Origin of the sequence: Nonomuraea sp. CA-218870, assembly GCF_050936535.1 — a bacterium.
In the GTDB taxonomy this organism is placed as follows: Bacteria; Actinomycetota; Actinomycetes; order Streptosporangiales; family Streptosporangiaceae; genus Nonomuraea; species Nonomuraea corallina.
Window position 1 is genome coordinate 4,521,230 of record NZ_JBNJMN010000001.1, and the last position, 114,388, is coordinate 4,635,617.

At 73.7% G+C, this 114,388-nt stretch carries 95 protein-coding genes and 1 riboswitch (2 of these 96 cut by a window edge); of the genes, 41 read left to right on the forward strand and 54 right to left on the reverse strand.

Going from position 1 to position 114,388, the window contains the following annotated elements; all coding sequences use genetic code 11:
* Both ACQEUU_RS21980 and ACQEUU_RS21985 read left to right on the forward strand, forming a co-directional pair.
* Window positions 1-364, forward strand: partial view of a GNAT family N-acetyltransferase gene (locus ACQEUU_RS21980; protein ID WP_433068651.1) — the 3' portion only. The gene continues 191 nt to the left of window position 1, outside the view; only the last 364 of its 555 coding nucleotides appear in the window; its start codon lies off the left edge, out of view; its stop codon occupies window positions 362-364.
* Window positions 352-654 (forward strand): DUF952 domain-containing protein, encoded by a 303-nt coding sequence (locus tag ACQEUU_RS21985; RefSeq protein ID WP_433068653.1) that lies wholly within the window; start codon window positions 352-354, stop codon window positions 652-654. Before ACQEUU_RS21980 ends, ACQEUU_RS21985 begins: the two co-directional genes overlap by 13 nt.
* 137 nt (window positions 655-791) lie before the next feature.
* Here ACQEUU_RS21985 and ACQEUU_RS21990 read toward each other — a convergent pair whose 3' ends face one another.
* A complete protein-coding gene (locus ACQEUU_RS21990; protein WP_433068655.1) occupies window positions 792-1,058 on the reverse strand; it encodes a hypothetical protein in 267 nt (88 codons plus the stop codon).
* 355 nt (window positions 1,059-1,413) lie between these two features.
* Window positions 1,414-2,460, reverse strand: coding sequence for a class I SAM-dependent methyltransferase (locus ACQEUU_RS21995; RefSeq protein WP_433068657.1), 1,047 nt, complete (start codon window positions 2,458-2,460; stop codon window positions 1,414-1,416).
* A 248-nt stretch (window positions 2,461-2,708) separates the two neighbouring features.
* Between ACQEUU_RS21995 and ACQEUU_RS22000 the strand changes: the two genes are divergently transcribed.
* Window positions 2,709-2,963: a hypothetical protein gene (locus ACQEUU_RS22000; RefSeq protein WP_433068659.1), complete on the forward strand. Its 255-nt coding sequence runs from the start codon at window positions 2,709-2,711 to the stop codon at window positions 2,961-2,963.
* Between the two features lie 601 nt (window positions 2,964-3,564).
* On the opposite strand, the gene ACQEUU_RS22005 is transcribed toward ACQEUU_RS22000, so the two are convergent.
* Window positions 3,565-4,290: an endonuclease/exonuclease/phosphatase family protein gene (locus ACQEUU_RS22005; RefSeq protein WP_433068660.1), complete on the reverse strand. Its 726-nt coding sequence runs from the start codon at window positions 4,288-4,290 to the stop codon at window positions 3,565-3,567.
* A 230-nt stretch (window positions 4,291-4,520) separates the two neighbouring features.
* Between ACQEUU_RS22005 and ACQEUU_RS22010 the strand changes: the two genes are divergently transcribed.
* From ACQEUU_RS22010 to ACQEUU_RS22020, 3 genes are read left to right on the forward strand one after another with little or no spacing between them, the layout of a single operon-like run.
* Window positions 4,521-6,218, forward strand: a complete 1,698-nt coding sequence (locus ACQEUU_RS22010; protein ID WP_433068661.1) for an enoyl-CoA hydratase-related protein — start codon at window positions 4,521-4,523, stop codon at window positions 6,216-6,218.
* Window positions 6,219-6,234: 16 nt separating this feature from the next.
* Window positions 6,235-7,764 (forward strand): helix-turn-helix domain-containing protein, encoded by a 1,530-nt coding sequence (locus ACQEUU_RS22015; protein WP_433068663.1) that lies wholly within the window; start codon window positions 6,235-6,237, stop codon window positions 7,762-7,764.
* A 60-nt stretch (window positions 7,765-7,824) separates the two neighbouring features.
* Window positions 7,825-8,862, forward strand: a complete 1,038-nt coding sequence (locus ACQEUU_RS22020) for a tyrosine-type recombinase/integrase (protein WP_433068664.1) — start codon at window positions 7,825-7,827, stop codon at window positions 8,860-8,862.
* A 40-nt stretch (window positions 8,863-8,902) separates the two neighbouring features.
* On the opposite strand, the gene ACQEUU_RS22025 is transcribed toward ACQEUU_RS22020, so the two are convergent.
* Window positions 8,903-9,157 carry a helix-turn-helix domain-containing protein gene (locus ACQEUU_RS22025; protein ID WP_433068666.1) on the reverse strand — a complete coding sequence of 85 codons (255 nt, stop codon included), beginning with the start codon at window positions 9,155-9,157 and terminating at the stop codon, window positions 8,903-8,905.
* Window positions 9,158-9,200: 43 nt separating this feature from the next.
* On the opposite strand from ACQEUU_RS22025, the gene map reads away from it, so the two are divergent.
* Entirely contained in the window at window positions 9,201-9,971 is a 771-nt protein-coding gene (map, locus tag ACQEUU_RS22030) for a type I methionyl aminopeptidase (RefSeq protein WP_433068668.1), read from the forward strand.
* Here map and ACQEUU_RS22035 read toward each other — a convergent pair.
* Window positions 9,958-10,779, reverse strand: coding sequence for a MerR family transcriptional regulator (locus tag ACQEUU_RS22035; protein WP_433068670.1), 822 nt, complete (start codon window positions 10,777-10,779; stop codon window positions 9,958-9,960). The two genes, map and ACQEUU_RS22035, sit on opposite strands and share 14 nt — an antisense overlap.
* Window positions 10,780-10,935: 156 nt before the next feature.
* Here ACQEUU_RS22035 and ACQEUU_RS22040 point away from each other — a divergent pair, with 156 nt between their 5' ends.
* Both ACQEUU_RS22040 and ACQEUU_RS22045 read left to right on the forward strand, forming a co-directional pair.
* Window positions 10,936-11,271 (forward strand): ArsR/SmtB family transcription factor, encoded by a 336-nt coding sequence (locus tag ACQEUU_RS22040; protein ID WP_433068671.1) that lies wholly within the window; start codon window positions 10,936-10,938, stop codon window positions 11,269-11,271.
* Entirely contained in the window at window positions 11,268-12,053 is a 786-nt protein-coding gene (locus tag ACQEUU_RS22045) for an SRPBCC family protein (protein ID WP_433068673.1), read from the forward strand. Before ACQEUU_RS22040 ends, ACQEUU_RS22045 begins: the two co-directional genes overlap by 4 nt.
* On the opposite strand, the gene ACQEUU_RS22050 is transcribed toward ACQEUU_RS22045, so the two are convergent.
* A complete protein-coding gene (locus ACQEUU_RS22050) occupies window positions 12,047-12,223 on the reverse strand; it encodes a hypothetical protein (RefSeq protein ID WP_270157274.1) in 177 nt (58 codons plus the stop codon). The genes ACQEUU_RS22045 and ACQEUU_RS22050 overlap by 7 nt on opposite strands.
* A 98-nt stretch (window positions 12,224-12,321) precedes the next feature.
* On the opposite strand from ACQEUU_RS22050, the gene ACQEUU_RS22055 reads away from it, so the two are divergent.
* Window positions 12,322-12,774: a MarR family winged helix-turn-helix transcriptional regulator gene (locus ACQEUU_RS22055; RefSeq protein ID WP_433071932.1), complete on the forward strand. Its 453-nt coding sequence runs from the start codon at window positions 12,322-12,324 to the stop codon at window positions 12,772-12,774.
* 40 nt (window positions 12,775-12,814) lie between these two features.
* Here ACQEUU_RS22055 and ACQEUU_RS22060 read toward each other — a convergent pair whose 3' ends face one another.
* Window positions 12,815-13,831, reverse strand: coding sequence for a DUF4037 domain-containing protein (locus ACQEUU_RS22060; RefSeq protein ID WP_433068675.1), 1,017 nt, complete (start codon window positions 13,829-13,831; stop codon window positions 12,815-12,817).
* Between the two features lie 205 nt (window positions 13,832-14,036).
* Here ACQEUU_RS22060 and ACQEUU_RS22065 point away from each other — a divergent pair, with 205 nt between their 5' ends.
* Together ACQEUU_RS22065 and ACQEUU_RS22070 are read left to right on the forward strand one after the other, a co-directional pair.
* Window positions 14,037-14,516: a cation:proton antiporter regulatory subunit gene (locus ACQEUU_RS22065; protein ID WP_433068677.1), complete on the forward strand. Its 480-nt coding sequence runs from the start codon at window positions 14,037-14,039 to the stop codon at window positions 14,514-14,516.
* Window positions 14,517-14,520: 4 nt separating this feature from the next.
* A complete protein-coding gene (locus ACQEUU_RS22070; RefSeq protein ID WP_433068679.1) occupies window positions 14,521-15,684 on the forward strand; it encodes a cation:proton antiporter in 1,164 nt (387 codons plus the stop codon).
* A 32-nt stretch (window positions 15,685-15,716) separates the two neighbouring features.
* Here the strand turns inward: ACQEUU_RS22070 and ACQEUU_RS22075 are convergent, their stop codons facing one another.
* The 3 genes from ACQEUU_RS22075 to ACQEUU_RS22085 all read right to left on the reverse strand — a co-directional run bounded on the left by ACQEUU_RS22075 (window position 15,717) and on the right by ACQEUU_RS22085 (window position 21,486).
* Window positions 15,717-16,571 (reverse strand): GNAT family N-acetyltransferase, encoded by an 855-nt coding sequence (locus tag ACQEUU_RS22075; protein ID WP_433068681.1) that lies wholly within the window; start codon window positions 16,569-16,571, stop codon window positions 15,717-15,719.
* A 64-nt stretch (window positions 16,572-16,635) separates the two neighbouring features.
* Window positions 16,636-18,066, reverse strand: coding sequence for an adenylosuccinate lyase (gene purB / locus ACQEUU_RS22080; RefSeq protein WP_433068682.1), 1,431 nt, complete (start codon window positions 18,064-18,066; stop codon window positions 16,636-16,638).
* A gap of 162 nt (window positions 18,067-18,228) precedes the next feature.
* Entirely contained in the window at window positions 18,229-21,486 is a 3,258-nt protein-coding gene (locus tag ACQEUU_RS22085) for an efflux RND transporter permease subunit (RefSeq protein WP_433068684.1), read from the reverse strand.
* Window positions 21,487-21,594: 108 nt separating this feature from the next.
* On the opposite strand from ACQEUU_RS22085, the gene ACQEUU_RS22090 reads away from it, so the two are divergent.
* A complete protein-coding gene (locus ACQEUU_RS22090; protein WP_433068686.1) occupies window positions 21,595-22,044 on the forward strand; it encodes a MarR family winged helix-turn-helix transcriptional regulator in 450 nt (149 codons plus the stop codon).
* A 50-nt stretch (window positions 22,045-22,094) separates the two neighbouring features.
* Here the strand turns inward: ACQEUU_RS22090 and ACQEUU_RS22095 are convergent, their stop codons facing one another.
* Window positions 22,095-24,383 (reverse strand): HelD family protein, encoded by a 2,289-nt coding sequence (locus tag ACQEUU_RS22095; protein ID WP_433068687.1) that lies wholly within the window; start codon window positions 24,381-24,383, stop codon window positions 22,095-22,097.
* 148 nt (window positions 24,384-24,531) lie between these two features.
* Here ACQEUU_RS22095 and ACQEUU_RS22100 point away from each other — a divergent pair, with 148 nt between their 5' ends.
* Together ACQEUU_RS22100 and ACQEUU_RS22105 are read left to right on the forward strand one after the other, a co-directional pair.
* Window positions 24,532-25,293, forward strand: coding sequence for an SDR family NAD(P)-dependent oxidoreductase (locus tag ACQEUU_RS22100; RefSeq protein ID WP_433068689.1), 762 nt, complete (start codon window positions 24,532-24,534; stop codon window positions 25,291-25,293).
* 136 nt (window positions 25,294-25,429) lie between these two features.
* A complete protein-coding gene (locus ACQEUU_RS22105; RefSeq protein WP_433068691.1) occupies window positions 25,430-26,467 on the forward strand; it encodes an LLM class flavin-dependent oxidoreductase in 1,038 nt (345 codons plus the stop codon).
* Between the two features lie 42 nt (window positions 26,468-26,509).
* Here ACQEUU_RS22105 and ACQEUU_RS22110 read toward each other — a convergent pair whose 3' ends face one another.
* The 8 genes from ACQEUU_RS22110 to ACQEUU_RS22145 are packed head-to-tail and all read right to left on the reverse strand — an operon-like array spanning window position 26,510 to window position 53,372.
* Window positions 26,510-27,778 (reverse strand): MFS transporter, encoded by a 1,269-nt coding sequence (locus tag ACQEUU_RS22110; RefSeq protein ID WP_433068692.1) that lies wholly within the window; start codon window positions 27,776-27,778, stop codon window positions 26,510-26,512.
* Entirely contained in the window at window positions 27,759-31,700 is a 3,942-nt protein-coding gene (locus tag ACQEUU_RS22115) for an amino acid adenylation domain-containing protein (protein ID WP_433068694.1), read from the reverse strand. Before ACQEUU_RS22115 ends, ACQEUU_RS22110 begins: the two co-directional genes overlap by 20 nt.
* Window positions 31,697-38,101 carry an amino acid adenylation domain-containing protein gene (locus ACQEUU_RS22120; RefSeq protein ID WP_433068696.1) on the reverse strand — a complete coding sequence of 2,135 codons (6,405 nt, stop codon included), beginning with the start codon at window positions 38,099-38,101 and terminating at the stop codon, window positions 31,697-31,699. Before ACQEUU_RS22120 ends, ACQEUU_RS22115 begins: the two co-directional genes overlap by 4 nt.
* On the reverse strand, window positions 38,098-41,184 hold the full coding sequence (locus ACQEUU_RS22125; protein WP_433068698.1) for a non-ribosomal peptide synthetase: 3,087 nt from the start codon (window positions 41,182-41,184) through the stop codon (window positions 38,098-38,100). The genes ACQEUU_RS22120 and ACQEUU_RS22125 overlap by 4 nt, the downstream gene beginning before the upstream one ends.
* A gap of 12 nt (window positions 41,185-41,196) precedes the next feature.
* Window positions 41,197-41,391: an MbtH family protein gene (locus tag ACQEUU_RS22130; protein ID WP_433068700.1), complete on the reverse strand. Its 195-nt coding sequence runs from the start codon at window positions 41,389-41,391 to the stop codon at window positions 41,197-41,199.
* A gap of 1 nt (window position 41,392) precedes the next feature.
* Entirely contained in the window at window positions 41,393-46,888 is a 5,496-nt protein-coding gene (locus ACQEUU_RS22135; protein WP_433068702.1) for an SDR family NAD(P)-dependent oxidoreductase, read from the reverse strand.
* A complete protein-coding gene (locus ACQEUU_RS22140; protein WP_433068704.1) occupies window positions 46,885-52,047 on the reverse strand; it encodes an amino acid adenylation domain-containing protein in 5,163 nt (1,720 codons plus the stop codon). The genes ACQEUU_RS22135 and ACQEUU_RS22140 overlap by 4 nt, the downstream gene beginning before the upstream one ends.
* 11 nt (window positions 52,048-52,058) lie before the next feature.
* Window positions 52,059-53,372 carry a thioesterase II family protein gene (locus ACQEUU_RS22145; protein WP_433071934.1) on the reverse strand — a complete coding sequence of 438 codons (1,314 nt, stop codon included), beginning with the start codon at window positions 53,370-53,372 and terminating at the stop codon, window positions 52,059-52,061.
* Between the two features lie 908 nt (window positions 53,373-54,280).
* On the opposite strand from ACQEUU_RS22145, the gene ACQEUU_RS22150 reads away from it, so the two are divergent.
* Window positions 54,281-55,030 carry an alpha/beta fold hydrolase gene (locus ACQEUU_RS22150; protein ID WP_433068705.1) on the forward strand — a complete coding sequence of 250 codons (750 nt, stop codon included), beginning with the start codon at window positions 54,281-54,283 and terminating at the stop codon, window positions 55,028-55,030.
* Here the strand turns inward: ACQEUU_RS22150 and ACQEUU_RS22155 are convergent.
* From ACQEUU_RS22155 to ACQEUU_RS22170, 4 genes are all read right to left on the reverse strand, one after another.
* On the reverse strand, window positions 55,027-55,887 hold the full coding sequence (locus tag ACQEUU_RS22155; protein WP_433068707.1) for an FRG domain-containing protein: 861 nt from the start codon (window positions 55,885-55,887) through the stop codon (window positions 55,027-55,029). The two genes, ACQEUU_RS22150 and ACQEUU_RS22155, sit on opposite strands and share 4 nt — an antisense overlap.
* Before the next feature lie 190 nt (window positions 55,888-56,077).
* Window positions 56,078-57,310, reverse strand: coding sequence for a PP2C family protein-serine/threonine phosphatase (locus tag ACQEUU_RS22160; RefSeq protein ID WP_433068709.1), 1,233 nt, complete (start codon window positions 57,308-57,310; stop codon window positions 56,078-56,080).
* A 180-nt stretch (window positions 57,311-57,490) separates the two neighbouring features.
* The gene (gene secD, locus ACQEUU_RS22165; protein ID WP_433068710.1) at window positions 57,491-59,743 is read right to left on the reverse strand and encodes a protein translocase subunit SecD; all 2,253 of its coding nucleotides are present in this window, start codon (window positions 59,741-59,743) and stop codon (window positions 57,491-57,493) included.
* Window positions 59,744-59,785: 42 nt separating this feature from the next.
* On the reverse strand, window positions 59,786-60,133 hold the full coding sequence (locus ACQEUU_RS22170) for a hypothetical protein (RefSeq protein ID WP_433068712.1): 348 nt from the start codon (window positions 60,131-60,133) through the stop codon (window positions 59,786-59,788).
* 285 nt (window positions 60,134-60,418) lie between these two features.
* Here ACQEUU_RS22170 and ACQEUU_RS22175 point away from each other — a divergent pair, with 285 nt between their 5' ends.
* The 6 genes from ACQEUU_RS22175 to ACQEUU_RS22200 all read left to right on the forward strand — a co-directional run bounded on the left by ACQEUU_RS22175 (window position 60,419) and on the right by ACQEUU_RS22200 (window position 66,276).
* Window positions 60,419-60,778 (forward strand): hypothetical protein, encoded by a 360-nt coding sequence (locus tag ACQEUU_RS22175; protein ID WP_433068714.1) that lies wholly within the window; start codon window positions 60,419-60,421, stop codon window positions 60,776-60,778.
* Between the two features lie 80 nt (window positions 60,779-60,858).
* The gene (locus tag ACQEUU_RS22180) at window positions 60,859-61,272 is read left to right on the forward strand and encodes a TraR/DksA family transcriptional regulator (RefSeq protein WP_433068716.1); all 414 of its coding nucleotides are present in this window, start codon (window positions 60,859-60,861) and stop codon (window positions 61,270-61,272) included.
* The gene (locus tag ACQEUU_RS22185) at window positions 61,269-62,207 is read left to right on the forward strand and encodes a rod shape-determining protein (protein WP_433068718.1); all 939 of its coding nucleotides are present in this window, start codon (window positions 61,269-61,271) and stop codon (window positions 62,205-62,207) included. The genes ACQEUU_RS22180 and ACQEUU_RS22185 overlap by 4 nt, the downstream gene beginning before the upstream one ends.
* 56 nt (window positions 62,208-62,263) lie before the next feature.
* Window positions 62,264-62,608 (forward strand): TraR/DksA family transcriptional regulator, encoded by a 345-nt coding sequence (locus ACQEUU_RS22190; RefSeq protein WP_433068720.1) that lies wholly within the window; start codon window positions 62,264-62,266, stop codon window positions 62,606-62,608.
* Between the two features lie 218 nt (window positions 62,609-62,826).
* A complete protein-coding gene (locus tag ACQEUU_RS22195) occupies window positions 62,827-63,864 on the forward strand; it encodes a PP2C family protein-serine/threonine phosphatase (protein ID WP_433068721.1) in 1,038 nt (345 codons plus the stop codon).
* Window positions 63,865-64,122: 258 nt separating this feature from the next.
* Window positions 64,123-66,276, forward strand: a complete 2,154-nt coding sequence (locus tag ACQEUU_RS22200) for an alpha-galactosidase (protein ID WP_433068723.1) — start codon at window positions 64,123-64,125, stop codon at window positions 66,274-66,276.
* A gap of 22 nt (window positions 66,277-66,298) precedes the next feature.
* Here the strand turns inward: ACQEUU_RS22200 and ACQEUU_RS22205 are convergent, their stop codons facing one another.
* The 6 genes from ACQEUU_RS22205 to ACQEUU_RS22230 form a co-directional block, all read right to left on the reverse strand.
* Entirely contained in the window at window positions 66,299-66,622 is a 324-nt protein-coding gene (locus tag ACQEUU_RS22205; RefSeq protein WP_433068724.1) for a MerR family transcriptional regulator, read from the reverse strand.
* Window positions 66,623-66,681: 59 nt separating this feature from the next.
* Entirely contained in the window at window positions 66,682-67,113 is a 432-nt protein-coding gene (locus ACQEUU_RS22210) for an Hsp20/alpha crystallin family protein (protein ID WP_433068726.1), read from the reverse strand.
* Window positions 67,114-67,193: 80 nt separating this feature from the next.
* The gene (gene manA, locus ACQEUU_RS22215; protein ID WP_433068728.1) at window positions 67,194-68,360 is read right to left on the reverse strand and encodes a mannose-6-phosphate isomerase, class I; all 1,167 of its coding nucleotides are present in this window, start codon (window positions 68,358-68,360) and stop codon (window positions 67,194-67,196) included.
* Between the two features lie 55 nt (window positions 68,361-68,415).
* A complete protein-coding gene (locus ACQEUU_RS22220; RefSeq protein ID WP_433068730.1) occupies window positions 68,416-68,937 on the reverse strand; it encodes a snapalysin family zinc-dependent metalloprotease in 522 nt (173 codons plus the stop codon).
* 144 nt (window positions 68,938-69,081) lie between these two features.
* Window positions 69,082-70,092, reverse strand: a complete 1,011-nt coding sequence (locus tag ACQEUU_RS22225; RefSeq protein WP_433068732.1) for a LacI family DNA-binding transcriptional regulator — start codon at window positions 70,090-70,092, stop codon at window positions 69,082-69,084.
* A gap of 2 nt (window positions 70,093-70,094) precedes the next feature.
* A complete protein-coding gene (locus ACQEUU_RS22230) occupies window positions 70,095-72,524 on the reverse strand; it encodes a glycoside hydrolase family 3 N-terminal domain-containing protein (RefSeq protein ID WP_433068734.1) in 2,430 nt (809 codons plus the stop codon).
* Window positions 72,525-72,809: 285 nt separating this feature from the next.
* Between ACQEUU_RS22230 and ACQEUU_RS22235 the strand changes: the two genes are divergently transcribed.
* From ACQEUU_RS22235 to ACQEUU_RS22250, 4 genes are read left to right on the forward strand one after another with little or no spacing between them, the layout of a single operon-like run.
* Complete coding sequence (locus tag ACQEUU_RS22235) at window positions 72,810-74,159, forward strand: extracellular solute-binding protein (protein WP_433068736.1); 1,350 nt, start codon at window positions 72,810-72,812, stop codon at window positions 74,157-74,159.
* Window positions 74,160-74,209: 50 nt separating this feature from the next.
* Complete coding sequence (locus tag ACQEUU_RS22240) at window positions 74,210-75,085, forward strand: carbohydrate ABC transporter permease (RefSeq protein WP_433068738.1); 876 nt, start codon at window positions 74,210-74,212, stop codon at window positions 75,083-75,085.
* Between the two features lies 1 nt (window position 75,086).
* Window positions 75,087-75,980, forward strand: a complete 894-nt coding sequence (locus tag ACQEUU_RS22245) for a carbohydrate ABC transporter permease (RefSeq protein ID WP_433068740.1) — start codon at window positions 75,087-75,089, stop codon at window positions 75,978-75,980.
* A gap of 41 nt (window positions 75,981-76,021) precedes the next feature.
* Window positions 76,022-77,161, forward strand: a complete 1,140-nt coding sequence (locus ACQEUU_RS22250) for an NAD(P)/FAD-dependent oxidoreductase (RefSeq protein WP_433068742.1) — start codon at window positions 76,022-76,024, stop codon at window positions 77,159-77,161.
* Window positions 77,162-77,208: 47 nt separating this feature from the next.
* On the opposite strand, the gene ACQEUU_RS22255 is transcribed toward ACQEUU_RS22250, so the two are convergent.
* Entirely contained in the window at window positions 77,209-78,108 is a 900-nt protein-coding gene (locus ACQEUU_RS22255; protein WP_433068744.1) for a UbiA family prenyltransferase, read from the reverse strand.
* A gap of 189 nt (window positions 78,109-78,297) precedes the next feature.
* Between ACQEUU_RS22255 and ACQEUU_RS22260 the strand changes: the two genes are divergently transcribed.
* From ACQEUU_RS22260 to ACQEUU_RS22275, 4 genes are read left to right on the forward strand one after another with little or no spacing between them, the layout of a single operon-like run.
* Window positions 78,298-79,350 (forward strand): type III polyketide synthase, encoded by a 1,053-nt coding sequence (locus ACQEUU_RS22260; RefSeq protein ID WP_433068746.1) that lies wholly within the window; start codon window positions 78,298-78,300, stop codon window positions 79,348-79,350.
* Window positions 79,351-79,354: 4 nt separating this feature from the next.
* On the forward strand, window positions 79,355-79,882 hold the full coding sequence (locus ACQEUU_RS22265; protein ID WP_433068748.1) for an isoprenylcysteine carboxyl methyltransferase family protein: 528 nt from the start codon (window positions 79,355-79,357) through the stop codon (window positions 79,880-79,882).
* Window positions 79,879-80,892 carry an NAD(P)/FAD-dependent oxidoreductase gene (locus ACQEUU_RS22270; RefSeq protein WP_433068750.1) on the forward strand — a complete coding sequence of 338 codons (1,014 nt, stop codon included), beginning with the start codon at window positions 79,879-79,881 and terminating at the stop codon, window positions 80,890-80,892. Before ACQEUU_RS22265 ends, ACQEUU_RS22270 begins: the two co-directional genes overlap by 4 nt.
* Before the next feature lie 56 nt (window positions 80,893-80,948).
* The gene (locus ACQEUU_RS22275) at window positions 80,949-81,743 is read left to right on the forward strand and encodes a carboxypeptidase-like regulatory domain-containing protein (RefSeq protein WP_433068751.1); all 795 of its coding nucleotides are present in this window, start codon (window positions 80,949-80,951) and stop codon (window positions 81,741-81,743) included.
* 47 nt (window positions 81,744-81,790) lie between these two features.
* Here the strand turns inward: ACQEUU_RS22275 and ACQEUU_RS22280 are convergent, their stop codons facing one another.
* The 16 genes from ACQEUU_RS22280 to ACQEUU_RS22355 form a co-directional block, all read right to left on the reverse strand.
* On the reverse strand, window positions 81,791-84,112 hold the full coding sequence (locus tag ACQEUU_RS22280) for a rhamnogalacturonan lyase (RefSeq protein ID WP_433068753.1): 2,322 nt from the start codon (window positions 84,110-84,112) through the stop codon (window positions 81,791-81,793).
* A gap of 113 nt (window positions 84,113-84,225) precedes the next feature.
* Window positions 84,226-84,753, reverse strand: a complete 528-nt coding sequence (locus tag ACQEUU_RS22285; protein ID WP_433068755.1) for an OsmC family protein — start codon at window positions 84,751-84,753, stop codon at window positions 84,226-84,228.
* 51 nt (window positions 84,754-84,804) lie between these two features.
* Window positions 84,805-85,419, reverse strand: coding sequence for a VOC family protein (locus ACQEUU_RS22290; protein ID WP_433068757.1), 615 nt, complete (start codon window positions 85,417-85,419; stop codon window positions 84,805-84,807).
* Entirely contained in the window at window positions 85,416-86,060 is a 645-nt protein-coding gene (locus ACQEUU_RS22295) for an alkylhydroperoxidase domain protein (RefSeq protein WP_433068759.1), read from the reverse strand. Before ACQEUU_RS22295 ends, ACQEUU_RS22290 begins: the two co-directional genes overlap by 4 nt.
* On the reverse strand, window positions 86,057-86,677 hold the full coding sequence (locus ACQEUU_RS22300; protein WP_433068761.1) for a CMD domain protein: 621 nt from the start codon (window positions 86,675-86,677) through the stop codon (window positions 86,057-86,059). Before ACQEUU_RS22300 ends, ACQEUU_RS22295 begins: the two co-directional genes overlap by 4 nt.
* Window positions 86,674-87,666 (reverse strand): putative FMN-dependent luciferase-like monooxygenase, encoded by a 993-nt coding sequence (locus tag ACQEUU_RS22305; RefSeq protein ID WP_433068762.1) that lies wholly within the window; start codon window positions 87,664-87,666, stop codon window positions 86,674-86,676. The genes ACQEUU_RS22300 and ACQEUU_RS22305 overlap by 4 nt, the downstream gene beginning before the upstream one ends.
* Window positions 87,663-89,216 (reverse strand): dipeptide ABC transporter ATP-binding protein, encoded by a 1,554-nt coding sequence (locus ACQEUU_RS22310; RefSeq protein ID WP_433068763.1) that lies wholly within the window; start codon window positions 89,214-89,216, stop codon window positions 87,663-87,665. The genes ACQEUU_RS22305 and ACQEUU_RS22310 overlap by 4 nt, the downstream gene beginning before the upstream one ends.
* Complete coding sequence (locus ACQEUU_RS22315) at window positions 89,213-90,010, reverse strand: ABC transporter permease (RefSeq protein WP_433068765.1); 798 nt, start codon at window positions 90,008-90,010, stop codon at window positions 89,213-89,215. The genes ACQEUU_RS22310 and ACQEUU_RS22315 overlap by 4 nt, the downstream gene beginning before the upstream one ends.
* The gene (locus tag ACQEUU_RS22320; protein ID WP_433068767.1) at window positions 90,007-90,939 is read right to left on the reverse strand and encodes an ABC transporter permease; all 933 of its coding nucleotides are present in this window, start codon (window positions 90,937-90,939) and stop codon (window positions 90,007-90,009) included. Before ACQEUU_RS22320 ends, ACQEUU_RS22315 begins: the two co-directional genes overlap by 4 nt.
* Before the next feature lie 2 nt (window positions 90,940-90,941).
* Window positions 90,942-92,576: a TIGR04028 family ABC transporter substrate-binding protein gene (locus ACQEUU_RS22325; RefSeq protein ID WP_433068769.1), complete on the reverse strand. Its 1,635-nt coding sequence runs from the start codon at window positions 92,574-92,576 to the stop codon at window positions 90,942-90,944.
* Window positions 92,577-92,680: 104 nt separating this feature from the next.
* Entirely contained in the window at window positions 92,681-93,067 is a 387-nt protein-coding gene (locus ACQEUU_RS22330; protein WP_433068770.1) for an RrF2 family transcriptional regulator, read from the reverse strand.
* A 92-nt stretch (window positions 93,068-93,159) separates the two neighbouring features.
* Window positions 93,160-94,089, reverse strand: a complete 930-nt coding sequence (locus ACQEUU_RS22335; RefSeq protein ID WP_433068772.1) for a sulfite exporter TauE/SafE family protein — start codon at window positions 94,087-94,089, stop codon at window positions 93,160-93,162.
* Window positions 94,090-94,139: 50 nt separating this feature from the next.
* Complete coding sequence (locus ACQEUU_RS22340) at window positions 94,140-94,682, reverse strand: NADPH-dependent FMN reductase (protein WP_433068774.1); 543 nt, start codon at window positions 94,680-94,682, stop codon at window positions 94,140-94,142.
* Between the two features lie 16 nt (window positions 94,683-94,698).
* Window positions 94,699-94,830, reverse strand: a complete 132-nt coding sequence (locus ACQEUU_RS22345; protein WP_433068775.1) for a hypothetical protein — start codon at window positions 94,828-94,830, stop codon at window positions 94,699-94,701.
* Between the two features lie 100 nt (window positions 94,831-94,930).
* Window positions 94,931-96,250, reverse strand: coding sequence for a lanthionine synthetase LanC family protein (locus tag ACQEUU_RS22350; protein WP_433068777.1), 1,320 nt, complete (start codon window positions 96,248-96,250; stop codon window positions 94,931-94,933).
* Window positions 96,251-96,298: 48 nt separating this feature from the next.
* Window positions 96,299-96,952: a nitroreductase family protein gene (locus tag ACQEUU_RS22355; RefSeq protein WP_433068779.1), complete on the reverse strand. Its 654-nt coding sequence runs from the start codon at window positions 96,950-96,952 to the stop codon at window positions 96,299-96,301.
* Window positions 96,953-97,123: 171 nt separating this feature from the next.
* On the opposite strand from ACQEUU_RS22355, the gene ACQEUU_RS22360 reads away from it, so the two are divergent.
* The 3 genes from ACQEUU_RS22360 to ACQEUU_RS22370 all read left to right on the forward strand — a co-directional run bounded on the left by ACQEUU_RS22360 (window position 97,124) and on the right by ACQEUU_RS22370 (window position 101,068).
* Window positions 97,124-97,705: a hypothetical protein gene (locus ACQEUU_RS22360; RefSeq protein ID WP_433068781.1), complete on the forward strand. Its 582-nt coding sequence runs from the start codon at window positions 97,124-97,126 to the stop codon at window positions 97,703-97,705.
* Between the two features lie 125 nt (window positions 97,706-97,830).
* The gene (locus tag ACQEUU_RS22365) at window positions 97,831-99,885 is read left to right on the forward strand and encodes a bifunctional polysaccharide deacetylase/glycosyltransferase family 2 protein (protein WP_433068783.1); all 2,055 of its coding nucleotides are present in this window, start codon (window positions 97,831-97,833) and stop codon (window positions 99,883-99,885) included.
* Window positions 99,886-100,147: 262 nt separating this feature from the next.
* Window positions 100,148-100,282, forward strand: a riboswitch (cyclic di-AMP (ydaO/yuaA leader).
* Window positions 100,283-100,294: 12 nt separating this feature from the next.
* On the forward strand, window positions 100,295-101,068 hold the full coding sequence (locus tag ACQEUU_RS22370; RefSeq protein ID WP_433068785.1) for a glycoside hydrolase family 25 protein: 774 nt from the start codon (window positions 100,295-100,297) through the stop codon (window positions 101,066-101,068).
* A gap of 6 nt (window positions 101,069-101,074) precedes the next feature.
* Here ACQEUU_RS22370 and ACQEUU_RS22375 read toward each other — a convergent pair whose 3' ends face one another.
* On the reverse strand, window positions 101,075-101,470 hold the full coding sequence (locus ACQEUU_RS22375; protein WP_433068787.1) for a hypothetical protein: 396 nt from the start codon (window positions 101,468-101,470) through the stop codon (window positions 101,075-101,077).
* A gap of 70 nt (window positions 101,471-101,540) precedes the next feature.
* Here ACQEUU_RS22375 and ACQEUU_RS22380 point away from each other — a divergent pair, with 70 nt between their 5' ends.
* The 8 genes from ACQEUU_RS22380 to ACQEUU_RS22415 all read left to right on the forward strand — a co-directional run bounded on the left by ACQEUU_RS22380 (window position 101,541) and on the right by ACQEUU_RS22415 (window position 109,537).
* Window positions 101,541-101,918, forward strand: coding sequence for a MerR family transcriptional regulator (locus tag ACQEUU_RS22380; RefSeq protein WP_433068789.1), 378 nt, complete (start codon window positions 101,541-101,543; stop codon window positions 101,916-101,918).
* A 189-nt stretch (window positions 101,919-102,107) separates the two neighbouring features.
* Entirely contained in the window at window positions 102,108-103,595 is a 1,488-nt protein-coding gene (locus ACQEUU_RS22385) for a sulfatase-like hydrolase/transferase (RefSeq protein WP_433068791.1), read from the forward strand.
* Window positions 103,596-103,651: 56 nt separating this feature from the next.
* Complete coding sequence (locus tag ACQEUU_RS22390; RefSeq protein WP_433068793.1) at window positions 103,652-104,668, forward strand: aliphatic sulfonate ABC transporter substrate-binding protein; 1,017 nt, start codon at window positions 103,652-103,654, stop codon at window positions 104,666-104,668.
* Window positions 104,669-104,716: 48 nt separating this feature from the next.
* The gene (locus tag ACQEUU_RS22395; protein WP_433068794.1) at window positions 104,717-105,982 is read left to right on the forward strand and encodes an ROK family protein; all 1,266 of its coding nucleotides are present in this window, start codon (window positions 104,717-104,719) and stop codon (window positions 105,980-105,982) included.
* Between the two features lie 78 nt (window positions 105,983-106,060).
* The gene (locus ACQEUU_RS22400) at window positions 106,061-106,861 is read left to right on the forward strand and encodes an ABC transporter permease (protein ID WP_433068796.1); all 801 of its coding nucleotides are present in this window, start codon (window positions 106,061-106,063) and stop codon (window positions 106,859-106,861) included.
* Window positions 106,858-107,628 carry an ABC transporter ATP-binding protein gene (locus ACQEUU_RS22405; RefSeq protein ID WP_433068798.1) on the forward strand — a complete coding sequence of 257 codons (771 nt, stop codon included), beginning with the start codon at window positions 106,858-106,860 and terminating at the stop codon, window positions 107,626-107,628. The genes ACQEUU_RS22400 and ACQEUU_RS22405 overlap by 4 nt, the downstream gene beginning before the upstream one ends.
* Window positions 107,629-107,786: 158 nt before the next feature.
* Complete coding sequence (locus ACQEUU_RS22410) at window positions 107,787-108,569, forward strand: sigma 54 modulation/S30EA ribosomal C-terminal domain-containing protein (RefSeq protein WP_433068800.1); 783 nt, start codon at window positions 107,787-107,789, stop codon at window positions 108,567-108,569.
* A 176-nt stretch (window positions 108,570-108,745) separates the two neighbouring features.
* On the forward strand, window positions 108,746-109,537 hold the full coding sequence (locus ACQEUU_RS22415) for an SAM-dependent methyltransferase (RefSeq protein WP_433068802.1): 792 nt from the start codon (window positions 108,746-108,748) through the stop codon (window positions 109,535-109,537).
* A gap of 33 nt (window positions 109,538-109,570) precedes the next feature.
* Here the strand turns inward: ACQEUU_RS22415 and ACQEUU_RS22420 are convergent, their stop codons facing one another.
* The 7 genes from ACQEUU_RS22420 to ACQEUU_RS22450 all read right to left on the reverse strand — a co-directional run.
* Window positions 109,571-109,783: a hypothetical protein gene (locus ACQEUU_RS22420; protein ID WP_433068804.1), complete on the reverse strand. Its 213-nt coding sequence runs from the start codon at window positions 109,781-109,783 to the stop codon at window positions 109,571-109,573.
* 3 nt (window positions 109,784-109,786) lie between these two features.
* Window positions 109,787-110,515, reverse strand: coding sequence for an alpha/beta fold hydrolase (locus tag ACQEUU_RS22425; protein WP_433068806.1), 729 nt, complete (start codon window positions 110,513-110,515; stop codon window positions 109,787-109,789).
* Complete coding sequence (locus ACQEUU_RS22430; RefSeq protein WP_433068808.1) at window positions 110,512-111,135, reverse strand: LysE family translocator; 624 nt, start codon at window positions 111,133-111,135, stop codon at window positions 110,512-110,514. The genes ACQEUU_RS22425 and ACQEUU_RS22430 overlap by 4 nt, the downstream gene beginning before the upstream one ends.
* 30 nt (window positions 111,136-111,165) lie before the next feature.
* Window positions 111,166-112,137, reverse strand: coding sequence for a helix-turn-helix transcriptional regulator (locus ACQEUU_RS22435; protein ID WP_433068810.1), 972 nt, complete (start codon window positions 112,135-112,137; stop codon window positions 111,166-111,168).
* A 78-nt stretch (window positions 112,138-112,215) separates the two neighbouring features.
* Complete coding sequence (locus ACQEUU_RS22440; protein ID WP_433068812.1) at window positions 112,216-113,289, reverse strand: hypothetical protein; 1,074 nt, start codon at window positions 113,287-113,289, stop codon at window positions 112,216-112,218.
* Entirely contained in the window at window positions 113,286-113,783 is a 498-nt protein-coding gene (locus ACQEUU_RS22445) for a SigE family RNA polymerase sigma factor (protein ID WP_433068814.1), read from the reverse strand. The genes ACQEUU_RS22440 and ACQEUU_RS22445 overlap by 4 nt, the downstream gene beginning before the upstream one ends.
* Before the next feature lie 69 nt (window positions 113,784-113,852).
* On the reverse strand, window positions 113,853-114,388 hold the 3' portion of the coding sequence (locus ACQEUU_RS22450) for a TSUP family transporter (RefSeq protein ID WP_433068816.1). It continues 226 nt past the right edge of the window; only the last 536 of its 762 coding nucleotides appear in the window; its start codon lies off the right edge, out of view; it ends in the stop codon at window positions 113,853-113,855.

Consider the following 114,388-nt stretch of genomic DNA (forward strand, 5'->3'; position numbering starts at 1 on the left):
CGAAGGCGACGCCATCGACCTCGCCATCATCCGCCGCGACACCGGCACCCTCATCGGCAACTGCCTGCTCATCTGGACCAGCGCCACCCACCGCCAAGGCGAGATCGGCTACGTCCTGCACCCCGACCACCACGGCCACGGCTACGCCACCGAAGCCGCCCGCGAAATGCTCCGCCTCGGCTTCGACGGCCTCCACCTCCACCGCCTCACCGGCCGCCTCGACGCCCGCAACACCGCCAGCGCCCGCGTCCTGGAAAAACTCGGCATGCGCCGCGAAGCCCACCTCATCGACAACGAACACGTCAAAGGCGAATGGACCTCAGAGCTCATCTACGCGATGCTCGACCACGAATGGACCCCATGATCCACCACCTCGCCCTCGCCACCGACTGGACCGACGCCCAGCACACGGGGGAGTACCGCATCTCCACCCTCGGCCGCACCCTCGACCAGGAAGGCTTCATCCACTGCAGCCACGACCTGGACCAGCTCCACACCGTCCACGCCACCTACTACAGCCACCTCACCCAGCCGCTCCTCATCCTCGACATCGACCCCACCGGACTCGACATCCGCCACGAGAACGGCTACCCCCACCTGTACGGGCCGCTCCCCACCACCGCCGTCACCCGCACCCGCCCCTACCCGCCCTGACCCCCGAAACGAAGACCCCGCCAACGACGAAACGGCGAGCCCACCGTCCGCGCGGGCAACAGCCCGGCGCGGACCCATGGACCCGCCGTCACACACCACCGCCGGCACGGGAACCGGCGGCACTCCTCACCACACGATCAGCGCGGAACCCCCGGCCCCACCGGAGCCACCTGCAGGCGCCGCGCCATCGGATCACCCGGCATCGGCTGACCCGCCTGCTGCGGCACACCCTGCGGCATCCGCTGCCGCATCTGCTCCACATGCGCGGCACGCCGCTCGGCACAGCCGCCCGCGCAATAGCCGTTCGTCAGGATCAACCGCCCACGCAGCGGCGTATACGCCTCGCGCCCGTCAGCGGGAAGAACCCCCTGGCACACCGGACATAACACGGACTCGTTCCCCACGTGCTGCTCCTCTCGCGGCGCGATAGCAGAAGTCCACCCTAAAGGCCACACCCGCCGAAGGACGAGGAATCAACGACAAGTCAACGGCCCTGTCAACCACGCCCCGCATCCGGCGGCGCCACCCGCGCCCGGCGGGGGAGAGGAGCCCCACCCGCCCGGCGGCCCCGCCGACCAGCGGCGACACCGGCAACCACACGATCACATCACAAGCCGGTAAAAACGCAAAGCCATCATGACATCACCGACGGTGACGTAACACATCTCACATAAGTAATATCTGACCCCACCAAAACCGGCAAATCTGACCGGGGGAGAAGCCCCCCACCCACAGATACGCACCCACACCCCAACCGGCTCACCGCCGCACCTCGAACACCACATTGAACGCCGTCTCCGCCGCCCGCCGGAACCGCGTGAACCCCGCATCCGCCAACACCCCCCGAATCGCCGCCTCACCCGCCTGAGCCCCCAACGCACACCCACCCGGCTGCGACAACCCACTCGGCACACACAAGAACGTCGAAGCGCTGTAATACAACCGCCCCACCGGAGTGAAATTCTCCTCCACCCGATCAGAGGCCAACGGCTCCACCAGCAACCACGTACCGTCCGGAGCCAACGCCTCCCACACCCGCCGAGCCGCCCCCACCGGATCACCCATGTCATGCAGGCAATCGAACATCGTCACCAGATCAAAACCCTCACCCGCGAAAGACTGCGCCGACGCCACCTCGAACACCACCCGGCCACCCAGCCCCCGCTCAGCGGCCCGCTCCCGAGCCAACGCGATCGACTGCTCGTGATAGTCGAAACCCACCACCGACGAACGCGGAAACGCCTCCGCCAGCAACATCGACGACGACCCCAGACCACACCCCACATCAGCCACCCGAGCCCCCGCCACCAGCTTCGCCTCCACCCCCTCCAACGCCGGAATCCACTCCGGAACCAGCGAAGCGGCATACCCCGGCCGGAAAAAAGCGTCACACCCGACGAACACATCCTCCTCATGCTCATGCCAGCCCACACCCGCACCCGTACGGAACGCCTCCGTGATCCGCGGCTCCGCCCGCAACATCCCCAAAGCCACCAGAAAAGCCGCCGGCACATTCGGCCCCTCCGGATCCGCAAGACAGAACGCCTGCTCCTCACTCAGGAAGAACCGCCCACTCGACGCATCGAAACCGACATAACCACCGGCCGCCTGACCCCGCAGCCACTCGGTCAGATAACGCACATGACACCCCGTACGCCCGGCGAACTCCGCCGGCGTCACCGGACCCCGCGCGAGCGCGCGATACAGACCCAGCCGATGACCCACCACGACCGAACCCGCCGCATCGGTCGCCGCCAGATCGGCCACCGACCGTTCCAAGAACGCGTTCACCTTGCCCTGATCCATCACAGCCCCCCGAAAACGCCCCCGTCACCCTCGTCATACCCCGATAACGAGCCCCGCCCGGCGACGGGGGACGAGCGGTTCTCGCTCTACTTGACATAATGTTCATTATCGAGCAACTAGACAGAGCCGCCCCGACCAGCACACCAGCCCTCTCACCGCCCCCAAACCCCGCAACGGCGAGAAACACGCCACACAGTTCACCGCGCGCCTGACTCCCGCCAGACGATCCCTTTACGTACGATCAATACATGCCGAGCCTGGCCATCTCCACCGGAGGTCTGATCGCGCTGACCTTCGTCGTCACCGTCGCGATCATCTACCTGATCATCCTGGCCGTCCGCCTCACCAAGGCGCCCCGCAACCGGCCCTCGCCTCGGCAGGACGTCATCGATCAGGCCCGCGAGCTCAAGGCGCTGGGCCAGATCCAGGAGGCGGTCTTCTTCGTCCGCGGCGAGACCGGCATGAGCAACCGGGCCGCCACTCGCCTCGTCAACCGCCTCTAACCCGGACAAACAGTCTGATACCAGACAGAAGCTGGATTCTGTCTGGTATCAGAGCATCCGCGTACCGAAGCATTCCGCCGCACCAGGCTGGGGCACGCCCAGGACCTTCGGACCGCCATCACGCATCCGCACCCCCACCCTCAGGGACCCTCTGCCGGCGCCGCGCGTTGTTCCTCGCATCTGTCCGCCCTGCCGGACAGGCGCCTCCCCCTCCCCTGACCGGTGCGCGAGGCTCATCTTCCCGTTCACCTGGATGGGAGTCATGGTGCCTCCCGCGCTCTGGGCCGCGGACCGATGGCCCCCCGCACAGGGGCACGACGGGCGATCGTCACCCGCCGCGACCATACGTGTTCGAACGGTCATGGTCCGTAGGAGTGCGCACCCCTGTCGAGGGGACCGTACGGTCTTCGGCTCCGGCAGGTGATCGGTGGCGGCGCCGGGTCACCACCGATCACAGGCCCCCACGGCGGTGGGCGTCCGGGTGCGGGTTTCAGGAGGGCTGGTCCGCCTGGGTGGCCAGGTCGGCGAGGACGGCGGCGTGGTCGGACGGCCATACGCCGTTGACGGGGCGGTCGCCGGCGCGGCGTACGGAGCGGACGTGTCAGAGGCCGCCGGGGCCGGGTGGGGTGAGGTGGATGTAGTCGATGCGTGCGGGTGGTTCGTGGGTCCGGGCGGCGTAGGGGTTGGCGGGGTCCCAGGTGGCGGCGGGGGTGTCGGGGTGGGCGTATTCCCAGGCGTCGAGGAGGGTCTGGCCGGGGACGGCGGGGGCGGTTCTGTAGCCGCCGAGGAGTCGCATCTCGTCGGAGTCGGGCAGGGCGTTGTAGTCGCCGGTGAGGATGGCGGGGAAGGCGGTGTGGTGGCGGTGGTCGGCGACGAACTGGGCGAGGGCTGCGACCTGGGCGTAGCGGACGGCGGATTCGTGCGGGGCGGAGTTGAGGTGGGTGGTGAAGAAGGCGATGGGGTGTGCGGGGGCGTCGACGAGGGCGTGGAGGGCTTGGTGGCCGTCGTCGCGGCCGCCTGTGGCGGGGAGTCGCAGGGTGGCGTGGTCGAGGATCGGCCAGGTGCTGAGGATGGCGTTGCCGACGTCGGCTGTGGTGCCGGGGAGGCGGCGGTGCCAGCGGTGGGGGCGGTCGGAGGGGGTCCAGGTCCAGTGCATGCCGAGGTGGTCGGCGAGTTGGGCGGCGAGGTTGTGGTGGTGGTCGGCCCAGACTTCCTGGAGGCCGATGAGGTGGCAGTCGAGGGTGGCGAGGGTGGTGGCGATGGCGTCGGCGCGGGCTTGCCAGGGGCCGAATCGCCACCATACGTTCCAGGTCAGGACGCGGATCATGGGTGCCTGCTTGGTGGGTGTCGGGTGTGTGTGCTTGTGCCTACCATGGGGCGGGAGTGGGTGCCGGGAGAATCCGGACTGTTCCGTACGGATGGCAGCGGATGTTGCCGGTTTTGCCGCGTTGTGTCACCGACGTTTGCCGGATCGTGTCAGCATGCTTGCCTGTACGGGCCGGACGGGGCCGTCGTGACCCTCCGGCAGGCGCGAGCCCCGGTGAGGAAGATCTGCCTGTGCGCATCCTGCTTGTCTGCTCCTCCTTCGACGCCGTGGCCCAGCGGACCTGGCTGGCGTTGCGGCGGGCGGGGCACGAGGTCAGCGTGGAGCTGGCGCTGTCGGAGCGGCTGTTGCTCGAGGCCGTCGAGCTGGCCAAGCCGGACCTGGTGATCTGCCCGTGCCTGTCGGAGCGGGCGCCGGTGCCGCCGTGGCGGGGTGTGCGCGCGGTCGTCATCCATCCGGGGCCGCCCGGTGACCGCGGCCCGGCGCCGCTGGATCGGGCGATCGCCGGCGGGGAGCGCGAGTGGGGGGTGAGCGCGGTGCAGGGCGGGCGGGAGGTGGATGGCGCGCCGGTGTGGGCGTACCGGATGTTCCCGATGCCGCAGGAGCCGCCGCGCAAGTCGGCGCTGTACAACGGGCCGGTGGCGGAGGCGGCCGCGGAGCTGGCGCTGGAGGTGGCGGCCAGGGCGGCGGACCCGGCGTTCGTGCCGCCCGCTCCCCCGCGGCCGGCGGTGGCGGCGGGGCCCCGCGTGGGGGTGGGCGAGCTGTCGTGGCGGGAGCCGGCGGAGTCGGTGGTGCGGCGGGTGCGCGCGGCCGACGGGGAGCCGGGCGGCGGGGCGGAGCTGTGCGGGCTGCGGGTGCGGGTGTTCGACGCCCATCGGGGGCCGGCGCTGCCGGGGACGCCGGGTGAGGTGGCGGGCCGGCGGGAGGGCGCGGTGCTGGTGCACACCGGTGACGGCACGGTGTGGGTGGGGCAGTTGCGGGCCGAGGAGCCGGGGGCGGTGAAGCTGCCGGCGGCGATGGTGCTCGGTGAGCGGCTGGAGGGGGTGCCGGAGCGGCCGGGCTACGGCGAGGTCACCTATGACCGGGGTGAGGGGGTCGGGGTGGTGGGTTTCGACTTCTATGACGGGGTGATGTCGACGGGTCAGTGCCGGCGGCTGGCTTCGGTGCTGCGGTACGCGGTGGAGCAGGATACGCGGGTGCTGGTGGTGCGGGGCGGGGAGGTGTTCTCGCGCGGGATCCATCTGAACGTGATCGAGGCGGCGCGGCATCCGGAGCTGGAGGCGTGGCGGAATCTGGACGCGTTCGGGCGGGTCTGCCGTGAGGTGCTGGCCTGTACGGGGCAGCTGGTGGTGACGTCGGTGGGCGGTGACGCGGGGGCGGGCGGGGTGATGCTGGCGCTGGGAGGTGATCGGGTGATGGTCCGGTCGGGGGTGGTGCTGAATCCGCACTATCGCGCGCTGGGGTTGTCCGGCGGGGGGTTGTGGTCGTATGCGCTGCCGCGCCGGGTGGGGGCCGAGCAGGCGCGGCGGCTGCTGCGCAGGGGGTTGCCGGTGGGTGCGGAGGAGGCGGTGGAGCTGGGGCTGGCGGATCGGGTGGTGCCGGGGTCGCGGCAGGAGTTCGAGCGGGTGGTGCTGGAGTACGCCGGGAAGCTGGCGGCCAGTGCGGGGTATGCGCGGTTGCTGGCGGTCAAGCGGGAGGCGTGGGAGGCGGATGAGCGGCGTAAGCCGTTGGAGGCGTACCGGGTGGAGGAGCTGGCGGAGTTGAGCTGTGACGTGTTCGGTGACCGGCGGGGGTTCGGGGCGGCCCGGCGGGCGCTGGTGCACGGGCGTCGGCCTGCTCGTACGCCCTCAAGGCTGGCGGTGCACCGGGAGGGGCACCGGGAGTTGTCCGGCGCGTCGCCCCGACCCGATGCGAATGCATCTCATATGTGAGATAGGTTGGGTTGTTGTGGCAGATGACTATCTTGTGCGGATCGGCCGGCTGATCCGGGATGCGCGGCAGCACCGCGGATGGACGCAGCTCCAGCTCGCGGACGCGCTGGCGACCAGCCAGAGCGCGATCAACCGGATCGAGCGCGGCAACCAGAACATCAGCCTTGAGATGATCGCCCGCATCGGCGAGGCGCTCGACAGCGAGATCGTCTCCCTGGGCTACGCGGGCCCCATGCACCTGCGGGTCGTGGGCGGGCGCCGCCTGTCGGGCAGCATCGAGGTCAAGACGTCGAAGAACGCGTGCGTGGCGCTGCTGTGCGCGACGCTGCTGAACTCGGGGCGGACGATCCTGCGCAAGGTGGCGCGGATCGAGGAGGTCTACCGGATCCTGGAGGTGCTCGCCTCGATCGGGGTGCGCGCCCGGTGGATCAACGAGGGCAACGACCTGGAGATCGTGCCGCCGGCCCGGCTGGAGCTGGAGTCGATGGACACCGACGCGGCGCGCCGCACCCGCAGCGTGATCATGTTCCTGGGTCCGCTGATGCACCGCACCGACGTGTTCCGCATCCCGTACGCGGGAGGGTGCGACCTCGGCACGCGCACGGTCCAGCCGCACATGTCGGCGCTGCAGCACTTCGGCCTGCACATCACCGCGACCGGCGGCTTCTACCACGCCGAGGTCGACCGGGAGGTGTCGCCGAAGCGGGCGATCGTGCTGACCGAGCGGGGCGACACGGTGACGGAGAACGCGCTGCTGGCCGCGGCGCGTCACGACGGCGTGACGGTGATCCGCAACGCCTCCTCCAACTACATGGTGCAGGACCTGTGCTTCTTCCTGGAGGAGCTCGGCGTCCGCGTCGAGGGCGTCGGCACGACCACCCTGACGGTGCACGGCGTGCCGCACATCGACCGCGACGTCGACTATTCGCCGTCGGAGGACCCGGTGGAGGCGATGAGCCTGCTGGCCGCGGCGGTCGTCACCTCCTCGGAGCTGACGATCTGCCGGGTGCCGGTGGAGTTCCTGGAGATCGAGCTGGCGGTCCTGGAGGAGATGGGACTCGACCACGACCGGGGCGAGGAGTACGCGGCGGCCAACGGCCGCACCCGCCTGGTCGACCTGACGGTGCGGCCGTCGAAGCTCATCTCCCCCATCGACAAGATCCACCCGATGCCGTTCCCCGGCCTGAACATCGACAACGTGCCGTTCTTCGCGGCGATCGCCGCCTCGGCGGAGGGGTCGACGCTCATCCACGACTGGGTGTACGACAACCGGGCGATCTACCTGACGGAGCTGACCCGGCTGGGCGCCTCGGTCAAGCTGCTCGACCCGCACCGGGTGCTGGTGGGAGGGCCGACGCGGTGGCGGTCGGCGGAGATGATGTGCCCGCCCGCGCTGCGCCCGGCGGTGGTGGTGCTGCTGGCGATGATGGCGGCGGAGGGCACGTCGGTGCTGCGCAACGTGTACGTGATCAACCGGGGGTACGAGGACCTGGCGGAGCGGCTGAACGCGCTGGGGGCGCGGATCGAGACGTTCCGCGACATCTGAAAGTGTCGGTGCGGGCCGCTACCGTTTCCTCCTGCTGGATCTTGGCGGGAGGGGTGAGGGGTGCGGCCTGCGGAGCTCGACCGGGTGTCGGTGGCGGAGGCGGCGGACCGCTACGTGGAGCTGGTGCGGGCCCGGGTGTCGACGGGCGCGCTGTCGGCGGCCACCGCGGAGGTCTACGCGCGCGACGTCGCCACCCTGGTCGAGCTGGCGGGGCCCGGCCGGGTGCTCGACGACCTGACGGGTGAGGACGTCGACGCGGTGCTGCTGGCCTTCGCCCGCAAGCCCGACGGCCGCCGGCCGGCGGCCGGGCGTGAGGGGGGCGGCCGTGAGGGGGGCGGGCAGTCGGCGTCGTCGCAGGCGCGGTTCCGCCGGTCGATCTCGGCGTTGTTCAAGCATGCGACGCTCGCCGGCTGGGTGCAGGTCAACCCGATGACGGTGGCGACGATCACCGCCCGCGAGCGGGGCGGGCTGCGGCCGGAGCGGCGGGCGCTGACCCGCGAGCAGGCGCAGGGGCTGGTGGGTGCGGCGCGCCGGCTCGGCGAGCAGCGGCCCCCCGCGCGGGGCCGCCGCGACCAGCGCACGGAGCTGCGTGACGGGCTGATCGTGCTGCTGCTGGCGACGCTGGGGCCGCGCGTGTCGGAGCTGGTACGGGCCAACGTCGAGGATTTCTTCACCAACGACGGCGTCCGCTACTGGCGGATCTTCGGCAAGGGCGGGCGGACGCGGGACGTGCCGTTGCCTGCGGACGTGGCGCGGGTGCTGCAGGCCTATCTGGAGCGGGGGCGGCCGGAGTCGGCGGACAAGGCGCTGCTGCTGTCGTGGCGTGGCCGGCGGCTGGCGCGCGGTGACGTGCAGGCGGTGATCGACCGGGTGCAGCGGCAGGTGGACCCGGAGCGGCGCCGCACGGTCACCCCTCACGGGCTGCGCCACACGACGGCGACGCATCTGCTGGCCGACGCGGTCGACATGGACGCGGTGCGGCGGGTGCTCGGCCACAGTGACCTGTCGACGCTGGGCCGCTACCGCGACGAGCTGCCGGGTGAGCTGGAGGTGGCGATGCGCGCCCATCCGCTGCTCAAGCGGCCCTCTTCCGGCTGAGACGCGCGCGGCCCTGTCCGAAAAGGTCTGCCGTGGGAGGTCAGGTGGGGACGGCCGGGGTGGTGCGGACGGCGAGGCGGTCCAGGGAGACGCCGAGCACGTCGGCCAGGGCGGCGATGGTGAAGAAGGCGGGGGTTGCGATCCGGCCGGTTTCGATCTTGCGGAGGGTTTCGGCGGACATGCCGGCGGCGGCGGCGACCTCGGCGATGCTGCGGCCGGCTCTGGCCTCGCGCAGGAGCAGGCCGAGGTGCTCGCCGCGCAGGCGTTCTTCCGGGGTCAGCGGGGGTCGGACCATGCCGCCAGTCTAACCCAATAGAAATACCGGTATAGTTATCGCCATGGTAGAGATCAAGACCACCGGCGAACTCCAAGCCATGCGCGAAGCAGGCCGCGTCGTCGCCCGCACCCTCCAAGCCGTCGCCGCCCACGCCACCCCCGGCACCCCCATCGCCGAACTCGACGACCTCGCCGCCACCACCATCGCCGAAGCCCACGCCACCTCCGCCTTCACCGGCTACCAGCCCGGCTTCGCCCCCACCCCCTACCCCGCCGTCATCTGCGTCTCCGTCAACGACGCCATCGTCCACGGCATCCCCGGCCGCAGCCGCCTGCGCGACGGCGACCTCGTCAGCATCGACTGCGGCGTCTACCTCGACGGCTGGGCCGGCGACTCCGCCATCAGCTTCACCGTCGGCACCACCCACCCCGCCGACCGCCACCTCATCGACACCACCCGCCAGGCCCTCGCCGCCGGCATCGCCGCCGCCCTGCCCGGAAACCGCATCGGGGACATCGGCCACGCCATCCAGACCGTCGCCGCCCGCGACCACTGCACCGACGCCGTCGCCTCCGACTTCGGCGGCCACGGCATCGGCCGCCACATGCACGAAGACCCCCACGTCCCCAACCGCGGCCGCCCCGGACGCGGCATGATCCTCCGCCCCGGCATGACCCTCGCCATCGAACCCATGCTCAGCCGAAGCCCCGCCGGCTACCGCGTCGCCTCCGACGGCTGGACCCTGCGCACCACCGACGGCAGCCGCGCCGCCCACGCCGAGCACACCATCGCCATCACCGACGACGGCCCCCTCATCCTCACCGCCCCCTGACCGGCTCGTCGAACCGCACCAGCACATCGGTCACCAGCCGATCCGGCGACGTCACCGCGGGATCCGACACGTACACCTCACGCACCTGCGACGCCGCCAGCCGCCGCTCACCGCACCACGCCAGCACCCCGCTCACCGTCAGCGGGATCTGATCGTAGGGACCCACATGCCGGGCGGCCGCGAACACCCCGCCCGCCAGCACCTCCACCCCAACCCCCGCCGGCAAGCCCGCCCGTAAGCCCGCCTCGTCGCACCACTCCTCCGGCACCCGCCGCGCCACCGACACCGCCATCCCCTCATCCAGGTCGACCGGAAAAACCCCCGCCAGCCACACCGCCCCCGGCCCGGCGTCCGGCACCGTCATCAGCCGCGCCACCGCCGCCGACGTCGCCCGCCCGATCCCCTCAGGCCCGTCCGCCACCTCCCGCGTCACCACCACCCGCCGTGCCGGCTCCGCCACCACCGACACCTCCGGCGCCGGCAACCCCCGCTCCAGCACCCGCTCCAGCGACGCCAGCGTCCGACGCCGCCGCGCCAGCTCCGCCTCCAGCCCGTCCCGCACCCCGGCCAGCACCTCCCGCTCCCCCGCCAGCACCCGCCCCACCACCGGCAACGGCACATCCAGCGACCGCAGCAACCCGATCGCCAGCGCCACCCGCGCCTGCGACGCCCGGTAATAGCGGTAACCCGTCACCGGATCCACCCACGCCGGCCGCAAAAGTCCCAGCTCGTCATAACGCCGCAGCTGCTTCACACTCAACCGGCCCAGCCGCGCGAACCGCCCGATCGGCAGCAGATCATCATCCACACCCTCAGCATGCCCCCGGCGCTCGGTCGTCGCTGTTGAGGGTTGCCGTTTTGGGAGTGGACGGGGTGTCCAAACCCACGAGCTTTACAATGTAGATTTATTGACTGACTTTTTGATGCCGTTGCGGGCATATAACCAGTCGGCTATGTTGAGGGCATGCGTTTCGACGTACTCGCCGAGCCGGCCCGGCGGCGGATCCTCGACCTGCTCCTGGAACGGCCGCGGCTGGTCGGAGAGCTCACCGCCGAGCTCGGCCTGTCCCAGCCCGGCACCTCCAAGCACCTGAAGGTGCTGCGCGAGGCGGGGCTCGTCACCGTGCGCAAGGACGCCCAGCGCCGCTGGTACGAGCTGAGCCCTCAGCCGCTCGCCGAGATCGACGCCTGGCTCGCTCCCTACCGCGCCCTGTGGACCGCCGGGCTCGACCGGCTGGAGCGGCACCTGGACGCCATGCCCGACGACCGGGCGCCGGCCCACCCCCTGGAGGACGAGTGAACGACCACCTGCTGATCCGCCCCGACGGCCGCGCCCAGCTGGTGCTGCGCCGCCGCCTGCCGCACCCGGCCGAGAAGGTGTGGCGGGCCGTCACCGAGCCGGAACACCTCAGGCAGTGGTTCCCGGACGAGCTGACCATCGACGGCGACCGCGTCCACTACGGCTCCGGCCCCGCCGGGCGGGTGCTGGAGCTGGACCCGCCCCGGCTGTTCGCCCACACCTGGGGCGACGACGAGCTGCGCTGGGAGATCCGGCCCGACGGCGACGGCAGCCTGCTGACCCTCACCCACGTCTTCGGCGACCGGTTCGGCGCGGCCAGCTTCGCCGCCGGCTGGCACACCTGCACGGCAGCCCTCGCGGCCCTCCTCGACGAGCGCCCGCTGCCCGCACCCGGCGACATGGCGCGGCTGCACGAGGACTACATGGCCATCCTCGGGATGGTCCCCGGTGAGCTGGCCGGAGCCACGGTCCGGCTCGAACGCCAGCTCACCCGTACCGCCGCCGACGTCTGGCGGGTCCTCGGCGGCGACCGCGCGCGGGCCGGGTCGCCGCCCCCGGCGCCGTTCGGCATCGCCGGGACACCCGCCGGGCCGGTCACCCGCGCCGAACCGGGCAAGCTCCTCGAGTACGAGACCGGCGGCGGCGCCGTCCGCTGGGAACTGGGCGAAGGCACCGGTCACGGCACCCGGCTCGTCCTCACCTGCCCCGGCGACGCCGCCACCCTGGCGGCCTGCCGCGCCCGGGCCGAACGGCTGGCCGCCGACCTGCTCGCCGATCAGTAGAAGCGCATGACGATCGCCAGGCCGACGAAGTGCATGAGCACCACCACGACGATGAGGGCGACGAACACGAACTTGGCCGGCCCGTGCTCGAAGTGCTTGCCCTCCTTCAGCGGACGGAGCTTGGCCTGGCGCTCGGCGATGCGCTCCTCCAGCGACTTGCGGTAAAACACGTGGCATCCCCACTTTGCGCGGCAGCTGCTTGTACACTAATAGTTAGTGCACAAACCAATCTACCAGGGGCAGCCGGAGGTGGGCACACGTGAAGCCTGTGACGGAGGCGACAGACCTCCTCGCCCTCGACCGGCAGGTGTGCTTCGCGCTCAGCATCGCCTCCCGCGGCGTGATCGGCCTCTACCGGCCGCTGCTGCAGCCCCTGGGCCTGACCCATCCGCAGTATCTCGCCATGCTCGCCCTGTGGCAGCACGAGCCCCTGTCGGTCAAGGAGCTCGGCGAGCTGCTCCAGCTCGACGCCGGCACCCTGTCCCCCCTGCTCAAACGGCTGCAGGGCCTCGGCTACATCCACCGCGAGCGCAGCAGCGCCGACGAGCGCGCCCTGCGCGTCACCCTCACCGCCGAAGGCCGCCGGCTGCGCGGCGAAGCCGAGAAGATCCCCCCGGCCATCGTCGCCCGCCTCGGCATGAGCCTCGACGAACTGCAGGACCTGCACCAGTCCCTCACCCGCGTCATCGAGGCCGCCCGCCGCGCCCACCAGCCCGGCTGACGCACCCACGCGTCACCCGGTACGCGTCACCCGGTACGGGTCAGGCCACCAGGCCGTCACAGGACGAGCCCGCCAGGCCCAGCGCGGCGACCGTCGCCGCGCGCGCCCGGGGCGGCGACATCAGCAGATCGGTCGAATCCGACAACTGATCCACACACCCCGCCACCGGCAGCCCCCGCACCAGCGGATCCGACACCTCCCGCAGCAGCGCCCGCGCGAACCGCTCTCCGCCGATCACCTCGAACGGCCGGTCATGGAACCCCCGAACCCCCTCGTCCAGCCGCACCGCCAGCCCCACCCGGTTCTGCAACGCGGCCAGCCTCCGATACGCCGCCGACAGCCCTTCCTGCCTCTCCCGCCACGAGCGGGCGGCCAGCGCCGCCCCCAGCGCCTCCCCCAGCTCCGCCGAACCCGGCAGCCGCGTCAGCGCGCTGCCCAGCCATTTGGCGTACGGCGGGTAACGCCGCCGCAGCAGCAACGCCAGCCGCATCACCTCCCGCACCAGCCGCGCCCCCTCCACCGCCGACCCCAGCTCGTCCCCCACCTCGCCGCACCGGCCCACGAACGCCTCCTCCTCGGCGATCCGCCACCACTGACAGGCCAGGACGTACCGCCACACGTCCTGCGGATACCAGCGCAGCGCCCGCCGCGCCGCCTCCAGCCCGCCCACCGGGGACGGCAGCCCGTCGTGGAACACCTCCCCCCGGGTCACCTCCGCCAGCCGCTGCCACGGCGCCGACAACCAGTCCACCAGCGTCACCCCGCGCCGCGGATCGAACCCGAGCCGGCCCGTCAGCCACACCTCCAGCTCCGTCACCACCACCCCCGGCCGCCGCTCCCCCCGATAGTCGAAGACCGTCGGATGGCCCCGGAACCGCTCCGGCAGCCCGGCCGCCACTCGCGCCTCCGCCTCCGCCACCAGCCCCGCCGGGACGAACACCAGCACCCGCGGCCCCCAGTCGTGGTCGGCCGAACGGCTCGTGTCGAACGCCAGCACCTCCGACCCAGGACCGATCAGCGCGGCACTGTGCGGGACACCGGCGACCAACGGCGCCACGACCTCACCGTAGAAGGCGCGGGACAACTCGATACCAGGCATGAAATCGGACATCACGCCGTCCACTGTGCCTGACGTTCCCGGCAACCTCATCCGAATTAACCCCCGCCGCCCCCCGTCACGGACGGCCGGCGCCCATGGAGAGGCGCCAGGGCGCCGCGGCGACATCCCACAGAGGGCGCCTGCCTGCGGCGATGATGGCCGCATGGACGTGAACGAGGTGCTGCTGCCGGGGGTGGGACTGCGGTATGAGTTCACCACGCGGGCGGGCGACCGGATCGGCGTGGTGGCCCGCCGTACGGGCGAGTTCGAGGTGGTCGGCTACGGCGGCGACGACCCGGACGAGGGCAGGCCCCTGTTCCGGCTGAACGAGGACGAGGCCGAGGCGCTGGCCCAGATCTTCGGCGCGCCGCGGATCGCCGAGCGGTTCGCCGACCTGACCCGGGAACTGCCCGGACTGAGCTCCGCGCCGGTGAGGGTCACCCCGGCCTCGCCGTACGCCGGCGGCCCGCTCGGGCACACACGCGTGCGCACCCGCACCGGCGCCTCGATCGTGGCGATCGTCCGCGGCCCGGACGTGATCGCCTCCCCCGGCCCCGGCGAGGTGCTGCAGGCCGCGGACGTGCTGATCGTGGTCGGTACCCCGGAAGGCATCGACGGCGCCAAACGGATCATCAGGGGCTGAGCGGGTGCACGTCTCGCTCGCGCTCCTGCTGGAGCTGGGCCTCGTCCTGATCGCCCTCAGCGTTCTGGGCACCCTGGCGCGCCGCGCCACCCTCCCGCCGATCCCGCTCTACCTGCTGGCCGGGCTGGCGTTCGGCGCGGCGGGCGTGCCGCACGTCGCCACCGCCGGGCAGTTCCTCCAGGCCGGGGCCTCCATCGGGATCGTGCTGCTGCTGCTGGCCCTGGGCCTGGAGTTCTCCACCGCGGAGTTCGGCACGAGCATGCGCCACCACCTGCCCTCCGCCGGCGTGGACCTGCTCAACGCCGTCCCCGGCGCCGTGGCGGGCTGGTGGCTCGGCCTCGACGGCGTCGGCGTCCTGGCGCTGGCCGGCGCCACCTTCATCTCCTCCTCCGGGATCATCGCCCGGCTGCTGGGCGACCTGCGGCGGCTGGGCAACCGGGAGACCCCGTCGGTGCTGTCGGTGCTCGTGCTGGAGGACTTCGCGATGGCCGCCTACCTGCCGGTGCTGGCCGTGCTGGCCTCCGGCGGCAGCTGGTGGCAGGCCACGACGGGGGCGCTGGTCGCGGTCGGCGCGGTACTGGCCGCCTTCACCGTCTCCTCCCGGTGGGGACACCACATCGGCCGGCTCGTGGAGCACCCGGACAACGAGCAGCTCATGCTGCGCATGCTCGGGCTCACCATGGTCGTGGCGGCGCTCGCCGAGTACGTGCACGCCTCGGCGGCGGTGGGCGCCTTCCTGGTCGGCCTGACCCTCACCGGGCAGATCGCCGAACGGGCCCGCGCCGTCATCGAACCGCTGCGTGACCTGTTCGCCGCGGTGTTCTTCCTGGTCATCGGCCTTTCCGTGGCGCCGGCGGGCATGCTGCCCGTGCTGCCGGCCGCGCTGGCGCTGGCCCTCGTCACCGGGCCGGCCAAGATGCTCACCGGCCGGTACGCCGCCTCCCGCGACGGGGTGGGCCCGCGCGGCCGGCTGCGCGCGGGCGCCGCGCTGATCGCCCGGGGAGAGTTCTCCATCGTCATCGTCGGGCTGGCCGGACCCCAGCATCCCGTCCTGGCGCCTCTGGTGGCCACCTACGTGCTGCTGCTGGCAGTGGCGGGGCCGCTCATCACCCGCTTCGCCGGAGCCCGTCCCGGTCGGCGGTCTTTTCGGGGGCTTCAACGGATTTGAGTATCCAGACCCTTCGCCTTTACAATGTAGATTTATTGGCTCACGGACGAGACCAGCACCGGCCGCAGCCGATACCCGATGCGCCGGTAAACAGCGATGGCCGCGGCGTTGTCGTCGTCCACCATCAGCGCCGCCCGCCCGTACGACGCCACCAGCTCCGCCGACACCCACCGGCACACCCGCTCGGCCAGCCCCCTCCCCCGGAACGCGGCCCTGGTCGCCACCCCCGCCAGCAGCCCCGCCGACGGGGAAGGCCACGCGTCGGCCGCCACCGACGCCAGCACCCCGTCCACCCACAGCCCCGCCCACCGGCGCACCCCCGGGTCGGCGGGCCGCGCGTAGGAGTCGGGCGCGTCCGCCGCCAGCAGCGCGGCCACCTCCCCCGCGGCCGCCGCGCCCAGCCAGCCCACCTCCCCGGCCTCCACCCCACCGGCACGGGCCGGACCGGCAAGGGCGGCACCGGCACTCACCTCACCGGCACGGGCCGGACCGGGAAGCGCGGCGAGCGGGTCCGCCCCGGCGGGCAGGGTCATCCAGGAGAAGGCGCCCGCCACCTCCAGCCCGTCCACCTTCGCCGTCACCTGCGCCATCAGCTCCCGCTCGCCCCACGGCCGGTAGGACGGCCCCAGCTCGGCCAGCGCGTGCCGGACCAGGTCGGCCGCGTCGGCCGCCTCCCCCCACACCGCCAGCCGGTCGCGCCGCGACACCATGGGCGCCGCGGCCACGACAGCGCCGCCCGCCGCCCACGCCCGAGCCGGGCCCGGCCGGGGCGGGAAACCCGGCGGAAGCCGGGGCATACCGAGGTCCTGGGCGTTCCAGACCACCAGGTCGTCGTCACCGCACGCGGCCCGCAGCCCGTCGAGCGAGACCAGTTCGTGGATCCTCACCGGTCACCGACCTCGCCGATCACGAACCCGCCGATCACGAACCCGCGGGTCACGAACCCGCGGGTCACAGAATCGCGGCCGGGCGGTACGCGGCCGCGCCGGGATGCTCGGCCACCACGCGGCCCACCTGCTCGACGACCGACCGCACCTGGTCGGCGGCGGCACCGGTGAACGACACCCGGTCGGCCAGCAGCGCCTCCAGCTCCGCCCGGCCCAGCGGGAACCGCTCGTCCCCGGCAAGCCGGTCGAGCAGCTCGTTGGCCGCGCCGCTCTGGCGCATCGCCAGGGCCGCCGCCACCGCATGCTCCTTGATCAGCTCGTGCGCCCGCTCGCGGCCCATCCCGGCGCGGACCGCCGCCATGAGCATCTTGGTCGTGGCCAGGAACGGCAGGTAGCGGCCCAGCTCGGCGGAGATCACCGCGGGGAAGGCGCCGAACTCGTCCAGCACCGTCAGCATGGTCTCCACCAGCCCGTCGAAGGCGAAGAACGCATCAGGCAGCGCCACCCGGCGCACCACCGAGCAGGACACGTCACCCTCGTTCCACTGGTCGCCGGCCAGCTCCCCCACCATGGAGGCGTAGCCGCGCAGCACCACGGCCAGGCCGTTGACCCGCTCGCAGGAACGGGTGTTCATCTTGTGGGGCATCGCCGACGAGCCGACCTGGCCCTCCTTGAAGCCCTCGGTGACCAGTTCGTGGCCGGCCATCAGCCGGATCGTCCTGGCCAGCGAGGACGGGGCGGCGGCGAGCTGGACGAGCGCGGTGACGACCTCGAAGTCGAGCGAGCGCGGGTAGACCTGGCCGACGCTGGTCAGCCGGCGCTCGAAGCCGAGGTGGGCCGAGACGCGCTCCTCCAGCGCGTCCAGCTTGGCGTGGTCGCCGCCGAGCAGGTCGAGCATGTCCTGGGCGGTGCCCACCGGTCCCTTGACGCCGCGCAGCGGGTAGCGGGCGATCAGCTCGTCCAGCCGCCGGTAGGCGACCAGCAGCTCGTCGGCGGCGCCGGCGAAACGCTTGCCGAGGGTGGTGGCCTGGGCGGCGACGTTGTGCGAGCGGCCGGCCAGCACGGTCGAGTCGTAGCGGGCGGCGAGCCCGGCCAGGCGCGCGAGCAGCGCCACCACCCGGTCGCGGACCAGCAGCAGGCTGTCGCGGATCTGCAGCTGTTCGACGTTCTCGGTCAGGTCGCGCGAGGTCATGCCCTTGTGGACCTGCTCGTGCCCGGCCAGCGCGTTGAACTCCTCGATACGGGCCTTGACGTCGTGGCGGCTCACCCGCTCGCGCGCCGCGATCGAGTCCAGGTCGACCTGGTCGAGGACCTTCTCGTAGTCGCCGATCGCGGCGTCGGGCACCGCCACGCCCAGCTCCGCCTGCGCGCGCAGCACCGCCAGCCACAGCCGCCGCTCGGCGATCACCTTGTGCTCGGGGGACCACAGGCGGGCCAGCTCGGCGGAGGCGTATCGGGCGGCCAGGACGTCGGGGATGCGCGGCTTGGAAGTCACGTTGGACAAGTGTATGTCCAGGTGGCCGGGCGGCACGGCAGGGGTGACGACACGCGTGCGGGAACCCCGGGCGGCCGCCGGAGCCGGCCTGACCGCCGGGCTCCGCACTGTCGCCCGTGGCCGCTCCCAGGAGGGGCCACGGGCGACCGTGCGGAAGGCCGCTCAGGGGGCGGCCGTCTCCAGCACCTTCGTCTCGGGGCGCGGCGCGGCCGGGGTGCGCCGCATGCGCTCCTTGGCCCGCTCGACCATGGTGTACAGCGTCGGCACCAGCACCAGCGTCAGCAGCGTCGAGCTGATCAGCCCGCCGATCACCACGATCGCCAGCGGCTGCGAGATGAACCCGCCGTGACCCGTCACGCCCAGCGCCATCGGCATCAGCGCGCAGATCGTCGCCACCGCCGTCATGAGGATCGGGCGCAGCCGCCTGCGTCCGCCCTCGATGACCGCCTCCACGACGCCCATGCCCTGCTCGCGGTACTGGTTGATCAGGTCGATCAGCACGATCGCGTTCGTCACCACGATGCCGATGAGCATCAGCATGCCGATCAGCGCCGGCACGCCCATCGCGGTGTCCGTGGCCACGAGCAGCCCCACCGCGCCGGTCGCCGCGAACGGGATCGACACCAGCAGGATCAGCGGCTGGACGAAGCTCCGGAACGTCGCCACCATGATCATGAAAACGATGGCGATCGCCGCCAGCATCGCCAGCCCCAGGTCGGCGAAGGCCTCCTCCTGGTCGGCCGACGCGCCGCCGATCTCGTAGGCGGCGCCCGCGGACAGGCTCAGCGCGTCCAGCTCGCGGGTCAGCTCCTGGGTGACGCTGCCCAGGTCGGCGGCCGTGGCCTTGGCCGAGACCGTGGCCGAGCGCTCGCCGTCGATCCGGGTGATCTGGGTCGGGCCGTCGACCCGTTCGACCTCGGCCACCGACGACAGCTTCACCAGCCCTGACGCCGTCGGCAGCCGCAGGTCGCGCACCGCCTTGACGTCGTCGGGCGCCTCGCCGGCGCGCAGCACCAGGTCGCTCGGGCGGCCGTCGAGCGTGAGCTCGCCCAGCGGCGCGCCGCGGAACGCCTGCGCCACCGTCTGCCCGATCTGCGCCTCGCTCAGGCCGCGCGCCGCGGCCTTCTCCCGGTCGACCCGCACCTCGATGCGCGGCGCGCTCGTCTCCAGGTTGGAGGCCACGTCCCGCAGGCCCGCCACCTGGCCCATCGCGCCGGCCACCGCGTCGGCGGCCGAGCGCAGCGCGTCCGGGTCGGGGGCGCGCACGATCACCTCGACGCTGTCGGTGGAGAACCCGGCGGCTGAGGCGCCGCCCACCGTCACCTCGCCGATGCCCGAGACCTTGGCCATCCGGTCGCGCAGCTCCTGCTCCACCGCCGGGGTGTCGCTGCCGTCCTTGATGGTGATCGAGTAGGAGGCGCGGTCGGTGCCGCCGCCGGTGCCGCCCATCATGGCGTTCCCGCCGCCCACGTTCACCTGGTACGACTCGACCGCGTCGACCTGGTCCAGCACGTCCTCGACCTTGGCGGCGGCCTCGTCGGTGGTCTTCAGGTCGGTGCCCGCCGGCATCCGCTGGCTCATCGCGATCGTGTCCTGGCCGGTGGAGTCCAGGAAGTTGGTCTGCAGGCTGCCCGCCATGCCCATCGTGGCCGCGAACACCGCCACCCCGATCAGCAGCGTCACCACCTTGAAGCGGGTGGCGAAGCGCAGCACCGGCAGGTAGGCCCGCTGCAGCGGCGAGCGCAGCTCCGCCGCCTCGGCCTTGCGCCGCTGCTCCTCGGCCTCCGCCGGCGTCAGCCTCGGCGCCTTGAGGAACCAGTAGGCCAGCACCGGCACCACGGTCAGCGACACCACCAGCGAGGCCAGCAGCGCCACCGTCACCGTGATCGCGAACGGTGCGAACAGCTCGCCCACCATGCCGCCCACGATCGCGATCGGCGCGAACACCGCCACCGTGGTCAGCGTCGACGCCGTGACCGCGCCGGCCACCTCGCGCACGCCCGTCAGGATCGCCGCCCGTTTGGCCTCGCCGTAGCCGAGATGGCGCTTGATGTTCTCCAGCACCACGATCGAGTCGTCCACCACGCGGCCGATCGCGATCGTCAGCGCGCCGAGCGTGAGCATGTTGAGCGAGTAGTCGCCGAGCCACAGCGCCAGCAGCGCGATGACCACCGACAGCGGGATCGACACCGCGGTCACCAGCGTGGAGCGCACCGACAGCAGGAACACCAGGATGACCAGCACCGCGAAGATCAGGCCGAGGATGCCCTCGGTGGTGAGGCTCGCGATCGACTCCTCCACGTACGGGGCCTGGTCGAAGACGACGCTGATCGCGGTGTCGGAGCCGTCGCCGAGCGCGCGGTTCAGGTCGCCCAGCTTGTCCTGCACGGCGTGGGAGATCGCGACCGCGTTGCCGTCGGGCACCATGGTGACCGACACGCCCAGGCTGGTGTTGCCGTCGGTGCGGGTGATCGTGGTGGCGTCGGCCAGGCCGCGCTCCACGGTGGCCACGTCACCGAGCCTGACCGGCTTCGGCGCGCTCTGCTGGACGGTCTGCTGCGGGTTCTGCGGCTGACCGGTCTGGGGCTGACCGGTCTGAGCCTGACCGGTCTGGGCCTGACCGGTCTGGGGCCGGCCCGTCTGCGGCTGGCCCGTCTGCGGCTGGCCCGCGGAGGGCTGGGCGGGGGCGAGGTAGAGGTTCTCGATGTCCTTGAGCGAGTCGACCCGCGTGCCGACCTGGACGGTCAGCGACGTGCCGTCCTCCACGACCGAGCCGGCCGGGATCGGCGTGCCGTTGGCGCGCAGCGCCTCGGGGATCTGCGCCGCCGACACCCCGGCCAGCGCCATCTTCCCGAGATCCGGCGTGATCGTCACCACCTCGTCGCGGGTGCCGGTCAGCTGCGCCTCGCGCACCCCGTCGATCGCCCGCAGCTCCGGCAGCACGATGCCGGTCAGCTTGTCGGCCATCTCCCTCGGGTCGCCGCCGTCGCCCACGGCCAGCACCAGCACCGGGATGTCGTCGGTGCTGCCCGCCACCACCTGCGGATCGACCGTCCCCGGCAGCTGGGGGCGGACCCGGTTGACCGCCTGCTGCATCCGGCTGACCGCCGCTTCCACGTCGGTGCCGTACGTGAAGGCGACCTGGATCTGGGCCAGGCCCTCCTTCGACGTCGAGGTCATCGACTCCATGTCCGCCAGCCCCTGGAAGGAGTCCTCCAGCGGCTCGGTGACCTGCTCCTCGACGATGTCGGGCGACGCGCCCGGATAGGCCGCCACCACGAAGGCGCCGGGAAAGCTCAGCGACGGCAGCAACTGCTGCTTCAGCTGCGGGATCGTGAACAGGCCGAAGGCGCTGAGCACGACCGCCATCAAGATCACAAGACTGCGGTTGGCCAGGCTCAACCGGGCGAATGCGGTCATGGAGTCGTTCCCTTCAAGATGTCGGCCCCAGACTAACACTTCGCCTTGAACGAATATTTAACCTCATGCGACGTTCCTGATAACCTTCTCAGGAAGCGAGAGGTGCACGTGAACGACGAACGCGACGACCTGATCCACCAGATCATCGAGATCCAGCGCGACATCGGCCGGGCCCTCGCCCGACACCAGTCGCCGCTGTTCGCGTCCAATCTCACCATGCGCCAGCTCAAGGTCATCATGCTCGTCGCCGCCAACGGCTCGGCCACCGGCCAGGACCTCGCCCACAACCTCGGCGTCACCCTCGGCACCGTCACCGGCCTGGTCGACCGCCTGGTCGCCCACGGCCTGGTCAGCCGGCACGAGGACCCCCAGGACCGGCGGGTGCGCCGGGTCGAGCTCACCCCCGCCGGGCACACCCTCCTCGAGGAGATCAACGACGCCGGCCTGCGGCAGTACCGGCGGATCATGAGTCACCTCGACACCGAGACGCTCCGCTGCCTGCACCACGTCACCGTCCGCCTGCACGAGGCCGCCGCCCAGCCGCATGAGGCGTCGTAGCGGGGTTTCCGCCCGTACGGGCGAGCGTCGTGGTCACCGGCCCGCCGCCTTTACAAAGTAGATTCCATCGTCAGGCGGGACAGCGGGGGCGGCGGCGGGCCCTCGCAGGCGACCGTCAACCGCCGCGTCGCCCGCGTGATCGCCACGTACAGGTCCTGCGCCCCCCGGGGCGACTGGGCCAGGATCGCCGCGGGATCGAGCACGATCACCGCGTCGAACTCCAGCCCCTTGGCCTGCGTCACGGTCAGCACCGCCACCGGCGCGTCCAGGTCCTGGCCCGGGAAGAGCGCCGCCGCCGGGGCGTGCGCCGCGTCCGGGACCAGCACGCCCACCCGGCCCTCGCCGACCGCCGCCAGCTCGGCCCGGACCAGCTCCGGCAGCTCCGCCAGGCCCGCGCGCACCGCCCTCGGCGGCGCCCCGCCCTCCCGCACCGAGCGCGGCGGCGTCAGCGACGGGTCGATCGCCGCCAGCACGTCCGCCGCCACCTCCATGATCTCGGCCGGGGTCCGGTAGTTCACCTCCAGCCGCTCCTCGCGCCAGCGGCCCTCCAGGTACGGATCGAGCACCTCGCCCCACGAGCGGGCCCCGGCCGCCGAGCCGGTCTGCGCGATGTCGCCGACCACCGTGAGCGACTTGGCCGGCACCCGGCGCATCACCAGCCGCCACGCCATCGCCGACAGCTCCTGCGCCTCGTCCACGATCACGTGCCCGTACGCCCATGTGCGGTCCGCCGCCGCCCGGTCGGCCGTGGTCAGCTCGGCCCCGGTGTCGGCGTGCCGCTCGGCCAGCTCGTCGTCCCGCTGGAAGACGCCCTCCTCCAGCACCCCGGTGGTCTGCAGCACCTCCCGCGCGAACAGCCGGCCGGACTCCCGGTCGGTCTCGGCGCGGCGGCCGGCCGCCCGCACCGCCGAGTCGTCCTCGCCCAGCAGCTCCGCCGCCTCGTCGAGCAGCGGCACGTCACCGACCGTCCACCCGGCGCCGGCCGGCCGCACCAGCGCCCGCCAGTCCAGGCCGGGCGGGGACAGCGACTCCAGCGTCTCGGGGGAGGCCAGCAGCTCGCCGACCAGCCGTTGCGGCGTCAGGTCCGGCCACAGCCCGTCGATCGCCTCGCGCACCTCCGGCTGCGCCCACAGCCGCTCCGCCGCCACCGCCAGGTCGAGCTCGTCCAGGTCGTCCTCCAGGTTCAGCGGCCCGGCCAGCTCCCGCTCACCGGGGTCCAGGTCCATCTCCGCCAGGCGCAGCCCCTCCTCGAGGGCGCGGGCCTCGGCCCTGGCCAGCTCCTTGAGCATCTCCGTCACGTACAGCTTGCGCGCCATGTTGTGCGGCAGCCGCACCGCGCGCGCCCGCGCCCGGAGCCCGGCGCACGTCTCGTGCGGCACCCGCAGCCGCAGGCCGTCCAGCTCCACCACCAACTCGCCGTCCGGGACCCGCTGGCGGTCGCGCACCGCGGCGGCCACCAGGCCGGCCATCCGCGGGTCGCCCTTGACGACCGCGACCGCCGGCGGGTCGGCGGCCACGGCGCGCACCCCGGGGAACAGCTCGCCGAGCGTCGCCATCACCACCTGCGTCTCCCCCAGCGACGGCAGCACCTGGCCGATGTAGCGCAGGAACATCGCGTTCGGGCCCACCACCAGCACGCCGCGCCGTTCCAGCGTGTCGCGGTGGGTGTAGAGCAGGTAGGCGGCACGGTGCAGCGCCGCCACCGTCTTGCCGGTGCCCGGCCCGCCCTGGACCACCAGCGCGCCCTGCAGCGAGGCGCGGATCACCCGGTCCTGCTCGGTCTGGATGGTGGCCACCACGTCGCCCATCCGGCCCGTCCGCCCCCGGCGCAGCGCGGCCAGCAGCGCCGCCTCCCCCACCAGCGCGCGGCGCTCGCCGTCGCTCATCCCCTCCAGGTCGAACACCTCGTCGTCCAGCCCGGTCACCGTACGGCCCCGCAGGTGCAGATGGCGGCGGCGCACCAGGGTGCCCGGGTCGGTGGCGGTGGCCACGTAGAAGGGGCGCGCGGCCGGGGCCCGCCAGTCGACGAGCACGGACGTGCCCTCCTCGTCGCGCAGGCCGACCCTGCCGACGTAGACGGTCTCACCGCCGCGGTCGTCGACGCGGCCGAAGCACAGCCCGCGCTCCACGGCGTTCAGCCGCGCCAGGCGGCGGGCGTGCTCGCCGGCCAGCGCCTCGCGCTCGACCATGGCCTGGCGGGTGGCGCCGCCGCGGCCGTGCACCGCCCGCAGGGCCGACGCAGCCCGTTCGCGGGCCGCGTCGAGCCGGTCGTAGAGTCCCGACACGACCCGCTGTTCGGTGTCAAGGGCTTCGGCGAGAGCATCTTGACGATTAGCCATAGCGTGGTATAATCCTATCGGTTGAGTTGTGAGAAACGCTTGTTGTGGAGCGATCAAGCGTACGCCGCGCCCGCGTGCGCGGCAATCTCTCCCGGCGACCCATCTCCCGGCGATCGGCCTTCCGCGCCCGCGTGCTAGCTTGCCGATCATGCCTGACTACCTGCACAGCCTGTTCTCCCTCGCCGGGCGGCGCGCGCTGGTCACCGGCGGCAGCTCCGGCATCGGCTACGCCATCGCCGAGGCGCTCGGCCGCGCCGGGGCCGAGGTCGTCATCGTCGCCCGCGGCCGGGCCGGGCTCGACCGGGCCGCCGACCGGCTGCGCGGGCACGGCGTCACCGCGGGCACGATCGCCGCCGACCTCGGCGACCGCGAGGCCGTGCGCCGCGTGTGCGAGCAGGCCGGCCACATCGACATCCTGGTCAACGACGCCGCCAACAACATCCGCAAGCCCATGGCCGAGCTGACCGAGGACGACTACGCGCAGACCATCGCGGTCAACCTGACCGCCCCCTACCTTCTCGGGCAGCACTTCGGGCCGCTCATGGCCGGCCGGGGCTGGGGGCGCGTCATCAACATCGGCTCCCAGCAGAGCGTGCGCGCCTTCGGCGACAGCGGCGTCTACGGCGCCGCCAAGGCCGCGCTCGCCGGGCTCACCCGCTCCCAGGCGGAGGCGTGGTCCGGCCGGGGCGTGTCGGTCAACACGATCATCCCCGGATTCGTCCTCACCCCGCTCACCGAGCCCGCCCAGGCCATCCCCGGCCGCGTCGAGCAGATGGCCGCCCGCCACATGGCCGGCCGCAACGGCGTGCCCGCGGACTTCGCCGGCGCCGCGGTGTTCCTGGCGAGCGACGCGGCCGCGTTCGTCACCGGCCACATGCTCTTCGTCGACGGCGGTTTCTCCGTGCACTGACGGCCCGGCGCCTTTACAAAGTAGATCAGTAGTTCCGGCCCTGTCCCGTACACCCGGCGCATTCTCCCGAAAATGTGGCGCCGACCGGCGATTTGGGAGAAGGTGGGGACAAGATCGACAGGATGTGGAGGCGGCTGTGCGACTCGGATTCAGCATCGGCACCCTCGGGCCGGTGGCGGCCACCCACGAGGCCCAGCTCCAGCTGGTGCGGGAGGCCGAGCGGCTCGGCTACGACTCGGTGTGGGCGTCGGAGGGGTACGGGGTGGATCCGGTCACCACGCTGGCCTGGCTGGCGGCGGGAACGGAGCGGATCCGCCTGGGCACCGGGGTGATCCAGGTGACCGGGCGGACGGCCATCGCCGCCGCCATGGCCGCGGCCACCGTCGACCGCCTGTCCGGCGGCCGGTTCCTGCTCGGGCTCGGCGCCTCCGGGCCGCAGGTGGCCGAGGGCTGGCACGGCCACCGCTACGAGCGGCCCCTGGCCCACCTGCGCGACTACGTGGCCGTGGTGCGCACCGCGCTCGACGGCCGTCCCGTACGGCACGACGGCCCGGAGATCACGCTGCCGCTGCCCGACAGCCGCGGCAAGGAGCTGACCCTGCAGGCGGCGCCGGTGCAGCGCCCGCTGCCGATCCACCTGGCCGCCATGGGGCCCAAGGCCGCCGGGCTGGCCGGGGAGATCGCCGACGGCTGGCTGCCCATCCACTTCCCGCCCGAGCACCTGGCCGAGACCCTGGAGCACGTGCGGGCAGGGGCGGCCCGCGCCGGGCGCGACGCCTCCCGCGTCGAGGTCTCGCCCATGGTGATGGCCATGGTCGACGACGACGCCGACTACGCCCGCGACATGGTGCGGCCCATGCTCGCGCTGTACCTGGGCGGGATGGGCACGCGCGGGGTCAACTTCTACAACCGGCTGGCGCACCGGCTGGGGTTCGGCGACTCGGCGAGCCGGGTGCAGGACGCCTACTTCGACGGCGACCTCGGCGCGGCCGTGGAGGAACTGCCCGACGACCTGGTGGACGCGCTGACGCTGTGCGGCACCCCTGAGCGGGTGCGCGAGCGCCTGGCCGCCTACCGCAAGGCGGGCGCGACCAGGCTGATCGTCGGCCTGAACGCGCCCACCGTGGACGACCGGCTGGAACAGCTCGCCTGGCTGGCCGAGCTGAACGCCTGAAAGGGGTTCAGCGGCGGCCGGGGGCCCCGGCCGCCGGTGGGGTCAGCTCGTGACCGGCGCGGTGGGCAGCTCGCGCATCTTCGGGATCGGCGACCTCCACAGCACCACCATCGGCACCAGCGCCCCGATCAGCGCCGCGGCCAGCACCACCGGCCGCATCCCGAACGCCTCCCCGAGCAGCCCGGCCACCAGCGCGCCCAGCGGGGCCGGCACCAGCCCCATCGCCCAGATCGTCGCGATCACCCGGCCGACCAGCTCACGCGGCGCGGCCGACTGCAGCACGGTGATGTTGTTGACCACGAAGATCTGCGTGCACAGGCCCATCAGCAGCTGCGCCAGCCCCAGCATGGCCAGCGCCAGCCACATCGGCCCGCCGGCCAGCGGCACCAGGATGAGCGCGCTGTTGCCGATCACCGTGGACCAGAACATGGTCGGCCCCGGCCCGAACCTCTTCATCATCCGCACCGACAGCCACGCCCCGGCGATCGCGCCGATCCCGCCGACCGCCAGCACGCCGCCGACCACCGCGGCCGGCACGTCCACCACGTCGATCACGTACGGGATGTAGAGGGTCTGCAGGATGCCGATGTCGAAGAAGGAGTAGACGGCGCTGGCGATGGCCAGCGGCCGGATGAGCGGCTGGCTCATGACGAACCCGAACCCGGCCCGGATCGCCGCGATCATGGTGCCGCCGCTGTCCGGCGGGGGCGGGTCCTCCTTCTTGCGGATGAAGATCAGGCACAGCGCCGAGGCGACGTAGCTGATGGCGTCGACCAGGATGATCAGCGGCGCCGAGCGGGCCGCCAGCAGCAGCCCGGCCAGGCTGGGCCCGACCGCCTTGGACACCGAGTCGCTGAGCTGCAGCTTGCTGTTGCCGTCACCGAGGTGCTCGGGGGCCACCAGCACCGGCAGGTACGACCGGTAGGCGATCTCGAACAGCACCCCGGCCACGCCCATGACGAGCACGACCACGTACAGCCACCAGAGCGTCAGCATGTCCATGACGAACAGCAGCGGCACCGTCGCGAGCATGCCGGCCCGCACCACGTCGCTCCAGATGAGCACGGGACGGCGCCGCATCCGGTCCACCCAGACGCCGACGACGAAGAACAGCACCATGGGCAGGCGGGCCAGCGCGCCGAGCACGCCCATCTCGGCGACGGAGGCGTTCAGCAGCAGGTAGGCGACGATGGGCATGGCCAGCACCGTCACCTGCGAGCCGATCAGGGAGAGGCTCTCCCCCGCCCACAGTTTCAGGAAGTCGGGATTGCGCCACAAACTGTCGGCGCGGTCAGTCGTCGGTGAGGCCATTGTCGATGCTGCTCCTTACCTCGGCGGCCGCACGGGCGACCCGGGGTTCGTACATGACGGTGAAGCGCTCCCCGTGGATGGGCGAGATGCGCAGCCGCCCGGTCACCACGTCGCGCCAGCCCATGTCGTCGGGCGGCACGCCTTCCCGGGCGGGGGAGTACAGCAGCACGTCGCCGTCGTAGGGGGCGTGCCGGTAGTAGCCGACGGCGTGCGCGTTGGCGCGGAAGACGGTGACGAAGCGGCGGGCCTGGCGCAGGTCGGCCGCGTCGGGCTGGAGCGTGTCGGCGCGGGCGGCGGCGTCGACGACCGCCAGCAGCCGCTCGTCGGCGTCCATCCGGTGCAGCTCGCTCAGGTCGACCTGGACCTTGCCGCCGGCCAGGGCGTGGGTGAGCAGGACGGCGTCGTCCTCCAGCGAGGCGCGCAGCACCGGCTCGTCGGCGTCGGAGTAGAACAGCACCACCAGCGGCACCCGCTCGCCGCGCTCGCGCAGCCGCCGGGCGACCTCCAGGGCGATGTTGCCGCCGATACAGTAGCCGCCGAGCACGTACGGGCCGGTCGGGCGGACCCGCAGCAGGTGCTCGGTGTAGTCGTCGACCATCTCCTCGAGCGTCTTGTGCGGTTCCTCGCCCGGCGCGAGCCCGGCCGCCTGCACGGCGTACACGGGCTGGTCGGCGCCGAGGTGGCGGGTGAGCGGCAGGTAGCGGAACACCTGGCCGCCCAGCGCGTGGAACAGGAAGATCGGGATGCGGTCGCCGGAGGGCCGCAGCGGCACGATCCGTTCGGGCAGGCCGTCGTTGTCCTGCGGACGGCGCAGCTCGGCGGCCAGCAGCGCCACGGTCGGGGCGGTGAGCACCGCCGACAGCGGCACCTCGCGGCCCAGCTCCTTGCGCAGCCGCATGGTCAGCCGCAGCGCCAGCAGTGAGTGGCCGCCGAGGGCGAAGAAGTCGTCGTGCACGCCGATGGCGTCCACGCCGAGCGTCTCCTCCCAGGCGGTGGCGATCCGGGCCTCGAACGGGTCGCGCGGCGGCAGGTACGGGGGCCGGGCGGCCTCTCCCGGCTCGGGCAGCGCGGCCCGGTCGAGCTTGCCGCTGGTGGTGACGGGCAGTTCGGCCAGCCGCACCCACGCCGACGGGATCATGTGGTCGGGCAGGTTGCGGCGCAGCGCGGCGGCCAGGTCGTCGTCCGAGACGGGGCCGGCCGGGCCGGGCTCGTGCGGGACGACGTAGCCGACGAGCCGCTCGCCGCGCAGCGCCACCACGGCGGCGCGGACCGCCGGGTGGGCGGACAGCAGCGACTCGATCTCGCCGAGCTCGACCCGCTGGCCGCGGATCTTCACCTGGAAGTCGGTGCGGCCCAGGTACTGCACCTCGCCGGAGGGCAGCCAGCGGGCCACGTCGCCGGTGCGGTACAGGCGGGCGCCGGGCGGTCCGTACGGGTCGGGCACGAACCGCTCGGCGGTCAGCGCGGGCCGGCCGGCGTAGCCGCGGGCGAGCTGGACGCCGCCCAGGCACAGCTCGCCCGGCGTGCCCACCGGCACCCGGCGGCCGGCGGGGTCGAGCACCTCCAGGTAGGTGTTGGCCACGGGCCGGCCGATGGGGATCACGCTCTCGCCGGGGGCGCAGGCGTGCCAGGTGACGTCCACGGCCGCCTCCGTCGGCCCGTACAGGTTGTGCAGCTCCGTCTCCGGCAGCCGCTCGTGGAAGCGCGCGGCCAGCTCGGGCGGCAGCGCCTCGCCGGAGCAGACGACCCGCCGCAGCGGCGGCAGGACGGGCTCGTCCAGGAACACCTCCAGCATCGACGGCACGAAGTGCGCCACGCCGACGCGGTGCTCGGCGGCCAGGGCGGCCAGCCGGGCGCTGTCACGGTGGGCGCCCGGCTCGGCGACGACCATGCCGGCGCCGGTGATCAGCGGCCAGAACAGCTCCCACACCGACACGTCGAACGACAGCGGCGTCTTGTGCAGCACCCGGTCCTCGCCGCCGATCGGGAAGGCGTCCTGCATCCACAGCAGCCTGTTGACGACGGCCCGGTGGGAGACGCCCACGCCCTTGGGCCGGCCCGTCGAGCCCGACGTGAAGATCACGTACGCGAGCGCGTCCGGATGGACCTCGACCGGCGGCGCGTCCTCCTCGGCGGCGCCGTCCAGGGACAGCACGACCTCGGCGGGCAGGCCGGCGGCGTCGCCGTCGGACAGGACGACCCGCGCCCGCGCGTCCTCGATCATGTGGGCCAGCCGTTCCTCCGGCAGGCCGGGCTCCAGCGGCAGGTAGGCGGCGCCCGCGCCGAGGACGCCGAGCAGCGCCGGCAGCAGGCCGGGGCCGCGATCGAGGTGCACGCCGACCACGTCGCCCGGCCGGGTGCCGGCGGCGGCCAGCCGGGCGGTGACGGCGCGGGCGCGGGCGGCCAGCTCGCGGTAGGTGATCCAGGTCCCGTCGTAGCAGACGGCGGGCGCGGTGGGGGTGCGGGCGGCCTGCGCGGCGAACAGCTCCGGCAGCGTCGTGTCCGGGTACGGCCGCGCGGTGGCGTTCCACCGGCCGATCTCCTCGGAGTCCGCCGCCAGGAACGCCTCCACCGGGCGCGGATCGGCGTCCCCGGAGGCGTCCCCGGCGTTTCCGGTGGCCTGGCGCAGGGCCGTCAGGTAGTGCTCGCCGATCCGGGCGATCTGGCCGGCGCCGAACTGGGCGCGGTCGTAGGTGATGACCAGGTCGAACCCGCCGTGCTCGCGCGAGCGGGTGAACGCCGCGGTGAAGGGCAGGTCCGTCTGCTCGAAGAACTCCTGGCCGACGATCTCGGTGCCGGGCAGGCCGCGGTAGACGTGGAAGTCGCGGTAGTCGAACAGGACGTCCAGCATCGGCGAGCGGCCCGACAGCCGCTGGATCTCGAACAGCGGGAACTGCCGGTGCGGCAGCAGCGCCACCTCCGCGTCGAACACCCGCCGCACCAGCTCGCCCCAGGTGGCGGCGGCGGTGTCGAGGCGCAGCGGCACCGTGTTGAGGAACAGGCCGAGCACCTCCTCGCCCGCCTCGCTCTCCGGCCGGCTGTGCGTGACCAGGCCGGTCATCACCTCGTCCTCGCCGGTCAGCAGCGCCATCACCCGCAGGTGGGCGGCCAGCATGACGGTGCGCGCCGGGACGGCCAGCTCGCGGGCCAGCTCGGTGACCCGGTCCAGCAGGGCGGCCTCCAGCGGCAGCCGCAGCACCTCGACGCCCTCGACGCCCTCGACGCCCTCGCCGCCCCCGACGCCCTCGACGCCGCCGTGGCCGGGCAGGCGGGGCAGCCGGGTGTCCGGGGCGCCGTCCACCTGCGCCTGCCAGAAGTCGCGGGTCTGCGCGCAGCCGACGGCGGCGCGTTCGCGGGCCACGAGGTCGCGGAAGGCCGCGGCGGGCGCGGTCACCGGCAGCGGCTCGCCCTTCAGGCGGGCGTGGTAGCGGCGGAACAGCTCGGTGACCAGCGTGGCGACGCTCCACCCGTCGAGGATGGCGTGGTGGAAGCTCAGGCTGAACGCGAACAGCCCGCCGGGCATGAGGTGGACGTGCGCGCGGGCCAGCGGCGGCCGCGTCCAGTCGAACGGGTGCCGCTTCTCCTCCTCGGCCCAGCTCGCCACCCGCGCCTCGGCGTCCGGGGCGCCGGACAGGTCGGTGACGGCGAACGGCAGCGCGGCCGATCGGTGCACGAACTGCAGCGGCTCGCTGAACCCCGTCATGTCGACCGAGGTGCGCAGCACCGGGTGCCGGGCGGTCACCTCGGCCAGCGCGGCCTCGAACGCCTCGCGGTCGAACCGGCCGCGCAGCGTGATCGTCGTCAGGTCGTGGTAGGTGGCGGCGCCCGGCTCGTAGGCGCTGTGGTAGAGCATCCCGGCCTGCAGAGCGGCCAGGGGGTAGGCGTCCTCCAGGCCCCGGGCGGCCCCCGTCGTGACAGTCATCGCGCCTCGCCTTCCAGCATCCGTGCCAGGTCCTCGGGATCGAGCAGGCCGAACGGCGCCGCGGCCTGCGGCGGTTCGGCGGTGGCCTCGGCGGGCTCCAGCCGGGCGGCCAGTTCCCTGACCGTCTGGTGCAGGAACAGCTGCTCCAGCCGGACCGTGTAACCGGCCTCGCGCAGCCGGGCGACCACCTTGAGACTGCGGATGGAGTCGCCGCCGACGGCGAAGAAGTTGTCGTGCGCCGACACCCGCGCCAGGCCGAGCACTCCCCGCCAGGCGGCGGCGACGGCCAGCTCGGCCTCGCCCTCCGGTTCGGCGTGCACGGCCGGCTCGGGGGCCGACGGGTCGGGCAGGGCGTTGCGGTCGAGCTTGCCGCTGCGGTTGAGCGGCAGCGCGTCCAGGAGGGTCAGGCTGGCCGGCACCAGATGGCCCGGCAGCCGTTCGCGCAGCAGGGCGTCCCAGCGCCGCGGATCGGGCTCGCCCGGCTCCGGCACCACGTATCCGGCCAGGCGCAGCCCGGCCCCGTCGGCGACGGTCCGCGCTGCGGCGGCGCGGACGCCGGGCAGCGCCGACAGCGCCGCCTCGATCTCGCCCAGCTCCACCCGCATGCCGCGGATCTTCACCTGGTGGTCGGCGCGGCCCAGGTACTCGATCTCGCCGTCGGGCCGCCACCGGGCCAGGTCGCCGGTGTCGTACAGCCTGCCGCCGGGCGGGCCGTGCGGGTCGGGCACGAACCGTTCGGCGGTCAGCGCCGGCCGGCCGGCGTAGCCGCGGGCGAGCTGGACGCCGCCGATCCACAGCGTGCCGGGGACTCCGGCGGGCACCCGGTTCATCCGGTCGTCGAGGATCTCCAGGCGGGTGTTGGGGACGGGCCGGCCGATGGGGATCACGCCCTCGCCCGGCCGGCAGGCGTGCCAGGTGACGTCCACGGCCGCCTCCGTCGGCCCGTACAGGTTGTGCAGCTCGGTCCCCGGCAGCCGTTCGTGGAAGCGCGCGGCCAGCTCGGGCGGCAGCGCCTCGCCGGAGCAGACGACCCGCCGCAGCGGCGGCAGGACGGGCTCGTCGAGGTAGGCGTCGAGCATGGACGGGACGAAGTGGACGGTGCTGACGTCCCCGTCGCGGAACAGGTCCGCCAGGTAGCCGGGGTCGGCGTGCCGGCCCGGTTCGGCGACGACCAGGCCGGCTCCGGTGATCAGCGGCCAGAACAGCTCCCACACCGACACGTCGAACGAGAACGGCGTCTTGAACGCCACCCGGTCCTCGCCGGTCAGCGGGAAGGCGTCCTGCATCCAGCGCAGCCGGTTCACGATGGCCCGGTGCGAGACGCCCACGCCCTTGGGCCGGCCCGTCGAGCCCGACGTGAAGATCACGTACGCGAGCGCGTCCGGATGGATGTGGACCGGCGGCGCGTCCACCTCACCGGCCCCGCCTCCCGCGTTCGGCCCGAGCGGGCCGGAGGCGGGCGCGTTCGAGTCCGGAGCGTCGGAGTCGGGGGGTTCCAGGGTGTCGGGGGCCAGGAGGACGGGAGTGACGTCGTCGGGTAAGAGGTCCGTGTGGGAGGGGCGGGTGATGACCAGCCGGGCGCCGGCGTCGGCCGTCATGCCGGCGAGCCGCGCCGCCGGGTGGTCGGGCTCCAGCGGCAGGTACGCGGCCCCGGCGGCGATCACCGCGTGCACGGCCACCACCAGGCCGGGCCCGCGCTCCAGGCACACGCCGACCACGCGGTCCGGCCCGGCGCCGAGCCGGCGCAGCGTCCCGGCCAGCCGGTTCACCCGCGCGGTGAAGCGCTCGTAGGTGATCCACTCGCCCTTCCAGCGCAGCGCGGGCGCGTCCGGGGTGCGCGCCGCCTGCTCCGCCAGCAGCCCGGCGAGCGTCGCGCCGGGGTACGGGGTGGCGGTGTCGTTGGCCCGCAGGACCGTCTCCAGCTCGCCGGGGGTGAGCAGCGGCACGTCCGCCACCGGCCGGTCGGGGGCGGTGACGGCACGGGCGAGGAAGGCGCGGAAGTGGTCGGCGAAGCGCTCCATCCGGTCGTGGTCGAACACGTCGGTGGCGTAGTGGAGCACGCCGGTCAGCCCGTCGCCGGACTCCTCGATCACCAGGTGCAGGTCCGCCTGGGTGACGCCGGGGTCGACGTCGAGGGTGCGCAGCCGCACCCCGGCAGCCTCCGGCGGGGCGGGCGGCACGTTCTGGTAGGCGAGCATCACCTGGAACAGCGGGTTGCGGGTCAGGTCGCGCTCCTCGGCCAGCTCGCCCACGAGCACCTCGAACGGCAGCCCGGCGTGATCGTGGGCGTCCAGCACCCGTTCCCTGGTGCGCCGCACCAGCTCCGCGAACCCGGGGTCGCCGGACAGGTCGCCGCGCAGCACCAGCGTGTTGAGGAACAGCCCGGCCAGCTCCTCGACGTCCGGATGGGCGCGCCCGGACACCGGCGTGCCGATCGGGATGTCGTCGCGGCCGGTGTAGCGGGCCAGCACCGCCTGCAGGGCGGCCAGCAGCACCATGAACGGCGTGGCCCGGTGCTCCGCCGCGAACGCGCGCACCGCGGCGACGGTCTGCGCGTCGACGCCGAACGTCAGCCGCCGCCCGGCCATGCCGGGCAGGCCGTGCCGCTGCCGGTCGGCGGGCAGGTCCAGGGTGGCGGGCAGGCCGTCGAGCGTGTCCTTCCAGTACGCGAGATCGTCCGTGGGCTCCTCGGCCCGGCCGCGGTGCCAGGCGGCGAAGTCGCGGAAGCGGGCGGGGAGGGCGGGCAGGTCCGGCGGGCCGCCGGAGACGCGGGCGCGGTAGAGCTCCATGAGGTCGCGGATCAGGATCGACAGGCTCCACCGGTCGGCGACCACGTGGTGCAGGGTCAGGAACAGGTCGTGCCGGTCGGGGCCGTGCCGGACGAGCACGGCGCGGGCCAGCGGCCCCTGCGCGAGATCGAACCGGTGGCGAGCCTCCGCGCGCCCGATCACGGCGGCGTCGTCCGGCGCGTCCGGTGACAGGGATCGGACGGCCAGGCGCGGCCTGCGGGCGCCCTCCTGGAGCCGGGGCTCGCCGTCGAGTTCGGCGATGACCAGGCGCAGGGCGTCGTGCCGGTCCACCAGGTCGTCGAAGGCGGCGGCCAGCGCCTCCACCTCGAGCGGCCCGGTCAGGCGTTCGCCCCAGGCGACGTTGTAGGCGGGGTTGCCGGGGTCGAGCCGGTCCAGGAACCAGAGCCGGGCCTGGGCGTGCGACGGCCGCACCGGCTCTTCGGCGGCCGGGATGGGCGCGGCCGTCGCCGAGGTCAGCAGCGGGGCGAGCCCGGCGATCGTCGGCGTCTCGAAGCAGCGCCGCAGCGTCACCCGCGCCCCGAGCTCCTCGCGCATCCGCACCACGAGCCGCATCGCCAGCAGGGAGTGGCCGCCGAGGGCGAAGAAGTCGTCGTCCACGCCGATCCCGTCGCGGCCGAGCAGGTCGGTCCAGACGGCGTGCAGGGCGTGCTCCTGCGGCGTGCGCGGGGGGACGGAGTCCGGGACGGCGTCGGGCCGGGGCGGCGGCAGCGCCTTACGGTCCAGCTTCCCGCTCGGCAACACCGGGAACCCCTCCACCGGCACGAACGCCACCGGCACCATCGCCTCCGGCAACCGCCCCCGCAGAAACGACCGCACACCCCCCACATCCAGCTCACCCCCAGACTGGACATACGCCACCAACCCCCGCCCACCCGGCGCGTCATCACGCACCACCACCACCGCACGAGACACCACCGGATGCTCCCCCAGCACCACCGCCACCTCATCCGGCTCGACCCGCACCCCCCGCACCTTCACCTGATCATCAAGCCGCCCCAGATACTCCAGCTCCCCCGAACCACGCCACCGCACCAGATCACCCGTCCGGTACAACCGCCCCCCACCACCGAACGGATCCGGCACGAAACGCTCAGCCGTCAACCCCGCACGCCCGTGATAACCCCGCGTCACCCCCACCCCACCCAGAACCAGCTCACCCGGCACCCCCACCGGCACCGGACACAACCCCTCATCCACCACATACGCCGACGTGTTCGCCACCGGCCGGCCGATGGAGCCGCGCATGTCTCCCGTGACCAGGTGGCCGGTGGACCACACGGTGGTCTCCGTCGGCCCGTACAGGTCCCACAGCTCGTCCGTCACCTCGCGCAGCCGGACGGCGAGCCCGGCGGGCAGTGCCTCTCCGGTGGAGACCACCCGGGGGACGCGGGCGGCGAGCGCGGGCAGCAGGCTCTCCAGCATCGACGGGGTGGCCTGGACGGTGTGCAGGTCGCCGTCCTTGACGAGCCGGTGCACGTGTTCGATCTCGCCGGTGGCGGCCACCACGACGGTGCCTCCGGTGACCAGCGGCCCGAAGATCTCGATCATGGCGATGTCGAAGGACACCGACGTGAGGAACAGGTAGCGCTCGCCCGCGGCCGGGCCGGGCCGTTCGCGGACGTGCTCCAGCAGGCCGGCCAGGCCGCGGTGGGGCACCACGACGCCCTTGGCCCGGCCCGTCGAGCCGGAGGTGTAGATCAGGTAGGCGGCCTGGTCCGGATGCGCGCCCGTGGCGAAGAGCTCACCGTCGGCGGGCAGGTCCTCCAGGAGGAGGCGGCCGGGGTGGCCGGGCAGGCGGGCCTGGAGCGCGCCGGTCGTGACGGCGAACGCGGCCCCCGAGTCGTCGAGGATCTGGGCGATCCGGTCCGGCGGGTAGCCGGGGTCGAGCGGGACGTAGCAGCCGCCGGCCTTGAGCACGCCCAGCAGGGCGGCGACCAGGTCGGGGGTGCGGGGCAGGCAGACGCCCACGCGGGTCTCGGGGCCGACGCCGAGCCGGCGCAGCCGCGCGGCCAGGCGGGCCGCCTTCGCCTCCAGCTCGGCGTAGGTGAGGCCGCCGCCGTGGACGTCCGCCACGGCCGTCGCGTCCGGGGTGCGGGCGGCCTGCTCGGCGACGAGCTCGTGCACGCCGCGTCCGGGGTACGGCAGCGCCGGCCCCTGCCCGGCGGCCAGGGTGCGCTCCCGCTCGTCGGCGGCCATGAGCGGCAGCTCCGACAGCCGCAGTCCGGGGTCGGCGACGGCGGCGGCGAGCAGAGTGCGCAGGTGGCCCGCCAGCCGGGTCATCCGGTCGTCGTCGAACAGGTCCGTCGGGTAGTCCAGGACGCACAGCAGCCGGCCGTCGGGGCGTTCCTCGACGATGAGGTCCAGGTCGAACATGGCCGTGCCGGGGCGCACGTCGAGGCGTTCCAGGCGCAGGCCGCGCGCGCCGCCGGGCAGGGCCGGGGTGTTCTGGTAGGCGAGCATGACCTGGAACAGCGGGTTCCTGGACAGGTCGCGGCCCGCCGACAGGTCCTCCACCAGGGTCTCGAACGGCAGGGCCGCGTGCTCGAACGCGCCCAGCGCCCGCTCTCGGGTGCGCTCCACCAGGTCGGCGAAGGCGGGGTCGCCGGACAGGTCGCCGCGCAGCACCACGGTGTTGAGGAACAGTCCGACGGTGTGGTCCAGCGACGGGTCGGGGCGGGCGGAGACGGGCGTGCCGATCGGGATGTCGGTCTGCCCGGTGTAGCGGGCCAGCAGCGCCTGGAGGGCGGCGGCCAGCACCATGAACGGGGTCGCCCGGCGGCCGGCGGCCAGCGCGCGCACCCCGTCGGCGGTATCCCGGTCCAGGTCGAACAGCAGCCTGCGGCCGGCGTTGTCGCGTACGGGCGGCCGGGGGCGGTCGGCGGGCAGGTCGAGCACGTCGGGCAGCCCGGCGAGCGTCTCGCGCCAGTGGGCCAGGTCGGCCTCCCTGGCGGCGGGCCGGGCCCGCTGCCAGGTGGCGTAGGCGGCGTAGGAGGCCGGCGCGGCGGGCAGCGGGTCGCCGGCGTGCAGCGCCAGCAGGTCGCGCAGCAGGATCGCCACCGACCAGCGGTCGGCCAGCAGGTGGTGGAGGGTCAGGACGAGCCGGTGCTCCCGCTCGCCGACCCGCAGCAGGCGCGCCCTGGTGAGCGGGCCGGCGGCGAGGTCGAAACGGAACCGGGCCTCGGCGAGCGCCGCCCGGTCCGCCTCGGCCGGGGTCAGGTCCTCGACGGTGAGCGCGGGCCTGACCGGTCCCGGCGTCTGCCAGGGCTCGCCGTCGCGCAGCGTGACCACGTACCCGAGGACGGGGTGGCGGTCCACGAGCGCGTCGAACGCGGCCGCGAGCGCGGCGGCGTCCAGCTCGCCCTCGATGCGGTACGCCCACGACAGGGTGTAGGCGGGGTTGCCGGGGTCGAGCTGGTCGACGACCCAGAACCGCCGCTGCGCCTCGGTCAGCGGCGCGCCCAGCGAGGGGTCGGTGTGCGGGATCGCCGGGCCGGGCGCCGTTTTCGCGCGGCGGCCGAGGAGACGGGCTTCGAGCGCGGCCCGCTGGTCGGGGCTGAGTGCGGCCAGGCGGTCGCGGATGCCTTCGCTCACCGCTCCTCCTCAAGCAGGTCGGCCTCGTGTTCGAGGGCGTGTTCGAGTACGGCCAGGGCCTGTTGCTCGACGGTGGTGGCGTCGAAGCAGCGGCGCAGCGGCAGTTCCACGCCCAGGTCCGCGGAGATCCGGGCGATGAGGCGGACCACCAGCAGGGAGTGGCCGCCGAGGGCGAAGAAGTCGTCGGCGACCCCGACGCGGTCCCGGCCGAGCAGGTCGGCCCAGATGGCGGCCAGCGCCTCCTCGATGGGGGTGCGCGGGGCGACGTAGTCGGGGACGGCGTCGGGCCGGGGCGGCGGCAGCGCCTTACGGTCCAGCTTCCCGCTCGGCAACACCGGGAACCCCTCCACCGGCACGAACGCCACCGGCACCATCGCCTCCGGCAACCGCCCCCGCAGAAACGACCGCACACCCCCCACATCCAGCTCACCCCCAGACTGGACATACGCCACCAACCCCCGCCCACCCGGCGCGTCATCACGCACCACCACCACCGCACGAGACACCACCGGATGCTCCCCCAGCACCACCGCCACCTCATCCGGCTCGACCCGCACCCCCCGCACCTTCACCTGATCATCAAGCCGCCCCAGATACTCCAGCTCCCCCGAACCACGCCACCGCACCAGATCACCCGTCCGGTACAACCGCCCCCCACCACCGAACGGATCCGGCACGAAACGCTCAGCCGTCAACCCCGCACGCCCGTGATAACCCCGCGTCACCCCCACCCCACCCAGAACCAGCTCACCCGGCACCCCCACCGGCACCGGACACAACCCCTCATCCACCACATACGCCGACGTGTTCGCCACCGGCCGGCCGATGAGCATGGTGGCGACGTCGGCCGGCACGCGGTAGGCGGTCGACCAGATGGTGGTCTCGGTGGGCCCGTAGAAGTTCCACAGCTCCCCGGTCACCTTGAGCAGCCGCGCCGCCAGGTCGACGGGCAGCGGCTCGCCGCCGAGGATGGCGCGCGGCAGGCCGGGCGGCAGGTGGTCGGCGATCAGGCCGGCCACCGACGGGGTGAGCTGGACCAGGTCCACCCCCTCGGCCGCGCGCCCGGCCTCCCGGGGCACGCGGGAGGCGTCGTCGGGGGCGACGACGAGGGTGCCGCCGGACAGCAGCGGCGTGAAGATCTCCAGCGCGGCGATGTCGAAGGACAGCGACGTCATGAGCAGCGCGCTGCCGCCGCCGAGCCGGCGCACCACGTCGGTGACCAGGTTGACGACCCCGCGGTGGGGCACCTCGACGCCCTTAGGGCGGCCGGTCGAGCCGGAGGTGTAGATGAGGTAGGCCAGGTCGTCGGGGCTGACCCGTACCGGCGGCGGGGGCGGCGCGTCCTCGGCCGGCCGGTCGAGCAGGAGCGTGCGCGGCAGGCCGCCGGGGAGGTCCGCGGCCAGCCGCGAGTCCGTGATGAGCAGGCCCGCGCCGGAGTCGGACAGGAGGTAGGTCAGCCGCTCGGCGGGGTAGGCCGGGTCCAGCGGCAGGTAGTGCCCGCCGGCCCGCAGCACCGCCAGCAGCGCCACGATCAGGCCGGGGTCGCGCGGCAGGCACAGCGCCACACACGTGCCGGCGCCCACCCCGGCCGCCGCCAGCCGCCCGGCCAGCGCGCCGGCGCGTTCGTCCAGCTCGGCGTAGGTGAGGCCGCCGCCGCCCAGGTCGCGGACGGCGACCGCGTCGGGGGTGCGGGCGGCCTGCTCGGCGACCAGCTCGTGCAGCGCCCGCTCCGGGTACGGCGCCGCGGTGGCGTTCCAGGCGGTCAGCACCTCCCGTTCCCGCTCGGGGGTCATCAGCGGCAGCCGCGACAGGCGGACGGCCGGGTCGGCGACGGCGGCCTCCAGGACCAGCCGGTACGCCTCGGCCAGCCGCTCGACCGTGCCGGCGTCGTACAGCTCGGTGCTGTACTCGAAGTAGAGGCTCGCGCCGGAGGCGGTCCTGACCACGTCGAGGCCGAGGTCCTGCTGGGCGGTGCCGTTGGGGAACTGGCCGCGCGACTCCATCGGCAGCAGGTTGAAGCCGACCTGGTACAGGGGGGTGCGGCTGGGGTCGCGGGCCGGCCGCAGCGCCTCCACCAGCCGGTCGAACGGCACGTCGGCGTGGTCCAGCGCCTCCAGCACGGTGCCGCGCACCCGGTCCAGCAGCTCGTCGAAGGACGGGTCGCCGGACAGGTCGGTGCGCAGCACCAGCGTGTTCACGAACATGCCGATGACCGGCTCGAACTCGGGCAGGTCCCGGCCGGCCACCGGCGTGCCGGCCACGATGTCGTCCCCGCCGCCCCACCGGGCGAGCAGCGCCTTGAACCCGGCCAGCAGCACCATGAACAGGGTGGCGCCGCGCCGGCGCGCCAGCTCCTCCAGCGCGCCGGCGAGGTCCGCGGGCAGGGCGCAGGCGTACTCGGCGCCGGCGTGGCCGCGGGTGGCCGGGCGCGGCCGGTCGGTGGGCAGCCCGGTGTCGCCGGGCAGCCCGGCCAGCCGTTCGCGCCAGTAGCCGAGCTGGGCCTCCAGGACGCCGCCGGCCAGGTGCTCGCGCTGCCAGGCGGCGTAGTCGGCGTACTGGATGGGCAGCTCGGGCAGGACCGGCTCGCGGCCCTCGCCGAGCGCGTCGTGCACCTCCTCCAGCTCGCGGACGAGGATGACGGCCGAGCGGGCGTCGAACACCGCGTGGTGCACGATCAGCACGATGCGGTGCAGGTCGTCGCGCATGCGGACCAGCCGCGCCCGCCACAGCGGCGGCCGGTCCAGCGCGAACGGCCTGCGGGCCTCGGCCGCCGCGAGCGCGCGGAACTCGTCCTCGGCGCGCTCGGGCGGCAGGCCGCGCAGGTCCGTGCAGGGCAGCGTGACCGGCAGGTCCACCTGGACGACCTGGACCAGGTCGCCGTCCTCGACCGTCAGCGAGGTGCGCAGCGTCTCGTGCCTGGCGACCACCCGGCGCAGCGCCGCCAGGCACCGCTCCGGGTCGCTCGGCCCGGACAGCTCGATCACCGCGTTGACGTGGTGGGCGGGCACGTCCGGGTCGAGCCTGGCCAGGAACCACAGGCGTTCCTGCGCGTACGAGGCGGGGAAGACGTAGGTGCCGGTCAAGCCGGTTCCCTCCTAACTCTCGCGCAGGGCCTCGCGCAGGCTGCGCGGGCGCATGTCGGTCCAGACCTGCTCGATGTGGTCGAGGCAGCTCTGCTTGGCACCCTCGAACCCGCTCTCCCGCCAGCCCTCGGGCACGGGGCGGTCGGCGAACCAGATCGAGTACTGCTCCTCGTCGTTGATCACGACCTTGTACTGGCCGTCCCGCATGTCAGTGCCTTTCCGTCCGGGGGAGCCTGCTGATGGTGGTGGCGGCGGTGGTGCCGGTGGTGCCGGGGGCCTGCTGCTTGCCGCGCAGCTCCTCCACGAGCGCGGCCATCCCGGCCACGGTCGGCACCTGGAAGAGGCTGCGCATGGGCAGCCGGACCCCGAGCTTCTTCCTGATGAGCGCGATCAGCTGGACCGCGACCAGGGAGTTGCCGCCCAGTTCGAAGAAGTCCTGCTCGACGCTGACCTGGCGGGCGCCGAGCACCTCGCCCCACAGGCCGGCGAGCGTGCTCTCCAGCTCGTTGCGCGGGGCGACGTGGTCGTCCGGGAGCGCCTCGGCGCCGCCCGCCGCGGCGGCCGCGTCCAGCTCTCCCGCGACCGTGTCCTGGGTCAGCTCGCGCACGCCGGCCACGTACTCGGGCAGGTCGGTGGCGTTGACCACGACCTGCGGGCCGAGACGGGCGGCGAGCACGCGGCGGAACGCCTCGGCGCCTTCGGCCGGGCTGATGCCGCGCTTGGTGCCGTCCACGTCGAGCGCCTGGCCGGCGGCCGCCGACTCCTCGTCGACGGTGACCTCCTCGGCCTGCCGCCGGGCGCCCTCGCCGACGGTGCGGGTGACGGCCTCCCTGTCGATGCGCCGCAGCACGAAGTCGGTGATGGTGACCACCGCCTCGCCCGCGTCGTCGTACAGGGTGAGGTCGGCGGCGATGACCTCGCCGCCGCCGGTGTCGCGCAGCCGGGCATGGCTCCACACACGGGCCGGGAGCGGCGCGTGCACGGTGACGCGGCCGTAGCCGAGCGGCAGGTAGCTGTGGGTGCCGGAGACCGAGATGAACGCGGTCGCCTCGTCCAGCAGCGCCGGGTGCAGCGGCAGCTCGGCCAGGTCGGCGGCCACGTCGGAGCCGGCCTCCAGGCGGGCGAGCTGTTCGTCGCCGCCCTGCCGGACCGAGCGCAGGCTGTTCCAGCGGGGGCCGAAGGTGACCAGGCCGGAGGCGGAGGCGAACGGGCTCGGCCCGTCGTCGCCGCCGTAGGCGCACCTCTGCCGGGCCCCCGGCAGGTCGGACTGCGGAGGTTCGGCGGCGACCCAGGCGGCCGAGCCTCGGGCGTGCTGGGTGCTCTCGCCGCCCGTCACGGTGACGATCTCGAACTCCACGCCGTCGCCCGCCGGGGTGATCAGCACCCGCAGTTCCGCGGTGGCGCCGTCGGCGACGGACAGCGGCGTGACGAACGCGACGTCGCGCAGCTCGATCGCGTGCCCAGGCCCGGGGGCGGGGACCGCGGCCTCGAACGCGGCGCGGGCCGTCTCCAGGTAGCCGGTGCCGGGCATGACCGGCACGCCCGCGACCCGGTGCTCGTCGAGCAGCCAGTGCGTGGCCGGGGAGAGCGTGGCCGCGTACCAGGGCCTGCGGCCGGCGCTCTCGTGCCGGTGGGCGATGACCGGGTGGTCGACCCTGGTGACGCGGTCGCCGCGCTGCAGCGCACGGAACGCGGCCGGCGCGGCCACCTCCGCGGCCATGCCGACCTCCAGCCAGGCGCCCCAGTTGACCGAGACGACCCGGCCGGGCCAGGCGTGCGCGCAGGCGTCCATGAAGGCGTTGGCGCCGCAGTAGTCGACCTGGCCGAACCCGCCGGCCACGGCGGTGACGGAGGAGCACAGCAGGATGAAGTCGAGCGGCAGGTCGCCGAAGACCTCGCGCACCGCCAGCGTGCCGGCGATCTTCGGGGCCATGACGGCCTCGGCCGCCTCCCGCTCCTTGACCTCGGCCATGCCGCCGCCGGGGACGCCGGCGGCGTGCACGACGCCGTCGACGCGGCCGAACCGGTCCAACGCCTCGGTCCTGGCGCGGCGCAGCGCCTCGGGGTCGGCGGCGTCGGCGGCCAGCACGACCACCTCGGCCCCGGCCCGCTCCATGCGGCGCACGGCGGCGACGGCGCGGCGGACCCGGTCGGGCGCGTCGTCGAGGGTGTCCCATTCCTCGCGGGGCGGCAGCCCGGACCGGCCGAGCAGCACGAGCCGGGCCTGGGCGCGCTCGGCCAGGTCCTCGGCGAGGGTGAGTCCGATGCCGCCGAGCCCGCCGGTGATGACGTACACGCCGTTCCGGCGCAGCGGGTCGGCCTGCTCCGGGACCGGGACCTGGGTGTAGCCGCGCAGCCAGCGGCGGCCGGCGCGCAGCGCGACCGGCGACGGCGGCTCGCCCTCGGGCGGCTCGACCGGCTCGGCGGCCAGTTCGGCGAGCACGGCGGCCGGGTCGTAGGCGCCCTCCTCCAGATCGAGGTGGCGGGCCGTCAGCCAGCGCGCCTCGAGCGGCACGACGCCGGTGAAACCGGTGACGGTGGCGTGCTCGGGCCTGGTGACGTCGCCGCCGACGACGCCCTGGGTGCCGGCGGTGACGATGTCGAGGTGGACGCCGCCGTCGCGGTCGGCCTGGGCGAGCGCCTGCACGAGGCACAGGAGGCTGAAGAAGCCGAGGTCCTGGGCGGAGTTCGCGGCTTCGGCCGAGGCGGCAGGGTCGCCGTCGAGGGGCCAGGCGTGCACGATCCTGGCCGGGACGCCGGTGTGCGCCAGCAGCGCCTCGTAGTCCTCGCGCGCGGCGGGCCTGAGGGTGACGGTTCCGTCGGCGGCCACCCCGTACGCGTCGCCGGGCGTCACCCGGACGGTGTCGGCGCCGGCGGCGCGCAGGGCGGCGAGGAGCGGCTCGGCGGCGGGGCCGGCGAACACCAGGCAGCGGACGCCGGCGAGCGAGTCCGCCGCGGCGGCGGCGACGGGGGCCTGCCGCCAGGCGGGCACGGAGAACCGTTCCTCCTGCGGCAGCGCGCCGGTCCGCTTCGGCCGGGGGTAGATCAGCTCGGGGTCGATCGCGGTCGGAACCCAGTGGTGGGTGCGCTCGTACGGGTAGGCCGGCAGCGGGACGCGGCGGGCGGGCTCGGTGATCGCGCCGGCGTCGAGCGGCGCGCCGGCGGTCCACAGCGCGCCCGCGGCCGCGTACAGGACCTCCAGGTCGGCCTTGGTCTCGGCGGGGCCGGGCAGGCTGTGCAGCGGGGCCGGCGCGGTGCGGGGCAGCTGCGTCCTGGCCAGGCCGGCCAGCTGGCGGCCCGGCCCGCACTCCAGCAGCCGCCACTCGCCGTCGGCGACGAGCGTGGCCACGCAGTCGCCGAAGCGGACGGCCTCGCGCAGGTGCCGGGTCCAGTAGGCGGGGTCGGTGGCCTGCTCGGGGGTGATCCAGTCGCCGGTGACGTTCGACAGGAACGGCACGGCGGGCGCGTTGCGGGCCACGGCGGCGACGGCGTCGTGGAAGTCGCCGAGGATCGGGTCCATCATCGCCGAGTGGAAGGCGTGCGAGGTGCGCAGCGCCGTGTGCTGGACCTCGGCCTCGTCGAGGGTGGCGGCGTACCGTTCGACCAGTTCGGCGGGGCCGGCGACGACGCAGGTGCCGGGGCCGTTGATGGTGGCGATGGAGAGCCCGTCCGGCAGGGTGCGGCGGACCTCCTCGTGGTCCTGGCGCACGGCCAGCATCGAGCCGGGCGGCATGGACTGCATGAGCCGGCCCCGGGTGGCGACCAGCCGCAGCGCGTCCGGCAGGGTGAAGACGCCGGCGACGGCGGCGGCCGCGTACTCGCCGATGCTGTGGCCGATCATGGCGGCCGGTTCGATCCCCCACGAGCGCCACAGGCTCGCCAGCGCCCATTCGACGGTGAACAGCGCGGGCTGGGCCAGCGCCGTCTGGCGCAGCCGCTCGTCGGCGGCCTCCCGCTCGTCGTCGGCGGGGAACAGCAGCGTGCGCAGGTCCAAGCCGAGCTCCTCGCGCAGCAGTTCGGCGCACTCGTCCACGGCGGCGGCGAAGGCCGGCTCGGTGCGGTAGAGGCCCGCGCCCATGCCCGCGTACTGGGCGCCCTGGCCGGAGAACAGCCAGGCCACGCGCGGGGTGCCCGCCTTGGCCCGCATCACGCGGCGCGACTCGCGCAGGGCCGCGACCGCGTCGGCCGGGTCGGCGGCGACGACCGCCGCCCGGTGCGCGTGCTGCCTGCGCCCGGTGCGCAGCGTGTGGGCGACGTCGGCGAGCGAGATCTCCCGGTCCTCCAGGTGGTCGGCCAGCCGCCGCACGGCGGCGTCCAGCGCGGCCGGGGTACGCGCCGACAGCTGCAGCAGGTGGGCGGGGCGCGGCCGGGCGGTCGGCAGCGGGGAGGGCGGCGCCTGCTCGACGACGACGTGCGCGTTGGTGCCGCCGATGCCGAAGGAGCTGACGCCGGCGCGGCGGGGGTGGCCGTTCGTCTCCCACTTGGTCAGGCTGGCGTTGACCCGGAACGGGCCGCGGTCGAAGTCGATGCGCGGGTTGGGCCGCTCGTAGTTCAGGGAGGGCGGGATCAGGCCGTTCTCCAGCGAGAGCACCGTCTTGATGAACCCGGCGATGCCCGCGGCCGGGCCGAGGTGACCGATGTTGGTCTTGACCGAGCCGATGCCGCACCAGCCGGTCTCCTCCGACGCGGCGCCGAGGACGCCCGCCAGGGCGGAGACCTCGATCGGGTCGCCGAGCGCGGTGCCGGTGCCGTGCGCCTCGACGTAGCTGACGGTCCGCGGGTCGATCTGGGCGAGGCCGAGCGCCTGCGAGATCGCCGCGGCCTGGCCCTCGGCGCTGGGCGCCGAGAAGCCGACCTTGGTGGCGCCGTCGTTGTTGATCGCGTTGCCGATGACGACGGCGCGGATGTGGTCGCCGTCGGCGATCGCGTCGGACAGCCGCTTGAGCACGGCCATGCCGCCTCCGCCGCCCCAGATGGTGCCCTGCGCGGAGGCGTCGAAGGCCCGGCAGTGCCCGTCGGGCGCGTAGATGCCGTCCTGGTGGTACAGGTAGCCCCACTCGGCGGGCAGCTCCAGCGACGCGCCGCCGGTCAGCGCCATGTCGCACTCGCCGGCGCGCAGCGCCTCGCACGCCACGTGCAGCGCCACCAGGGAGGAGGAGCAGGCGGTGTGCAGGGTGAGCGAGGGGCCGCGCAGGTCGAGCTTGTACGACACGAGCGTGGCCAGGTAGTCGGGGTGGTTGCCGGTGTAGACGGCCAGGTTGCCGACGGAGGCGAACACCTCGGTGTTGGGCCGCACGTACAGCCACTGGTACTCGTCGGAGCCGATGGCCCCGTACACGCCGATCTCGCCCGGGTAGCGGGCCGGGTCGTAGCCGGCGTCCTCCAGCGCGGTGTGGGCCAGCTCCAGGAACATGCGCTGCTGCGGGTCGCGCAGCTCCGCCTCGCGCGGCGACATGCCGAAGAAGGCGGCGTCGAGCGCGCCGTAGTCGTCGGCGACGGAGGCGGCGGGGACGAACATGGGATCGTCGAGCAGGTAGTCGGGCACGCCCAGCGCCTCCTGCTCGGCGCGGGTGTGGAACTTCACCGATTCCACGCCCTCCACGAGGTTGCGCCAGAACGACGGCACGTCCTCGGCGCCCGGCAGCCGGCAGGCCAGCCCGACGACCGCGATGGGTTCGACCCCGTTTCCTTCTTCGTGGCTCATTCGGTGCTCTCCTGTCTGATCTGCTGCGACCGGTGAAGTGAGGGTCGGGCCCGCCGCGCGGCGACCCGCCGGGCGGCGCGGTCCCAGCCGGCCGGGCCGCGCTCGCCGTCGAGATGCGCGGCCAGAGCCCGGACGGTGGGGAAGCGGAAGAGGTCGACGATCGGCACCTCGCGGCCGAGCGCGGCGGCGAGCCGGGCCTGGACCTGCGCGGTGGCGAGCGAGTGCCCGCCGATCTCGAAGAAGTTGGCGGACGCGGAGACGGCCGGCAGGCCGAGCACCTCGCGCCAGACGCCGGCGACCAGCCGTTCGGTGCTGGTGGCGGGCTCGTCGCCGCCTGCCGGCGCGGGGCGGGGCGGCGGGGCGGGCAGCCGGGCGCGGTCCACCTTGCCGTTCGGGGTGAGCGGCAGCGCGGGCAGCAGGACGAGTTCGGCGGGCTGCGCGTAACCGGGCAGGCTCGCGGCCAGGTGGCGGCGCAGCTCCCCCGTCCCCGCGGCCGGGCCGTCCGGGACGGCGTAGGCGTGCAGCACCCGCCCGCCGGGCCGTTCGGCGACCGTGGCGGCGGCGGCGCGCACGCCCGGGTGGGCGAGCAGCGCGGCCTCGACCTCGCCGAGCTCCACCCGGTAGCCGCGGATCTTCACCTGGCCGTCGGCGCGGCCGGCGATCACGACGCGGCCGTCCGGGTCGTAGCGGCCGAGGTCGCCGGTGCGGTAGCGGGCCGTCTCGCCGTCCGGCTCGCGGGCGAACCGCTCCCGCGTGAGCGTCTCGTCCAGGTACGCCTGCGCCAGGCGGCGGCTCCTGACCACGACCTCGCCCAGTTCGCCGACGGCGGCGGGCGCGCCGGCCGCGTCGAGCACGAGCAGTTCGGCGCCGTCCACGCCGTGACCGACGGGGACCGGGTCGCCGTGGTCCGCCGGGCCGGCGATCTCGTACAGGGCCTGCGCCTGCGGGGTCTCGGTGGTGCCGTAGGTGTTGACCAGTCGGGCGTTCGGGGCGGTGCGGCGCAGGCGGGCGGCGTCGGCGTGGGTGAGCCGGTCGCCGCCGAACAGCACCAGCCGCAGGTCGGCGAGTTCCACCCCGGCGGCGGCGATGAGCGCGGCGAGCTGGGGGGTGAGGTGCGCGACGGTGATCCGGCGCTCGCGCAGCCACCCGGCCAGCCGGGCCGGGTCGCGCACCCGGTCCGGCGCGGGCACGTGCAGGGTCGCGCCGAGCACCAGCGGGGTGAACGCGTCCCGCAGCAGCGGGTCGTGCGCCAGCCCGGCCAGCAGCGCGAACCGGTCGTCGCCGGTGAGCCCGTAGGCGCGGGGATACCAGTCGAGGAAGCGGGCCAGGGGCCGCTCCGGCGCGCGGACGGGTTTGGGCTGTCCGGTGCTGCCCGAGGTGAACGCCAGGTAGCCGCGCTCGTCCGGGTCCCTGATCCAGGCGGATCCGGGCGAGGTGTGGGCGAGCCGGGCGCCGGACGCGCCCTCCACCGGGCCGTCCTCCACCGGGCCGTCCTCCACCGGGCCGTCCTCCACCGGATGGAGCTGCACCGGGTCGAGCTGCACGGGGTCGAGCCAGGCCAGGTCGGCGGGCACCTCGACGCCGGGGCAGGTCAGCAGGCGGGTGGCGCCGGCGGCGCGCGCCTGCGCGGCGAGCCGGGCCGGCGGCAGCGCCGTGTCCAGCACCGCCCAGCGCGCCCCCGCCCCGAGCACGCCCAGCATCAGGGCGGGCAGCTCGCGGGTGCGCTCGGCGAGGATCGCCACCGTCTCCCCCGCCGTCACGGCCCCGCCCGCCGCCCCGGCCAGCCGGGCCAGCTCCGCGTACGTCAGATCGCCGTCCTCGCCCCTGACCGCGACCCGGCCGGGCTCGTCGGCCGCCCGCGCCAGCACCCGCTCCACCACCCCGGGCCCCGCCCAGCCGGGCAGCGCCGCCTGCCCGTCCGGCAGCCGGGCCGCGCCGTCCGCCTCACGCCCGTCCGCCTCACGCCCGTCGGGGCCCACGGGGCGCGGCGTGGTCGCGGGCAGGGGGCGCAGGCCGGGCTCGCGTACCGGGCGGTCCGGGCGGGCCGTCAGGTCGGCGAGCAGCCGCAGGTAGCCGTTCAGCAGGGCGTCGATCCGCTCGTGGCGGAAGAGCCGCGGGTTGTAGACGGCCTGCAGCACGTACCGCCCGTCCCGTTCCCCCACGTACAGGGTCAGGTCGAACAGCGCGCCGGGCAGCCCCGGAGGCAGCGGCTCCGCCGTCACGCCGGGCAGGTCCAGCCTCGGCTCGGTGAAGTCGTACATGTTGAACAGCACCTGCACGAGCGGGTTGCGCGACAGGTCGCGGCCCGGCCCGAGCCGGTCCACCAGCCGCTCCAGCCGCACGTCCAGGTGCGCCAGCGCGCCCGACAGCGACTCCTGGCAGCGGGTCACGTGCGCGGCGAACGGCGCGTCGTCCTCCACCCGCAGCCGCACCGGCAGCACCTGCACCAGGCACCCTGCCAGCGGATCGAGCACCGGGTCGCGCCGGTCGGCCACCGGGGTGCCGACGATCAGGTCAGGCTGGCCGGACAGCCGCCGCAGCACCAGCCCGTAGGCGGCCAGCAGCACCGCGTACGGGGTGCAGCCGAGCCGCGCGGCCAGCTCCCGCACGGCGGCGGCGACCCCGGCCTCCGTCTCGCCGGTGACGGACTCACCGTCGAACGTCTGCACGGGCGGGCGCGGATGGTCGCGCGGCAGGTCGAGCACCGTGGGCGCGCCGTCGAGGTGCTCACTCCACCACGCCAGGTCCGCCTCGCCGTCGCGGGCCGCCAGCCAGCCGACGTACCCGCCGTAGGTGGCGCGCAGCGGCGGCGGCGCCTCCTGCCGGTACGCCCGCGAGACGTCGTCGTACAGCACCTGCTGCGACCAGCCGTCGAACACCAGGTGGTGTGCGGTGATGGCGAGCACGTGCTCGCCGGCGGCGAGCCGGAGCAGGCGGGCCCGCCACAGCGGGCCTTCGGCCAGGTCGAACGGCAGCCTGGCCTCTGCCTGGAGCCGTTCGCGCAAAGCGTCGGCGGTCACGTCCTCGACGGGCAGCGGCACCGGACCGGGCGGCGTGACCGCCACGGACGGGACGCCGCCCGTCTGCGGCACCCGCCAGCGCAGCACCTCGTGCCGCTCGGCCACCGAGGCCAGGGCGCGGCCCAGCGCCGCGACGTCCAGCGGCCCGGTCAGCCGCTGGGCCATGGCGATGTTGTGCGCGGGGGTGCCGGGGGCCAGCCGTTCGACGAACCACATCCGGCGCTGCACCGGCGACAGCCGCGCCGGTCCCTCGCCCGGCGGCTCCTCGCGCAGCGCGGGCGCCGTGGCGGCGCGGCGCGCGATCCCGGCCACGGTCCGGCCGGCGAGCACGTCCTCGACGGCCAGTTCCCGGCCCAGCCCGGTGCGCAGCAGCGCGGTCAGCCGCATGGCCAGCAGCGAGTGGCCGCCGCAGGCGAAGAAGTCGGCGTCCGCCGGGGGCGGCGCGCTCCCGAACGCGTCGGCCCAGAACGCGGCCACGGCCCGCACCAGCTCACCGTCGCCGGCCGCCTGCGGGTCCCGGCCGGAGACTCCGTCCTGCGCGGCCTGGCCGGGGACGGGAGGTCCGGCGGCGGTCGCGTGGGCGTCCTCGCCGGGGGCCGCGCTCCCGCCCGGCGCGGCATCGGCCGCCGGTTCGCCCCGGCCGGTGAGGGAGGGCTCGGCGGAGCGCCGGCCGCGCAGGGCCCGCAGGGCCGCCAGGTCGACCTTGCCCGCCGGGGTCAGCGGCAGCGCCGGCAGGCGCAGCACCCGGGTCGGGACCATGTAGGCGGGCATGCTCTCCAGGCAGTGCGCCCGCACCTGGTCCAGGACCGGGGCTTCCTCCGGGGTCAGGTAGGCGACCAGCTCCGTCAGGCCGGCCGCCCCGGTGCCCGCGTCCACGACGGCCTGCCGGATCTCGGGGTGGGCGCGCAGCACGGTCTCGATCTCGCCGATCTCGACCCGCTGGCCCTGGACCTTCACCTGCCGGTCCAGCCGGCCGATGAACCCGATCCGGCCCCGCTCGTCGAGCACCACCTGGTCGCCGGTCCGGTACAGCCGCGCGCCCGGCCTCCCGTACGGGTCGGGCGCGAACCTGTCGGCCGTCAGGCCCGGCCGGTGCAGGTAGCCGCGGGCCAGCTGCGGCCCGCCGATGCACAGCTCCCCCGGCGTGCCGGGCGGGACCGGCCGCAGCTGGTCATCGAGGATGTACGCGTCGCAGCCCGGCAGCGCGTGCCCGATGGGCAGCGGCCGGTCCCAGGCGCCGTCCAGCTCGGTGCCGACCACGCACACGGTCGTCTCGGTCGGCCCGTACCAGTTGTGGAACCGTCTGCGACCCGGCCGCGACCACCGCGCCACCTGCTCGGGCCCGGCGGGCTCGCCGGCGGTGAGCAGGTCGCGCAGCGACGGCAGCCGGTCAGGGTCGAGCAGCGGCAGCAGCGCGGGCGGGATCGTGCCCCAGGTGACCTGGTGCCGTTCCAGGAACCGCTGCAGCCGTACCGGGTCCACCCGGTCGTCGTCGGGGATGAACATGACGCATCCGCCGCGGGCGAGCGGCGCGAAGATGTCGAGCACGGACACGTCGAACCCGAGCGCCGCGAACCCGATGGAGCGGCACGAGGCGTCCAGCCCGAAGTACTCCCCCGCCATGGTCGCGAACGCCACCGCCGAGGCGTGGCTGACCACGACCCCCTTGGGCCGTCCGGTGGACCCGGAGGTGTAGAGGACGTACGCCGCCGCGCCGGGGACGGTCGCCGCGGGTTCGGGGGGCGGGAGCTCGCCCTGGGCGGGGGCGACGAGGCGGACGGGCAGGTCGCCGAGGACGCGGCGGCCCGCCTGGTCGGCGACGACCACGGTGATCCCGGCGTCGTCGATGACCGTCTCCAGCCGCCTGCGCGGGTGTGAGGGGTCCAGCGGGACGTACGCGGCGCCGGACATCAGCACGCCCAGCACCGACACCAGCAGGTCGGGCGTGCGCCGGCCGCAGACGCCGACCCGCGTCTCAGGCCCGGCGCCCAGCTCCTTCAGCCGGTGCGCCAGCGCCCCGGCCGCCGCGGTGAGGCCGCGGTAGGTGAGGCTCGTGTCCCACTGCCGCACCGCCGGCGCGTCGGGCGTGCGGGCGGCCTGGGCCGTGACGAGTTCATGCAGAAGCGCCCCGATAGTCACCTGTCGCTCCGTCATCCGGCCCTGTCGGGCAGCGTGTCGAATCTCAGCCGCACCTGGTCGTGCGGCACGGCCACGGCGGCCGGCGCCTCACCTCGGGCGGTGGGCACGGCCAGGTGGACGATCAGCCAGCTGGACAGCTCGCCGGCGGCCCGCCACGGGGCGGGGTCGGCGAGGTCGGGGAACTCGACGGACTCCGGGGCGGCCCCGGTCGCGGCGACCAGCGCCCGTTTGGCCGTGACGGCCCGCAGTTCGAGCCACCGGCGGTCTTCCTCCGCGGCGTCCTCGACCTGCTCGCGTTCCCAGGGGCTCAGCCACTTCGCCGGGTCGTCGTGCTCGGCGAAGTCCGGGGACGCGCCGCCGGGACGGCCGTTCCCCCCGTCGCGCCGCCGGGGCCGGGCGAGCGCCGCGCCCGCGGCCAGGCCCCGGGTCACGGCGGTGAGGGCGAGGTCGCCGGCCCGGCAGCTCACCGCGGTGAGCCCGCCGTCCGGGTCGCGCCCGTAGGCGGACAGCACCCGCGCCGCCTCAGGGTCCTCGGCGTCCGGGGGGATGGTGGACAGCCAGAGGTGGATCTCGTCGGAGGCCGGGAGGAGGTGGGTGCCGGCGAGGTCGGCGGCGATGAGGGCCGCCACGTCGGCCGGCCGGTCCTTGACGAACAGGTGGCCGCCGGCGAGGGTGCGCAGGCGGAAGCCGGCCGTGGTGTGGCGGGCCCAGCCGAGCAGGTCCGGGACGCCCACCTCGCCGTCGTCCAGGCCGGTGAAGGCGACGATCGGGGTGTCGAGGGGCGGTTCCGGCTCGTACCGGTAGCGCTTGATCCAGGCGAAGTCGGCGCGCAGCACGGGCAGGAGCAGCTCGCGCAGCTCGGGCTCGTGCTTGAGCTCCGGCAGCGCGCCGGCGCGGCGGACGAGCTGGTCGATGAACGTCTCGTCCGGCAGGTCCGCGGTGGCGGCGAGGGGAACCTTGCGGTGCGGCGGGTGCCCGCCGCCGACGTACAGCCGCGCGGGCGGCGGCAGGCCGCGCCGGCGCAGCTCGCGCGCCACTTCGAAGGAGAGCCGCGCGCCCATGCTGTGCCCGTACAGCGCGTACGGTTCGCCGGTGGCGGGCTCGATCTCGTCGGCGATCTCGCCGATGGTGAAGGCGGGCGGCTCGGCGATGCGGTTCTCGCGGCCGGGGAGCTGGATGGGGGTCACCGTGAGGCCGTCGAGCTCGCGCAGCAGGCCGCGGTAGGAGCTCGCCCCTCCTCCGGCGTAGGGCAGGCAGAACAGGGTGCGGGCGATGGGAGAGTCCAGGGTGTGGGAAGCGGGTTGCGCCGCCGTCAGGCCGGTGATGGTCCAGCACCTCCCCGGCGAGCCGTGAAGGTTGTCGAAGGGTGGCGGATTCGTCGCTCAACGCACAGGCCGTCAATCGCCATGTTACGGCGCTCCTCGACAAATATCACGGAACAAACTGAGCAAATGGGGAATTAGTACCAAGCGTCACTTCATTTCGTGCGATGCAGCGCGGTGGCGCGGCAAGAACTCTTATATCCAGGTTGGGTTGGCCGCGTCAACGCCGCCATTACCGCGGCATCTTCCGTCAGCGCGACAGAAATGAGACCCAGAGAACTCTTGCCGAGACGGTCGCAGGATGATAATGGCGCACCTTGACGACCGAATGTGACCGAAACTCCGATACGGCGGACCGAATCCTGGGACTTCTGGGCTTTATGTCTGAATTATCCCGCTCAGGGAGGCTCTAGTCGTGATCGTCCCGCTATGTGGTCGCCGGCGCGTCTCCGCCCGCCCGCTGCGGACCGTCCGTCGCGAGCTGCGCCCCTCCAGCCGTTCAGCTCGTGACAAGAATTCCCGGCCGATGCGATTTTTCGTCAGAGCGGCGCCCGCCCGGCACTACGGACGGGGGCCGGGCGGCCGCCTCCTGCGTGATCACACGCCTCTCCAGGGTGACCTGAATAGGGACCTGTCAAGACACGCCGACATTCGCCACATATCGGCCGTAACCACCGTGACCAGGTGAGCGACCGCGTTATCCCGGGACCGGAACCCCTGCCCGGTCCGGCCAGGGCGGACTTCATGACACCGGCGCGTCCTGGTTTCAACAGACGCTGTAAGAATGCGGGAGAAGCGGGCGGGTTTATTTCCCTGTCATTATCATGACCATTTCACCGGGGAATGCGCACCCGGGTGATGGAGAAACCCCCTCGGGTTTGGGCGCGTCGCACAAAGGTAGGGCGTCGCTCGTGAGCGGATTGCGGGTGCGTGAGCGCTGGGACGTCGCAGGCGGCCGCCGGGTGCGCAGCCTGGAGGCGGGGCACGGCGGCGAGACGGTCGTGCTGCTGCCCGGCCTGGGCGCGGTCGGCTACATGAAGGACACGCTGGCCGGCTGCGCCTCGTGGGCGCGCGCGTTCCTGCTGGACGTGCCGGGGTTCGGGCACCGGCCGCCGCGGCCGTGCCCGGCCGAGGTGCCCGCCATCGCCGCGGTGGTGGGCGCCTGGCTGGAGACGGTGCCCGAGGGCCCCGTGATCCTCGCCGGCCACTCCAGCGGCGCCCAGGCCGCGCTGCGGGCCGCCGCCGCGCACCCGGCGCGGGTGCGGGCGCTCGTGCTGCTCGGGCCGACGTTCCCGCCGCGCCAGCGGACGCTGCCGCGGGCGGCGCTGCCCTTCCTGCGCACGGTCGTGCGGGAGTCGCCGAGCGTGCTGTCCGCCACGGTCCCGTACTTCCTGCGCGGCGGACCGGCCGCGGTGTTGCGGTGCGTCCGCACGGCGCAGGCCGACGCGCCGGAATACCTGATCGGCAAGATCTCCTGCCCGGTGCTGGTCGTCCGGGGCGCCCGCGACCGCATGTGCCCGAAGGCGTGGGCCGACGGGCTGGCCATCACCGCCCCCGGCGGCCGGTCGGTGACGGTCCCGGGCGCGCACACGTTCCCGCTCCAGCACGGCGGCATGACGGCCGCGCTGATCGCGGAGGCCGCGAGGGCGGCCGGGCCTTAAGCGCCCATCCAGCCCTCCTCCTGCCGCCCGGAGCCGCCGGCCATCGTGCTGCCGTCGTCCTCACCGGCGCCGCGGCCGACCTCTCCCGGCGTGTAGTAGCGGCGCAGCCAGGCCGCCAGCCCGTCCAGTCCCGGCAGCAGCACCCGCTCGGTGATGCCGGCCTGGTCCAGCCGTTCCCTGATCTCCGACTTGATCCGGGCCGGGATCAGCCAGCCCCGCCACAGCCCCGGATGCGCGGCCAGCCACTCCTGCACCTGGTAGGCGGGGGACGAGGTCGCCGACAGCACCGACGACTGGTTGACCACCCGCTCGTCCAGCGACGGCGGCTCGAAGAACGCCAGGAACGGCCGGTCCCCGCCCAGCCGGCCGAACCCCTCCAGGTCGTGGGCCGCCCGCGCGAGCATCTCGGTGCTGAACACCAGCGCCCCCTCCCGGTCCAGCTCCTCGCGGAGCGGGCCGGGCAGCAGCCGGTGCGCCCTCTCGCAGTCGACGGCCAGCAGCGCCCCGTCGTCCTCCGGCCAGGACGCGGTCGCGAAGTGCAGCGCCACCAGCGGCGAGAACGTCCAGTCCAGCAGCCGGGTGGGCAGCCCGTGGTGCTGGCCGAGCGCCAGCCAGTCCCACACGGTCTCCCCCGGCGTGGCGCGGCAGGCGTACTTTCGGAAGTTGCGCACCAGGTGCGGCTCCAGCGCGGCGTAGTCGCCGCGCAGCCGCGACAGGCTCGACACGTGCGAGTACGTGCTGCGGGCCAGTCCGCGGAAGACCAGCGGCGAATGCGCGTGGCCGGTTCCGCGCGGCCTGCTGGCCTCGCAGATCGCGTCGTCCAGCTCCCGCCAGGACGACACCTCGTGCAGCCTCATCCCCGCACCGCTGCCCCCGGGCCTTCCGTTCACACCGGTGAGCTGCGCCGATGGCGGCGCTGATGACCGGCGTCGTGCCATGTCTCCTCCGTACGGCGGACCACGGCACCTCCGCTGCCACGGCGGCACGCACTCAAACAGGGCGGCTCAAACAGGGCGGACTCGAACAGGGCGGCTCGAACAGGGCGGCTCAGACTGCGCGGCCGTGCCATTCGGTCAGCAACACCGTCGCGTCGTCCTGGAGACAGCCGTCATGGTGGTCCATGACGTCCTTGATGAGCCGGCGCAGCGTCTCGGGCACCGGCAGGTCGGCGCAGGAGTGACGGACGATGAAGTCGACGAACCGTACGATCCCGAACTCCTCGCCGCGGTGGCGGCCCGCCTCGATGATGCCGTCGGTGTAGAGGAGCAGCCGGTCGCCCGGTTCGAGCTGTTCGTGGCAGATGTCCACCGGGAGTTCCAGTCCGAGCCCGAGCGGCGGCGTCGGCGGGCACTCCAGCGTGGTGATCCAGCGGCCGCCCCTGATGAGCACCGGCGGGTGGTGGCCGCGGTTCACCCACGACAGGATTCCGGTGCGCAGGTCGAAGTCGGCCATGACGGCCGTGACGAACCGGGCCGTCTCCCCGAACTCGCGCAGCATCAGGTTCTCGATCGCCTCGCTCGCCTCGGCCAGGTCGGCGCCCTGGCGGCGCAGGTTGCGGCTGGCGGCCATGACCAGGTTGGCGGCCAGCCCGGCGGCCACGTCGTGGCCCATCGCGTCGAAGATGGCCAGGTGGACGTCGCCGTCCCCGAGCGCGTAGTCGAAGGCGTCGCCGCCGACCTCGTAGGCCGGTTCCAGCACGCCGGCGATCGTCACCTCGGTGTTGGAGAAGGTGAGCGGCGGCAGCAGGTGCCAGAGCATCTCGGCGGCGACGTTCATCCGCCGCGAGCGCACCAGGTGGGTGTAGGAGTCGCTGAAGGAGCGCTTGCCGGCGACCAGGAGCGCCAGCAGCCCGGCCAGGGCGACCACGTCGTCCTCCGCCGCGCTGTCCGGCGCCTCCACCAGGACGCGCAGCACGCCCAGCCGCTCGGCGCCGTTGCACAGCGGCACCCACCAGCACTCCATGCCGCTCTCGGCGGGCTTGCGCAGGATGCGCACTTCCTGGAAGGCGCGGCCGGCGAAGGTGACGTCGATGCGCAGCTCGTCGGGCGGCTTGTCCTCGGCGACGTCGTCCGGAGCGCCGGCGTGGCCGGCCGGCCCGTCGTGCTGGGCGAGCAGCCGCAGCGTGGTCTGCTGCAGGTCGGTGAGATAGATCAGGCACTGCCGTACGCCGACGCGCGGGGCGTGCCGGGAGGCCAGGAGCGGCAGCTCCTCCAGCGTGGCCTGCTGGCCTTCCCGCAGCAGCCCGCTCAACGCGTCATGGACCTCACGAGGGCCGCTCATCGCCTTTCGCCCCCTATTTCGCCTTTCGTGGTTGCTGGCCATTATTCGCGGTCACCACGTCCGGCCGGTCCAAGGCGGCGCCAAACATCGGCAAACGCGACCCCCGGCCAGGTCATGCCCGCTGAGCAGGGCCGACCCGGCCGGGGGTCGCGGCGGCGCCTCCCGGGAGGCGCTATCCCGTCACAGGACGGCGCCCGTGCCCTCCCGGGCCCGCCTGACCCGGGGCTGCGGCGGCTCGGGCGGCGGCTGCCTGTCGAACCGGTCGAGCGTGATGGCCAGCGGCCCGGCGACGAACGACGACGACAGCGTTCCCACGAGGATGCCGGTCACCAGGGCGATGGCGAAGTCGCGCAGCGTGTCGCCGCCGAACACCGCCAGCGCCATCAGGATGAACAGCGCGCCCAGACCGGTGTTGATGGTCCGTGGCATCGTCTGCAGGATCGCCCCGTTCACCGACTTGGCCAGGGGATCCTTGCGATGGATGGCCCACAGCTCCCTGACCCGGTCGAACACCACCACCTTGTCGTTGACCGAGTAGCCGACGACGGTGAGCATCGCGGCCAGGAACACGCCGTCGATCGGCTTGCCCAGCCAGGCGAACAGCCCGATCACCACCGACACGTCCACGACCAGCGCGGAGACCGCGGCCGTGCCGAACGTCCAGCGGAACCGGAACGCCAGGTAGGCGAGCTGGGCCGCGATGGCCACGCCGAGCGCGATCAGCGCGTTGCGGCGCAGTTCCTCGCCGAGGCTGGGCCCGATGAACTCGTCGCGGCTCTTGGTGACGTCGCCGCCCACCTCGGCCAGCGCCTGCTGGATCCGGTTGACGTCGGCGATCTCCAGGCCGCTCGCCCGTACGGAGACGTCCTCTCCGGACGCCTGCACCACCGCGGTGGGGAAGCCCGCCGACGAGACGGCCTGCCGGGCCGTCTCGGCCGCGACCGGGCGGGACGTGGCGAACTCGACCAGCCGGCCGCCGGTGAACTCGACGCCGAAGTTCAGCCCGCGGGCGAACAGTCCGGCCAGCGCGACCACGGTCAGCGCGCCGGCCAGGACCAGCCAGAGCTTCCTGCGGGCCATGACCTGCGGGTCGCGCCGGGTCAGCCAGGTCCGGACCCGGCCGACGGAGCCGAGGCCGGACACGCGCGGGCTCACCCGGTCGATGACCAGCGAGGTCAGCACGCGGGTGATGAGCATGGCCGACACGAGCGAGGCCAGCACGCCGATGCCGAGCGTCACGCCGAAGCCCTTGACCGGCCCGGACGCCAGCCAGAACAGCAGACCGGCGGCGATCAGAGTGGTGATGTTGGAGTCGGCGATGGCGCTCCAGGCGTTCTTGAAGCCCCGGTCCAGCGCCTGGCGCAGGCCCCGTTTGGGCGCTCCGGCGTACTCCTCCCTGGCGCGTTCGAAGACGAGCACGTTGGCGTCCACCGCCATGCCGATGGCCAGCACGAAGCCGGCCAGGCCGGGCAAGGTCAGCGTGGCCCCCATCGCCACCAGCGCCGCGTACGAGATCAGCCCGTAGCAGGCCAGCGCGAGCGCGGCGAGCAGGCCGACCAGCCGGTAGATGACGACGATGAACAGCGTGGTGAGGATCAGGCCGACCACGGCCGCCTTGGCGCTGGCCTCGATGGCGTCGGAGCCCAGGGTGGGGCCGACGGTGCGCTGCTCGACCATCTCCAGCGGCACGGGCAGCGCGCCGCCCTTGATCAGCACGGCCAGCTCGCGGGCCTCTTCGAGGGTGAAGTCACCGGTGATGTCGGTGCCGCCGCCGGGGATGCCGGCCCGGCACGCGATGGACGGGTCGAGCTGCGGCGAGGAGATGATCTCGTTGTCGAGCACGATCGCGAGCCGCCGCTGCGGATCGCCCGCCGGGAAGCAGGCGACCTCGCCGGTGAGCTTCTGCCAGGCGCCGGCGTCGCGGAACTCCACGCTCACCCACCAGCCCGGCCCCTGCTGGGGGTCGCTGCGCTCGCCGGCGTCGCGCACGCCGTCGCCGCTGATGGCGGACGGGCCGAGCTTGAGGAGCTGCCCGCTCTCGTCGCGCACCGCGTCCTTGGCGTCCTCGCTGCCCTCCTCGGCCACGCCCTTCACGGCGTGGAAGGACAGCTGGGCGGTCTTGCCGATGGTGTCGGCGGCCTGCTGGGGGTCGAGCACGCCGGGCAGCTCGACGATGATGCGCCGCTCGCCGGACCGGACCAGGGTGGGGTCGACGACCCCGAGCGCGTCCGCCCGCCGGCGGAGCACGTCCAGGGCGCGGTCGGTCGCCTCGGAGTCGGCCTTGACCGTCGGCGAGTCACGCGTCTCGAACACGAGCTGGGTACCGCCGCGCAGGTCGAGTCCGAGGCGCGGAGTCATGGTGAACGCGAGGACCAAAGAGGTCGCGATGACGGCGAACGCCGCCAGAGCACGCCAGAGCGGCGCACGTGACATGGAAAGCCTCCACGGCTGGGGAAAGAGACGGATCAGGTCTTCTCAGAGCGCCGTGGAGGACGGTGGCGCGCGAGCGGGGGTGGTCTCGTGCCCGGCGGCGGCGAAGCCCGCGCCGCCCGGCGCGCGGACGGCGCCGGCCGGGGGCAGCGCCGGGCGCGGCACGCCGGGCGGGAGCAGGGCCGTGCCGCCGGTCGTCTCGTGGGAGAACGTCAGGGCCTGGGCGGTCGACGGCGGGAGCGGCGACTTGCGCGCGCCCGGGTGGTGACCGCCCTGATGGGTCTGCTCGGCCGCCGCGTGCGCGGTGACGGCGTGGAGGAGTTGCGCGTGCCCGGTGGCGGGCAGGAACCACGACAGCACGAGGAGCAGCGCGGCGGGCACCTTGGCGCGCACGGCTCCTCCTCCCTGGTGTCGCGACCTCCTGCTGTCGCGATCTCTTGGTGTCGCGATCCCGCGCCGCGACGAGGTCGCGGCGGTGTCGGCGATGGCCCGGCGGCGGCTTGGCGGCGTCGCCGAGGTGATGGTGTGATCCTCTCTCACCGTAGCCTGCCCGCGAACCGTCACGAGCCGTCCTTTCACGGCTCGTTCCCGCCCCCCGCCCAGAACTTGGCGGGGCCACCCCTGATCAGGAGGCTCGGGCCGGTGCTTCCGCCAGGAAAGTGAGCTATGGTCGGCCTCATGGCGACCCGGAGCATCACGCGTGGCTCCACCCCGTTCTTCGCGGTGGTGGGCCTGCTGCTGTTCGCCCTGGTCATGATCGCATCCACGCCTCGCTGGGCCGGCGCCGGTCCCGTGCACCAGCGCTCCCAGACGGTCGGCGTGATGACGCCCGGGTCCGAGGTGACCACGGTGTCCACGCTCCCGCACGAGCAGGTCAGGGCCGAGCACCTGCCCCGCCTGTGGCCGGCGCGCCAGCACGTCGAGGCGGCGCCCGCCAGGTCCGCCCGGGCCTGGCCCGAGGCGGGTTCGGCCGCCATCCTCGGCCCTCAGCAGCCGGGCCATCGCGCGGCCGGCTCGCGCAGCCCGCCGCTCGCCTAGAGATCCTCCTCCCTCGCGCCGTCGCGGCGCGGGGCCTCCCCGGCTCACGGCCGGATCTCTCAGGCAAGGAGCGACACCTCATGGCTTCGTTGCAGACACTCATGCAGGACTACGACCAGCACCTGACGCGGCTCGAGGAGCTGCGCGGCCTGCTGGAGGAGCGGCGCGCCGCCGCCCGCGCCGACCTGGCGGCCGCCGTGGCCGCGGGCTCCGCGACGCTGACCGCGCTCGCCTCACGGCAGAGCGCCGCCGTCGAGTCGGCGCTGGCGCGGATGGATCGCGGCCTGTACGGCACCTGCCTGCGCTGCGGCGCCTTCATCCCGTACGGGGTGCTGCGCCGCGTCCCCCACGAGCAGCTCTGCCCCGAGTGCGGGCAGGCCGGGGAGATCCCGGCGCCGCGCACCGCCCTGGTACGAGCCTCCGGCGGAGGCCGGCCCGAGGCGGCCGTCCCGCCGGGACAAGGGCGGGGGATCGAGGCGGGGAACGGGCCGTGACCGCGAACGGCCGCGTGCCCTGGCTGGACGGCAGGGCCGCGGTCGATCTCGGCACCGCCCGGATCCGCCTGGCCGGGCCGGGGCGTCGGACGATCGTCGACGAGCCTTCGGCCGTTCCCGGCTGCCCCCGGCCGATCAGGCACGGTCTGGTCGCCGACGCCGCCGCCTGCTCCCGGCTGGTGAGCCGGGTGCTCGGCGGCGCGCCGGGAGACGTGCTCCCCGACCACGGGCCCGGCGCACTGCCTGCCGGCGCACTACCTGCCGGCGCGATGTCCGACGGCGCGATGTCCGACGGCGCGATGTCCGACGGCGCGATGTCCGACGGCGCGATGTCCGACTGCGCGATGTCCGACTGCGCACTGCCGGGTGGCGTGATGTCCGGCGGTGGCGGGGGTGTGTTCCGTCTGGTGGTGGTGGGTGTTCCCGTGAGCGCGTCGCCCGCCGAGCGGGCCACGGTCACCGGGATCGTGGCGCGGGCCGCCGGCTGTCCGGTGACCGCGGTGGAGGAGCCGCTGGCCGCGGCGCTCGGCAGCGGCCTGGACGTCACCGACCCCCGCCCGCGGCTCCTGGTGGACGTCGGCGCGGGCATCGTCGAGGCGGTGGTCATCAGCGACGCCGCGATCACCGACGCCGTCGCGGTGCAACTGCCCGACGGCGGCCACGGTGTGCTGCCGGGGCACGTTCAGGACCGGATCACCGACCTGGCGGCCGAGCTCCTGCGACGGCTGCCGGCCCGGTCGCGGCCCGCCGCGCGTGAGCGCGGGCTGACGCTCACCGGCGGCGGCGCCGCGCACGCCGGGCTGGCCGGACGCCTGTGTTCGCGGCTCGGCCTGACGGTGAGCCTCGCCACCGACCCGGCGCACGCCACCGTGCGCGGGCTGGCGCGGCTGTGCCTGCCGCCGATGGCGGCGCTGGCCGCCCCGCCGACGGCCTGACCACGCCGTCTCTCCCTCTCGTACGCAGTTCTCTTCTTTCTTCCAAGGACGTATCCATGACCCAGCACGACGAGCACGTCAGGCTCAGCGAGATCCAGACCCAGACCATCACCGAGAACCTGCGGAGCCAGCTCATGTGGCGCTCGTCGAGGCTGGACGAGCTCCGGGCCCTGGTGGAGGGGGGCGACGGCGCGGACGACGGCTCCAAGCAGAGCGTCCTGGCCGACCTGGCCGCCACCGAGCGGGCCATCGGCGAGATCCGCGACAGCCTGGAGCGGCTGGCGGACGGCAGCTACGGCAGTTGCGTGGACTGCGGCACCGCCGTCCCGTTCGAGCGGCTGAAGATCAGGCCGCTGACCCGGCACTGCGTCCCCTGCCGCCAGCGTCACGAGGCCCGCTGAACCCAGGCCCGGGAAGCGTTCGCCGCGCGCCCTTGCCGGGGCGCGCGGCCGGGAAGCCTTACGATGGGAACCAAGTGGCCAGGTAATCGCCGGTGTCCGGTCAAGCTTGTCTCGTCGCACCGTTGATGCTTCCATGGCCGGGAAGATCATGCACGGTCGGGGAGGAAAGTGCTGGGAGCGCGAGTCGACACTGCGCGGCCACCGGACGGAGGTCTCCGGTGAGGTCGCAGGTCGTGCTGCGCGCCCTGCCGTTCGCCGTCCTGCTGGCGGTCTCGGTGACCGACCTGCTGGCCGGTCCCGACCTCGGCTTCCTGCCGCTGCTCACGCTCGGCCCGACGTTCGCCTCGGTCTACGGCAGCGTCCGCAGGACCGCGTTCGTGGGCGTGGCCGCGCTGGCGCTGTGCGTGCCGCTGGCGCAGTACCAGGGCGTGCTGCTGACCCGTCAGCACAACATCACCCTGGCCACGGTCGCCGGCGTCACCGCGGCCAGCATGATCGTGAGCAGGTTGCGGCTGCGCCGCGAGCGGGAGCTGGCCGACGTGCGCCTGGTGGCCGAGGCCGCCCAGCGGGTGCTGCTGCGGCCGGTGCCGCGCCGGACCGCCGACCTGCGGATCGCGCTGTCCTACACGTCGGCGGCGGCGGAGGCGCAGATCGGCGGTGACCTGTACGAGGTGGTCACCACGCCTCACGGGGTGCGGTTGCTGATCGGCGACGTGCAGGGCAAGGGCCTGACCGCGGTGGAGACGGCCGCGTGGGTGCTGGGCGCCTTCCGCGAGGCCGCGTACGACATGAGCGAGCTGAACGAGGTGGGCGAGCGGCTGGAGGCCAGCCTGGGCCGCCATCTGAGCGGGGAGACGTTCGTGACGGCGATCCTGGCCCAGGTGCACGAGGACGAGATCTCCCTGCTCAACTTCGGGCATCCCGCGCCGCTGCTCATCCGCGCCGACGGCAAGCTCTTCCCGGTCGAGCCGCCGGAGGAGAGCCTGCCGCTGGGGCTGGCGGCGCTGGCGGAGGGCCGGCCCAAGCCGCACCGGGTGGCGTTCGGCGAGGGCGACCAGATCCTGCTGTTCACCGACGGGGTGATCGAGGCGCGCGACCCCGGCGGTGCCTTCTACCCGCTGGCGGACCGGACCGACCTGCTGCGGGCCGACGACCCGCAGGAGGCTCTCGACGCGCTGCGGGCCGACCTGATCGAGCACGTCGGCGGCCCGCTGCCGGACGACGCGGCCATGCTGCTGCTGCGCCGCTACTCCTGATCCCGGCGCGTCACGGTCAGCGTCCGGGAGCGTCGGCCCCGGCGCGGGTCACGCTCCTCAGCGCCCGGAACGGGGCCGCGGCACGTCACGCACACCCCGCCCGCGAGGGGTGGGCGCGGCCCGCTAGTCAGGCGATCATGAAGGCGGCGCCGTACCTCTGATGCGCGACGAACGGAGTTCTCTGATGCGCGGACCTGACAGGTCAGGGCACGTTCCAGCCTTGACGGCCCTCCCGCCCGCGACCTTCCCGCCGCCCGGGTGCGACGGCCTCTCCGGGAGGCGATGATGGAGCCCGCCGTCCACCACTTCCGCTCCCGCGGGGTCTCCGTGGTGATCGAATGCCCCTCCGACGCGCTGCCCGCGATCCTGCACTGGGGGCCCGACCTGGGCCCGCTCGACGACCGGGCGCTGGCCGCGCTGGCCGCCTCGCTGCGTCCCCGGCGCGACCTGACCGCCGACGTCCCGGTACGCACCGGTCTGGTGCCGGAGGCGCGCACCGGCTGGACCGGGCTGCCCGGGCTGAGCGGGCACCACGCCGGGCGCGACTGGTCGCCCGCCTTCACGGCCGTCACGTACGGGCTCCGGGAGGACGGCGGGGTGCGGGCGCTCACCGCGGAGGCGGCCGACCCGCGGGCGCGGCTCACGCTGTCGCTGACGGTCGAGCTGCACCCGTCGGGGCTGCTGCGCGCCCGCGCCGGGCTGCGCAACGACCACGACGTCCCGTACACGCTGGAGGCGCTGCACCTGGCGCTGCCGGTGCCCGGCGTCGCGACCGAGCTGCTGGACCAGGCCGGGCGCTGGTCGAAGGAGCGCGTCCCGCAGCGGCGGCCGATCACCGTCGGCGCGCACGTGCGCGAGGGGCGCCACGGCCGCACCGGCGCCGACGCCGCGACCGTGCTGTTCGCCGCCACGCCGGACGCCGGGTTCGGGCGCGGCGAGGTGTGGGGCGTGCACGTCGCCTTCAGCGGCAACCATCGCGCCTACGCCGAGCGGGTCCACACCGGCCGCACCCACCTGGGCGGCGGTGAGCTGCTGCTGCCGGGCGAGGTCACGCTCGCCACCGGCGACTCCTACCGGGGGCCGTGGGTGTACGCCGCGTACGGGCGCGGGCTGGACGAGGCCGCGCACCGCTTCCACGGGTTCCTGCGGGCCCGCCCGTCCCACCCGCGGACGCCGCGGCCGGTGGTGCTCAACACGTGGGAGGCCGTGTACTTCGACCACGACCTGGATCGGCTGCTGGAGCTGGCCGACCGGGCGGCCAGGGCCGGGGTGGAGCGGTTCGTGCTGGACGACGGCTGGTTCCCGGGTCGCCGCCACGACCGGGCGGGGCTCGGCGACTGGTACGTCGACCCGCAGGTGTGGCCGGACGGGCTCGGGCCGCTGGTGGAACGGGTACGCGGTCACGGCATGCAGTTCGGGCTCTGGTTCGAGCCGGAGATGGTCAGCCCGGACTCCGACCTGGCCCGGGCGCACCCCGACTGGATCATGGGCGCCGGTGACCGGCTGCCGCCGGCCGCCCGCCATCAGCAGGTGCTGAACATCGCGCATCCGGACGCGTACGCCTACGTCAGGGAACGGCTGCTGACCCTGATCGGCGAGTACGCCATCGACTACGTCAAGTGGGACCACAACCGCGACCTGGTCGACGCGGGCTGGGCGGCGACCGGCAGGGCCGCGGTGCACGAGCAGACGCACGCCCTCTACCGGCTGCTGGCCGAGATCCGGGCGGCGCGGCCGGGGCTGGAGATCGAGTCCTGCTCGTCCGGCGGCGGCCGGGTCGATCTGGGCATCCTGGAGCACACCGACCGGGTGTGGGCCAGCGACTGCATCGACCCGCTGGAACGGCAGCAGATCATGCGCTGGACCGCGCAGCTGCTACCGCCCGAGCTGGTCGGCAGCCATGTGGGCGCGCCGCGTTCGCACACGACGGGCCGGGTGCACGCGCTGCCGTTCCGCGCGGTGACGGCGTTCTTCGGCCATTTCGGGCTGGAGTGGGATCTCACCGCGCTGGATGAGGCGGAGCTGGTGGAGGTGGCCGGCTGGATCGCGCTGCACAAGCGGCATCGGGCGCTGCTGCACGGCGGGACGGCGGTGCGCGTGGACGACGCGCCCGAGGGGTTCCAGGCGCACGGCGTGGTGGCGGGTGACCGCTCCGAGGCGATCTTCGCCATCGCCCTGCTGGAGCGGCCGGTCACCTGGCCGCCGGGCCTGCTGCGGCTGCCGGGGCTCGATCCGGACGTCTCCTACCGCGTACGCCCGCTGACGCCGGCGCGCTCGCGTCCGCGGGAGGGCGAGCCGGCCTGGCTGACCGGCGACCACGTGCTCACCGGCCGGGCGCTGGCCGTCTCGGGCATCGGGGTCCCGGCGCTGTGGCCGGAAGACGCGGTGCTGGCGCACCTGGCCGCGGTCTGAGACGGCGCGGCCCCGCCGCCCGTCAGGCGGCGGGGCCGTTCGGCTCCTCCAGACGCCCGCGCGCCTCCCGCAGCTCCTCCTTGAGCCGTTTGAGCTCGTCCTCCAGCTCCAGGATGCGCCGGATGGCCACCAGCGTCATCCCCTCGTCGGCCATCCGGGTGACGTGCCGCACGACGAGGATGTCGCGGCGGGAGTAGCGCCGCTGGCCGCCCGGGGAGCGCTGGGGGCTGATGACGTCGTGCTGGTCCAGGCGGCGCAGGAACGCCTGCTGGACCCGCAGCATGTCGGCCACCTGCCCGAGCGTGTAGAGCGGGGCCTGCTCGTCGTCGATCGGCAGCTCGGGCATCGCGGCCTCCTTCCGTGGCGGGGCGGTGCGGGGGCGGCTGACCGCCCCCGCACTCGGCGTCAAGACCTGATCGCCTTGACGTCGGCGCGCTGGATCTCGATCTTGCGCGGCTTGGCGCGCTCCAGGACGGGGATCCGCACGGTCAGGATGCCGTCCGCGTAGGCGGCGTCGATCCTGTCGCTGTCGAGGTGCTCCGACAGATAGATCCGCCGGGTGAACGTGCCCATGGGGCGCTCGCGGACGAAGTGGCGCTCGTTCTCGCCGGTCTCCTCCTCGCGGCGGGCGCTGACGGTGAGCACACCCCGGTCGACGGTGACCTCGATGGAGCCGGGGTCGACGCCCGGCAGGTCGAAGCGGAGCACCACGTCGTCGTCGCGGCGTACGCCGTCCATCGGCATGACGGTCCCGCCGGCGGTGAAGGCCTGACGGGTGAGCCGGTCGAACTGCCGGTCGAACTCCTGCAGGAACGGGTCGACGGTCGTCAGGAGCATGTCTGAACCTCCTCGCTGGGTATTGGCTAACCTCCAACTGCATTTACAGGTTAACTCCGGCCTGGCGAGAAGGCAAGAGGTCAGCCGGGCAGGGCGCGAAAGACGGTCGCCGCCCCCGCGAGCCGCAGCTCCGGGACGCTCGCGGGCACGAACGCCGACTCGCCGGGACCCAGGGCGAGCCCGCCCGCGGCCACGCGGCCGCTCGCGCAGAGCAGGATCTGCGGCACCCCGCCCGGAACGGTGTGCGCGGCCCCCTCGCCCAGTTCGTGGCGGACCAGGGCGAACTGGGCGACCGGCGGGTGGTAGCCGTGCCACCCGCCGGCACCGGCGGGCAGGACATGGTGCGGCGGCGACGGCGTGAAGTCGACGACCCGCATCAGCTCCGGCACGTCGCGGTGCTTGGTGGTCAGGCCGCAGCGCAGGACGTTGTCGGAGTTGCCCATGATCTCGACCGCGACGCCGCCCAGATAGGCGTGCGGCACCCCCGCGCCCAGGAACACCGCCTCGCCGGGGCCGAGCCGCACGTGGTTGAGCAGGAGCGCGGCGGTCACGCCCGGATCGTCCGGGCAGGCCCGCGCCAGGTCCGCGTACACCGCGAGCTCGCCACCCGCGCCGGCCGCGCCGGCGCGGCCGGCGCGGCCGGCGCGGCCGGCCAGGGCCCGCTCGACCGCCTGCCGGGCCGTCTTCGCGGCGTCGCCGAGCATGTCCTGGAACACCTCGCGCAGCGCCTCGGCGGCCGGGCCGGCGCGCAGGGTCTCCACCCAGCCGGCCGTCTCGGTCACGCCCAGGCTTTCCAGCAGGCCGGCGGCCTCGTCCGGCGCGCGGAAGCCGCACAGCCCGTGGAAGGGCGTGAGCGCGCAGACCATCTCCGGCTTGGGGAACGGGTCGTGGTAGGTGCGCGCCGGGTCGTCGGCCGGCACCCCGGCGGCCTCCTCGCGGGCGAAGCCGGCCCGCGCCCGCTCCGCCGACGGGTGCACCTGCAGCGAGAGCGGGCCAGCCACCGCCAGCACCTTGAGCAGGTAGGGCAGGCCGGGACCGGACGCCCCGGTCATGCCCTCCGGGTCGCGGGCGATCAGCTCGGTGAGCGGGACGCCGCCGGCCGTGGACGGCGCCGACGGGTGGGCGCCCATCCACATCTCCGCCTGCGGTTCACCGGTCGCGGGGGTCCCGAACAACTCGGGGAAGGCGGTCGGCGACCCCCACGCGTAGGGCTGGATCACCGGCGCAAGCCGCATCGGTGGCGTCACGTCGTCTGCTCCTCGGGGTCGGACCGTCGAGACGCCACCAGTCTAGGGATGATCGTCAGCTGTCCACGTACAGCCTGCCGAACTCCGCCAGCGGGGCGCTGCCCGCGAAGTTGCCGTCCACCTCGGCCCGCTCGGCCGCGCTCGGGTAGGCGTTGGTGCAGCTCACCGGGGCGCTGGAGCCGGACATGAGGTCGGTGCAGCGGCCGGTGCGCCGGTCGGGCAGGCCGAGGATGTGGCCGATCTCGTGAGCGGCGATGCGGACCGGGTGGTAGCCCTGGTCCACCGCCTGCCGGCCCATCCAGATCCGGCCCCGGCCGAGGCTGGTGGGCATGGCGCGGGGCCAGCCGTCGTCGGCGACGACGACGAAGTCGGCGGGCGTGCCCGCGACCAGCCGGACGTTCACGACGCTGGCGTTCCAGATCTGCGCGGCCTGGTCGACCGCGCCGCGGAACTCCGCGGCCCGGCTGGCGTCGTACCGCAGGACCCTGACCAGGGCGGTGGCCTGCGCCGGTGCGGTGGCCAGCAGGAAGGCCAGGGTGAGGACTAGAGAGAGCGCGAGACGGAGGGGTCGGGGCATCGTGTCTCCTCGGACGATGGGGGGTGCTGCCACGGTAGGCGCGGCAGCCCTTGTCCGGAAATAAGGCACTTTGCCCCTATTACAGAGGTATGGTGCGCCGGCCTTCCGTCAGCGGCCCCTCCGTCAACAGCACCTCCGTTTTCGTCAGGGGCCGGCGACCGGGGCGGTCGAGCCGCGCACCACGAGTTCGGTGGCGAGCTCGATGTGGTGCGAGTCGATGCGCTCACCGGCGGCCAGCCGCAGCGCCCGCCGCAGGGCGACGCCGCCCATCTCCCGCAGCGGCTGGCGGACGGTGGTCAGCGGCGGCGAGGCCATCCGGGCGATCTGCGTGTCGTCGAACCCCACCACGCTGAGGTCCTCCGGGACGCGCAGCCCCCGCGCCCGCGCGGCCTCCATCACGCCGAACGCGGTCTCGTCGCAGCCGGCGAAGACGGCGGTCGGCGGCTCCGGCAGCCCCAGGAAGCACTCCCCCGCCGCCACGCCGTCGCCGTAGCGGAACCTGCGGTGCTGGATGTACTCCTGGCGCACCACCGCGCCCTCGGCCTCCATGGCGGCGCGGTATCCGTGCAGCCGCGCCTGGTTGCACGCCGCCGTGGCGGGACCGCCCAGGTAGGCGATGCGCCGGTGGCCGAGGGAGAGCAGGTGCTGGGTGGCGGCCAGCCCGCCCGCGAAGTTGGTCGACCCCACGCTGGTCACGCGGGTGCGCGGCAGGTTGAGCGGGTCGATCACCACCAGGGGCAGGCCGGCCTCGGCCAGCGCGGCGAGCTGGTCGGCGGTCAGCTCGCTGGTGACGGCGACCAGCGCGCGCCGGCCGGTCGCCACCAGATCCCTGGCCCACTTGCTGGTGCGTTCGCAGCCCCTGCGGATGCTGATCACGACCGACACGCCGAGCTCGCCGCCGGCCCGCACCGCACCCTGGATGATCTCATTGGAGTACGCGTTCAGGTCGGCGTCGAACTGCAGCTCGACGGTGCCCGCCGCCTCGGCGCGGCGGGGCGGCGGGGGCACGTAGTCGTGCTGCCGCAGCGCCGACAGCACGAGGGAGCGGGTCGCCGGGGCGACGTCGCTGCGGCCGTTGAGCACCTTCGAGACGGTCGCGACCGACACGCCGGCGGCGGCCGCGATGGTGGCCAGCGTGGCGCGCTTGGCCGGCACGGCTACTGCCGCTCCGCCGCCGGGTGCACGTCCACCGGTGTGAACAACCGCCGGTCGTGGCCGACGGCCCGCACCGGCCCGGTGAGCCGGACGGCGCCGGCGCACGGCAGGTCCCGGGCGGAGGTGCCGACGAGCACCTCGAGGTCGCCGGGCTCGACGATCCGCTCCAGGTCGCGGCCGGTGAAGGCGGTGCGGTCGGCGTGCACCAGGAAGCGCACGTCGGCGGCCTCGCCCGGCTCCAGCCGGACCCTGGCGAACCCGGCGAGCTGCCGCACCGGCCGGGTGACCTGGGCGAGCACGTCGTGCAGGTAGAGCTGGACGACCTCGTCGCCGGCGCGCGGGCCGGTGTTGCGGACCCGGACCGAGACGGTGAACTCGCCGTCGGTGGGCACCTCGGTGTCGCTGATCCGGAACTCGCCGAGCTCGAAGGAGGTGTACGAGGTCCCGTACCCGAAGGGGAAGAGCGGGGTCGGGTCGAGGTTGCTGATGCCGTCGCTGTCGGCGCCGAGCGGCGGCTGGAGGTAGGTGTGCGGCTGGCCGCCGGGCGTGCGCGGGATCTGCACCGGCAGCCTGCCGCCGGGCTGGACGCGGCCGGACAGGACGCCGGCGACGGCGCCGCCGCCCTGCTCGCCCGGCATGAACGCCTGGACGAGCCCGGCGGCCCTGGGGTGGATCTCGCCGAGCGCGTACGGGCGGCCGGAGACCACGACCACGACGACCGGCGTGCCGGTGGCGGCCAGCTCGGTGACCAGGTCCTCCTGGACGCCGGGCAGGCGCAGGTCGTCGGCGTCGCAGCCCTCGCCGGAGGTGCCCTGGCCGAACATGCCGGCCAGGTCGCCGACGACGACCACGCACAGGTCGGCCTCGCGGGCGGCGGCGGCCGCGGCGGCGAACCCGGAGCGGTCGTCCTCGCGCACGTCGCAGCCGCGTTCGTAGGAGATCTCGGCGTCGGGCAGCTCGGCGCGGAGCGCGGCGAGCACGCTCGGCGCCTCGACGCCGAGCCCGAGGCCGGGGTAGCGGGGCAGCACGTGGTTGGGGAAGGCGTAGCAGCCCATGAACGTGCGCGGGTCGTCGGCGCACGGCCCGACCACGGCGATCCGGCGCGGGGCGGTGCGGCCCTCGCCCAGCATGGGCAGCGCGCTGCCGGCGTCGAGCAGGACGACGGACCGCTCGGCCAGTTCGCGGGCCAGCTCCCGATTGGCCTGCGAGTCCAGCTCGACGGCGGCGGCGCCGGCCACCGACGATTCGGGCGTCCAGTCGGCGTCGAGCAGCCCGAGCTCCGCCTTCTGGGTGAGCAGGCGGCGGACCGCCCGGTCGATCAGCTCCTCGGGCAGTTCGCCGCGGCGCACCCGCTCGGCCAGGTGCTGGCCGAAGCCGAGCGTGTCGGGCAGCTCGACGTCGAGGCCGGCGGTGAGCGCCTGCACGCCGGCCTCGCCGGCGTCGGCGGCCACGAGGTGCATGGTGGCCAGGAACGGGATCGACCAGTAGTCGGAGACGACGGTGCCGGTGAAGCCCCAGTCGTCGCGGAGCACCTCGGTGAGCAGCCACGGGTCGGTGGCCACGGGGACGCCGTCGACGTCGGAGTAGGAGTTCATCACCGACCGGGCGCCGCCCAGCGCGATGGCGGTCTCGAACGGCGGCAGGATCATGTCCATCAGCTCGCGCCGGCCCATGGGCACCGGCCCGTGGTTGCGGGCCGCCCGCGAGGCGGAGTAGCCGGCGAAGTGCTTGAGCGTGGCGATGACGCCCTCGCCCTCCAGGCCGCGCACGTACGCCGAGCCGATCATCGAGACGAGGTACGGGTCCTCGCCCATCGTCTCCTCGACCCGGCCCCACCGGTAGTCGCGCACCACGTCCAGCACCGGCGCGAGGCCCTGGTGGACGCCGACGGCGCGCATGTCACGCGCGATCGCGGCGCCCATCCGCGCCACCAGCTCGGGGTCGAACGTGGCGGCCCAGGCGATGGCGGCGGGGTAGACGGTCGCCCCGTAGGTGGTGAAACCGGTCAGGCACTCCTCGTGGACCAGCGCCGGGATGCCGAGCCTGGACTGCTCGACCACCTCCCGCTGCAACCGGACGACCTCGGAGGCGCCCTCGGCGGGCGTCACCGGGCGGCTGCCGTGCACCCTCGTCAGGTGGCCGATGCCGAGCCGGACCGCCTCACGGAAAGGCGAGGTGTTGGCCGCGGCGAACGCGTCCTGCAGCGGGGCCACGTTGGCGGTGCCCGCCTCGTCGCCCCCACCGCGGTCAGGGTCGGGGGCGTGCACGGGCTCGCCCATGGTGTTGCCCTCCCAGCGGCTGCCGAGCTGGGCCACCTTCTCTTCCACGGTCATCTCCGCAAGCAGGGCTTCCACCCGCTCCGCCGCTGGAAGCGCGGGATCCCGCCAGGCGCGGAGGGCCTCGCCCGCCGCCGTCCGATCTAGAGCCGTCATTGAGGTCTCCTTAGAGGCGGCTCTTGCCGCAAAGTTTCGAAACATTTCGGAGGTCGCGCGCCCGGGTGTCGTGGGAGCGCTCTCGACTCCAGATCACCCAGCGTGGCGCCCGTGCGAGCGTATCTCACAGGTGTCGCTCTTGCCGAGAGGCGATTTCGTGCTGAGAGAGGTTGACACCCCTGCGGCCGAAATCTAGATTGGCGTGCCACGCGGTCGTTTCGAAAATGTTTCGACACTGTTGGAGCCGCGGCCCCATCCCCCCGGCGTTCGAGTACGGAGATCAGCGTGGAGTCCAGGACAACGTCTCGCCGCACCTTCCTCACCATGTCGATGGGCCTGCCCCTGGGGGCCGCGCTCGCCGCCTGCGGCACCTCCGGCCCCGGCACCCCCGGAGGCGGCAGCAGCAGCGGTGGCGGCGGCGGCGCCAAGGCCAGCTACTGGTTCTTGTCGACCGAGCCGCAGGAAGGCGTGCGCAGGCGCACCGCCGAGCGGTTCAACCAGGCCAACCCCAACGGCCAGCTCGAGTTCACCACCTTCCAGAACGACGCGTTCAAGACGAAGATCAAGACCGCGATCGGCGCCGGCGAGGCCCCCACCATCATCTGGGGCTGGGGTGGCGGCGGCCTGCGCAGCTACGTGCAGGCGGGCCAGGTCGAGGACCTCACCTCGTGGTTCGACGAGAACGCGGCCGTCAAGGACAAGCTGTTCCCCTCGTCCTTCGGCGCCGCGACGGTCGACGGCAAGGTCTACGCGATGCCGTGCGAGACGATGCAGCCGATCGTCCTCTACTACGACAAGCGGGCCTTCGACAAGATCGGCGCCGAGCCGCCCCAGTCGTGGGGCGACATCATGGACCTGGTGCCCAAGTTCAACGCCAAGGGCATCGCGCCGTTCTCGCTGGGCGGGCAGTCGCGCTGGACCAACATGATGTGGCTGGAGTTCCTCTTCGACCGCATGGGCGGCCCCGAGGTGTTCCAGGCCGTGTTCGACGCGGAGAAGGACGCCTGGTCCAACCCCGTCGCCATCGACGCCCTGACCAAGATGCAGGACCTGATCAAGGCGGACGGGTTCATCAAGGGCTTCTCCTCGATCACCGCCGACTCCAACGCCGACCAGGCGCTGCTCTACACCGGCAAGGCCGCGATGATGCTCCACGGCGGCTGGACCTACGGCGGCATGAAGCAGGACGGCGGCGACTTCGTCTCCGGCGGTAACCTCGGCTTCATGAACTTCCCGCCCATCGACGGCGGCAAGGGCGACCCCGGCAACACCGTCGGCAACCCCGGCCAGTACATGTCGATCTCCGCCAAGGCGACGCCCGAGCAGAAGGAGATCGCCAAGAAGTTCTTCTCCACCGAGCTCATCAGCGACAAGTCGGCCGAGGAGTGGGTGAGCACCGGCGCGGTTCCCGTGATCAAGGGCTCGGAGAAGTTCTTCACCAACTCCGAGGACGCCGAGTTCCTCAACTTCGTCGTCGGCATCGCCAACAACGCCAAGGTCTTCCAGCAGTCCTGGGACCAGGCGCTCAGCCCGACCGCCGCCGAGGTGCTGCTCGACAACATCGCCAAGCTGTTCCAGCTGTCGATCGGGCCGCAGGAGTTCGCCACCAACATGAACGCGGTCATCGGCAAGTGAGCACGATGGTCACCGTTCCACCCAGAGGGAGGCCGTCTGCCGCCACGCGTGTGCGCGGCAGCGGCGCCCTCGCGTGGCTGGCGGTCCCCGCCCTGCTCGTCTTCGTCGCCTTCGGCGTGATCCCCCTGCTCGGGGTGCTGGCGCTGAGCTTCACCACGTGGGACGGGCTCAGCCAGAACATCACCTTCAGCGGGCTGTCGAGCTGGAGCGCGGTACTGAGCGATCCCGGGCTGCCGCACGCCCTGTGGGTGACGTTCCTGATCATGGCCCTGTCGTGGCTGGTCCAGACGCCGGCCAGCATCCTCATCGGGGTCTTCCTGGCCGGCCGGCAGCGTTACCGCACCCTGCTCGCGGTGCTCTACTTCATCCCGCTGCTGCTCAGCTCGGCCGCCATCGCGATCACGTACAAGGCGCTGCTCGACCCGAACTTCGGTCTCGGCGCCGGCCTCGGCCTGGACTTCCTCACGCAGGACTGGCTCGGCGACGGCACGCTCGCCGTGGGGGTCGTGATCTTCATCGTGTCGTGGCAGTTCATCCCGTTCCACTCGCTGCTCTACCAGGGCGGGGTGCGGCAGATCCCGCGCTCCATGTACGAGGCCGCGGAGCTGGACGGCGCGGGCCGGGTGCGGAAGTTCTTCAGCATCACCCTGCCCCAGCTCAAGTACACGATCATCACGTCCTCCACCCTGATGGTGGTCGGCTCGCTCACGCTGTTCGACCTGATCTTCGTGCTGACGGCGGGCGGACCGGGCGACGCCACCCGCGTGCTCGCGCTCGACATGTACAAGCGGGGCTACCAGGCCAACCTCATGGGCCCGGCCAGCGCCATCGCCGTCATCCTCGTCCTCGTCGGCCTGGCCCTCGCGCTGTTCCTGCGCAGGCTCGGCGGCCGTGACGCCAGCGCCAGCCAGCTTGAGGGGGCCTGACATGGCCACGACGCTGACCGACAAGCCCGGAAGGACCGCGACGGGTCACTCCGGGCGCCGCCGCAGGACCACCCCGCGCGAGAGCAAGAACTGGCTCGGCGGCACGATCTCGTGGATCTGGCTCGCGATCGTGATCGTGCCGATCTACTGGGTGGTCATCACCAGCTTCAAGTCGCAGAGCACCTACTACCTGTCGAACCCGATGGCGCCGCCGGTCGAGCCGACCCTCGACAACTACCGGCTGGTCATCGAGTCCGACTTCCCGCTGTACTTCGTCAACAGCCTGATCGTCGCCATCGGCTCGGTGGTCCCGGCGGTGCTGTTCTCCTTCATGGCCGCGTACGCGATCGTGCGGGCCAGCGAGAACCGGTTCCTCAAGTCCGTGAACTGGTTGTTCCTCATGGGCCTCGCCATCCCGCTCCAGGCGACGGTCATCCCGATCTACCTGATCATCATCAGGCTCAAGCTGTACGACAGCCTGCTGGCGCTCATCCTGCCCTCGATCGCGTTCGCGATCCCCCTGTCGGTGCTGGTCCTGGCCAACTTCATCCGGGACGTGCCGAAGGAGCTGTTCGAGTCCATGCGGCTCGACGGGGCGAGCGAGCAGACCACGCTCTGGCGCCTGGCCTTCCCGCTGACCCGGCCGGCCGTGGTGACGGTGTCGATCTACAACGCGCTGCAGATCTGGAACGGGTTCCTGCTGCCGGTGATCCTGACGCAGAGCCCGGACAAGCGGACGCTGCCGCTGGCGCTCTGGTCGTTCCAGGGGGAGTACAGCGTGAACGTGCCCGCGGTGCTCGCCTCGGTGATGCTGACCACGCTGCCGATCCTGATCCTGTACGTGGTGGGCCGCCGCCAGTTGCTGAGCGGCCTGACGGCCGGCTTCGGCAAGTGACCTGAGTCCCTGACCGGGGCACAAGTCCTCTCATGGAGGGCATGTGGGATCTCGTGGTCGTGGGCGCCGGGCCCGCCGGCTGTGCGGCGGCGCTCGGCGCCCTGCGGCGGCGGCCAGGCATCCGGGTGCTGGTGCTGGACAAGGCGGGCTTCCCCCGCGACAAGGCGTGCGGCGACGGCATCGCGGCCCACGGGCGTGACGAGCTGGCGCGGCTGGGCGTGCCGGGGCTGATCGACGACTACCGGCCCACGCCCCGCCTCACCGTGGTCTCCCCCGGCGGGATGCGGGTGTCGGCGACCGCCGCGCGGCCCAACCACGTGGTGCCGCGCCTGGTGTTCGACGCCCGGCTGGTGGAGGCGGCCCGGGCGGCGGGCGCCGAGGTGCGCCTGCACCGGGTCAGGGAAGTGACGGGGGCGGGGCCGGTGGCCGTGGTCGACGGCCGCATCCGGGCTCGGGTCGTCATCGCGGCCGACGGAGCCAACTCCGCGGTGCGGCGGCTGATCGGGCTGCCGGCCTCACCCGAGCGGCACACCGCCATCGCCGTGCGCGGGTACGCGGACGTGCCGGAGGACGACGACGTGCAGCTCATCGCCATGCAGCGGGCCGGCTGGCCCGCCTACGCGTGGTCGTTCCCGATCGGCGACGGCACCGCGAACGTCGGGTTCGGGATGTTGCTGCCGCGGCTGCGCGCGACCGGGCTGCCGGGGCGGCAGGTGCTGCACGGCAGGCTGGCGGAGCTGCTGCCCGACCGCCCCGCCCGCGACCTGCGCGCCCACCACCTGCCGCTGTCCACGGGCCGGCCGGTGCCCGGCGCCGGGCCGGTGCTGCTGGCGGGGGACGCGGCGGGGCTGATCAACCCGCTGACCGGCGAGGGGATCTACTACGCGCTGCTGTCGGGGCGGCTGGCGGGCGAGGCCGCCGCCGTCGCGCCCGGCGCTCCCCTGCCCGCCTACCGGGACGCCCTGCGCCGGGCGCTCGGGCGGCACCTCCGCACGACCGACGTGCTGGCCCGGCTGGCGCAGTCACCGGGGTTCATCGACGCCGCCATCGCCACCGCCGCCCACCGCAAGGAGGTCTTCGACCTGCTGGTGGAGGTGGGGCTGGGGGCGGGGACGGTGCCGGTCCCGCTCGCGTACGCGGTGGCCGCGCGCTGGCTGCGCGAGGGCCTGCGACGCCGGTGAGGGCGTGCGGTGCCGCGGGCCGGGGGCGGGCCGGGGGCGGGCCGCCGTCAGGGCGTGAGGGAGGCGCCTTCGGCCAGCAGGAGCGCGACGTCGACGCCCGCCACGGCGATGGCGGCCAGGAACGGCGCGCGCGGGTGCCGGCGCGCCGCCACGAGCCCGGCCGAGGTGAGCGCGGCGGCCGTGGCCAGCGCGATCCAGGCCGTCGGGCTCGTACCGGCGAGGCCGGGGACGGCCGGGACGGCCGGGTTCATGGCGGCCGGGCCGGGCGGGGCCGTGAGGGCGGGGCCGAAGGCGAGCAGGCAGGTGGCGGCGAGGAGCGGGAGCGGCAGCAGCGCGCGCAGACGGGCCGCGCCGAGCCGCTGCGGCCAGCCGCGCACGCCGGTCGCCAGGTCGTCCGCCAGGTCAGGCAGCACGTTGGCCAGGTGAGCGCCCACCCCCAGCAGGGCGGCCGCCGCGGTCGCCCACCAGGCGGGCCACGGCTCCCCCGGCAGCCCCAGCGTCACGAAGGCGGGCAGCACCCCGAACCCCACCGCGTACGGCGCCCACGACAGCGCGGTCGCCTTCACTCCCAGGTCGTACGCCCACGCCGCGAGCACCCCGGTGAGATGCGCGGCCCCGGCGAGCGGACCCGAGGCGAACGAGAGCGGCACGCAGCAGGCCAGCGCCACCGCCGCGGCGACCCAGAGGGCGCGCGGCGTGATGGTGCCGTCCACCGCCGGCTTGTCCGAGCGCCCCGCGGCCGCGTCGCGCCCGGCGTCGGCCGCGTCGTTGCACCAGCCGATCGACAGCTGGCCCGCCAGCACCGCGAGGCCCACGAGCAGGCACCCGCCCGCGCCGCGCCCGGCGGCCGCCGCCAGCGCGGTGACCAGAGCCGTGACCGCCACGGTCGGGCCGGGGTGGCAGCCCCGCGCCAGCCCGGCGATCATCCGGCGCCCGCCCTCCGTCACAGCCCCGATGCTACTCGCGCTCCCGGCGACGCCTCACGGGGAGCGGTTCCGCGAATCTCGGCGGGCGAATTGCACCGGGTTGACCAGCCGATCGTCGGGGAAGGCGACCTCTCCTGGCTTAGCCGATCAACCTGAGGGGAACCGTGCCATCGACGAGAGTTTTCGGCCGCCCGCCCAGGGGAGCCCTCCATGACCCATATCGCCGCAGTTCGCTGCGCGTTTCCCTCGCATCGATACCCCCAGGCCGAGCTGACCGACATGGCGGCCCGCGTCTGCCTTCCCGAGAACGCCGACCGCCGGCTGCTCGACCGGCTGCACCGCAGCGCCCGCGTCGACCACCGCAACCTGGCCCTGCCGATCGAGGAGTACGAGAAGCTGGACGGTTTCGGCGCCGCCAACGACGCGTACGTGACGGCGGCGGTCGAGCTCGGGCTGGAGAGCGTCCGCGCCGCCCTGGACGGCGCCGGCCTGGCCCCGGCGGACGTCGACATGATCATGTTCACCTCGGTCACCGGCATCGCCGTGCCGTCGATCGACGCCCGGCTGGCGGGCGCGCTCGGGCTGCGGCCCGACGTCAAAAGGTTGCCGGTGTTCGGCCTGGGCTGCGTGGCCGGCGCGGCAGGCGTGGCCAGGCTGCACGACTACCTGCGCGGCTGGCCCGACCACGTGGCGGTGCTGCTGTCGGTGGAGCTGTGCTCGCTCACCGTGCAGCGCGGCGACGGCTCGCCCGCCGGGCTGGTCGCCAGCGCGCTGTTCGGGGACGGCGCCGCGGCCGTCGTCGCCTGCGGGGCCGGCCGGCCGGTGAGCGGCCCGACGGTGGTGGCCAGCCGCAGCCATCTGTACCCGGGCTCCGAGCATGTCATGGGCTGGCAGGTGGGGGGCGACGGCCTGCGGGTGGTGCTGGACGCGGGCGTCCCCGAGGTGGTGCGCCGCTACCTGGCCGACGACGTGCACGCCTTCCTGTCCGACCACGGGGTGAGCGCCGGCGAGGTGTCCGCCTGGGTGTGCCATCCCGGCGGCCCGAAGGTGCTGGAGGCCGTGTCGGAGACGCTCGGCCTGCCGGCCGGCGCGCTCGACGTCACCTGGCGCTCGCTGGCGGCCCACGGCAACCTGTCGTCGGCGTCGGTGCTGCACGTGCTGGGCGAGACGCTCGCCACACGGCGGCCGGAGCCCGGCACCTGGGGGATGCTCATCGCCATGGGCCCCGGTTTCTGTTCCGAACTCGTCCTCCTGCGCTGGTGATCCCATGATCTGGTATTTGGTCCTCATCGTCCTGGTCGGCCTGGAGCGGCTGGCCGAACTGGTCGTCTCCAAGCGCAACGCCGCCTGGAGCATGGCGCGCGGCGGCGTGGAGAGCGGCCGCGGCCACTACCCCTGGATGGTGCTGCTGCACACCGCGCTGCTGGCCGGGGCGCCGCTGGAGGTGTGGCTGGCCGGGCGGCCGTTCCTGCCCGAGCTCGGCTGGCCGATGCTCGCCCTCGTACTGGCCGCGCAGGGCCTGCGCTGGTGGTGCATCACCGCGCTCGGGCCGCGCTGGAACACCAAGGTGATCGTGGTGCCGGGGCTGCCGCTGGTGACGCGCGGCCCGTACCGGCTGACCTGGCTGCGCCACCCGAACTACGTGGCGGTGGTCGTGGAGGGGTTCGCGCTGCCGCTGGTGCACACGGCGTGGGTGACGGCGCTGGTGTTCACCGTGCTGAACGCGGCGCTGCTGACGGTGCGCCTGCGCAGCGAGAACGCGGCCCTGGCCCTGGCCGGGCGGCCCGCCACGTGATCGACGTGCTGGTCGCCGGCGGCGGTCCCGCCGGTCTGGCGACGGCCATCCACGCGGCGCTGCTCGGCATGCGGGCGGTGGTCGTCGAGCCGCGCCCCGGCCCGGTCGACAAGGCGTGCGGCGAGGGCATCATGCCGGGCGGCGTGGCGGCGCTGGCCGCGATGGGCGTGACCGTCCCGGGGCGGCCGCTGCGCGGCATCCACTACCTCGACGAGCGGCACGCGGCGCGCGCCACGTTCGGCCGGGCCGCGGGGCTGGGCGCGCGGCGCGTCGCCCTGCACGACGCGCTCGCCCGGCGGGCCGCCGCCCTCGGCGTGAAGACCCTCACCGGCCGGATCTCCCGCGCCGTCCAGGACCGCGACGGGGTCGAGGCCGCCGGGCTGCGGGCGCGCTGGCTCGTGGCCGCCGACGGGCTGCACTCTCCGCTGCGCCGCTCACTCGGCCTCGACGCGCCCCCGGGCGGCGTGCGCCGGTACGGGCTGCGGCGCCACTACCGGGTGGCGCCGTGGACCGACTTCGTGGAGGTGCACTGGTCGGGCCGGGGCGAGGCGTACGTCACGCCGGTGGGCGACGACCTGGTGGGCGTGGCGATCCTCAGCTCCGTGCGGCGCACGTACGCCGAGCACCTGGCGGGGTTCGGCGCTCTGGCGGAGCGGCTGCGCGGGCCCGCCGTGACGCCGGTGCGCGGCGCCGGGCCGTTCCGCCAGCGGGCGCGGGCGCGGCGCGCCGGACGGGTCCTGCTGGTGGGCGACGCGGCCGGGTACGTGGACGCGCTCACCGGCGAGGGCGTGTCGCTGGCGGTGCGCTCGGCGGAGATCCTGGCGCGCTGCCTGGCCGAGGACCGGCCCGAGGAGTACGAGCCCGCGTGGCGGCGGCTGTCGCGCACCCACCGGCTGCTGACGGGCGCGCTGGTGCAGGTGGCGCGGCGGCCCGGCACGGCGCGGCTGGTGGTGCCGGCGGCCCGGGGCCTGCCGGGGGTGTTCACGTCGGTCGTCCGCCTGCTGGCCTGAACGGCTCCGCTGGGATCCAAGCCGGTTGCAAGTCAGCTGATCTACGATGGCCCGTCATGAGACGACTGGCGCCGGTGGGCGCGCTGCTGGCCTGCCTGAGCGGCTGCGTGATGCCGCCCATGGGCGCGATGGCCGAGGACACCCGCGCCGTGGGCCCGTCCGGGATCGTCGCGGAACGGGAGGAGAGCGGCGTGGGCGTCGAGCGGGGCGTGCTCAAGGGCAGGGTCGTGAGCAGCGCCGGCAGGCCGGTCGCGGGCGCCCAGGTGGTCGCCGACAACCAGTTGCTGTACAACAGCAACCTCATCGTGACGACGGACGTCGACGGCCACTACCGGGTCGAGACGGACGTCGCGGCCACGTTCCACGCGACGGCCTCGTTCAACGTCGAGCGCGACGGCGTCGCGTACGAGGTCGAGTTGCGGCCCGAGGACGACAGCCCGTTCGCCGGCCCGGAGGGGGCGATCCGGAACTTCACCTGGAAGCTCACCGGCGCCAAACCCGACGGCCTGGGCCACTACGGCGGATCGGTCCTGTTCTATCTGGACGGCACCGACCCGGGCGACCCCGAGACCTTCCTCCAGGACGAAGGGGTCGAGCTCACGCTCACCCCGCAGAGCCCCCTGCTGGACGGCTCGCCGGGAGAGGTCATCACCCGGCGGGCGGCCCGCACCCCGGACGGGTCGGGCCTGCTGGACGTGCCCATCGCCCGTTACCGTATCTCGGCGGCCCACGAGGGACGCCCGCTCCAGGTCCGGCTCCGCGGTTCGGACGCGTACGCGGCGGAGATCGTCGCGGACTTCTCCCAGCACATCAACAGCGTCTACTGGATCCAGCTCGAACTGAAGCTGTAGCCGCGTGCCCGCCCGGTGGTGACGGGCACGCGGCCGGAGGCGGGCCGTTACCGGCGCGGCGCGCGGATGCGCGGGATCGGCACCTTCGACCAGTCCAGGTCCGAGGCGAGGTAGAAGCTCGGGTAGGCGGGCTGGTTGTAGGTGGTCTGCTGGCGCGCGATCTCGGCGCGGTACTGCGGGTCGTGCATCAGCGTGTACAGCTTGCGGTCGGTGACCTCGGTGCTCAGGTAGATCCGTACGGCGGTGCTGTCGGCGGTGCGCACCAGGAGTTCCTCGCGCCAGTCGCCGAGCACGTCGGCGACCAGGCCGGGGTTGCCCTTGGTCCAGTTGTTGGTGAGCGTGCCGTCGGCGGTGAGCAGGGTGCCGCGCTTCCAGTCGTCGACGGTCGGCGTCTGCAGCACGGTGGTGGCGGTGCCGTTGACCACCTGGGTCGTCATGTCGGCCGCCCAGCGGATGCTCATGTTGGTGCCGGGCACGTTCCTGCCCAGGTGGTCGCCGCGGGCCGACCAGAGGCCGGCGTCGACGGTCTGGTCGGGCGGCATGGACGACCACGCCTCCAGGCCGCGGACGGCGGGGTCGACGTCGCCGGTCATGCCGCGGCCGGTGTCGACGCCGCTGTAGCCGCCGAACAGCACCTCGCCGGTGGCGGCGGCGCGCATGGCCCAGCCGTACGGGGCCCACCGGCCGCCCTCGTGCACCGTCCAGATCTCCAGGCCGTCGCGGTCCGGGTCGAGGTCGGCGACGTGCATGGCGTCGCCGTGGCCGAGCCGGACGTTCTGGCCGGGCACGGCGCTGCCGGGCGGGCCTTCGGCGAAGGAGGAGTAGAGCAGGTCGCCGTCGTCGTCGATGGTCGCGGCGCCGTACACGATCTCCTGCTTGCCGTCGCCGTCCACGTCGGCGGCGCTCAGGGAGTGGAAGCCCTGCGTGGTGAGGGTGGCGTACTCCGGGTCGGTGCCGTCGACGCCGTGCGGGGAGGCGTTGAACGGGTTGGCCATCGGCACGTGGCCGCTGTCGGCGTACCAGACCTCTTCCAGCCGTCTGCCGTTCCAGTCGTAGGCGACCAGTGTGGAGCGGGTGTAGTAGCCGCGGGCGAAGACCGCCGACGGGCGCTCGCCGTCGAGGTAGGCGACGGCCGACAGGAACCGGTCGACGCGGTTGCCCGGCTCGATCCTGGCCATCGCGTAGTCGCCCCACAGCAGGCCGTCGTCGCCGCGGCCGGGCTTGTACGGGATGGTCTGCAGCTCACGGCCGGTGGCGCCGTCGAGCACCGTGAGGTATTCGGGGCCGGTGAGGATGTAGCCCTCGAACTCCCGCAACCGGTTGTTGCCGCTGCGGGCCGGGGCGTACACGTCCACGAAGTAGGTCGCCAGATCGGTGGCGGCCTCGCGGGAGAGCGGGTAGTCGTGCCGGGGCTCGATCCCGAACGCCTGCTCCAGCGTGGCGGGCCAGCGTCCGGCCACCACCTCGGGGTGCGCGTGCCAGCCGCGGAACATCCCGACGAGGTGCTCGAAGTAGCCGGCGGCGCTCTTGCGGTAGTCGTCGGCGTGCGAGTACCCGGCCCGGACGTCCCGGGCGGGCATCGTGACGTGGCGCTCGGACAGCACGCGGCCGTCCCGCCCGTAGCGGGTGATCTTGGTGCCAGGGGCCGTCTTGAGCATGGTCTCGGCACGGCCGTCGCCGTCGAAGTCGTAGACCAGGAACTGGGTGTAGTGGGCCCCCGCGCGGATGTTGACGCCCAGGTCGAGCCGCCACAGCGGGGTGCCGTCGAGCTCGTAGGCGTCGAGGTAGGCGTTGCCGGTGTAGCCCCGCTGGGAGACGTCCTTGGAGTTGGACGGGTCCCACTTGACGACGTACTCGTACTGCCCGTCCCCGTCGACGTCGCCGACGCTCAGGTCGTTGGCGGAGTAGGTGTACGCCTCGCCGGCCGGGGTGACGCCGTCGGCGGGCTTTCTGAGCGGAAGATCGTGAAACGATTCAACCCAGGGCGTCACGGCGGGGCCGCGTCTCCCCTCCCGCCCTTTGACGATCGGGGCGATCCGGTAGGAGGAGGTGGGGGTGCCGGCGCGGTCCAGATAGTTGGTGCTGTCGGTCACCGTGGCGATCGGCCGGCCGTCGCGGTGGACGCGGAAGTCGGTGCCGGTCATGCCTCCTGGGCCGTGCCCGGTGACCTCGTCGCCGAGCAACCGCCAGCTCAGGAACACCCCCTGGCCGGTCGGGACCGCGACGAGCCCGCGGTCCAGGCGTTCGAGCTGGACGCCGCCGGAGCGGCCGTGACCGCCGCCTCCCGCCTGGGCGGGCGGGGCGGCGAGGGTCAGGGAGAGCAGGGCCGCCGAGGCGGCCGCCAGTAAGCGGCGCATGGGGGGTGACATGCCCGGATTGAATCGATATAACAACCGTTTGTCAAGAGCCGGACTGTCCCTCCTGCCCAGGCGGAGGGACAGGCGTCGTGGGCCGGGTGCGCGCCCGGCCCCCGCCGCATCGGTCAGGCCGCCGCCGGCTGTGACCGCACGATCGAGCCGCTGATCTGCTGGGGAGACCGGAGCAGGTTGAGGATCGGGCAGACCCGCTCCACCTCGGCGTGCAGCCGGTCCAGCTCCTCGTCGGAGGCGGGCGAGTCGATCAGCACCTCGTAGCGGAAGCCGTACGGATGGACCGGGACGTCGCTCTGGCCGGGCTGCTGGGCCCTGGGGTCGTACTCGGCCCGCACGTCCACCTCCAGGGCGTCCAGCGGCACCTCCAGCTCGGCGGCCTTGATCAGGAAGATGTGCGTGACGCAGCTGCCCAGCACGCCCGCCTGCAGCTCCGGTGAGCCGGGGCCGAGGTCGTAGCCGGCGAAGTCGGGGCCGCTGTCACTGATGATCCGGTGGTCGCGGATGCGGATGCGCCGTACCCCGCTGCGGCCCTCGGCCGTGACGTGGGCGTGCAGGGCCACCGGACCGCCGGAAGGGGCGGCGCGGCGGGCCAGCAGGGCGGCGCGCTTCTGGGACAGGTACTCGCGAAGGGTGCTCATGCTCTCTCGTTCCGATGCCGGGTCCGGTGGCGCGGAGTGGGGCTGGGGTGGTCAGGTGAGGGTGAGGGGGCCGTTCGGGGTGGCGAGGACGGCGCGCAACGCGGGGTCGCGGTCCTCGGTCACGTCGAGCCGGGCGCCGACCGCCGACAGATCGCGGCGGAGCGCGCCGGGGTCGGGGTGGGAGGCGGTCAGGGACTCCAGTGTCAGCTGGGGCAGACCGGAGTCCGACGGGTGCGGGGTGTCGCCCCAGTCGATGAGGAACGGCACCGGCCTGACCGCGGCCGGGTCGTCCCGCCGGGTGAGCCGCCACTCCAGCAGAAGACCGTCGGGCGTGCGCCGGGACAACGGGTGGACGTCGCCCGGGTCGTAGCCGTGCTCGCGCGCCTGCCGGACCGTCTCGTCGAGGTCGCCGGGCCTGATCGCCCACGCGACCAGGCGCGGCTCGCGCAGCGTCTCCAGGCCGAACGCCCGCGGCCTCGCGCCGGGCTGGTCCGGGTCGGGGCCGATGATCTCCAGGTAGGAGCCGGGCCCGAGGCCGACGAGGTGGTTGGCGGTGCCTCCCGGGTGGCTGCCTCCCGCCACGGGCTCGACGCCGGTGCGCGCGGCGAAGGCGGCGACGCCCGCGCGCAGGTCCGGCACCGCGTAGACGAGGTGGTCGAGTGTCATGAGTCCTCCTGGACGGGTTCGCCGAGCGAGAGCATGAGCCGGTTGGCCCAGTTGAAGAACGCGGCGGCGTGGATGACGTCGCTGATCGCCAGGTCGTCGAGGCCGGCCGCGCGGAGCGCCTCGACGTGGGCCTCGCCTAGCTCGCCGGGGGTGGCCGCGATCGCCGCCGAGGCGTCGATGATCGCCCGCCACCTGTCGTCCTGGGACGCGTGCACGCCCTCCTCCAGCAGCCGGAGCACGTCGTCCGGGCGCTTGGCGTAGTGGGCGGCGAACCGGGCGTGCACCGACGCGCAGAAGACGCATCCGTTGCGACGCGAGGTGGCGGTGGCCGCCAGCTCGCGCTCGGCGCGTGGCAGCCCTCCGCCGGAGTTGTGGAAGATGTCGTTGTCGGTGTGCATGCGCGCCTTCAGGATGCCGGGGTCGCGGGCGAGCAGCAGGAAGTACGGTGACGCGGCGCGCGCCCGATCGACCAGCGCCTCGTGGTGCTCCTCGGTCAGCTCATCCGCCGCCAGCGGCGTCAGCCACGGTGCCCAGCCGAGCCGGTCCATCGTGAACCCGCCCGTGCTCCCCGCCGTACGCTCACCGGGCCTCGCGACGCCCGTGCCGCCCGCCGTACGCTCGCTCGGTGTCGTGGCGCTCATGCCGCCACCCCCGTACGGCCGAGCAGCCGCAGTCCGGCCGCCACCCGGATCTGGAAGCTGAGGAAGGCGACCAGCTGCGCGAGCGTGACGATGCCGGTGTCGCTCCAGCCGGCCTTGGCCAGCGCGGCGAGCGCGTCCCTGCTCGCCTCGCCCGGCCGGAACACGAGCAGGTGGGCGTGCTCGAACGCGGCGGTGAGCCGGACGCCCAGCGCGTCGGGGTCGCGCACCCGGTAGCGGGTCACCTCGGCGTCACCGGCCGAGGGCTCGGGACGCGCCTCGTACGGCCCGGTGGTGAGGCCGGCCGCGGCCTCGGACCGCACCGCCTCCAGCAGCCGGGGCGCGGGCCCGGCCAGCCGGTCGGTGTAGAAGCGGGTGGCCGGGTCGTCGCGGTGCAGCGTGGCGACGAAGGCGGCGACGGCGTCGCGTTCGACGATCGGGACCTCGGCCTCGGGGCCCGGCGCGAACAGCGCGTCGAAGCTGCGCTGGGCGTGCTCGCGGGTGGCGGGCCGGCGGCGGCGGAGCCGGTCGAGCGGCGAGCCGGGGTCTATCCCCGCCAGCTGGTCGATGACGTCGGCGGGCGGGTGCGGCCCGGTTCCGGAGCGTGGCGTCTGGGTCATGCGGGGCTCGCTTCCTTGGCGGGGGTCCAGCCGAGCGCGGGCGCGACCTCGGTCGCGAGCAGCTCGATCGAGCGGAGGATGAGGGGGTGCGGCGGGTCGACGGAGTGGACCTGCAGGACCAGGTCGGTGGCGCGGTCGAGCGTCGGGTCGGCGCGCAGGCTCTCGACGACGTCCTGCGGGGTGCCGACGTGCACGTCGAACGCGGCGATCCGGGTGCCGAGGTCGTCGCCGGGCAGCTCGAACGGCAGCCTGCCGCGGCCGAGCCCGCGTTCGGCCCAGCGCAGCGCCTCGCTCCTGCTGTCGGCCACGAACGCGGTCCGGGACGCCATGATCCGTGGGGCGGCGCCGGGCGGCAGGCTGTCCAGGTAGGCGTCGACGATGGGCCGCTGGATCTCCGCGAGCGTCGCCTGCGGCCGGTCGGCGGGTCTGGGCTGGGTGCGCGACAGCATGAGGCCGTGGCCGGCGCGACCGGCGCGGGCGCCGCCGGCGGCGGAGAAGGTCGCCTCCCACACCGCCCCGGGCAGTCGCGGCGCCGGCGGGTGGAGCCGCTTGCCGCCGCCCAGGTCGGCGCCGGACCAGGCGGCCAGGAGCACGGCCAGATGGTCGGCGTAGAGGGACGCGCGGTCGGCGCTGTCGCGGCCGAACGGCGGGAACGACGACGGCGTGCCGCCGCTGCCCACCCCGACCTCCAGCCGGCCGCCCGTCAGGAGGTCGAGCACGGCGGCGTCCTCGGCGACCCGCAGCGGGTGTTCGAGCGGCAGCGTGATGATGCCGGTGCCGAGCCGGATGCGGCCGGTCGTGGCCGCCACGTGCGCGAGGAACACCAGGGGCGCGGGCAGCCCGCCCTCGTCGCCGTCGAAGTGGTGCTGGGCGACCCAGGCGGTGTCGAACCCGGCGGCCTCGGCGTGCCGGATCTGCTCGGCGGCGAGCCGGTAACGCTCGTGCGGCGGCGCGTCGTCGAGCAGCCGGGTGAAGAATCCGAGCCTCATCGCACCGGCTCCGGGATCGCGGCGAGCAGTTCTCGGGTGTACGGGTGGCGCGGGCCGGTGAAGACCTGCCGGGCGGTGCCTGATTCCACGATGCGTCCTTCGCTCATGACGGAGACGGTGTGCGAGATCTGCCGCACGACGGCGAGGTCGTGCGAGATGAACAGGTAGGTCAGCCCCAGGTCGCGCTGGAGCTGTTCGAGCAGGTCGAGGATCTGGGCCTGCACGGTGACGTCGAGGGCGGAGACGGCCTCGTCGAGCACGAGCACCTCGGGTTCGACGGCCAGCGCGCGGGCGATCGCCACCCGCTGGCGCTGGCCTCCGGAGAGCTCGCGGGGTCTGCGCCCGGCCAGGTCGCGCGGCAGCGCCACCCGGTCGAGCAGGTCGGCGACCCGGGCGGCGCGGGCCGCGCGGTCGCCGAGCCGGAAGTTGCGCAGCGGCTCGGCGACGATCTCGGCCACGGACTGGCGCGGGTCGAGCGAGCCGTACGGGTTCTGGTGGACGAGCTGCACGTGCCGGCGGAACCGGCGGCCTTCGCCGGCCCCGGGGACGGTCACCGTGCCGGAGGTGGGCTCGGCGAACCGGACCACCATCCGCGCGGTCGTGGTCTTGCCGGAGCCGGACTCCCCCACCAGCGCGTGCGTGGTGCCGCGCGGCACCTCGAAGGAGACGCCGTCCACGGCGCGGAACGGGCGGCGGCCGAGCCGGAACTCCTTGACGAGGTCGCGGGCCACGATCGCGGGTTCGGCCGCGGGCTCTGCGGGCTGCCGGTACTCGCGTACGGACAGCGCGGGCGCGTCCCGCAGCAGCCTCTGGGTGTAGGCCGCCTCGGGGGCGGCGAGGACGGCGGTCGTCGGGCCCCGCTCCTCGATCCGGCCGGCCCTCATGACGACGAGCCGGTCGGAGCGGGAGGCGGCCACGCCGAGGTCGTGGGTGACCAGCAGCACGGCGGTGCCGTACTCGGCGCGCAGGTCGTCGATGAGGTCGAGGATGCGCCGCTGCACGGTGACGTCGAGCGCGCTGGTCGGCTCGTCGGCGATGACGAGGCTGGGCCGCAGGGCGATGGCGATGGCGATGAGCACCCGCTGGCGCATGCCGCCGGACAGCTGGTGCGGGTACTGGCGGGCCCGCGCCTCGGGGTCGGGCAGGCCGACGCGGGTGAGCAGGTCGATGACCCGCCGCCGGATGTCGCGCCGGTCGCCCCGCCGGTGGATGCGCATGACCTCGCCGACCTGGGCGCCGATGGTCTTGACCGGGTTCAGCGAGTTGGACGGGTCCTGCGGCACCAGGCCGATCCGGGCGCCGCGCAGCGCCTCCATCCGCCGGGCGGACCAGGTGGTCAGGTCGGCGTCGCCGAACAGGATCCGCCCGCCGTCGACGGTCGCGTTGCCGGGCAGCAGGCCGATGACGGCGTGCGCGGTGGTCGACTTGCCGGAGCCGGACTCGCCGACGAGGGCGACGACCTCGCCCGGGCCGACGATGAACGAGACGCCCTCCACGGCGGGCCGTCCGTCGTAGGAGACCGCGAGGTCGCGGACGTCGAGCAGGCTCATGGGGTGTCCTTCCCGATCGAGCGGCTGATCCGGCCGACGGCGAGCACGACGGCGACCACGACGGTCCCCGGCAGCGTGGTCAGCCACCACGACGTCGCCAGGTAGTTGCGCCCTTCCGCGATGAGCAGCCCCCATTCGGGCGTGGGCGGCTCCGCGCCGTAGCCGAGGAAGCCGAGCGTGGAGATGGCCAGGATGGCCAGGCCGGACTGGAGCGCGGCCAGGGCGACGACCGGCCCGAGTGAGTTGGGCAGCACGTGCCGCCACAGCACCGCCGGGTAGCGGCCGCCGCTGCCGAACGCGGCCTCCACGTAGTCGGTGCGGCGCACCCGTACCACCTCGGAACGGGCGAGCCGGGCGAAGGCCGCGACCGAGCCTGTGCCGACGGCGATGGCGACGTTGACCGTCCCGGGCCCGAGCAGGATGATCACCGTGAGCGCCAGGAGCAGGCCCGGCACCGCCAGCAGCACGTCGACCAGCCGCATGACGGCGTCGTCGAGCAGCCCGCCGGCCGATCCGGCCAGCACCCCGAGCGTGGTGCCCAGCAGCAGGCCGACCGCGACGGCGGTGAACGCGCCCGACAGGGAGTGGACGGAGCCGTGGACCACGCGGGCGAACAGGTCGCGGCCCACCGGGTCGGTGCCGAACAGGTGCGAGCCGCCCGGCGGCAGCAGCTTCTCCGCCGGCACCCCCGCGATCGGGTCGTGGGCGGTGAACAGGCCGGGCACGACGGCCCAGAGCAGCGCGACGGCGATCACCAGCCAGGCGGCGGCGAGCCCTGGGGCGATCCGCTTCACGACGCCGCCTTCAGCCGCGGGTCGAGCACCGGGTAGAGGAGGTCCACGATCAGGTTGACCAGGACGAACACGGTGGCGGCGAGCACCACGACGGCGAGCATCACCGGCGTGTCCTGCGCGTTGACGGCCTGCTCGGTGAGCCGGCCGATGCCGTTGCGGCCGAACACCGTCTCGGTGACGACGGAGCCCGCGATGAGCTCGCCGAGGACGAGCCCGGCCATGGTGAGCGTGGGCAGCGTCGCGTTGCGCGCCACGTGCCGCCACAGGATCCACCGCCGCGACGCGCCCTTGGCCGCCACCACGGGCACGAACGGCTGCGCCCGGACCTGGTCGATGGCGCGGGCCAGCACCTGCGCGATGGGCGCCGAGATGGGCACGGCGAGGGTCAGCACGGGCAGGATGAGCTGCTGGGTCGTGCTGCCGCCGATGACGGGGACCAGGCCGAGCCGGAACGAGAAGACCTGGATGAGCAGGATGCCCAGCCAGAACACCGGCACGGACACGAACACCGACGGCATCGACAGCAGCGCGCCCCTGATCCACGAGGTCCGGCTGGAGGCGGCCGCGAACGCCAGGACCACGGCCATGAGCACGGCGAGCCCGAACGCGGCCGAGGCGAGCCTGGCCGTCTCCGGCAGCGCCTCGGCGAGCCGGTCGACCACCGGCGTGCCGGTGTCGATCGAGTAGCCGAAGCTGCCGCGCAGGAACCCGGACAGCGTGTCGAGGTAGGCCGCCGCGGCCGACCGTCCGGCGTCGTAGTGGGCGCGGATCTCGGCGATCTGCTGCGGCGACAGCCCCAGCTCGGGGTTCTGGAACTTGATCAGTACGGAGTCGCCGGGCAGCAGCTGGAGCAGGACGTACGCGGCGGTGAAGGCCGCCCACAGCACGAGGACCGCCTGCCCGGCCCTGAACAGGACGTAACGCGCCATCGCTAGTTCGCGCCCGACTTCCAGGTGGAGTAGAACCAGGGCCTGGCCACGGCCTCGAAGGCGATCCCGTGCACGTGCGGGGCTCCGCCGTAGACCTGCGGCTCCTCGAACAGGGGGATGGCGTAGGCCTGGTCGACCAGGTAGCGCTGGATCTCGGCGACCTTGGCGTTGCGCTTGGCGGGGTCGGGCTCGGCCGACTGCTCCTCCAGCAGGCGGTCCAGCTTCTCGTCCTCGGACAGGATGGCGTCGCGGTTCTCGCTGTGGAAGTGGCTCTTGATCACGTCCTGGTCGGCGCGGCCCACCATGGAGTGCTGCAGGGGCGTCTTCTCGGCGTCCTTGATGTCCACGGCCTGGGTCCCGGCGTCGGCGGGGCGGATCTCCAGCTCGACGCCGAGCTTGGCCCACTGCTGGCCGATCAGCTCCAGCGTCTGCTTCGACAGCGGCTGCGGGCCGGCGACGAACACGCCGAGCCGCAGCTCGCGGCCGTCCTTCTCCCGGACGCCGTCGGCGCCGCGGGTCCAGCCGGCCTTGTCGAGCAGCGCGCCGGCCTTGCCGGGGTCGTGGGCGAGCCGGCCGGACAGGTTCACGTACCCCTGGGCGAGGTGGCTGAGCACCGAGGTGGCGACCGGGTAGCTGGGCGTGAACAGGGTCTCCACGACCTCCTTGGCGTCCGTGCCCGCCAGCAGCGCCCTGCGGACGTCCGGGTCCTTCAGGATGCTGTTGCCCGGCCGCAGGTAGAGGCCGTTGTTGACGCCTCTGGTGGGCTCGGCGTAGATCGTGAAGCCGGCGCTCTTGACGGTCTCCTCGTCGTAGGCCTGCACGTAGCGCACGAAGTCGGCCTGCCCGGAGGTGAGGGCGCCGACCCGCACGTTGTCCTCCGGCGTCACGATGATCTTGATTTCGTCCAGGTACGCCCGGCCCTGGTGCTCGGACGAGGGCGGCGCCCAGGCGTAGTCCTCACGGGCGGCCAGGTGCACCTCCTTGTCGACGATCTGGTGCTTCACGGTGAAGGGGCCGGAGCCGACGATGTTCTTGAGCCGGCACTGCTCCTCGTACGGCAGCGAGATCGTCTTCTTGGAGACCAGGCCGGCGCCGATGACGGAGGTGCCCTGCAGGAAGCCGGGCGAGGGCTTGTCGAAGTGGAACCTGACGGTCAGCCGGTCGACGACCTCGCTGCGCTCGTAGTTGTTGACGAACTCGGCGACCGGCAGCTTGAGCTTGTCGTCGCCGCGTCCGTACACGTCGAAGTTGGCCGCGACGGCCTCGGCGTCGAGCGGGGTGCCGTCGCTGAAGGTCACCCCGTCGCGCAGGTGGAAGGTGTAGGTGGTGGCGTCCTCGTCGATCTCCCACCGGGTGGCGATCCACGGTTCGATCTCGAGGGTCTCGGGGTTCTGCCAGGTGAGCTTGTCGGTGATCTGGTTGAGGATGCCGCCGTTGGGATAGAACCCGGCGGCCGGCAGGTAGAGGCAGGTCGGCGGCTGGTGCTCCAGGTAGGTGAGGGTGCCGCCGTAGACCGGCTGCCCGGCGGCCTGCGCCGCCCCGGCGGGGCCCGCACCGCCACAGGCGCCGAGCAGCCCCACGACGGCGAGCATGGCGGCGCCGGCCACGGCGGTGGATCGCAGTCTGGATGGTGACATGGGGGAACGCCCTTCAGGAGCGGAACGAGAACGAAACCTAGTATAACCTACCAGAAAACTATGAAATAGCCTCGGCGGTGCCCGGAGGGCGGGGGCGGATGGAGCTAGGAGGACGCCGACCGGGACATGACGTCCGCGAGCGTGACCTCGCTGAGCAGGGTGTGCTCGTGGTCGCGCAGCCGCTCCCAGATCGCGTCCAGGGGCGCGGCGGCCCGGGGGAACCTGCGCGTGGCCTGCTCGACTCCCTCGGTCACGCGGATGACGTCGGCCAGGGAGATCTCGGCGGCGGGACGGGCCAGCCAGTAGCCGCCGTCCGGCCCGCGCTGGCTGTTCAGGAGCCCGGCGCGGCGCAGCTGGAGCAGGATGTTGTCGCAGAACCTGCGGGGGATCTCCTGCGAGTCGGCCACCCGCTCGGCGTGCACCGGGCCGTCGGCCTCCGCGAGGGCGAGCATGGCGGCGAGGGCGTACTGGGTGCGTGCGGAGATTCTCATGGGTTCCCGTGATGGTCGGAAAAGGCCCGGCGCCCCTGGTCGGGGGGCCGGGCCTTCAGGCGGTCCGGGGGACGTCGGGCACGTCGGGCGCGTCAGGCGGAGGTGGTGGGCTCCTGCTTGCGCAGCTCTTCCTCGTACGCCTCCACCGACTCCTGGGCCTTGTGCTTGCGGTACTCGCGCACCGAGTAGCCGATCGCGGCGGCCCAGATGAGGGCGATGGTCAGGTACGCGACGGTCTGCACGCCGCCGGGGGCGTCGATCCAGTCGCTGCGCAGCAGCGTGCGCACGTTGGTCAGGATGATGAGGCCGCCCACGGCCGAGCCGAGGATGCGCGGCGGGATGTGGCGCACCAGCCACGCGGCGATCGGGGCGGCGATCACGCCGCCGATCAGCAGCACGGCCACCCAGGAGAAGTCGATGTTCTCCGAGCCGAGGCCGACGAAGAAGCCGACGCTGGCCGCGATGGCCACCAGGAACTCCGAGGCGTCGATCGACCCGATCACCTTGCGCGGCGCCAGCCGGCCGCTGGCCAGGATGGCGGGGGTGCCCACCGGGCCCCAGCCGCCGCCGCCCGTCGAGTCCACGAAGCCGGCGAACAGGCCCAGCGGGGTCAGGAAGCGCTTGCGCAGCGGCTTGCCCAGGTTGCCGCGCGGCAGGCCGAAGGCGGTGAACCTGATCAGGATGTAGACGCCCAGCGTCAGCAGGATCAGCGACATGACCGGGGCGGCGACCTCGGTCGACAGGCTGGACAGGAACGTCGCGCCGGCGAAGGCGCCGATCGCGCCCGGCACACCGATCTTGCCGACGACCTTCCAGTCGACGTTCCCGAAGCGCCAGTGGGAGAAGCCCGAGGCCAGGGTGGTGCCGATCTCGGCCAGGTGCACGGTGGCCGAGGCCGCGGCCGGGTTGGTGCCGATCGCCAGGAGGAGCGTGGTTGAGGTGACGCCGTAGGCCATGCCCAGGCTTCCGTCGACGAGCTGGGCCGCGAAACCCACCAGCCCGAGCAGGAGGAGTGCTCGCACGATCGACCCTTTCCGATTTATCCTACTTAACTTGTAGGGTTAATGATGATTCAGGCGGGAGGAGGCGTCAAGCCTTCTATCCCTACTTTCTCGGAAGGGATACCGGCCTGGGGCGCGACCCGGTCAGCCCAGGCCGCCAGCACCTCCGTCAGCTCCGGGAGCTGGGACTCCAGCAGGGCCAGGCCGGGGGTGGGCACCAGGGCGCCGAGCTCCACCAGCAACGGCCGCAGATGCACCTCCACCGCCGGCGAGTGCGCCGGGTCACCCATCATCAGCAGCGGCAGCGCCGTCGTGCCGGCCAGCGCCCGGGGCGGCAGCCGGTCCAGGAACACCTTGAGCAGGCCGGTGTAGGTGCCCTTGTAGGTGGGGCTCGCCACCACCAGCACGCTCGCCCCGGCGACCCGCTCCAGCGCCGACTCCACGCCGGGCGAACGGACGGGCGACAGCAGGTGCGGCGCGAGACCGGCCAGGTCGACGACGTCGTACGGCGGCGGCACCCCGATCCGCTCCCCCACGGCCCCGGCGGCCTCGACCGCGGCGGCACGGGTACGGGAGGCTTCACGGGGGTTGCCGACCAGGACGACGAGGCTCATGCGATCCTCCGGAGGATCAGGGAATGAAAGGGATGAAGCGCCGCAACCGGCTCACCGGTGCGGGGGTCTCCTCGAGTTCGGCCTCGTCGTCCGGGAGGTCGTACCAGTGGACGTCGCCGGGATACTCGGGCTCGCTCGGGGTGATCATGACTCCGTTCCTGTCTGACACGCGTGATGCGGGCATGGCTGACTCCTTTCGCTGGACAGGCGGGCCGGTCGGGCCGGTCGGGCGGGCTGGACGCGCCGGCTCAGCCGAGCGCGTGCGGCGGCACCGGGATGGCGGGGAACGGGTTGTCGGGCAGGAGGATGACGCGGCGCGCGTGCTCCGCGGCGTCCAGATGGAGCAGCGCCGCCCCGATGCCGGCCGCGCCGACCAGGTAACCGGTGTCGGCCGTCACCTCGCCCGGCCGCAGCCGCCGGTACGCCTGGTACCAGCGGTAGCCCCGGCCGTCGTGGTCGGTGGCCCGGCCGATCAGGTCGTCGGCGAGCGAGCGGGCGAAGGTCAGGTGCGCGCGCCGCCCGGTCGCGGCCCACAGCCCGGTGAAGAGCTCCAGCAGGCCCGCGGTGCCGCAGCACTGGCAGGCCACGTTCCAGTAGCCGTCGGTGCGCCGGCGGGGAGCGCCGCTGCCCACGATGCCGGCCGCGAGCCGCTCCACCCACTCCAGGTCGCCCGGGTCGCCGCCCACCCGGTGCAGCTCGTAGAACATCCTGGCCACGCCCGCCGACCCCGAGCAGAAACCGAGATAGTGCAGCCGCCTGGCCTGCGGCACGTGGTGCGGGACGACCGCGCAGCTGCCGGTCACGACGCTCAGTTCACGGACGAAGCCGGCGCCGCGCCGCGCGGCCCGCAGGAAGACCTGCTCCCCCGTCACCCCGTACAGCCGGGCGAGCAGGAAGGCGGTGCCGGCGGTGCCGGCCAGGAAGCCGGGCGTGACCGCGTCCAGCGGCAGGTCGGCGCACTCGCCGAACCGGTGGCCGGGCACGGGCAGGGCGGCGATGCGCAGCCCGGCCTCGACGGCGGCCTCCTCGTAGGCGGGCGCGCCGAAGTGGGCGGCGGCGCGCAGCAGGGCCAGGACGATGCCGCCGTCGCCGCGCTGGGCCGGCTCGCGGGACCAGGCCACGCCGTCGCCCGCCGCGCGGCCCTTGCTGACGAGGTGGTCGGCGATGGCCGCCGCCTCCACCTCGAACAGCTCGTCCCCGAGCGCCCACCCGGCCTCCATGAGCGCCACCATCGTGCCGGCCAGCCCGTGGTACAGCGTGAGGTCGCGCTGCTCGCGCCAGGTGGCGGCGAGCCGGCGCGCCCCGGCCCGGGCGTCCTCCAGGTACGCCTCGTGGCCGGTGGCGGCGGCCAGCTCCAGGAAGAACAGCACGATGCCGGCCGCGCCCGAGTAGAGCGAGGACGGCTCGGCGGTGACCGCCGACCTGCCGCGCGGGTCGGGGTTGGCCAGCCAGTGCCTGCCCTGCCCGCCGTCCACGGCGGCGGATCGGATCCACCGCCCGGCCAGGATGGCGGCGCTCAGCGGCGAGTCGGCTCGGGCGCTCTGAGGACGGGTCTTGTCCAGGCTCACCCGGCCATTATCCCACACATTTGGTAGGAAAATAAGGTTGAAACTCGCTCAGGTCCAGCCGTCGAGGTGGAGCACCCGGTCGAGCGGCACCCGGGGGGCCGGTTTGAAGGTGTCGCCGGTGTAGTAGGCGGTCGGGATGAGGACGCCCTGCCGGACCCCGGCCGGCAGGCCGAGCAGCTCGGCCACCTCGGCCTCGTACGCCAGATGGAGCGTCGTCCAGGCGGTGCCGAGACCGCGCGCCCGCGCCGCGAGCATGTAGCTCCACGCGGCCGGGAGCAGCGACCCCCACAGCCCCGCCTGACTCCCCTCGGGCAACCGGCCGCCGGGCAGCTCGATGCACGGGATCACCAGCACCGGCACCTCCCCCATGTGTTCGCCCAGATGGGCGGCGCTGTCGGAGACGCGCCGCTGCGTCGCCGCCCGGTCCGGGTCGTCCTGGAACAGGTTCCCGGCGGACGCCTTGGACGCGAGATAGGAGCGGGTGGCGCGCCCGTAGTACTCGCCGATCCTGGCGCGCAGATCGGGGTCGGTCACGACGACCCAGTGCCAGCCCTGGCTGTTGCCGCCGCTGGGCGCCTGGAGGGCGATCTCCAGGCACTCGCGTACGAGGTCCAGCGGCACGGGACGGCTCAGGTCGAGGCGCTTGCGGACGCTGCGGGTGGTGGTGAGCAGCTCATCCGGGCTCAGGGGCGGTGTCGTCATGACCGCATCCTGTCAGGGATGCGTGGCCGGGCGGCGGCCGCGACGCGACGACCCGCGAGCGGGACTCCTGCCGCTCTCTTGACGAACACGGGTTCGGGCGAGGAGCCGGCAGCACGTGGACCTGCGGAAATCAGCTACGCTTATGCCCGATTCCTCCCTAAAGCAGGCTATATGACCCCCCTTGCTTCTCTCCGAGAAGAACCCGCGCGCCCTGACGGCGCGGTCTTCGTCGACCACAGCGGCCGGCGGAGGAGGTGGTTCACGGCGGGTGCGGTCCTGCTCAGCGTGCTCGCCCTCACGATGACGGCGACGCTCGTGGGCGCGGTGCTCGCGGACACGCCGCTGTCGGACGACGGCTGGCCCGGATGGCCTGCGAACCCGTCCGCCACGATCTTCGACGACGCCGCCGCCGGGCGCGAACCGTCCTCCGCCGCGTCCAGGACCCCGCGGGCGCCGTCCCGGTCCGCGTCCCGGCGGGAGCCCGGCCCTCGCGCGTCGGCCGCGCCCTCCCGTACGCGCCCGACGCGCCGGTCGGCCCCGCCCGCCACCACGTCCGCGCGGCCGTCGCGCACGCCCGAGCCGCGGGAGACGGCACCGGCGACCGGGCGCGAGACGCGGGGAGCGCCGGAGCCGGAGCCCAGTGTGACCCGTGACCTCGGGCCGCCCCGCGAGTCCGAGCCGGCCGAGGCCCCCGAACCCTCCGGGCCGCCTTCGCCGGGCCAGGCCGCCATCGCTTCCGGCGCACCGGCGTGACCCTCACCCGGCGACGCCGGCGCCGTCCCCGCCCCGGCGCGGCCCGCCGGCCTGCGCGGGCAGGCGGTCATGAGGTCAGGAGACGGGCGCGGCGGCGGGCCGGCGAGCCCTCGGGTCACTGGCTGATGCTGCTCACCGGGATGGCGCTGGTGGGGTGCGCGCTGGTGCTCGACGGCTTCGTCAAGAACGTCTCCGGCGAGACGGGGCCCGCGCCCAAGGGCGGCGACCCGGCGGCCTGGCTGGAGCCGCTGCGCCGGGGCGGCCCGGTGCTCAACCTGACCGGCGACGAGCCGTCCAGCGCCCGGCTGAAGCCCCGCACGGTGGCGCTGACGTTCGACGACGGGCCCGATCCCGTGTGGACGCCGCGACTGCTCGACGTGCTGAAGGCGCACGGGGCCAAGGCGACGTTCTTCGCGGTCGGCTCGCGGATCGCCGCCCATCCCGAGCTGACCCGCCGGATCGTCGCCGAGGGTCACGAACTCGGCAACCACACCTACACCCATCCCGACCTGGCCACCATCCCCACCTGGCGGGCCGAGCTGGAGATGAGCCTCACGCAGAAGGCGCTGGCCGGAGCCACGGGCCTGCAGACGACGCTGGCCCGTCCCCCGTACTCCTCGACCCCGGACACCATCACCGTCGGGCAGTGGGACAGCCTCGAGACGCTCGGCCGCGAGGGCTACCTGGTCGCGCTGACCGACCTCGACACCCAGGACTGGCTCAGGCCGGGCACGTCCCACATCGTCAGGGCCGCGCTTCCGGCCGGGGGGCGCGGCGCGGTGGTGATGCTGCACGACTCCGGCGGCGACCGCGCCCAGACGGTCGAGGCCGTCGACCGGCTGCTCGGCGAACTGCACCGGGCCGGCTACCGCGCCGAGACGCTGACGTCCGCGCTCGGCATGCCGTCGGCACACCGGCCGGCCGGGCAGACGGCGTGGATCGCCGGCACCGCGCTCGGCCTGGCGCAGCGCGGGGCCGGCGCGTTCACGACCGCGCTGTGGTGGGTGCTGCTCGTCACCGGGGCGCTGACGCTGGCCCGGCTGGTGCTCCTGGTGGCGCTGGCCCGGGTGCACGCCCGCCGCGCGCGCGACCCGGAACGGGCCGGAGGCTGGGACCGCCCGCCGGGGGTGAGCGTGATCGTGCCCGCCTACAACGAGGAGGCGGGGATCGCGGCGACCGTGCGCTCGCTCGTGGCGACCGCGTACCCCGGCCCGGTGGAGGTGCTGGTGGTGGACGACGGCTCCACCGACCGCACCGCCGAGGCCGTCGCCGCGGCCCGGCTGCCGGGCGTACGGGTGATCAGGCAGCCGAACGGCGGCAAGGCGGTCGCGCTCAACACCGGCATCCGGCACGCGCGCCACGACGTCCTCGTCATGGTCGACGGCGACACGGTGTTCGAGCCCGGCACGATCGGACATCTGGTGCGCGGGCTCGCCGACCCGCGCGTGGGCGCGGTGAGCGGCAACACCAAGGTCGGCAACCGGCGCGGGCTCATCGGCCGCTGGCAGCACGTCGAGTACGTGATCGGCTTCAACCTGGACCGGCGGGCGTTCGAGCTGCTCGACTGCATGCCGACGGTGCCGGGGGCGATCGGCGCGTTCCGGCGCGAAGCGCTGGCCACGGTCGGCGGGGTGAGCACCGACACGCTGGCCGAGGACACGGACCTGACGATGGCGCTGTGCCGGGCGGGCTGGCGGATGGTGTACGAGGAAAGGGCGATCGCCTGGACGGAGGCGCCCGGGACGCTGCGCCAGCTCTGGCGGCAGCGCTACCGCTGGTGCTACGGCACGATGCAGGCGATGTGGAAGCACCGCCGCGCGCTGGCCGAGCCGGGTCCGTTCGGCCGCCGCTGCCTGGGCTACCTGTCGCTGTTCCACGTGCTGCTGCCGTTGCTGGCGCCGGTGGTCGACCTGATGGCCGTCTACCACATGGCCGTCGGCGACCCGCTGCCCGCGGTGGCGCTGTGGGCCGGGTTCGTGGCGGTGCAGGCCGCCGCCGGCTGGTACGCGCTGCGCCTGGACGGGGAGCGGGTGTCGGCGCTGTGGGCGCTGCCGCTGCAGCAGGTGGTCTATCGGCAGCTCATCTATCTGGTGGTGTTCCAGTCGGTGGCGACCGCGCTGCTGGGGGTGCGGTTGCGCTGGCACACGGTGCGCAGGCAGGGCACGTTCGCGGCGCCGTGAGGGACGCGGCCCTGGACGCTTTCGAGGGCTTTCCGGGGGTACGGAGCCGGCCGGGCCGCAGATTTTACCCGGGGTTCGGATTCCCTTGCCTGGCAGGGGATCCAGGAGCGGGAACCCCGGGTGAACCAGGTAAAACCGGATATGTCATAGTTGCAGTATTTTTGTCCGCATATATACCTTGCGCATATGCGCGGTGTACCCGTCGCCGCGTCGATGGACCGGACCGTGCGCCGTCCTGGCGGTATCCCTCTCGCGCCAGGGCAGCGCACGGCCGCCTAATCCGCGTCCCGCGGAGCCGGGGACCCAATCTCCTGGGGTGAATCGGACGCCACCGTTCGTAGGGGACTTCCAACCCCGAACCCGTCAGCTAACCCGGTAGGCGGCATGGAAGCAAGGAGTCGTTCCCCTCATGCCCAAGCCCAGGCTTGCCGCAGTTCTGACCTACCGTCCCGGCGCCCGCCTCGCGTACGCCCTCGCCGGCGCGCTGGTGGCGGGCACCACGGCCCTCGCCGGCGTGACCGGCAGCGCCATCGCCGCCACCACCGGCCAGGTCGCCTCCCCCGTCGACCCGAATCCGGCCGCCGCGCCGCAGCAGGCCGCCGCGCTCACGTACGGCCAGGACGTGTCCAACTACCAGCCCGACCACGACTGGGCGAGCAGCCCGGCCGAGTTCGGCATCATCAAGGCCACCGAGGGCACGAGCTTCCGCGACCACACCTTCGCCCGGCACTGGGCGGAACTCGACAAGAAGGGCATCGTGCGGGGTGCGTACCACTACGGGCACCCGCGCAACAATCCCATCGCCGAGGCCGAGCACTTCCTGTCGGTGGTGAACTCCCAGCCCGGCAAGCCCGGTGACCTGCTGGTGCTCGACCTGGAGACGACCAACGGCCGGTCCGTCGCCGAGGTGAACGCCTGGGCCAAGGCGTGGCTGTCCCACGTGGAGGCCAAGACCGGGGTCAAGCCGATGTTCTACAGCGGCTGGCACTTCGCCGACACCTACGGCGCGGGGCTCGCCGACTACCCGCTCTGGGTCGCCCACTACGGCAAGCCCAAGGGGCAGATCACCCCGCCGGCGGACTGGAAGTCCTGGACCATCCACCAGTACTCCGACTCGCCCATCGACCAGAACGTCTCGGCGCTGACCCCCGACCAGCTCCGCACCCTGGGCCGCCCGGTCTGACCCCTGTCAGGCGAACCGGAGTCCCCGGTCCTCCAGCCGCCGCAGCGGCTCGTCCGGGCCCGCCGCGGCGGTCTCCGGCAACAGGAAGAACTCCTCCAGGATCGCCTCGGCCATGTCGTCGGCGGGGACGGTCAGGTCCCAGACGACCTCGCCGTCCGACGCCGTGACCTCGAAGGAGAAGAACGCGCAGCACGCCTTCTCCCGGGCGGCGAGATCCCGTACCCATTCCTCCAGCCCGTCGGCGGCCGGCCCGTCAGCGGCGCGGAACCGGAACCGGACTCCGCCGGCGGTCCGCTCGCGGGCGGTGAGCGCCCGGCCGAACAGCCGTCCGTACTCGGCCAGGCGCTGCCCGGGAGTGTCCCGGGCGGCGCTCATGTCGCACACGATCGGTGGGATGTCCATGGTGTGCTCTCCTTCCGTCACCTCCTGAACGTAAAGTCTGGACTTCGGTCCAGAGTCAAGGGAGGGCGACATGAAGATCGGCGAGGTGGCGCGCGCGGCCGGGGTCAGCGTGGACACGGTGCGCTTCTACGAGCGACGCGGGGTGCTGCCCGAGGCGGGCCGCAGGCCGTCCGGCTACCGGGAGTTCGACGAGTCGGCGGTGTCCAGGATCCGCACGGCCAAGGCGCTGCGGGAGCTGGGCTTCACGCTGGACGAGGTGGCCGGCGCCCTGCGCTCCCACGACGCGGGCGACGCGACGTGCGCGAGCGAACGGTGGCGCCTGGAGGCGGTGGTGGAGCGCCTCGAAGCCAGGATCGCCGAGCTGGCCCGGGCCCGCGACCTCGCCGCGCGATGCCTGGCCGACTGCCGCTCCGGCGACTGCCGCTTCCCCACCGGTCTGTCGCTCTAGCCCGCCGCGGCTTCCGCGGCGCGCGACGGCCGTCCTTCGGCGTGCCCGCCGGGCGAACCGGGCCGGAGGTCGGATTTAGGTCAAGACCACGGAAATAAAAGTGGGCAGATTCGCAGGTCAACCCTCTTGCGCCTCAGCCGTGCCGCCTTTAATGTAAACGCCCAGGAAAAAATGGCGATCGGAGCGCGAGTGACCAGTCCACGCAACGTCCTGTTCCTGATGACCGACCAGCATCGGGTGGACACCCTCGGCTGCTACGGCAACCCGGAGGTGCGCACCCCCGCGCTGGACGGCCTCGCGGCAGAGGGCACGCGGTTCGACCGGTTCTACACGCCGACCGCGATCTGCACCCCGGCGCGGGCCTCCCTCTTCACCGGCCTGCACCCGTTCCGGCACGGCCTGCTGGTCAACCCCGAGCGCAACGGCGGCGCGCGCGACGAGGTCGCCGCCGGGCACCCGGTCATGTCCGAGCCGCTGCTGGCCGCCGGCCACAACCTCGGCCACGTCGGCAAGTGGCACATCGGCCGCGAGCGCGGCCCCGAGTTCTACGGCATGGACGGCGAGCACCTGCCCGGCGCGCTGAACCCCTTCCACCACCCCTCCTACGAGAGCTGGCTGAAGGAGCACGGCCATCCCCCGTTCGCGGTGGAACACCCCGTCTTCGGCAGGGCCGCCAACGGCACCGGCCGCGGCCACCTGATCGCCGGACGGCTCAAGCAGCCCGCCGAGGCCACGGTGGAGTCCTTCCTCACCGACCGGACGCTGGAGCTGCTGGAGCGCTACGCCCGCGACTTCCACCGCTCGGGCAGGCCGTTCGTGCTGTCCTGCCACTGGTACGGGCCGCACCTGCCCTATCTGATCCCGGACGAGTACTACGACCTGTACGACCCGGAGCGGGTGCCGCTGCCCGCGTCCATGGCCGAGACGTTCGACGGCAAGCCGGAGGTGCAGCGCCGCTACTCGGAGTACTGGGCGGCCGACCACTTCGACGCCGACGCCTGGCGCAAGCTGATCGCCGCCTACTGGGGTTACGTGTCGATGATCGACGCCCAGGTCGGCCGCCTGCTGGCCGCGCTGCGCGAGCTGGCGGTGTGGGACGACACGGCGGTGATCTTCACGGCCGACCACGGCGAGTTCACCGGCGCGCACCGGCTCAACGACAAGGGCCCGGCCATGTACGAGGACATCTACCGCATCCCCGGCATCGTCCGGGTGCCGGGGGCCCCGGCGCGGACCGTGGACGCCTTCGCCACGCTGATCGACCTCAACCCCACGATCCTCGACCTGGCCGGGCTGCCGCCGCAGGAGCCGTGCGACGGCCGGAGCCTGCTGCCGCTCATCGACGGCGAGCCGGCCGAGGGCCGTGACGCGGTGGTCGCCGAGTTCCACGGCCACCACTTCCCCTACTCCCAGCGCATGATCCGGGACCACCGCCACAAGCTGGTGTTCAACCCCGAAGGCGTGCACGAGCTGTACGACCTGGACCACGACCCGCACGAGCTGCGCAACGTCTACGCCGTGCCCGCCTACGCGGCGGTCCGGCGCGACCTGACCGTGCGGCTCTACCGCGAACTGCTGCGCCGCGGCGATCCCGCGTACAGCTGGATGAGCTACATGGCCGACATCGGCGAGGGCCGTGCCCCCGACGTGGACGGCGTCGCGGACGAAGTGGCCTGAGGCCACCCGTCACCCACCCGGACCGTCACCCACCCGAACCAGAAAGGACCTCCCCGATGAGGCGTCCTCGCATCCTGGCCACCGCGCTCGCGGCCCTGGCCATCCTGCTGCCCGTGACCGCGTGCGGCTCGTCCTCCCCCTCCTCCTCGGGGGAAGGCGGCGCCGAGCCCGCCAAGGTGCGCTTCGGCTACATCGCCGACTTCTCCGGCGCGGCCGTGCTCGCCGCGGCCGACAAGCACGGACTGTGGGCCAAGCACGGGCTGGAGCCCGAGCTGAAGGTGTTCACCAACGGCCCGCTGCAGATCCAGGCGCTCGGCTCGGGCGACATCGACTTCGGCTACATCGGCTCCGGCGCCACCTGGCTGCCGGCCAGCGGCAAAGCCAAGATCATCGCGCCGAACATGCTCGGCATGGCCGACCGCGTGATCGTCCATCCCGGGTCCGGCATCTCCTCGGTCGCCGACCTCAAGGGCAAGAAGATCGGCGTGCCCGAGGGCACGTCCGGCGACATGATCCTCGAACTCGCGCTGAAGAAGGCCGGGCTGACCGGCAAGGACGTGCAGAAGGTCAACATGGACCCGAGCACGGTCGTCACCGCCTTCAGCGGCAAGCAGATCGACGCCGCGGCCATCTGGTACCCGCTGATCGACACCATCAAGAAGAACGTGCCCGACCTGGTGGAGCTCACCAAGAGCGAGGACTACTACCCCGAGCTGAGCTTCCCCAGCTCCTTCGTGGCCCGCAACGAGCTGGTGGCCGAGGACGCGGCGACCGTCACCAAGGTGCTGCGGGTCCTGCAGGAAGGCAACGACTGGGTGGCCGGCAACACGGCCGAGGCGGAGACGCTGACGGCCACGTTCCTGAAGGCGCCCGCCGAGCAGTTCAAGGGCGCGTCGTCGGTGACGAAGATCCTGCCGTCGGCGGAGCTGAGGAAGCTCGCCCAGGACGGCTCGGCCGCCGGATGGTACAAGGGCCTGGCCGACATCTTCGTCACCATGGGCAAGCTGCCCGAGTCGCCCGACCCCGCGACGTACTTCACCGCCGACCTGTACGCGTCCGCGGGCGCGAGCTGATCACTCCCGAGCAGATGACAGAGATCCGCCGCCCACCATCATGGTGCCATGTCGACCCCCACTGACGCGCTGCAGCGGCTGCGCCGGGTGCACGAGGACGCCGTGCTGTCCGCGCTGCGCTCGGCGGGTGCGCTGAGCCGCGCCCAGCTCACCGAGCGCACCGGGCTGTCCCGCACGACGCTGTTCGCCATCGTCTCCGACCTCATGGAACGCGGCGCGGTGATCGAGACCGAGGCGGCGCCGGCCGAGCCGCGCGGCCGCGGCAGACCGGCCACCCTGGTCTCACTCAACCCGGCCGCCGGCCTGCTCCTCGGCCTCGACCTGGGGCGCGGGCGGGTGCGGCTGGCCGTCGCGAACGCCGCGCACCAGGTCGTGGCCACCGCCTCGGCCGGCCTGCCGGAGGGCACCGGCCCGCTGGAGCAGGCGGAGGCGGCGGTGCGGCTGGTCCGCGAGGTCGCGGCGGAGCGCGGGGTCGGCCTGGGCGCGCTGGAGGCCGTCGGGCTCGGGCTGGTCGGGGTGGTGGACGAGCACGTCCCCGCCGTCACCCTGACCGGGCCGGGCGCGGCGACGGGCCGGACAACGCCGGCCTCCCCGGCGTCCGGCGAACCGGGTCCGGGGGCGGCCCGGGTGCCCGCGCGCTACCTGCCGCTCGTGCTGCGGGTGGCCGAGGAGTTCGGCGTCCGGGTGGCGGTGGACAACAACGCCAGGCTGGCCGCGCTGGCCGAGGCCACCTGGGGGGTGGCCAGGCCGGTGCGCGACATGGTGTACGTGCGCTGGTCGGTCGGCGTGGGCGGCGGGTTCCTGTCCGGCGGGCGGCTGCTGCGCGGCGCGCACGGCGCGGGCGGCGAACTGGGGCACGTCTCGCTCGACCCCGCCGGCCCGCCCTGCCACTGCGGCGGCCGGGGCTGCCTGGAGGGACGCATCGGCGGGCAGCGCCTGCTGGACGCCTGCGCCGCCCGGGGGGTGCCGCTGGCGAACCTGGACGCGCTGGTCACCGCCGCCCAGGACCGGGTGCCCGCGGTGTGCGCGGTCGTCGCCGAGGCGGCGGCCGACCTGGGCCGGGTGCTGGCCGGCACGGTCACCCAGCTCGACCCGGCATTGGTCGTGGTCGGGGGCGAGCTGGCGGCGCTGGGCAGCCTGGTCCTGGATCCCATCCGGGACGCGATCTCCGGGCAGGCGCTGCCCCGCTCGCCCCGCCAGATCGAGGTCACCCAGGCCGACCTCGGCGTGAACGCCTCGGCCATGGGCGCGATCGCGCTCCTGCTGCACGAGGAGCCGTCCATTCCCGCCCATCTCCGCCCGGCGATTCCATGAACCACGACGAAGCATTGACACCCCGGGCCGGCGTGCCACCGGAGAGGATCTCCCCTGAGCCATGAAGGACCCCAGAACATGAGCGCCGTGAGCGTGACCGACCCTCCCCCGTCCCCTCGCAGGCAGCTCCGGCGGCCCGGCCGCACCCTCGTCCTGAACGTGGTCGCGGTCCTGGCGGGCCTGGGCGCGTGGACGGCGCTGTCGGTCTCCGGCATCACCGGGCTGGTCGGCCCCGTGGAGGTGGCCGCGCGCGGCGCCGAGCTGATCGCCGACGGCACCCTGGTCGACGACATGCTGGCCAGCCTGCGCCGGGTGTTCACCGGCTTCGCGCTGGGCACCGTGCTCGCCGTCCCGATCGGCTTCCTGATGGGCTGGTACGCGACCGCGCGCGCCCTGATCGAGCCGTACGTGCAGTTCTTCCGTACGATCCCGCCCCTGGCGATCATCCCGCTGGCCATCCTGCTCATGGGCATCGGTGAGACGCCGAAGGTGTTCGTCATCTTCCTGGCGGCGTTCCTGTCCAGCGTGGTCTCGACGTTCCAGGGCGTGCTGGACGTGGACAAGACGCTCATCAACGCGGCCAGGGTGCTCGGCGCCTCCGACCGGACGATCTTCATGAAGGTCGTGGTGCCCGCCTCGACGCCGTTCATCATCGTGGGCATGCGGGTCGGCCTGGGCGCGGCCTGGGGCACGCTGGTGGCGGCCGAGCTGATCGCCGCCCAGGAGGGGCTGGGCTACCGGATGCAGCAGGCGCAGCTCTACTACGACCTGCCCACGATCTTCGTGGGGCTGATCAGCATCGGCGTGCTCGGCCTGATCATGGACCGGCTGCTGCTGCTGGCCGAGCGCCGATTCACCGGATGGCAGGAGCGCCGATGACTTCCAAGATCTCTTTCCAGGGCGTGTCGAAGACGTTCGAGCTCAAGGGCGGGAACTTCCTCGCCCTGGACCGGGTGGACCTCGACATCGCCGACCGCGAGTTCGTCACCGTCGTGGGCCCGTCGGGATGCGGCAAGAGCACGCTCATGGGCATGGCGGCGGGCCTGGTCGAACCGGGGACCGGCCGCATCCTCCTGGACGGCGCGCCGGTCACCGGCCCGGGACCGGACCGTGGGGTGATCTTCCAGCAGTACGCGCTGTTCCCCTGGCTGACCGTGCGCAAGAACGTCGAGTTCGGGCTCAAGCTCCAGGCGATCTCCGCCGAGGAGCGGCGCCGGCGGGCTCAGCGCGCGATCGACCTGGTGGGGCTGACGGACTTCGCCGACGCCCTGCCCAAGACGCTGTCGGGCGGCATGAAGCAGCGCTGCGCCATCGCCCGCGCGTACGCGGTCGGCCCGCAGGTGCTGCTCATGGACGAGCCGTTCGGCGCGCTGGACGCGCTGACCCGCGTGCAGCTGCAGGACCAGCTGCTGGAGACGTGGAGCCGGGAGCGGCGCACGGTCATGTTCATCACGCACGACGTGGACGAGGCGGTCTATCTGGCCAACCGGGTCATCGTGATGGCCGCCCGGCCGGGCCGCATCCACCGGATCATCGACGTGGACCTGCCGTACCCGCGCACCGAGGAGATGCGGCTGTCGCCGGAGTTCTCCCGGATCCGCAACGAGGTGTGGCACTCGGTCTACCACCAGGCCCCCGCGGCCTGACCGCGCGCTCCGGAGGTACGGCCCCGGTTCCATGGTCCGCGCCGGTCCGGGGGGCGCGTAGGGCTTAAGGTCCCTTTCCGATGGTCTTTCTCCTCTACCCGTGACCTGCGGTTCAGCGATTGGCTGTGATCGCAGGGAACGGCAGAAGGAGGCACGACATGAGACGCCGGAACGCCCCGGTCGCCATAGATCCCACCGACGTTCGCGTCGAGACACGCGGCCCGGTCCGCCAGGGAGCCGTGGAGCACGCCCGGCAGGCCGTCGCCGCGCTGGTCCGCCTGGCCCACGAGCCCGTGCTGTACGCGCGGATCAAGCTGACCGCACCGGACAACCCCGACGCGAAGCGACCGTACACGGCACAGGCCAACCTCGACGTCAACGGGCGCCTCATCCGTGCCCAGGCCGCCGGCCCCTCCATGTACCAGACACTCGATCTGCTGGAGGACCGGGTGCGCACCCGGTTGCGGCGCACCGCCAGGCACTGGGAGGAGCTGCGCGGGCGCCACCGGCCGGAGCGGGAGCACTCCCTGCCGGTCCTGCCGCGTCCGCGGCGTGAGCCGGAGGCCGAGGAGATCGTCCGGCACAAGACGCTGGGCGACTACCGCGCCACCCCGGAGGAGGCCGCCTTCGACATGGAACAGCTGGACTTCGACTTCTACCTGTTCGTCGAGGCCGGCAGCGGCCAGGACAGCGTCCTGTACCGGGACGGCGAAGGTTACCGGCTGGCCCAGGTGGAGCCGCGGCCGGAGGCGCTGGGCGAGGTGATGGTGCCGCTCGCGGTCGATCCCGGCCCGGCGCCCCGGCTGACCACCGCCGAGGCAGTGGACCGCCTGGAGGCCGGCGGGCGGGCGTTCGAGTTCTTCGCCGACGAGGAGACCGGCCGCGGCCGGCTGATCTACCACCGGTACGACGGCGGCTACGGGCTGATCACGATCGGCTGACCGGCCGGCGCCGGGACCTCGACACTGAGGTCCCGGCGTTCTCGGTTCCGCACCGGCCATCGGGCACGGCGTCCAGCGAATCCGGAACAGCAGGATCGAGACTTGGGATCTTCCTCACGTTAGGCTCTGTCGCGTAAGGCCCTGTCGCGTACAGCTTCTCCCCGGAAGGCACCACCATGACCGACGATCCGCTGAGCCGCGTGAACACCGAGATCCCGAGTCCGGCCCGGATCTACGATCTGTGGCTGGGCGGCAAGGACAACTACGAGGTCGACCGCGTCGTGAGCGCGCAGATCCTCCAGGCGGTCCCCGAGCTGCCCATCCTGGCCAAGACGAACCGCGAGTTCCTGGGCCGCGCGGTGCGCTACATGGCCGCGGAGGCGGGGGTCCGGCAGTTCCTCGACATCGGCACCGGGATCCCCACGGCCGACAACACCCACCAGGTCGCCCAGTCCGTCTCGGCCGACTGCAAGGTCGTCTACGTGGACAACGACCCCGTGGTGCTGGCCCACGCGCGGGCGCTGCTGCGCGCCTCGGGGCAGGGCGACACCTGGTTCATCGACAGCGACCTGCGCGACCCTGACAAGATCATCGCCGCCGCGGGCGAGTATCTGGACTTCTCCCAGCCGATCGGGCTGATGCTGCTCGGCGTGGTGGACTTCCTGACCGACGACGACCGGCCCAAGGAGATCATCCAGCGGCTGATGGAGCCGATGGCCTCCGGCAGCCACCTGGCCATCTCCCACGGCCTGGTCGGCAAGCAGCTGGAGGAGGGGGTACGCAGCTGGAACGAGAGCGGCGGCTCCCCGATGACGCTGCGCACGCATGAGGAGCTGACCGGCCTCTTCGACGGGCTGGAGCTGCTGGAGCCGGGCGTGGTGGCGCTGCCGCGCTGGCGGCCCGCGCCGGAGACGCGCTACGCCGACCGCGAGGCCGTCTACTACGCGGGCGTGGGCCGCAAGCCGTAGCCGATCAGGGGAACACCGCGACGGCGGGCGGGGCTAGCGTTTGCCGTACTTCTTGTGCACCGCCTGCTTGGTGACGCCGATCGCGTTCGCGATCTGCGCCCAGGCCAGCCCGGCCACCCGGGCCCGCCGCACCTGGACGGCCTCCACCCGCTCCAGCTCGCGGCGCAGCGCCGCGGTGGCCTGCAGCGCCAGGAGCGGGTCGTCGTCCTGGGCCTGCCGCACCAGCTCGGCCAGATCGTCCGCCATGCTCTAAAGGTAGTCCAGCAGCAGCCGGGTGACCTCCTCAGGCCGTTCCAGGGCGGGCAGATGGCCGGCCCACTCCAGCTCGACCAGCTCGGCGTCCGCCAGCCGGCCGGCCAGATGGCGGGCGCTCTCGCGGAAGTACGGCAGGTCGTGCGCGCCCGCGACGATCAGGACGGGCACCCGGACCGCGTCCAGGTCGTAGGCCGGGGCGAACTGGACGGGCTCGGGATCGGCGGCCAGCTGCATGCCGAACGCGTGCCGCTGCATCGCCGCCACCCGCCGCCGGGTCGCCTCGTCCGCGGCCGGGCCGAGCCAGGTGCGGGCGTTCAGCTCCGCGGCGCCCTCGACGTCGCCGGCCTCCAGCAGCCGGTCCTCCTCCGCCCCGAACGCCCGCACGTCGCCGGTCTTGGGCAGCTCGGAGCCGGGGTTCATGAGCACCAGCCGGGAGGCCAGGCGGGCCAGCCGCAGCGCGACCGCGCACCCGTACGAGGACCCGACCAGCGTGGCCCGTCCGACGCCGAGCCCGGCCAGCACCTCGGCCACGTCGCCGTCGTCGCTGTAGGGCCCGTCCGCCTCGTACGGCGTGCGCCCGAACCCCCGGTAGTCCACCCTGATCACCCGGAAGCGCGCCGCGAGCGCGTCCCACTGGCCGTCCCACATGCCGGCGTCGGCGGCGGTCGACGGCAGCAGCACCACCGGCTCGCCCGCGCCCGCGCTCTCGTACCGGATCGTCATCGTCCCTCCAGGGCGAGCCGCATGCCGAGCGCGACGAGGACGGCGCCGGACACCTGCTCCAGCCGCCGCTTGACCGAGGGCCGGCCTAGCAGGTCGCCGGCCTTGGCCACCGCCCAGATCAGCGCCCCGTACCAGAGCACGTCGACCAGCACCCAGACGACGGCGAGCGTGACCAGGGTGAGCGGCACGTTCGCGCCCTGCGGCACGAACTGCGGCAGGAACGACATCGCGAACACGGCCGCCTTCGGGTTGGCCGCGCACGTGGCCAGCCCGGCCAGGTAGGCGCGGCCGTGGCGGTCGGCCGGGGCCCCCGGCAAGGGGCGAGCGGTGCGGGCGGCTCCCTTGCGGGCCTGCCACAGCGCCTGCGCGCCCATCAGGACCAGGATGACCGCGCCGGTGACCCGCATGACGTCGTAGGCGAGCTGCGAGGCCAGCAACAGCGCCGACAGGCCGAACGCGGCGGCCAGCCCCCACAGCAGGATCCCGGTCTCGTTGCCCAGCGTGGCCGCCAGGCCGGAGCCGCGCCCGGAGCGGATGGTCTGCCTGAGGATGACGGCGGTGCTGACTCCGGGGACCATCGCCACCAGGACACACGCGCCGACGAATGCCAAAAGATACATGCCGGGCATCGTTTCAGGAACGGGCCCGGATCACTCATACATTTTCCGCAGCTCCGCCACCGCCTCGATCATGAGGGCGCGCAGCTCGGGCGGGCCGAGCACCTCCACGCCCGCGCCCATGCGCAGCAGCAGCCAGCGGGCGTGGGTGATCGACTCGATGGGGAGGGTGAGCGTCCGCCAGCCCTCGGCGTCGGGCTCGGCGGCCCCGGCCAGCGCGCCCTCCACCACCTCCTGCCCCATCGTGTAGGCGAGCAGGTCCGCCATGCCGGGGGCGAGCCTGATCTCGGCGGTCGCGGTGTACATCCGCTCGCGGAACTCGGCCGCGTACGCCCGCCAGAACGCGGCCAGCTCGAACCCCTCGGGCCGGTCGAAATGGCCGGGTTCGGTGGCGAGCGTGAGGACGCGAGCCACCCGGTAGGTGCGCGGGCTCTCGCCGGGCGGGGCGGCGACCAGGTACCACGACCCGCCCTTGAGCACGAGCCCGTACGGGTGGACGAGCCGCTCGACCACCTGCTTGCCCCAGCGCCGGTAGGTCATCCGGAGCGGCCGCCGGTCCCACACCGCCTCGGCCACCTCGCTGAGGTGGGGCACCTCGTCGGCCCCCCGGTACCAGCCGGGCACGTCGAGCAGGAACCGCTCGCGCATCTGGGCGGCGTGCGAGCGCGGCTCGGGCGGGAGCGCGGCCAGCACCTTCAGCTCGGCGTTGGCGGCCAGCTCCGCCATGCCCAGCTCGGCGGCGGGGCCCGGCAGCGCGGCCAGGAACAGCGACGACGCCTCCTCGGCGGTCAGCCCGTTGAGCCGGGTGCGGTAGCCGTCGAGCAGCTGATAACCCCCCGCCGGGCCGCGGTCGGCGTAGACCGGCACGCCGGCCGCCGACAGCGCCTCCACGTCGCGGTAGACCGTGCGGACCGACACCTCCAGCTCCTCGGCCAGCTCCGGCGCGGTCATCCGGCCGCGCGTCTGCAGCAGCATGAGGAGGGAGAGCAGGCGGCTGGCACGCATGCCTCCATTGTGGCCCGGCGCCGCGTGCCCCTGGACGTTCATGGGCCGCGAGGCCGACGGCGCACCGCCGCCCGCACCTCACTTGATGGCCTTGAGGTTCACGACCACCTGCTCGCCGTCTCGCGGGTAGGCCACGAGGAACCGGTCGAGTGCGGGCGTTCTCAGCATGGGCCACCCGGGCAGGTTCCGCCGTCCGGTGCCGTCGCGGCGCGTCGCCGTTTCGAAGCCCACGCACCAGGTGACCGAGCAGCTGTGGCCGGCCGGCACGGCGGCTTGCCTGCGCGCGCCGGTGCGCAGGTCGAGCAGCTCGACACGGCGTGCGGCGCGCTGCGGCTCCGGGCCCGCGCTCGCTGCCCACGGCCACGCGAGCAGGAAGAACCGGGCGGCGCCGGGCACCGGCTGCGGTTTCCCGCCGGACAGCGGCGCCCGGTAGACCCCCTTTCCACCCCAGGGGCTCCAGACGGCGTGACCGCCGGCGATCACCATGTCGATGCCGCCCCAGCCTGGCAGTCCCTCGAACGAGGTGACCCGGCGCTGGGCGCCGCCCGAGCTCGGCGCCGCCCAGATGTCCACGATCACTTGGCCCCGCCGCTTGTGCACGGTCCACCAGGCCAGGTGTCCCTCCCCGTGGGCGATGAAGGACGACGTGACCGTGGTCCCCCGGGGCCAGGTGACGCGGACCAGTCGCCTGGCGGTGCGCGCGGTGACGTCATACGCCCACAGCCCGTCCATCCGGTCGGCGCGGCCGCCCTTGAGCGTCCTGGCCAGCAGGGTGCGCTCGTCCAGGAACAGTTCCGGCTCGAGCGGCCTCCCGTCCGGGAGCTTGACGGGCACGGTGTGCACCGCCTTTTCCCACACCTTGTCGAGGGGCGGGAAGTCCCGCGCCGGCCGGCGCGTGGCGGCCGGGCCGGGGGTGACGTTCGCCGCCGGTTCGCGGATTCCTGATAGCGCGTCGACGGCGACCGCGCCGCCCGCTGACAGGACGACGACGCCGGCCGCCGCCAGGGCGGCGACGACCCGGCGGCGTGGCCGGTGCCGGGTCTCGACGCGTTCGAGGAATCCCGGGGCGGCACGCGGCGCGTGCCGCCCCGCCCGCGCGAACTCGGCCGTCAGGGCTTTCTCCAGATCGCTCGTCGCAGGGTCGCTCGTCACAGGAAGGTCCCCAGGTTCTCGGTGATGGCGGGCAGGTCGTCGCGGAGCTTGGTCAGGGCCCGGGCGGCCTGGCCGCGCACGGTCCCCCGGGAGACGCCCAGCACTGTCGCGATCTCCGCGTCGGGCAACTGCTCGTAGTAGCGCAGCACGAGCACCGCGCGCTGGCGGGGCGGGAGCTTTCCGAGCGCGTCCCAGAGCGGGGAGCCCTCGTACGGGACGTCCACGTAGGGGCGGTCGGGCGGGGTCGCGGTGACGTGCTCGCGCCCGCGCCGGCGCCAGGTGTTGACATGCAGGCGGGTCATCGTGGTCCGGACGTAGCTCTCCGGACCGTGTTTGGCCCGCACCCGGTGCCATCGGCCGCGTAACCGCACCAGGGCCTCCTGGACGAGATCGGCCGCGTCGTGCGGGTTGCCAGTCAGCACATAGCCGTAGCCGAGCAGCGCGTCGGCCCGATCGGCCACGAACCGCTCGAACAGCCCTTCATCGTCATTCATCCCGACTTAGACGGGGTGAGGGGATCAGCTGTTGCACGGCGCAGGCGACCGTCCAGGGCGGGCTCACCGTCACCCGAACTGCTGCCAGGCGAGTCTGGTCACCATCGCCGCCACGACGCACAGCAGGACGACTCGGACGAACCCGGTGCCGCGCCTGATCGCCATCCGGGCCCCGAACTGCGCGCCGGCGATGTTGCAGGCGGCCATGCCCAGCCCCAGCGCCCACAGCACGTGCCCCTGCCACGCGAACAACAGCAGGGCGCCCACGTTGGTGCCGGTGTTGATGATCTTCGCCGAGGCCGAGGCGGAGACGAAGTCCAGGCCGAGCAGGACGGTGAACGCGATGATCAGGAACGTGCCCGTACCGGGGCCCATGATGCCGTCGTAGAAGGCGACGCCCACCCCCGCCGTCAGCACCGCCGCCACCACCCGGGCCCGGGTACGCAGGTGCGGGCGGGGGACGGCGCCCATGGCGGGGCGCAACGTGACGAACGCCGCGACACCCAGCAGGACCACCATGACCACGGGCCGCAGCACCTCGGCCGAGATCGCCGCCGCGGCCGACGCGCCGAGCGCCGCGCTGAGCACCGCCAGCCCCGCCGCGG

What these genes read in the sequence shown, in the direction of transcription:
- ACQEUU_RS21985 (WP_433068653.1), top strand. Translation starts at nt 352, where the DNA reads ATGGACCCCATGATCCACCACCTCGCCCTCGCCACCGACTGGACCGAC.
- ACQEUU_RS21995 (WP_433068657.1), bottom strand. Translation starts at nt 2,460, where the DNA reads ATGGATCAGGGCAAGGTGAACGCGTTCTTGGAACGGTCGGTGGCCGAT.
- ACQEUU_RS22000 (WP_433068659.1), top strand. Translation starts at nt 2,709, where the DNA reads ATGCCGAGCCTGGCCATCTCCACCGGAGGTCTGATCGCGCTGACCTTC.
- ACQEUU_RS22005 (WP_433068660.1), bottom strand. Translation starts at nt 4,290, where the DNA reads ATGATCCGCGTCCTGACCTGGAACGTATGGTGGCGATTCGGCCCCTGG.
- ACQEUU_RS22025 (WP_433068666.1), bottom strand. Translation starts at nt 9,157, where the DNA reads ATGGTCCGACCCCCGCTGACCCCGGAAGAACGCCTGCGCGGCGAGCAC.
- map (WP_433068668.1), top strand. Translation starts at nt 9,201, where the DNA reads ATGGTAGAGATCAAGACCACCGGCGAACTCCAAGCCATGCGCGAAGCA.
- ACQEUU_RS22040 (WP_433068671.1), top strand. Translation starts at nt 10,936, where the DNA reads ATGCGTTTCGACGTACTCGCCGAGCCGGCCCGGCGGCGGATCCTCGAC.
- ACQEUU_RS22065 (WP_433068677.1), top strand. Translation starts at nt 14,037, where the DNA reads ATGGACGTGAACGAGGTGCTGCTGCCGGGGGTGGGACTGCGGTATGAG.
- ACQEUU_RS22085 (WP_433068684.1), bottom strand. Translation starts at nt 21,486, where the DNA reads ATGACCGCATTCGCCCGGTTGAGCCTGGCCAACCGCAGTCTTGTGATC.
- ACQEUU_RS22095 (WP_433068687.1), bottom strand. Translation starts at nt 24,383, where the DNA reads ATGGCTAATCGTCAAGATGCTCTCGCCGAAGCCCTTGACACCGAACAG.
- ACQEUU_RS22100 (WP_433068689.1), top strand. Translation starts at nt 24,532, where the DNA reads ATGCCTGACTACCTGCACAGCCTGTTCTCCCTCGCCGGGCGGCGCGCG.
- ACQEUU_RS22110 (WP_433068692.1), bottom strand. Translation starts at nt 27,778, where the DNA reads ATGGCCTCACCGACGACTGACCGCGCCGACAGTTTGTGGCGCAATCCC.
- ACQEUU_RS22115 (WP_433068694.1), bottom strand. Translation starts at nt 31,700, where the DNA reads ATGACTGTCACGACGGGGGCCGCCCGGGGCCTGGAGGACGCCTACCCC.
- ACQEUU_RS22130 (WP_433068700.1), bottom strand. Translation starts at nt 41,391, where the DNA reads ATGCGGGACGGCCAGTACAAGGTCGTGATCAACGACGAGGAGCAGTAC.
- ACQEUU_RS22135 (WP_433068702.1), bottom strand. Translation starts at nt 46,888, where the DNA reads ATGAGCCACGAAGAAGGAAACGGGGTCGAACCCATCGCGGTCGTCGGG.
- ACQEUU_RS22155 (WP_433068707.1), bottom strand. Translation starts at nt 55,887, where the DNA reads ATGAGGCTGCACGAGGTGTCGTCCTGGCGGGAGCTGGACGACGCGATC.
- ACQEUU_RS22160 (WP_433068709.1), bottom strand. Translation starts at nt 57,310, where the DNA reads ATGAGCGGCCCTCGTGAGGTCCATGACGCGTTGAGCGGGCTGCTGCGG.
- secD (WP_433068710.1), bottom strand. Translation starts at nt 59,743, where the DNA reads ATGTCACGTGCGCCGCTCTGGCGTGCTCTGGCGGCGTTCGCCGTCATC.
- ACQEUU_RS22175 (WP_433068714.1), top strand. Translation starts at nt 60,419, where the DNA reads ATGGCGACCCGGAGCATCACGCGTGGCTCCACCCCGTTCTTCGCGGTG.
- ACQEUU_RS22180 (WP_433068716.1), top strand. Translation starts at nt 60,859, where the DNA reads ATGGCTTCGTTGCAGACACTCATGCAGGACTACGACCAGCACCTGACG.
- ACQEUU_RS22190 (WP_433068720.1), top strand. Translation starts at nt 62,264, where the DNA reads ATGACCCAGCACGACGAGCACGTCAGGCTCAGCGAGATCCAGACCCAG.
- ACQEUU_RS22205 (WP_433068724.1), bottom strand. Translation starts at nt 66,622, where the DNA reads ATGCCCGAGCTGCCGATCGACGACGAGCAGGCCCCGCTCTACACGCTC.
- ACQEUU_RS22210 (WP_433068726.1), bottom strand. Translation starts at nt 67,113, where the DNA reads ATGCTCCTGACGACCGTCGACCCGTTCCTGCAGGAGTTCGACCGGCAG.
- ACQEUU_RS22220 (WP_433068730.1), bottom strand. Translation starts at nt 68,937, where the DNA reads ATGCCCCGACCCCTCCGTCTCGCGCTCTCTCTAGTCCTCACCCTGGCC.
- ACQEUU_RS22230 (WP_433068734.1), bottom strand. Translation starts at nt 72,524, where the DNA reads ATGACGGCTCTAGATCGGACGGCGGCGGGCGAGGCCCTCCGCGCCTGG.
- ACQEUU_RS22245 (WP_433068740.1), top strand. Translation starts at nt 75,087, where the DNA reads ATGGCCACGACGCTGACCGACAAGCCCGGAAGGACCGCGACGGGTCAC.
- ACQEUU_RS22250 (WP_433068742.1), top strand. Translation starts at nt 76,022, where the DNA reads ATGTGGGATCTCGTGGTCGTGGGCGCCGGGCCCGCCGGCTGTGCGGCG.
- ACQEUU_RS22260 (WP_433068746.1), top strand. Translation starts at nt 78,298, where the DNA reads ATGACCCATATCGCCGCAGTTCGCTGCGCGTTTCCCTCGCATCGATAC.
- ACQEUU_RS22265 (WP_433068748.1), top strand. Translation starts at nt 79,355, where the DNA reads ATGATCTGGTATTTGGTCCTCATCGTCCTGGTCGGCCTGGAGCGGCTG.
- ACQEUU_RS22275 (WP_433068751.1), top strand. Translation starts at nt 80,949, where the DNA reads ATGAGACGACTGGCGCCGGTGGGCGCGCTGCTGGCCTGCCTGAGCGGC.
- ACQEUU_RS22280 (WP_433068753.1), bottom strand. Translation starts at nt 84,112, where the DNA reads ATGTCACCCCCCATGCGCCGCTTACTGGCGGCCGCCTCGGCGGCCCTG.
- ACQEUU_RS22285 (WP_433068755.1), bottom strand. Translation starts at nt 84,753, where the DNA reads ATGAGCACCCTTCGCGAGTACCTGTCCCAGAAGCGCGCCGCCCTGCTG.
- ACQEUU_RS22290 (WP_433068757.1), bottom strand. Translation starts at nt 85,419, where the DNA reads ATGACACTCGACCACCTCGTCTACGCGGTGCCGGACCTGCGCGCGGGC.
- ACQEUU_RS22295 (WP_433068759.1), bottom strand. Translation starts at nt 86,060, where the DNA reads ATGAGCGCCACGACACCGAGCGAGCGTACGGCGGGCGGCACGGGCGTC.
- ACQEUU_RS22300 (WP_433068761.1), bottom strand. Translation starts at nt 86,677, where the DNA reads ATGACCCAGACGCCACGCTCCGGAACCGGGCCGCACCCGCCCGCCGAC.
- ACQEUU_RS22305 (WP_433068762.1), bottom strand. Translation starts at nt 87,666, where the DNA reads ATGAGGCTCGGATTCTTCACCCGGCTGCTCGACGACGCGCCGCCGCAC.
- ACQEUU_RS22310 (WP_433068763.1), bottom strand. Translation starts at nt 89,216, where the DNA reads ATGAGCCTGCTCGACGTCCGCGACCTCGCGGTCTCCTACGACGGACGG.
- ACQEUU_RS22320 (WP_433068767.1), bottom strand. Translation starts at nt 90,939, where the DNA reads ATGGCGCGTTACGTCCTGTTCAGGGCCGGGCAGGCGGTCCTCGTGCTG.
- ACQEUU_RS22325 (WP_433068769.1), bottom strand. Translation starts at nt 92,576, where the DNA reads ATGTCACCATCCAGACTGCGATCCACCGCCGTGGCCGGCGCCGCCATG.
- ACQEUU_RS22330 (WP_433068770.1), bottom strand. Translation starts at nt 93,067, where the DNA reads ATGAGAATCTCCGCACGCACCCAGTACGCCCTCGCCGCCATGCTCGCC.
- ACQEUU_RS22340 (WP_433068774.1), bottom strand. Translation starts at nt 94,682, where the DNA reads ATGAGCCTCGTCGTCCTGGTCGGCAACCCCCGTGAAGCCTCCCGTACC.
- ACQEUU_RS22345 (WP_433068775.1), bottom strand. Translation starts at nt 94,830, where the DNA reads ATGATCACCCCGAGCGAGCCCGAGTATCCCGGCGACGTCCACTGGTAC.
- ACQEUU_RS22355 (WP_433068779.1), bottom strand. Translation starts at nt 96,952, where the DNA reads ATGACGACACCGCCCCTGAGCCCGGATGAGCTGCTCACCACCACCCGC.
- ACQEUU_RS22360 (WP_433068781.1), top strand. Translation starts at nt 97,124, where the DNA reads ATGACCCCCCTTGCTTCTCTCCGAGAAGAACCCGCGCGCCCTGACGGC.
- ACQEUU_RS22365 (WP_433068783.1), top strand. Translation starts at nt 97,831, where the DNA reads ATGCTGCTCACCGGGATGGCGCTGGTGGGGTGCGCGCTGGTGCTCGAC.
- ACQEUU_RS22370 (WP_433068785.1), top strand. Translation starts at nt 100,295, where the DNA reads ATGCCCAAGCCCAGGCTTGCCGCAGTTCTGACCTACCGTCCCGGCGCC.
- ACQEUU_RS22375 (WP_433068787.1), bottom strand. Translation starts at nt 101,470, where the DNA reads ATGGACATCCCACCGATCGTGTGCGACATGAGCGCCGCCCGGGACACT.
- ACQEUU_RS22380 (WP_433068789.1), top strand. Translation starts at nt 101,541, where the DNA reads ATGAAGATCGGCGAGGTGGCGCGCGCGGCCGGGGTCAGCGTGGACACG.
- ACQEUU_RS22390 (WP_433068793.1), top strand. Translation starts at nt 103,652, where the DNA reads ATGAGGCGTCCTCGCATCCTGGCCACCGCGCTCGCGGCCCTGGCCATC.
- ACQEUU_RS22395 (WP_433068794.1), top strand. Translation starts at nt 104,717, where the DNA reads ATGTCGACCCCCACTGACGCGCTGCAGCGGCTGCGCCGGGTGCACGAG.
- ACQEUU_RS22400 (WP_433068796.1), top strand. Translation starts at nt 106,061, where the DNA reads ATGAGCGCCGTGAGCGTGACCGACCCTCCCCCGTCCCCTCGCAGGCAG.
- ACQEUU_RS22405 (WP_433068798.1), top strand. Translation starts at nt 106,858, where the DNA reads ATGACTTCCAAGATCTCTTTCCAGGGCGTGTCGAAGACGTTCGAGCTC.
- ACQEUU_RS22410 (WP_433068800.1), top strand. Translation starts at nt 107,787, where the DNA reads ATGAGACGCCGGAACGCCCCGGTCGCCATAGATCCCACCGACGTTCGC.
- ACQEUU_RS22415 (WP_433068802.1), top strand. Translation starts at nt 108,746, where the DNA reads ATGACCGACGATCCGCTGAGCCGCGTGAACACCGAGATCCCGAGTCCG.
- ACQEUU_RS22420 (WP_433068804.1), bottom strand. Translation starts at nt 109,783, where the DNA reads ATGGCGGACGATCTGGCCGAGCTGGTGCGGCAGGCCCAGGACGACGAC.
- ACQEUU_RS22425 (WP_433068806.1), bottom strand. Translation starts at nt 110,515, where the DNA reads ATGACGATCCGGTACGAGAGCGCGGGCGCGGGCGAGCCGGTGGTGCTG.
- ACQEUU_RS22430 (WP_433068808.1), bottom strand. Translation starts at nt 111,135, where the DNA reads ATGTATCTTTTGGCATTCGTCGGCGCGTGTGTCCTGGTGGCGATGGTC.
- ACQEUU_RS22435 (WP_433068810.1), bottom strand. Translation starts at nt 112,137, where the DNA reads ATGCGTGCCAGCCGCCTGCTCTCCCTCCTCATGCTGCTGCAGACGCGC.
- ACQEUU_RS22445 (WP_433068814.1), bottom strand. Translation starts at nt 113,783, where the DNA reads ATGAATGACGATGAAGGGCTGTTCGAGCGGTTCGTGGCCGATCGGGCC.